This is a genomic window from Actinacidiphila sp. bgisy145 (assembly GCF_057708125.1).
In genome coordinates this window covers 1-112,125 of sequence record NZ_JBYIRL010000028.1, presented here as the reverse complement: position 1 = coordinate 112,125, position 112,125 = coordinate 1, and the positions used below count along the sequence as shown (strand labels likewise).

General features: G+C 73.4%; 103 protein-coding genes and 4 pseudogenes. 63 read left to right on the top strand and 44 right to left on the bottom strand.

Annotated features, from left to right (window positions below):
• The first annotated feature begins 316 nt into the window (after window positions 1-316).
• The 4 genes from AC3ERT_RS24535 (at window position 317) to AC3ERT_RS24520 (ending at window position 4,119) form a co-directional block, all read left to right on the top strand.
• Window positions 317-1,201 carry a UbiA prenyltransferase family protein gene (locus tag AC3ERT_RS24535; RefSeq protein ID WP_435128582.1) on the top strand — a complete coding sequence of 295 codons (885 nt, stop codon included), beginning with the start codon at window positions 317-319 and terminating at the stop codon, window positions 1,199-1,201.
• A 235-nt stretch (window positions 1,202-1,436) separates the two neighbouring features.
• A complete protein-coding gene (locus tag AC3ERT_RS24530; RefSeq protein WP_435128579.1) occupies window positions 1,437-2,279 on the top strand; it encodes a CPBP family intramembrane glutamic endopeptidase in 843 nt (280 codons plus the stop codon).
• A gap of 11 nt (window positions 2,280-2,290) precedes the next feature.
• A complete protein-coding gene (locus tag AC3ERT_RS24525) occupies window positions 2,291-3,463 on the top strand; it encodes a sensor histidine kinase (RefSeq protein WP_435176839.1) in 1,173 nt (390 codons plus the stop codon).
• On the top strand, window positions 3,460-4,119 hold the full coding sequence (locus AC3ERT_RS24520) for a response regulator (RefSeq protein ID WP_435128576.1): 660 nt from the start codon (window positions 3,460-3,462) through the stop codon (window positions 4,117-4,119). The genes AC3ERT_RS24525 and AC3ERT_RS24520 overlap by 4 nt, the downstream gene beginning before the upstream one ends.
• A gap of 41 nt (window positions 4,120-4,160) precedes the next feature.
• On the opposite strand, the gene AC3ERT_RS24515 is transcribed toward AC3ERT_RS24520, so the two are convergent.
• From AC3ERT_RS24515 to AC3ERT_RS24505, 3 genes are read right to left on the bottom strand one after another with little or no spacing between them, the layout of a single operon-like run.
• On the bottom strand, window positions 4,161-4,703 hold the full coding sequence (locus AC3ERT_RS24515) for a maleylpyruvate isomerase N-terminal domain-containing protein (RefSeq protein WP_435128573.1): 543 nt from the start codon (window positions 4,701-4,703) through the stop codon (window positions 4,161-4,163).
• Window positions 4,700-5,695 carry an RNA polymerase subunit sigma-70 gene (locus AC3ERT_RS24510; protein WP_435176831.1) on the bottom strand — a complete coding sequence of 332 codons (996 nt, stop codon included), beginning with the start codon at window positions 5,693-5,695 and terminating at the stop codon, window positions 4,700-4,702. The genes AC3ERT_RS24515 and AC3ERT_RS24510 overlap by 4 nt, the downstream gene beginning before the upstream one ends.
• Window positions 5,685-7,196: an MFS transporter gene (locus AC3ERT_RS24505; RefSeq protein ID WP_435176829.1), complete on the bottom strand. Its 1,512-nt coding sequence runs from the start codon at window positions 7,194-7,196 to the stop codon at window positions 5,685-5,687. Before AC3ERT_RS24505 ends, AC3ERT_RS24510 begins: the two co-directional genes overlap by 11 nt.
• Window positions 7,197-7,416: 220 nt before the next feature.
• Here AC3ERT_RS24505 and AC3ERT_RS24500 point away from each other — a divergent pair, with 220 nt between their 5' ends.
• The 3 genes from AC3ERT_RS24500 (at window position 7,417) to AC3ERT_RS24490 (ending at window position 9,574) form a co-directional block, all read left to right on the top strand.
• On the top strand, window positions 7,417-7,725 hold the full coding sequence (locus AC3ERT_RS24500) for a hypothetical protein (RefSeq protein WP_335970561.1): 309 nt from the start codon (window positions 7,417-7,419) through the stop codon (window positions 7,723-7,725).
• Between the two features lie 239 nt (window positions 7,726-7,964).
• Window positions 7,965-8,600: an RDD family protein gene (locus AC3ERT_RS24495; RefSeq protein ID WP_335970564.1), complete on the top strand. Its 636-nt coding sequence runs from the start codon at window positions 7,965-7,967 to the stop codon at window positions 8,598-8,600.
• 122 nt (window positions 8,601-8,722) lie between these two features.
• Window positions 8,723-9,574, top strand: a complete 852-nt coding sequence (locus AC3ERT_RS24490; protein ID WP_435176827.1) for a COG4705 family protein — start codon at window positions 8,723-8,725, stop codon at window positions 9,572-9,574.
• Between the two features lie 19 nt (window positions 9,575-9,593).
• Here AC3ERT_RS24490 and AC3ERT_RS24485 read toward each other — a convergent pair whose 3' ends face one another.
• From AC3ERT_RS24485 to AC3ERT_RS24465, 5 genes are all read right to left on the bottom strand, one after another.
• Window positions 9,594-11,282 (bottom strand): MDR family MFS transporter, encoded by a 1,689-nt coding sequence (locus AC3ERT_RS24485; protein WP_435128560.1) that lies wholly within the window; start codon window positions 11,280-11,282, stop codon window positions 9,594-9,596.
• Entirely contained in the window at window positions 11,272-11,844 is a 573-nt protein-coding gene (locus AC3ERT_RS24480) for a MarR family winged helix-turn-helix transcriptional regulator (RefSeq protein ID WP_335970566.1), read from the bottom strand. The genes AC3ERT_RS24485 and AC3ERT_RS24480 overlap by 11 nt, the downstream gene beginning before the upstream one ends.
• Window positions 11,845-11,979: 135 nt before the next feature.
• On the bottom strand, window positions 11,980-12,699 hold the full coding sequence (locus tag AC3ERT_RS24475) for an MgtC/SapB family protein (protein ID WP_335970568.1): 720 nt from the start codon (window positions 12,697-12,699) through the stop codon (window positions 11,980-11,982).
• A gap of 53 nt (window positions 12,700-12,752) precedes the next feature.
• Window positions 12,753-13,697 carry a non-homologous end-joining DNA ligase gene (gene ligD / locus AC3ERT_RS24470; protein ID WP_435128883.1) on the bottom strand — a complete coding sequence of 315 codons (945 nt, stop codon included), beginning with the start codon at window positions 13,695-13,697 and terminating at the stop codon, window positions 12,753-12,755.
• 104 nt (window positions 13,698-13,801) lie between these two features.
• The gene (locus AC3ERT_RS24465) at window positions 13,802-14,491 is read right to left on the bottom strand and encodes a DNA polymerase ligase N-terminal domain-containing protein (RefSeq protein WP_435176825.1); all 690 of its coding nucleotides are present in this window, start codon (window positions 14,489-14,491) and stop codon (window positions 13,802-13,804) included.
• A gap of 292 nt (window positions 14,492-14,783) precedes the next feature.
• Between AC3ERT_RS24465 and AC3ERT_RS24460 the strand changes: the two genes are divergently transcribed.
• The 3 genes from AC3ERT_RS24460 (at window position 14,784) to AC3ERT_RS24450 (ending at window position 17,400) form a co-directional block, all read left to right on the top strand.
• On the top strand, window positions 14,784-15,956 hold the full coding sequence (locus tag AC3ERT_RS24460) for an MFS transporter (protein ID WP_435176823.1): 1,173 nt from the start codon (window positions 14,784-14,786) through the stop codon (window positions 15,954-15,956).
• Between the two features lie 93 nt (window positions 15,957-16,049).
• Window positions 16,050-16,772, top strand: a complete 723-nt coding sequence (locus tag AC3ERT_RS24455; RefSeq protein WP_435176821.1) for a TetR/AcrR family transcriptional regulator — start codon at window positions 16,050-16,052, stop codon at window positions 16,770-16,772.
• A gap of 214 nt (window positions 16,773-16,986) precedes the next feature.
• Window positions 16,987-17,400, top strand: a complete 414-nt coding sequence (locus AC3ERT_RS24450; RefSeq protein WP_435128546.1) for an SPW repeat protein — start codon at window positions 16,987-16,989, stop codon at window positions 17,398-17,400.
• 156 nt (window positions 17,401-17,556) lie between these two features.
• Here AC3ERT_RS24450 and AC3ERT_RS24445 read toward each other — a convergent pair whose 3' ends face one another.
• The 3 genes from AC3ERT_RS24445 to AC3ERT_RS24435 are packed head-to-tail and all read right to left on the bottom strand — an operon-like array spanning window position 17,557 to window position 20,455.
• Window positions 17,557-18,297 carry a response regulator gene (locus AC3ERT_RS24445; RefSeq protein WP_435176819.1) on the bottom strand — a complete coding sequence of 247 codons (741 nt, stop codon included), beginning with the start codon at window positions 18,295-18,297 and terminating at the stop codon, window positions 17,557-17,559.
• Window positions 18,294-19,649 carry a sensor histidine kinase gene (locus AC3ERT_RS24440; RefSeq protein WP_435176817.1) on the bottom strand — a complete coding sequence of 452 codons (1,356 nt, stop codon included), beginning with the start codon at window positions 19,647-19,649 and terminating at the stop codon, window positions 18,294-18,296. Before AC3ERT_RS24440 ends, AC3ERT_RS24445 begins: the two co-directional genes overlap by 4 nt.
• 29 nt (window positions 19,650-19,678) lie before the next feature.
• Window positions 19,679-20,455: a hypothetical protein gene (locus tag AC3ERT_RS24435; RefSeq protein ID WP_435176815.1), complete on the bottom strand. Its 777-nt coding sequence runs from the start codon at window positions 20,453-20,455 to the stop codon at window positions 19,679-19,681.
• 273 nt (window positions 20,456-20,728) lie between these two features.
• Between AC3ERT_RS24435 and AC3ERT_RS24430 the strand changes: the two genes are divergently transcribed.
• On the top strand, window positions 20,729-21,271 hold the full coding sequence (locus AC3ERT_RS24430; RefSeq protein WP_435128534.1) for a hypothetical protein: 543 nt from the start codon (window positions 20,729-20,731) through the stop codon (window positions 21,269-21,271).
• 51 nt (window positions 21,272-21,322) lie between these two features.
• Here AC3ERT_RS24430 and AC3ERT_RS24425 read toward each other — a convergent pair whose 3' ends face one another.
• Window positions 21,323-23,017, bottom strand: coding sequence for an MFS transporter (locus tag AC3ERT_RS24425; RefSeq protein WP_435128531.1), 1,695 nt, complete (start codon window positions 23,015-23,017; stop codon window positions 21,323-21,325).
• A 217-nt stretch (window positions 23,018-23,234) separates the two neighbouring features.
• Here AC3ERT_RS24425 and AC3ERT_RS24420 point away from each other — a divergent pair, with 217 nt between their 5' ends.
• Window positions 23,235-23,912, top strand: a complete 678-nt coding sequence (locus AC3ERT_RS24420; RefSeq protein ID WP_435176813.1) for a hypothetical protein — start codon at window positions 23,235-23,237, stop codon at window positions 23,910-23,912.
• 99 nt (window positions 23,913-24,011) lie between these two features.
• Here the strand turns inward: AC3ERT_RS24420 and AC3ERT_RS24415 are convergent, their stop codons facing one another.
• Entirely contained in the window at window positions 24,012-27,068 is a 3,057-nt protein-coding gene (locus tag AC3ERT_RS24415) for an AfsR/SARP family transcriptional regulator (RefSeq protein WP_435176811.1), read from the bottom strand.
• 295 nt (window positions 27,069-27,363) lie between these two features.
• On the opposite strand from AC3ERT_RS24415, the gene AC3ERT_RS24410 reads away from it, so the two are divergent.
• From AC3ERT_RS24410 to AC3ERT_RS24400, 3 genes are all read left to right on the top strand, one after another.
• Window positions 27,364-27,696: a cupin domain-containing protein gene (locus AC3ERT_RS24410; RefSeq protein WP_435176809.1), complete on the top strand. Its 333-nt coding sequence runs from the start codon at window positions 27,364-27,366 to the stop codon at window positions 27,694-27,696.
• A 272-nt stretch (window positions 27,697-27,968) separates the two neighbouring features.
• Window positions 27,969-28,250: a Sec-independent protein translocase subunit TatA gene (gene tatA / locus AC3ERT_RS24405; protein WP_335970590.1), complete on the top strand. Its 282-nt coding sequence runs from the start codon at window positions 27,969-27,971 to the stop codon at window positions 28,248-28,250.
• Between the two features lie 265 nt (window positions 28,251-28,515).
• On the top strand, window positions 28,516-29,577 hold the full coding sequence (locus AC3ERT_RS24400) for a PucR family transcriptional regulator (RefSeq protein WP_435176837.1): 1,062 nt from the start codon (window positions 28,516-28,518) through the stop codon (window positions 29,575-29,577).
• Between the two features lie 288 nt (window positions 29,578-29,865).
• Here AC3ERT_RS24400 and AC3ERT_RS24395 read toward each other — a convergent pair whose 3' ends face one another.
• Complete coding sequence (locus AC3ERT_RS24395) at window positions 29,866-30,366, bottom strand: MarR family winged helix-turn-helix transcriptional regulator (protein ID WP_435128522.1); 501 nt, start codon at window positions 30,364-30,366, stop codon at window positions 29,866-29,868.
• Window positions 30,367-30,473: 107 nt separating this feature from the next.
• Here AC3ERT_RS24395 and AC3ERT_RS24390 point away from each other — a divergent pair, with 107 nt between their 5' ends.
• The 4 genes from AC3ERT_RS24390 to AC3ERT_RS24375 all read left to right on the top strand — a co-directional run bounded on the left by AC3ERT_RS24390 (window position 30,474) and on the right by AC3ERT_RS24375 (window position 39,197).
• Window positions 30,474-31,025, top strand: a complete 552-nt coding sequence (locus tag AC3ERT_RS24390) for a YceI family protein (protein ID WP_335970593.1) — start codon at window positions 30,474-30,476, stop codon at window positions 31,023-31,025.
• A 243-nt stretch (window positions 31,026-31,268) separates the two neighbouring features.
• On the top strand, window positions 31,269-32,129 hold the full coding sequence (locus AC3ERT_RS24385) for a hypothetical protein (protein WP_435176807.1): 861 nt from the start codon (window positions 31,269-31,271) through the stop codon (window positions 32,127-32,129).
• An 85-nt stretch (window positions 32,130-32,214) separates the two neighbouring features.
• On the top strand, window positions 32,215-34,386 hold the full coding sequence (locus AC3ERT_RS24380) for a flotillin family protein (protein WP_435176805.1): 2,172 nt from the start codon (window positions 32,215-32,217) through the stop codon (window positions 34,384-34,386).
• Window positions 34,383-39,197, top strand: a complete 4,815-nt coding sequence (locus AC3ERT_RS24375; protein ID WP_435176803.1) for a DNA repair ATPase — start codon at window positions 34,383-34,385, stop codon at window positions 39,195-39,197. The genes AC3ERT_RS24380 and AC3ERT_RS24375 overlap by 4 nt, the downstream gene beginning before the upstream one ends.
• A gap of 57 nt (window positions 39,198-39,254) precedes the next feature.
• Here AC3ERT_RS24375 and AC3ERT_RS24370 read toward each other — a convergent pair whose 3' ends face one another.
• A complete protein-coding gene (locus AC3ERT_RS24370; RefSeq protein WP_435176801.1) occupies window positions 39,255-39,677 on the bottom strand; it encodes a nuclear transport factor 2 family protein in 423 nt (140 codons plus the stop codon).
• A 116-nt stretch (window positions 39,678-39,793) separates the two neighbouring features.
• Between AC3ERT_RS24370 and AC3ERT_RS24365 the strand changes: the two genes are divergently transcribed.
• Window positions 39,794-40,408: a TetR/AcrR family transcriptional regulator gene (locus AC3ERT_RS24365; RefSeq protein ID WP_435176799.1), complete on the top strand. Its 615-nt coding sequence runs from the start codon at window positions 39,794-39,796 to the stop codon at window positions 40,406-40,408.
• A 311-nt stretch (window positions 40,409-40,719) separates the two neighbouring features.
• Here AC3ERT_RS24365 and AC3ERT_RS24360 read toward each other — a convergent pair whose 3' ends face one another.
• Window positions 40,720-41,295: a phosphatase PAP2 family protein gene (locus tag AC3ERT_RS24360; protein WP_335970604.1), complete on the bottom strand. Its 576-nt coding sequence runs from the start codon at window positions 41,293-41,295 to the stop codon at window positions 40,720-40,722.
• On the bottom strand, window positions 41,292-41,969 hold the full coding sequence (locus AC3ERT_RS24355) for a DedA family protein (protein ID WP_435128877.1): 678 nt from the start codon (window positions 41,967-41,969) through the stop codon (window positions 41,292-41,294). The genes AC3ERT_RS24360 and AC3ERT_RS24355 overlap by 4 nt, the downstream gene beginning before the upstream one ends.
• A gap of 201 nt (window positions 41,970-42,170) precedes the next feature.
• On the opposite strand from AC3ERT_RS24355, the pseudogene AC3ERT_RS24350 reads away from it, so the two are divergent.
• The 3 genes and pseudogenes from AC3ERT_RS24350 to AC3ERT_RS24340 all read left to right on the top strand — a co-directional run.
• Window positions 42,171-42,551: pseudogene (locus AC3ERT_RS24350) on the top strand (BlaI/MecI/CopY family transcriptional regulator); the annotation flags it as partial.
• A 128-nt stretch (window positions 42,552-42,679) separates the two neighbouring features.
• A complete protein-coding gene (locus tag AC3ERT_RS24345; RefSeq protein ID WP_435176797.1) occupies window positions 42,680-43,603 on the top strand; it encodes a M56 family metallopeptidase in 924 nt (307 codons plus the stop codon).
• Between the two features lie 31 nt (window positions 43,604-43,634).
• Window positions 43,635-44,669 carry a DUF2786 domain-containing protein gene (locus AC3ERT_RS24340; protein WP_435176795.1) on the top strand — a complete coding sequence of 345 codons (1,035 nt, stop codon included), beginning with the start codon at window positions 43,635-43,637 and terminating at the stop codon, window positions 44,667-44,669.
• Between the two features lie 7 nt (window positions 44,670-44,676).
• Here AC3ERT_RS24340 and AC3ERT_RS24335 read toward each other — a convergent pair whose 3' ends face one another.
• The 9 genes from AC3ERT_RS24335 to AC3ERT_RS24295 form a co-directional block, all read right to left on the bottom strand.
• Window positions 44,677-45,045, bottom strand: a complete 369-nt coding sequence (locus AC3ERT_RS24335; RefSeq protein ID WP_435176793.1) for a VOC family protein — start codon at window positions 45,043-45,045, stop codon at window positions 44,677-44,679.
• A gap of 83 nt (window positions 45,046-45,128) precedes the next feature.
• A complete protein-coding gene (locus AC3ERT_RS24330; RefSeq protein WP_335970615.1) occupies window positions 45,129-46,190 on the bottom strand; it encodes a rod shape-determining protein in 1,062 nt (353 codons plus the stop codon).
• Window positions 46,187-46,666 (bottom strand): DUF7144 family membrane protein, encoded by a 480-nt coding sequence (locus tag AC3ERT_RS24325; protein WP_335970616.1) that lies wholly within the window; start codon window positions 46,664-46,666, stop codon window positions 46,187-46,189. The genes AC3ERT_RS24330 and AC3ERT_RS24325 overlap by 4 nt, the downstream gene beginning before the upstream one ends.
• A gap of 202 nt (window positions 46,667-46,868) precedes the next feature.
• The gene (locus AC3ERT_RS24320; RefSeq protein WP_435176791.1) at window positions 46,869-47,084 is read right to left on the bottom strand and encodes a dodecin; all 216 of its coding nucleotides are present in this window, start codon (window positions 47,082-47,084) and stop codon (window positions 46,869-46,871) included.
• Between the two features lie 110 nt (window positions 47,085-47,194).
• Window positions 47,195-48,598, bottom strand: a complete 1,404-nt coding sequence (gad, locus tag AC3ERT_RS24315) for a glutamate decarboxylase (RefSeq protein WP_335970620.1) — start codon at window positions 48,596-48,598, stop codon at window positions 47,195-47,197.
• A gap of 96 nt (window positions 48,599-48,694) precedes the next feature.
• A complete protein-coding gene (locus AC3ERT_RS24310; RefSeq protein WP_435176789.1) occupies window positions 48,695-49,150 on the bottom strand; it encodes a MarR family winged helix-turn-helix transcriptional regulator in 456 nt (151 codons plus the stop codon).
• Between the two features lie 90 nt (window positions 49,151-49,240).
• Window positions 49,241-51,526: a polysaccharide pyruvyl transferase family protein gene (locus AC3ERT_RS24305; RefSeq protein ID WP_435176787.1), complete on the bottom strand. Its 2,286-nt coding sequence runs from the start codon at window positions 51,524-51,526 to the stop codon at window positions 49,241-49,243.
• On the bottom strand, window positions 51,523-52,713 hold the full coding sequence (locus AC3ERT_RS24300) for a tetratricopeptide repeat protein (protein ID WP_435176785.1): 1,191 nt from the start codon (window positions 52,711-52,713) through the stop codon (window positions 51,523-51,525). The genes AC3ERT_RS24305 and AC3ERT_RS24300 overlap by 4 nt, the downstream gene beginning before the upstream one ends.
• 635 nt (window positions 52,714-53,348) lie before the next feature.
• On the bottom strand, window positions 53,349-54,731 hold the full coding sequence (locus AC3ERT_RS24295) for an ABC transporter ATP-binding protein (protein WP_435176783.1): 1,383 nt from the start codon (window positions 54,729-54,731) through the stop codon (window positions 53,349-53,351).
• Window positions 54,732-54,974: 243 nt separating this feature from the next.
• Between AC3ERT_RS24295 and AC3ERT_RS24290 the strand changes: the two genes are divergently transcribed.
• On the top strand, window positions 54,975-55,730 hold the full coding sequence (locus AC3ERT_RS24290) for a DedA family protein (protein WP_435128874.1): 756 nt from the start codon (window positions 54,975-54,977) through the stop codon (window positions 55,728-55,730).
• A 4-nt stretch (window positions 55,731-55,734) separates the two neighbouring features.
• Window positions 55,735-57,291 (top strand): threonine/serine exporter family protein, encoded by a 1,557-nt coding sequence (locus AC3ERT_RS24285; protein ID WP_335970630.1) that lies wholly within the window; start codon window positions 55,735-55,737, stop codon window positions 57,289-57,291.
• Between the two features lie 27 nt (window positions 57,292-57,318).
• Here AC3ERT_RS24285 and AC3ERT_RS24280 read toward each other — a convergent pair whose 3' ends face one another.
• On the bottom strand, window positions 57,319-58,266 hold the full coding sequence (locus tag AC3ERT_RS24280) for an alpha/beta fold hydrolase (protein WP_435176781.1): 948 nt from the start codon (window positions 58,264-58,266) through the stop codon (window positions 57,319-57,321).
• Between the two features lie 110 nt (window positions 58,267-58,376).
• On the opposite strand from AC3ERT_RS24280, the gene AC3ERT_RS24275 reads away from it, so the two are divergent.
• The 3 genes from AC3ERT_RS24275 to AC3ERT_RS24265 are packed head-to-tail and all read left to right on the top strand — an operon-like array spanning window position 58,377 to window position 60,964.
• Entirely contained in the window at window positions 58,377-58,964 is a 588-nt protein-coding gene (locus tag AC3ERT_RS24275; protein ID WP_435176779.1) for a TetR/AcrR family transcriptional regulator, read from the top strand.
• A 54-nt stretch (window positions 58,965-59,018) separates the two neighbouring features.
• Window positions 59,019-59,681 (top strand): TetR/AcrR family transcriptional regulator, encoded by a 663-nt coding sequence (locus tag AC3ERT_RS24270; RefSeq protein ID WP_435176777.1) that lies wholly within the window; start codon window positions 59,019-59,021, stop codon window positions 59,679-59,681.
• Between the two features lie 23 nt (window positions 59,682-59,704).
• Window positions 59,705-60,964 (top strand): MFS transporter, encoded by a 1,260-nt coding sequence (locus tag AC3ERT_RS24265; RefSeq protein ID WP_435176775.1) that lies wholly within the window; start codon window positions 59,705-59,707, stop codon window positions 60,962-60,964.
• Window positions 60,965-61,055: 91 nt separating this feature from the next.
• Here the strand turns inward: AC3ERT_RS24265 and AC3ERT_RS24260 are convergent.
• Both AC3ERT_RS24260 and AC3ERT_RS24255 read right to left on the bottom strand, forming a co-directional pair.
• Window positions 61,056-61,322 (bottom strand): annotated as a pseudogene (locus tag AC3ERT_RS24260) (GNAT family N-acetyltransferase); the annotation flags it as partial.
• A gap of 8 nt (window positions 61,323-61,330) precedes the next feature.
• Window positions 61,331-61,768 (bottom strand): nuclear transport factor 2 family protein, encoded by a 438-nt coding sequence (locus AC3ERT_RS24255; RefSeq protein WP_435128466.1) that lies wholly within the window; start codon window positions 61,766-61,768, stop codon window positions 61,331-61,333.
• Window positions 61,769-61,983: 215 nt separating this feature from the next.
• On the opposite strand from AC3ERT_RS24255, the gene AC3ERT_RS24250 reads away from it, so the two are divergent.
• The 5 genes from AC3ERT_RS24250 (at window position 61,984) to AC3ERT_RS24230 (ending at window position 66,380) form a co-directional block, all read left to right on the top strand.
• The gene (locus AC3ERT_RS24250; RefSeq protein ID WP_435128463.1) at window positions 61,984-62,634 is read left to right on the top strand and encodes a hypothetical protein; all 651 of its coding nucleotides are present in this window, start codon (window positions 61,984-61,986) and stop codon (window positions 62,632-62,634) included.
• A 144-nt stretch (window positions 62,635-62,778) separates the two neighbouring features.
• Entirely contained in the window at window positions 62,779-63,696 is a 918-nt protein-coding gene (locus AC3ERT_RS24245; protein ID WP_435176773.1) for a hypothetical protein, read from the top strand.
• Between the two features lie 63 nt (window positions 63,697-63,759).
• Window positions 63,760-64,377 carry an RNA polymerase sigma factor gene (locus tag AC3ERT_RS24240; RefSeq protein WP_435176771.1) on the top strand — a complete coding sequence of 206 codons (618 nt, stop codon included), beginning with the start codon at window positions 63,760-63,762 and terminating at the stop codon, window positions 64,375-64,377.
• Window positions 64,374-65,393, top strand: a complete 1,020-nt coding sequence (locus tag AC3ERT_RS24235) for a CU044_5270 family protein (protein ID WP_435128454.1) — start codon at window positions 64,374-64,376, stop codon at window positions 65,391-65,393. The genes AC3ERT_RS24240 and AC3ERT_RS24235 overlap by 4 nt, the downstream gene beginning before the upstream one ends.
• A gap of 141 nt (window positions 65,394-65,534) precedes the next feature.
• Window positions 65,535-66,380 (top strand): SDR family oxidoreductase, encoded by an 846-nt coding sequence (locus tag AC3ERT_RS24230; protein ID WP_435128451.1) that lies wholly within the window; start codon window positions 65,535-65,537, stop codon window positions 66,378-66,380.
• A gap of 47 nt (window positions 66,381-66,427) precedes the next feature.
• Here AC3ERT_RS24230 and AC3ERT_RS24225 read toward each other — a convergent pair whose 3' ends face one another.
• From AC3ERT_RS24225 to AC3ERT_RS24215, 3 genes are read right to left on the bottom strand one after another with little or no spacing between them, the layout of a single operon-like run.
• On the bottom strand, window positions 66,428-66,907 hold the full coding sequence (locus AC3ERT_RS24225; RefSeq protein WP_435176769.1) for a hypothetical protein: 480 nt from the start codon (window positions 66,905-66,907) through the stop codon (window positions 66,428-66,430).
• Window positions 66,904-68,505 carry an alpha/beta hydrolase gene (locus AC3ERT_RS24220; protein WP_435176767.1) on the bottom strand — a complete coding sequence of 534 codons (1,602 nt, stop codon included), beginning with the start codon at window positions 68,503-68,505 and terminating at the stop codon, window positions 66,904-66,906. Before AC3ERT_RS24220 ends, AC3ERT_RS24225 begins: the two co-directional genes overlap by 4 nt.
• Before the next feature lie 57 nt (window positions 68,506-68,562).
• Complete coding sequence (locus AC3ERT_RS24215; protein ID WP_335970652.1) at window positions 68,563-68,874, bottom strand: hypothetical protein; 312 nt, start codon at window positions 68,872-68,874, stop codon at window positions 68,563-68,565.
• A 365-nt stretch (window positions 68,875-69,239) separates the two neighbouring features.
• On the opposite strand from AC3ERT_RS24215, the gene AC3ERT_RS24210 reads away from it, so the two are divergent.
• Both AC3ERT_RS24210 and AC3ERT_RS24205 read left to right on the top strand, forming a co-directional pair.
• Window positions 69,240-70,097 (top strand): helix-turn-helix domain-containing protein, encoded by an 858-nt coding sequence (locus AC3ERT_RS24210; RefSeq protein WP_435176765.1) that lies wholly within the window; start codon window positions 69,240-69,242, stop codon window positions 70,095-70,097.
• On the top strand, window positions 70,073-70,291 hold the full coding sequence (locus AC3ERT_RS24205) for a DUF397 domain-containing protein (protein WP_435128436.1): 219 nt from the start codon (window positions 70,073-70,075) through the stop codon (window positions 70,289-70,291). The genes AC3ERT_RS24210 and AC3ERT_RS24205 overlap by 25 nt, the downstream gene beginning before the upstream one ends.
• Before the next feature lie 169 nt (window positions 70,292-70,460).
• Here AC3ERT_RS24205 and AC3ERT_RS24200 read toward each other — a convergent pair whose 3' ends face one another.
• From AC3ERT_RS24200 to AC3ERT_RS24180, 5 genes are all read right to left on the bottom strand, one after another.
• Window positions 70,461-72,368, bottom strand: a complete 1,908-nt coding sequence (locus AC3ERT_RS24200; RefSeq protein ID WP_435176763.1) for an ABC transporter ATP-binding protein — start codon at window positions 72,366-72,368, stop codon at window positions 70,461-70,463.
• A 108-nt stretch (window positions 72,369-72,476) separates the two neighbouring features.
• Window positions 72,477-72,914 carry a lasso peptide biosynthesis B2 protein gene (locus AC3ERT_RS24195; protein ID WP_435176761.1) on the bottom strand — a complete coding sequence of 146 codons (438 nt, stop codon included), beginning with the start codon at window positions 72,912-72,914 and terminating at the stop codon, window positions 72,477-72,479.
• Window positions 72,911-73,216 carry a PqqD family peptide modification chaperone gene (locus AC3ERT_RS24190; protein ID WP_435176759.1) on the bottom strand — a complete coding sequence of 102 codons (306 nt, stop codon included), beginning with the start codon at window positions 73,214-73,216 and terminating at the stop codon, window positions 72,911-72,913. The genes AC3ERT_RS24195 and AC3ERT_RS24190 overlap by 4 nt, the downstream gene beginning before the upstream one ends.
• Window positions 73,210-74,958, bottom strand: coding sequence for an asparagine synthase-related protein (locus AC3ERT_RS24185; RefSeq protein WP_435176757.1), 1,749 nt, complete (start codon window positions 74,956-74,958; stop codon window positions 73,210-73,212). Before AC3ERT_RS24185 ends, AC3ERT_RS24190 begins: the two co-directional genes overlap by 7 nt.
• Window positions 74,959-75,029: 71 nt before the next feature.
• Window positions 75,030-75,281, bottom strand: coding sequence for a hypothetical protein (locus AC3ERT_RS24180; RefSeq protein ID WP_435176755.1), 252 nt, complete (start codon window positions 75,279-75,281; stop codon window positions 75,030-75,032).
• Window positions 75,282-75,522: 241 nt separating this feature from the next.
• Between AC3ERT_RS24180 and AC3ERT_RS24175 the strand changes: the two genes are divergently transcribed.
• The 4 genes from AC3ERT_RS24175 to AC3ERT_RS24160 all read left to right on the top strand — a co-directional run bounded on the left by AC3ERT_RS24175 (window position 75,523) and on the right by AC3ERT_RS24160 (window position 79,125).
• Window positions 75,523-76,923, top strand: a complete 1,401-nt coding sequence (locus AC3ERT_RS24175) for an NsdA family TPR-like regulatory protein (protein WP_435176753.1) — start codon at window positions 75,523-75,525, stop codon at window positions 76,921-76,923.
• 107 nt (window positions 76,924-77,030) lie between these two features.
• Entirely contained in the window at window positions 77,031-77,969 is a 939-nt protein-coding gene (locus tag AC3ERT_RS24170) for an aldo/keto reductase (protein WP_435176751.1), read from the top strand.
• 40 nt (window positions 77,970-78,009) lie between these two features.
• On the top strand, window positions 78,010-78,375 hold the full coding sequence (locus AC3ERT_RS24165) for a MerR family transcriptional regulator (RefSeq protein ID WP_435176749.1): 366 nt from the start codon (window positions 78,010-78,012) through the stop codon (window positions 78,373-78,375).
• 72 nt (window positions 78,376-78,447) lie between these two features.
• Entirely contained in the window at window positions 78,448-79,125 is a 678-nt protein-coding gene (locus AC3ERT_RS24160) for a maltokinase N-terminal cap-like domain-containing protein (RefSeq protein ID WP_335970663.1), read from the top strand.
• Here AC3ERT_RS24160 and AC3ERT_RS24155 read toward each other — a convergent pair.
• Entirely contained in the window at window positions 79,122-80,366 is a 1,245-nt protein-coding gene (locus AC3ERT_RS24155) for a DUF4132 domain-containing protein (RefSeq protein ID WP_435176747.1), read from the bottom strand. The two genes, AC3ERT_RS24160 and AC3ERT_RS24155, sit on opposite strands and share 4 nt — an antisense overlap.
• Window positions 80,367-80,425: 59 nt before the next feature.
• On the opposite strand from AC3ERT_RS24155, the gene AC3ERT_RS24150 reads away from it, so the two are divergent.
• From AC3ERT_RS24150 to AC3ERT_RS24140, 3 genes are all read left to right on the top strand, one after another.
• A complete protein-coding gene (locus AC3ERT_RS24150) occupies window positions 80,426-81,343 on the top strand; it encodes an RNA polymerase sigma-70 factor (protein ID WP_435176745.1) in 918 nt (305 codons plus the stop codon).
• A 164-nt stretch (window positions 81,344-81,507) separates the two neighbouring features.
• On the top strand, window positions 81,508-81,828 hold the full coding sequence (locus AC3ERT_RS24145) for a hypothetical protein (RefSeq protein WP_335970668.1): 321 nt from the start codon (window positions 81,508-81,510) through the stop codon (window positions 81,826-81,828).
• A gap of 88 nt (window positions 81,829-81,916) precedes the next feature.
• Complete coding sequence (locus AC3ERT_RS24140; RefSeq protein ID WP_435176743.1) at window positions 81,917-84,037, top strand: hypothetical protein; 2,121 nt, start codon at window positions 81,917-81,919, stop codon at window positions 84,035-84,037.
• Here the strand turns inward: AC3ERT_RS24140 and AC3ERT_RS24135 are convergent, their stop codons facing one another.
• Together AC3ERT_RS24135 and AC3ERT_RS24130 are read right to left on the bottom strand one after the other, a co-directional pair.
• Window positions 84,038-84,502, bottom strand: a complete 465-nt coding sequence (locus AC3ERT_RS24135) for an outer membrane protein assembly factor BamD (RefSeq protein WP_435176741.1) — start codon at window positions 84,500-84,502, stop codon at window positions 84,038-84,040.
• Window positions 84,503-84,644: 142 nt separating this feature from the next.
• Entirely contained in the window at window positions 84,645-85,118 is a 474-nt protein-coding gene (locus tag AC3ERT_RS24130; RefSeq protein ID WP_435176739.1) for a hypothetical protein, read from the bottom strand.
• Between the two features lie 234 nt (window positions 85,119-85,352).
• On the opposite strand from AC3ERT_RS24130, the gene AC3ERT_RS24125 reads away from it, so the two are divergent.
• The 3 genes from AC3ERT_RS24125 to AC3ERT_RS24115 all read left to right on the top strand — a co-directional run bounded on the left by AC3ERT_RS24125 (window position 85,353) and on the right by AC3ERT_RS24115 (window position 89,849).
• Window positions 85,353-86,099: an SDR family oxidoreductase gene (locus AC3ERT_RS24125; RefSeq protein ID WP_435176737.1), complete on the top strand. Its 747-nt coding sequence runs from the start codon at window positions 85,353-85,355 to the stop codon at window positions 86,097-86,099.
• Between the two features lie 153 nt (window positions 86,100-86,252).
• Window positions 86,253-88,250: an eCIS core domain-containing protein gene (locus AC3ERT_RS24120; protein ID WP_435176735.1), complete on the top strand. Its 1,998-nt coding sequence runs from the start codon at window positions 86,253-86,255 to the stop codon at window positions 88,248-88,250.
• A gap of 138 nt (window positions 88,251-88,388) precedes the next feature.
• On the top strand, window positions 88,389-89,849 hold the full coding sequence (locus AC3ERT_RS24115) for a tol-pal system YbgF family protein (RefSeq protein ID WP_435176733.1): 1,461 nt from the start codon (window positions 88,389-88,391) through the stop codon (window positions 89,847-89,849).
• Between the two features lie 59 nt (window positions 89,850-89,908).
• Here the strand turns inward: AC3ERT_RS24115 and AC3ERT_RS24110 are convergent, their stop codons facing one another.
• On the bottom strand, window positions 89,909-90,460 hold the full coding sequence (locus tag AC3ERT_RS24110; protein ID WP_335970677.1) for an NfeD family protein: 552 nt from the start codon (window positions 90,458-90,460) through the stop codon (window positions 89,909-89,911).
• Between the two features lie 353 nt (window positions 90,461-90,813).
• On the opposite strand from AC3ERT_RS24110, the gene AC3ERT_RS24105 reads away from it, so the two are divergent.
• From AC3ERT_RS24105 to AC3ERT_RS24095, 3 genes are all read left to right on the top strand, one after another.
• Window positions 90,814-91,863: a tetratricopeptide repeat protein gene (locus AC3ERT_RS24105; RefSeq protein WP_435128401.1), complete on the top strand. Its 1,050-nt coding sequence runs from the start codon at window positions 90,814-90,816 to the stop codon at window positions 91,861-91,863.
• Between the two features lie 21 nt (window positions 91,864-91,884).
• The gene (locus AC3ERT_RS24100; RefSeq protein WP_488180744.1) at window positions 91,885-92,544 is read left to right on the top strand and encodes a TetR/AcrR family transcriptional regulator; all 660 of its coding nucleotides are present in this window, start codon (window positions 91,885-91,887) and stop codon (window positions 92,542-92,544) included.
• 104 nt (window positions 92,545-92,648) lie between these two features.
• Window positions 92,649-94,244, top strand: coding sequence for an MFS transporter (locus AC3ERT_RS24095; RefSeq protein WP_435176729.1), 1,596 nt, complete (start codon window positions 92,649-92,651; stop codon window positions 94,242-94,244).
• Between the two features lie 102 nt (window positions 94,245-94,346).
• Here AC3ERT_RS24095 and AC3ERT_RS24090 read toward each other — a convergent pair whose 3' ends face one another.
• Entirely contained in the window at window positions 94,347-94,838 is a 492-nt protein-coding gene (locus AC3ERT_RS24090; RefSeq protein WP_335970685.1) for an inorganic diphosphatase, read from the bottom strand.
• A 113-nt stretch (window positions 94,839-94,951) separates the two neighbouring features.
• On the opposite strand from AC3ERT_RS24090, the gene dacB reads away from it, so the two are divergent.
• From dacB to AC3ERT_RS24015, 15 genes and pseudogenes are all read left to right on the top strand, one after another.
• A complete protein-coding gene (gene dacB / locus AC3ERT_RS24085; protein WP_435176727.1) occupies window positions 94,952-96,379 on the top strand; it encodes a D-alanyl-D-alanine carboxypeptidase/D-alanyl-D-alanine endopeptidase in 1,428 nt (475 codons plus the stop codon).
• Between the two features lie 95 nt (window positions 96,380-96,474).
• The gene (locus AC3ERT_RS24080) at window positions 96,475-97,659 is read left to right on the top strand and encodes a zinc-dependent metalloprotease (protein ID WP_435176725.1); all 1,185 of its coding nucleotides are present in this window, start codon (window positions 96,475-96,477) and stop codon (window positions 97,657-97,659) included.
• A 339-nt stretch (window positions 97,660-97,998) separates the two neighbouring features.
• A complete protein-coding gene (gene tilS / locus AC3ERT_RS24075) occupies window positions 97,999-99,147 on the top strand; it encodes a tRNA lysidine(34) synthetase TilS (protein ID WP_335970690.1) in 1,149 nt (382 codons plus the stop codon).
• A gap of 28 nt (window positions 99,148-99,175) precedes the next feature.
• Window positions 99,176-99,730: a hypoxanthine phosphoribosyltransferase gene (hpt, locus tag AC3ERT_RS24070; protein ID WP_335970692.1), complete on the top strand. Its 555-nt coding sequence runs from the start codon at window positions 99,176-99,178 to the stop codon at window positions 99,728-99,730.
• 219 nt (window positions 99,731-99,949) lie between these two features.
• Window positions 99,950-101,995, top strand: a complete 2,046-nt coding sequence (gene ftsH / locus AC3ERT_RS24065) for an ATP-dependent zinc metalloprotease FtsH (protein ID WP_335970694.1) — start codon at window positions 99,950-99,952, stop codon at window positions 101,993-101,995.
• 124 nt (window positions 101,996-102,119) lie between these two features.
• On the top strand, window positions 102,120-102,725 hold the full coding sequence (folE, locus tag AC3ERT_RS24060) for a GTP cyclohydrolase I FolE (RefSeq protein ID WP_335970696.1): 606 nt from the start codon (window positions 102,120-102,122) through the stop codon (window positions 102,723-102,725).
• Window positions 102,726-102,954: 229 nt separating this feature from the next.
• A complete protein-coding gene (locus AC3ERT_RS24055) occupies window positions 102,955-104,757 on the top strand; it encodes a phosphatidylglycerol lysyltransferase domain-containing protein (protein WP_335970698.1) in 1,803 nt (600 codons plus the stop codon).
• Window positions 104,758-104,992: 235 nt separating this feature from the next.
• On the top strand, window positions 104,993-105,898 hold the full coding sequence (gene folP / locus AC3ERT_RS24050) for a dihydropteroate synthase (protein ID WP_435176722.1): 906 nt from the start codon (window positions 104,993-104,995) through the stop codon (window positions 105,896-105,898).
• Window positions 105,895-106,353, top strand: a pseudogene (locus tag AC3ERT_RS24045) (nuclear transport factor 2 family protein); the annotation flags it as partial. The gene folP and the pseudogene AC3ERT_RS24045, both read left to right, overlap by 4 nt.
• A gap of 224 nt (window positions 106,354-106,577) precedes the next feature.
• Window positions 106,578-106,937 carry a dihydroneopterin aldolase gene (gene folB / locus AC3ERT_RS24040; protein ID WP_435128377.1) on the top strand — a complete coding sequence of 120 codons (360 nt, stop codon included), beginning with the start codon at window positions 106,578-106,580 and terminating at the stop codon, window positions 106,935-106,937.
• Window positions 106,934-107,572 carry a 2-amino-4-hydroxy-6-hydroxymethyldihydropteridine diphosphokinase gene (folK, locus tag AC3ERT_RS24035; protein ID WP_335970705.1) on the top strand — a complete coding sequence of 213 codons (639 nt, stop codon included), beginning with the start codon at window positions 106,934-106,936 and terminating at the stop codon, window positions 107,570-107,572. Before folB ends, folK begins: the two co-directional genes overlap by 4 nt.
• A 116-nt stretch (window positions 107,573-107,688) precedes the next feature.
• On the top strand, window positions 107,689-108,183 hold the full coding sequence (locus AC3ERT_RS24030) for a DUF3180 domain-containing protein (protein ID WP_335970707.1): 495 nt from the start codon (window positions 107,689-107,691) through the stop codon (window positions 108,181-108,183).
• 225 nt (window positions 108,184-108,408) lie between these two features.
• The gene (locus tag AC3ERT_RS24025; RefSeq protein ID WP_435176720.1) at window positions 108,409-109,002 is read left to right on the top strand and encodes a cupin domain-containing protein; all 594 of its coding nucleotides are present in this window, start codon (window positions 108,409-108,411) and stop codon (window positions 109,000-109,002) included.
• Entirely contained in the window at window positions 108,996-109,442 is a 447-nt protein-coding gene (locus AC3ERT_RS24020; RefSeq protein ID WP_435176718.1) for a rhodanese-like domain-containing protein, read from the top strand. Before AC3ERT_RS24025 ends, AC3ERT_RS24020 begins: the two co-directional genes overlap by 7 nt.
• 143 nt (window positions 109,443-109,585) lie before the next feature.
• A complete protein-coding gene (locus tag AC3ERT_RS24015; RefSeq protein ID WP_435176716.1) occupies window positions 109,586-110,578 on the top strand; it encodes a hypothetical protein in 993 nt (330 codons plus the stop codon).
• A 54-nt stretch (window positions 110,579-110,632) separates the two neighbouring features.
• On the opposite strand, the gene AC3ERT_RS24010 is transcribed toward AC3ERT_RS24015, so the two are convergent.
• Both AC3ERT_RS24010 and AC3ERT_RS24005 read right to left on the bottom strand, forming a co-directional pair.
• Window positions 110,633-111,775 (bottom strand): NADH-quinone oxidoreductase subunit D, encoded by a 1,143-nt coding sequence (locus AC3ERT_RS24010; RefSeq protein ID WP_335970712.1) that lies wholly within the window; start codon window positions 111,773-111,775, stop codon window positions 110,633-110,635.
• A pseudogene (locus AC3ERT_RS24005) lies at window positions 111,772-112,125 on the bottom strand (hypothetical protein); the annotation flags it as partial. The gene AC3ERT_RS24010 and the pseudogene AC3ERT_RS24005, both read right to left, overlap by 4 nt.

Here is a 112,125-nt window from a genome sequence, read left to right as displayed (position 1 = left end):
ATCGGCGGGCCGATGCCCCGAAAGTGACATGCGCGCTGCCACCACAGCGGCACGCACCTGGTCCGGCAGCGGGTTCCCGGCCTGATCTCACCCGTCCTTCACCCGATCCGCACCCGGCCCTCACCTGGTCCGGACCTGCGGACATACCGCGGTTCCCGGTGCGGGCTACTCCTTTGGGCGAACTTCCCGTAACCCTTCCAGTGCGCCCGCGTGTGTCCCGGACGAGGAATATATTCGCCCCGGTTGCCCGCATAGTGTCCGAGCCATGCAGACGGATATCGCACTGACTCGAGCGGCTCGCCCGCAGCGAAACGGCGTGGCCGCATTCGCGAACCACGTGCACGGTTTTCTGCTCGAATCCCGGCCCGCCGTCCAGGTCGTATTCATGCTGCGCTTCTTCGCGGCGGCCGCGCTGTCCGGCGGGCCGGCGGACGGCCGGCTGTGGTGGGCCGCCGCGGCCTGGTCGCTGGCCACCATGGCCGTCTACGTCGTCAACGGCGTGATGGACGTGACCGAGGACCGGGCCAACGGCTCCAGCCGGCCGATCGCCCGCGGCGCGCTGCCCGCCCCGGTCGCCACCACGCTGGTCGCCGCCGCGTCGGTGCTGTCGCTGGCGCTCGCGGCCGCGGTCGACGCCCGGGTGCTGCTGCCGCTGGTGGCGCTGCACCTGGCGTGCGGCTACGCCTACTCGGGCCCGCCCTTCCACGGAAAGCGCCGCGGCAGCACCACCGCGCTGCTGGTGCTGGGGCTGGGCGTGCTCACCTACGCGGCCGGCTGGAGCGCGGGGGGCCGGCACGCGGGCCTGCCGGTGCTGCTGCTGGGCGCGGCCATGTCGCTGTGGATGGCGGGCGTGGGGGCGCTGGCGAAGGACCTCTCGGATGTCGCGGGCGACGCGCTCGGCGGCCGCCGGACCCCCGTCATCGTCTGGGGCGAGGTGCGCACCCGGGCACTGACCGCGGTGAACGCGGTCCTGATCGGTGCCGGCTTCCTCACGGCGAGCCTGCTGCGGGCCACCAGCCTGGTCCCGGTGGCGGCGGTGCTGCTGCTCGGCGGTGCGGCGGTGGCCGTCCTGGTCGCCACCACCCGCCACGGCGCGACCCGAGCGGTGCGCCGACTGCCCTACCGGGCCTTCATGTTCACCCAGTACGCGGTCCAGCTCCTGGTGCTGGCCCGCTTCCTCCTCGGCCAGGTCCACGGCTGATCCGGCCCCGGCCGCCCTGGGGCTCCCCGCCGACCGCGGGGAGCCCCACCGGCGCGCCCGGGGCCGCCGCGTCAAGGGGATACGGCCCCCCATCGGGCCGCTGACGGTGCCGCCGTCCCCCGCAGGAGCTACGCGGGAGTGCGCACTTCATGGTGACGATTCCGGCCCGCCCGCTCCGTAGCGTTCCGGTCAACCGCGGTGGACCCGCCGCGGTCGGGATCGGAGGGTGGCGTCGATGAAGCTGGTGTGGCAACTCGGGGCGGTGGCGGTGGTCGCCTTCGCCGGCGGGCAGGTCCTCGGTGCGGTGGAGGGGGCCTGGCCGGCCAGGTGCGCCGCCGGCGTCGCCACCGCGGTGCTCGCGGTGCTCGTCTACGGCTGGGTGGTGCGGCGGACCGAGCACCGGCCGTCACTGGAGGTCTCCCGGCAGGGCGCGGCCGGCGGGCTAGTCCGCGGCATGCTGATCGGCGCCGTGGCGTTCGGCCTGGTGATCACCGACATCGCGGGCATGGGCTACTACCACGTGCACGGCCGCGGCAGCGTGACCGGCGCCGTCGGCCTGTTCGGCTTCATGGCCGCGGCCGCCGCGACGGAGGAACTGATGTTCCGCGGTGTGCTGCTGCGGATCATCGAGGGCCGCTTCGGCACCTGGACGGCGCTGGTGGCCGTCAGCGCGGTGTTCGGCGCGCAGCACCTGACCAACGCCGACGCCACCGTGTGGGGCGCGGTCGCCATCGCGATCGAGGGCGGCGGGATGCTCGGCGCCGCCTACATAGCGACCCGCAAGCTGTGGGTGCCGATCGGCCTGCACTTCGCCTGGAACTTCGCCGAGTCCGGCGTCTTCAGCACCGAAGCCTCCGGCAACGGCGCGAGCAAGGGCCTGCTGGACTCCACCACGTCGTCCGGCCACGCGCTGGTCACCGGCGGCTCCTTCGGCCCCGAAGGCAGCCTGTACTCCGTGGTGTTCTGCTCGCTGGTGACGCTCGGCTTCCTGCTGCTGGCCCGCCGCCGCGGCCACGTCCTGCCCCCGCGCCGGCGCGTCGCCGCCGCCGTCCCGGCCGCCGCTACAGTCGCCCGGTGACCCAAGTCCCGATGCCGCAGCGGTGGCGGCGGGTCGGCGCTGCCACCTGGTACGTCCCGCTCGGGCCCGGCCTGCTCGCCGCGTCCCTGCTCGCCGAGCCGCACGGCCACGGGACGCAGCTCGGCGGCGTGGCCGACCGCCACTTCGGCGCCCTGGCGGTCGTCACGATCGCCCTGGAGTGCCTGCCGCTCGTCCTCAGCCGCCGGTGGCCCGTGCACTGCCTCGCGCTGGTCTCGGCGGGCTTCTGCGTCGACCAGCTGCGCGGCTACCACTCGGTGGCCGGCACCGCGCTGCCGCTGGCCCTGCTGCTCGCGGGATACCGCGTGGGAGGCCGACGTCGCCTGGTCGCAGCGGCGTTCACCGCCGGCTACGCGGCGCTGGCGGTGGCGCTGGCCCGGATCGCCGACGGCGAGTCCGCCAGCGGCTTCGTGGCGTTCTACCTCGCACTGGCCCTGGCCTGGGGCGCGGGCGCCTGGCTGCGCGCCAACCGGGCCGCGGAGGCCGAGCGCCGCCGCCGCGTCGCCGAGGACACCCGCAGCGCCGAACGCACCCGCATCGCCCGCGAGTTGCACGACGTGGTGACCCACCACGTCACGGCGATGGTCGTCCAGGCCGAAGCCGCGCGCTATCTGACCGCTGACCCGGACCGGCTCGACCAGGCCCTGTCGGCGGTCACCGACACCGGCCGGCTGGCGGCCGCCGACCTGCGGCACCTGTTGGACCTGCTGGACCCCTACCAGCCGGCCGGCGACCGCACCCCGGTCGTCGGGCGGCTGGCCACCCTCGTCGAGCAGACCCGACGGGCCGGCCAGCCGGTGGAGTTCACCGAGGAGGGCGCCCCGCCAGAACCGGCCGGCAGCTCCGACCTGGTCGCCTACCGCGTCGTCCAGGAAGCCCTCACCAACGCCCTCAAGTACGCCCACGGCAGCCGTACGTCGGTCCGCGTGCGGCACGCCGGGAAGGAGATCACCGTGGAGGTCGGCACCGACCCGGGGCCCGGCACCGCGCCGACCGCGGCCCGCGCCGCCGGGGCCGCCCGCGCCGCGGAACTCGGCGGCAGCGGCCGCGGCCTGGCCGGGCTGCGCGAACGCGTCGGCGTCCTGGGCGGCGAGTTCAGCGCCGGCCCCGGCCCCGACGGCCGCTTCGTCGTCCACGCGCGGATACCCGCCGGGAGCCCGTCGTGAGCGCCCCGATCCGCGTGCTGGTCTGCGACGACCAGATGCTGGTCCGCACCGGCCTGGTGACGATCATCGGCGCCCAGCCCGACCTGGAGGTCGTCGGCGAGTGCGGCGACGGCCGGACCGCCGTCGACCTCGCCGGGCGGCTGCGCCCCGACCTCGTCCTGATGGACGTGCGCATGCCGGTGCTCGACGGCATCGAGGCCACTCGGCAACTGGCCGGCGCGGGCGTCGCGCACCCCGTCAAGGTGCTCGTGGTGACCACCTTCAACCTCGACGAGTACGTCTACGAGGCGCTGCGCGCCGGTGCCAGTGGTTTCCTGCTCAAGGACGCCCCGCCGGCCCGGCTGCTCAGCGGCATCAGGACGGTCGCCTCCGGCGCGGCCCTCCTGGACCCGGAGGTGACCCGGCAGCTCGTCGGCCGCTACGCCGCCCGTATCCGCCCCGCCGACGGACCGGCCCCGCAGACGCCGCTCACGCCGCGGGAGACGGAGGTGCTGCGGCTGATCGCCGAGGGGCTGTCCAACAGCGAGATCGCCGCGGCCCTCACCATCAGCCAGGAGACCGTGAAGACGTTCGTCTCGCGCATCCTCGCCAAGCTGCACCTCCGCGACCGCGTCCAGGCCGTCGTCTACGCCTACCGCCAGGGCCTGGTGACCTGATTCCGCCCGCTGACCGCGTCCCCCGCCGGCGGGGGACGCGGTCAGCGGGCGGACGTGCCGCACCGGCCGAACAGCGCGAGCAGCCGGTCGGTGTCGGTGCACTGCGCCGGCGACGGCGGCCGGCCGGCGCCGAAGAGCCCCGCGCGTTCGACATCGCCCAGCACGACCGGGGCCAGCGCGAGCAGGGTGCTCGCGAGGTCCGCGGGCAGCGGCGCCGGCACACCGGTCGACGCGCCGATGTCCCAGGCGTGCACGGCCAGTTCGAACGCACCGGTCAGCGCGGTCAGCTCGACGTCCCGCCGCCCGCGCGGCGCCCGCCCGGCCACCGTGATCAGCTCCTCGACCGCCGACCCGGCCCGGACGCAGCCGACGTCCGTCCGGGAGACGGGCACGGGGCCGCCGTCGCCGAGGAGTTCGGCCAGCACCTCGGCCGAGTCCGCGACGTGCAGCACCAGCGTGCCCAGGTCCCAGGCGGAACACGGGGTGGGGCCGGCCGGATCGGCCCGCAGGGCCCCGTTCAGGCAGCCCCGCATGACGCGGGCGGACCGGACGAGGAGGTCGAGCGCGTGCGGTGCCCCGGTCATGGCCGCCGCGGCGGCAGCGTCAACGGCAGCCCGAAGCCCGGAAACAGCCCGTCCCCGAGGAACACGGTGATCCGCGCCACCAGCCCGTCGCGCGGCTCGACCACCTGGATGGCGTGCGCGGTGAACGTCCCGTCGTCCGCCTCGGTGTACGTCGCGACCGCCGGGTAGCCGTTCGCCGACGTCGCCAGGCCCCGGCGGGCCCGGCTGAACACCCGGCGGACATGGTGGTCGAGCACGGCCGCGCGGCCGCGGAACCAGACGGGGATCGGCGGCATCTCGTACTCCACGTCCGCCACGAGGAGTTCGGCCAGCGCCGCCACGTCCGCGGCCTCGAACGCCCGCAGGTAGCGGTGCAGCAGACCGGAGTCCAGGTCGGGCGGGGCGACCACCCGGTCCTGCACCGGCACGTCGACGGCCAGGGTCGCCCGTGCCCGCTGGAGCAGGCTGCGGACGACGGTGACGGTCACCCCCAGCGCCTCCGCCGCCTCCGCCGGGGTGTAGCCGACCACCTCGACCAGCAGCAGGGCGGCGCGCTGCCGCACCGGGAGCTTCTGGAAGGCGGCGACCAGCGCGAGCCGGGTGCTGTCCCGCAGTGCCACGACCGTGGCCGGGTCGTCCGCCCGCGCCGGCCCGGCGAGCGCGGACGTCGGCGCGGGCTCCAGCCACGAGACGTGGTCCAGGTGCGGGAGTTCGGCAGGACCGGCGTCGGGCACCCCGGTGCCGAGGCCGGAGGGGAGCACCCGGCGGTGGGTGCTGCCGAGCGCCGTGAGGCAGGTGTTGGTGGCGATGCGGTACAGCCAGGTCCGCAGCGAGGAGCGGCCGTTGAACTTCGGGTAGCCGCGCCAGGCCCGCAGCAGCGTCTCCTGGACCAGGTCCTCGGCGTCGTGCAGGGAGCCGACCATGCGGTAGCAGTGCGCGAGCAGCTCGCCCCGGTAGGGGTCGGCCAGTTCGGCGAAGGGGCCGCCGGTCGGCGTGTCGGCGTCACCTGACATCGAACTCCCCTTCCACGCCAGCAGACTTGGCCGCGGCGCCGTCGTGCGTCTCCGCGCCCGGCCCCGCTCCCGTACGGGAACCCGCACCCGCATCCGCATCCGTACCCGCACCCGTACGCTTCGCGCGTCCCGGCGCGAACAGGCCGGTCACCGCGCCGGCGAAGGCGAGGACCGCCGTCGTGGCGATCGCCGCGGTGAACCCGTCGGTGAAGTCCGCCGGGGAGCGGTCGCTGCCGTGTGCGGCGAACACCGCCGCGGCCACCGCGATGCCGAGCGCCCCGCCGACCTGCCGCACCGTGTTGAACGTGCCGGCCGCCTTCCCCATCGACGAGGGCGGCGCCGCGCTCATTACCGCGGTCTGCTGGGCCGGCATCGCCATGGAGGTGCCGACCCCGGAGGCCATCAGGGCCGCGGCCATCTCGCCGTACGGGCCGTGCCGGTGGGCCGCGACCGCCAGCCAGACCAGCCCGGCGCCCTGGAGCGCCAGCCCCGCCGAGATCAGCACCCGGGCACCGATCCGGTCCTGCAACCGGCCGGCGACGGGGGCGACGAAGAACAGCGGCACCGTCCACGGCAGGAACCGGACGCCCGCGCCGAGCGGCGAGTTGCCCAGGGCTACCTGGAGGAACTGGGCGAGGAAGAAGACGGTGGCGAACAGCGACGCGGTGAGCAGCAGCGCCGACAGGTTGCCGGCCGCGAACGAGCGGTTCCCGAACAGCCGCATGGGCAGCATCGGCCGGCGCGCCCGCAGTTCCCACCCGATACACGCCGCCAGCAGCACCGCGCCGCCGGTCAGGGTGCCCACCACCTCCGCTCCGGACCAGCCGGCCGCGCCGGAGCGGACCAGACCCCACACGATCGCGCACATCGACCCCGCGGCCAGCAGCAGGCCCAGCAGGTCGGGCCGGGTCGAACCGCCCTTCTCCTCGGTCAGCTTGGCCGACGCGACGACCAGGACGAGCGCGATCAGCGGGACGTTGATCCAGAAGATCCACTGCCAGGCAAGGCCCTGGGCCACCGCGCCGCCGACCAACGGACCGCCGACGACGGCCAGTCCGGTGACGGCGGCGTAGATCCCCATCACGGTGCCGCGCCGGTGGCCGGGCGTCGCCGCGGTGAGCAGCGCGAGCGAGGCGGGCAGGATCAGCGCCCCGCCGGCGCCCTGGACGACCCGGGCGGCGATCAGGGTCCCGACGTTCGGCGCGAGCGCGCAGGCCGCGGAGGCCAGCGCGAAGACGATCAGGCCGAGCAGATAGGCCCGTTTGCGGCCGATCCGGTCGCCGAGTTCCGCGCCGGGGATCATCAGCGCGGCGAAGCTGAGGCTGAACGCGTTGACCGTCCACTCCAGTCCGGCCATGGACGCGCCGAGGTCATGGCGGATCGTCTGGAGGGCGGTGGCGACGACGAGCTGGTCGAGGGCGACGATCAGGCTGGCCGCCGCCGTGGCGGCGAGTACCCAGCCCAGCGGCGCGGGCGGTCCCGGCCGCGCGGTGATGCTCATGGTGAGTGGTCCTTCCGGTAAAGGGGGCCTGGCGGTATCGACTCGCGGGGGCCGCCTCGTTCACCGGTCGGCGGGAGGACTCTTCGGGTTGCGGTCGGGTTGCGGACGGCTTCCCGGGCCCGCGACCGGTGAACCGCGCCCGCGGCCGGGGTCGAAGAAGGAGAGGACGCACACCGCCCCGGCATCCGGGCCGGCGCGGGAGACCCGACGGAGGCCGTTCATGAGCACGATCGCGATCATCAGGTACCAGGTACGGGCCGAGGCCGCCGAGGAGAACCAGCGGCTGGTGGAGAAGGTCTACGCCGAACTGGCCGCGGGCGAACCCGGCGGTCTGCGGTACGCGACCTTCCGGCTCGACGACGGCGTGACCTTCGTCCACGTCGCGCTCACCGAGGGCGCGGGCGACCCGCTGCGGACGGCGAGCGCCTTCCAGGAGTTCCAGCGCGGCATCGGCGACCGCGTCGTGCCCGGCACCCTCACCCGCGGCGAGGCCGCGCTCGTCGGCGCGTACCGCTTCCTCGGCGTGTGACGCGTGACGTGTGACGGGTCCGCCGCGGTGCGGGAGAACTCGCCGCGGAGGGAGGTGTGTTGCCCGTAGCGGCGGCCCGAGACGCTTTTCCCGGCCTTTTGGTTCCCCGGGGATTGCGGCGGAACGCGCACCTGGGAAGATCATGACGCGGGGCGCGGCGGGGGCCGTGCGAGGAAGCGCCCCGGCGGCCGTGCCGTTGGTGGCGTGCGGTCCGCCCGAGCCGTCAAGAGCGGGGAGCGATGGGGTCGTTGGAGGGCGCGCGCGGCGCGGACCGGATCGCACGGGCCGAACGGGCCCGCGAGGCGCAGCGAAGGCGGCACCCGCTCACCGCCGAACCCCCCGAGCGGTCCCGTACGGCGTACGCGTGCGCGGGGCTGGCCGGGCGGGCGCCGAACGGCGGCCGTGACGTCACCACCGTCGAACTCGCCCCCACCGCCCGGCGGTTCACCGCGCTCCTGCTCGATCTGCTGATCGCCGCGGCCTCGCTGGCGGTGCCCGGCGCGCTCGCCGCCGCGCTCCAGTACGCGGTCGACCGCCATGGCCAGGGCTGCTTCCTGCTCGCCTTCTGGCTGCTCGGCTTCGGCTGGCTGACCTGCTACGGCGCGGTGTTCGCCACCCTGTGCGGCGGCACCCCCGGCATGCTGCTCACCGGGCTGCGGCTGGCCCGGCTGTGGGACGGCCACACCCGCCCGACCTGGCGGCAGGCGGTACGGCGGGCCCGCGCCATGGCGACCCTGGGCTGGCTGGTCCCGGGGGTCAACGTGGTGGTCGTGCTCAGCCGGCTCGGCCACGTCCTGGCCCGGCGGCCGTACCACCACAGCACGTTCGACACCGCCGCGCGCACGGTCGTGGTCCGCCGCCCGCCCGGCCGCTGACCTCGGGCCTTCCCCCGGACGCCGACCCCGGGAACTCACCACCGCCGTTTTCCGTCTACAGTCCTGTAGTCAGACATGGCTGGTAGGACGGCGCCGCGCGGCGCCAGGAAGGCGGCGGCCTCGTGAAGCGGTCCCGACACGGCGGCGGTGGCGGCGCGGGCAGGACGGGGGCGGCCGTCGGCGCCGGGGCCGAACTGGCCCTGTCCAAGGTACCCGAGGCCACCGCGCTGTTCTGGCTGACCAAGGTGCTCACCACCGGAATGGGCGAGACCACCTCGGACTACCTCGGCCGCGTCCTGGGGCCGGTCGGCGCCGGGGCGATCGGGCTGTTCGGGCTGGCCGGCCTGCTGGCGCTCCAGTTCCGCGCCACCCGCTACTCGGCGTGGACGTACTGGTCGGCGATCGTCATGGTGAGCGTCTTCGGCACCATGGCCGCGGACGTCGTGCACGTGGTGGCGGGCGTGCCCTACGCGGTCTCGGCGGCCGCCTTCGCGGTGATCCTCGCGGCGCTGCTCACCGCCTGGTACCGCAGCGAGGGCACCTTGTCGATCCACAGCATCCGCACCCGGCGGCGCGAGACCTACTACTGGGCGACGGTGCTGGCCACGTTCGCGCTGGGCACCGCCGTCGGCGACCTCACCGCGGGCGGCCTGCACCTGGGCTACTTCTCCTCCGGCGTGCTGTTCGCCGCGCTGATCGCGGTGCCCGCCGCGGCCCGGTTCGGCTTCCGGGCCGACCCGGTCGCCACCTTCTGGACCGCCTACGTGCTGACCCGCCCGCTCGGCGCCTCCTTCGCCGACTGGATGGGCGCCTCCACCGCCCACGGCGGCCTCGGCTGGGGCACCGGCCCGGTCAGCGGTGTCCTCGGGCTGCTCATCGCGGCGCTCATCACGCTGCTGTCCCTCCGCTCGCCGCAGCGCAAAGGCGGCTCCCCGAGCCCCCGGCCGGGGGTACGGGAAACCGCCTTGCACTGACCGCCGGGGCGGGGTCAGGTCACAGCTCCGTGGCCGCCGCCGCTTCCGCCTCGGCCTGGGCCCGCGCCTGCGCGCCGGACAGCCGGCGCAGCGGGACCTCCTTGATCGTCAGCATCAGCAGGAACGCCAGCAGCGCGACCCCGGCGACGATGATGAACACCAGGTGCATCGAGTCGGCGAAGCCCTGCTTGAAGGGCGCCGCCAGCGCCGGGTCGAGGTGCTTGAGGAACGACGAGTCGGTGACCACCGACTTCGCGCTCTTCGGTGACAGCGCGTCCGGGTGCGCGGCGACCGCCTTCTGGAAGTCCGGGTGCGACTTGGCCTTGCCGAGCGCCGTGGTGATCTTCCCGCCGACCGTGCTGAACAGCACGGACAGGAAGATCGCGGTGCCCGCGGTGCCGCCGAGCTGCCGGAAGAACGTCGCCGACGCGGTCGCGGTGCCCATGTCCTGCGGCGGCACCGCGTTCTGCACCGACAGCACCAGCGTCTGCATGGTCAGGCCGAGCCCGGCGCCCATGAGCAGCATGAAGCCCATGGTCTCCGGCAGCGGGGTGTCCCACTGCACCTTGAAGTGGAAGAGCAGCATTGCCACGACCATCAGCGCGGTGCCGATCACCGGGAAGATCTTGTAGCGCCCGGTCCGCGACGTGGCCTGGCCGGTGCCGATCGAGGCGGCCATCATCCCGAGCATCAGCGGCAGCATCTCCAGGCCCGACCGGGTCGGGCTGGCGCCCTTCACGATCTGGAGGTACTGCGGGATCATCAGCAGCCCGCCGAACATCGCCATGCCGACGAGCAGGCTCAGCAGGCTGGTGCGGCTGAAGACGTTGTTGCGGAACAGCCGCATCGGGATCAGCGCCTCGTCGCCCATCCCGCGCTCGACGAAGATCCAGGCCACCACGCCGACGACGCCGATCACGTAGCAGAGCAGCGCGCGCGTCGACAGCCAGCCCCACGTCTCGCCCTGCTCGGCGATGAGCAGCAGCGGCACCAGGCCGACCACGATGGTCAGCGCGCCCCACCAGTCGATCCGGTGGTCCCGCCGGGTGTGCGGCACGTTGAGCACCCGGGCGACCACGAACAGCCCGATGATCCCTATCGGCACGTTGACCAGGAAGACCCAGCGCCAGCCGGCGATGCCCAGCACCGAGTTCTGCCCGGCGAGGAACCCGCCGATCAGCGGGCCGGCCACGCTGGAGGTGGCGAAGACCGCCAGGATGTACCCCTGGTAGCGGGCCCGTTCGCGCGGCGGCACGATGTCGCCGATGATCGCCAGCGCCAGCGACATCAGACCGCCGGCCCCGAGGCCCTGGAAGGCCCGGAAGACCGCCAGCTCGATCATCGAGGTGGAGAAGGTGCACAGCACCGAGCCGACGATGAAGATGCTGATCGCCGCGATGAAGTACGGCTTGCGGCCGTGTATGTCGGACAGCTTGCCGTACAGCGGCGTGGCGATGGTCGAGGTGATCAGGTAGGCGGTGGTGGTCCACGCCTGCTGGTTCAGCCCGTGCAGGTCGTCGGCGATGGTCCGGATCGCGGTGCTGACGATGGTCTGGTCGAGAGCGGCCAGGAACATGCCCAGCATCAGGCCGCTGAGGATGGTCAGGATCTGGCGGTGCGTCAGCCCGCCCGGCGCGGCGGCGGCCGCGGGCGCCGCCGGCTCCGGGGCCGCCCCTGACGGTGGTGAGGTCCGGCTGCTACTGCTCACGTGACGTTCTCCTGGATCTGACCCGGGATGCGGGCCCGGTGGCGGTGCTGAGGTCGGAGGGGGCGGCGGTGCCGCCCGGCGCGCCGGCGCCCTGCGCGGGGGCCGGCACGCGGTCGTGGCCCGGCGCGCACACGGGCCGTACGTACTGCTCGCCGAAGTCGTCGTTGAACCGGGCCAGCAGGCGGCCGAGTTCCCGGCGGTCCCGGGCGGGCCAGGCGGCGAGCGCCTCGGCCAGCTTCTGGTCGCGCTGCGCGCGGTAGCGCTGCACGGCGGCGAGCCCCTCCCCGGTCGGGGAGAGCAGGGCGCCGCGGCCGTCCTCGGGGTCGGGGCGCCGCTCGACCAGGCCCCGTTCGACCAGCGAACGGATCTGCCGGCTCACGGTGGACAGGTCGAGCAGGGTGTCGGCGGCCAGGTCGGTGGCCCGGCGCGGGCCGCCCTCGGCGAGCCGGCCCAGCAGCACCCGGTCGCCCCAGCCCTCGTCCCGGGCCCGCTGCTTCCAGGCGCCGATCAGCCGCGTCAGCCGCGCCATCTCGTCGCCGACGGCCGCGCTCTCCTGTATCACGTCGGAAGGGTCGGCCGCGTCCGTTTCGGTATCCGTCGCCCTCGCCCCCTGTTGTCCGATAAGTATTTGTTTGCCTTCAGCAACTTATATTAATTGCTGGGGGCAAGCAACTGAGTAAGCAGGGGCGTCCGGAAGCTACTCGATCGCGTCGTCCTGCGTCGTACTCACCCGGTGTACGCCCCTGAGCTCCGCGAGCGCCGACGCGAGCTCCACCACCGGCCGCGGGCCCTGCACGGTCAGGAACACCGTGACGGTCCCGCGCTGCTCCGGCTCGTGGTCGTGCTCGGCGGACAGGTCGACGACGTTGAAACCCATGTTCGTACAGGACTCCAGCGCGGTCCGCAGCACCCCGCGGCCGTCCTCGTAGTCCAGCCGCAGCCACGCGGGGGAGCGGGTCGAACCGGGGATGCGGGCGGCCAGCGGCGCGAAGCCGAGCACGATCACGAAGTGCGCGGCGGCCACCACCAGCGCCAGCACCGGCAGCCCCGCGCCCGCCGCCATGCCGATCGCGGCCGTCATCCACACCACCGCCGCCGTGGTCAGCCCGCGCACCACGTCCTGCCGGACGAAGATCAGCCCGCCGCCGATGAAGCCGATCCCGGAGACGATCTGCGCCGCCACCCGCGAGGGGTCCAGCACGGTGTGGCCGCCGAGCACGTCGCCGAAACCGTACTTCGACACCAGCATGATCAACGCCGAACCGAGCCCGACGAGCGTGTGCGTCCGCATCCCCGCGCTCTTCTGACGCACCTCGCGTTCGAGGCCGATCGCCGCCGACAGGACGAACGCGAGCCCCAACTCCCCGATCTGCGGCCAGCCCTGGCCGGCCGCTTCACCCCACATCGCCACATTCATCCCGTCACTGTAGTAACTGCCGCCGCGGCAACGGCATCCCCGCGCCCGAACATTCAATCGGCCGGCGCCTCCCGGACCACGTCCGCCGGGTCCTTGTCGTCCCGCAGCCCCAGGAAGCGGGGATGGCGCAGCATCCCGTCCCCGGTCCACTCGGTGAAGGCCACCTGCGCCACGAGCACCGGCTCCGCCCAGTGCGCAGCCCGCTCGCGCACCGGGTCGGCGAACGGCGACGACGGCCGGGCCAGCGCCTCCAGCCGCGCCCGCAACTCCCGCAGCAGGCGGTCGCGGTAGCCGGTGCCGACCTTGCCCGCGTAGCGCAGCGCGCCGCCCGCGCCGCTGTCGTTGTCGTGGTAGCCCACCAGCAGCGCGCCGAAGCCGATCCGCGAGCCCGACGGCTCGGTGAAGCCGCCCACCACGAACTCCTGCCCGGCCAGGCACTTCAGCTTCAGCCAGTCGTGCGAGCGGCGCGGCTGGTACGCGGCGTCCGCGCGCTTGGCGATCAGCCCCTCCCAGCCCCGCGCGCAGGCGTCCGCGAGCAGCGCCGGGGTGTCGCCGTCGTAGTTGCGGTGCGCGGTGTACCGCAGCGGGCCGCCGAACTCCAACGCGTCCCGCAGCAGCGCCTTCCGGGTCCGCTGCGGCACCCGGGTGGTGTCCCAGCCGGCCAGCGCCGGCAGGTCGAAGACGTAGTAGTGGACCGCCACCGGGCTGGCGCGCACCGCCCGCGGGTCGGTCAGCCCCATCCGCTGCTGGAGCCGCGCGAAGTCCGTGCGGCCCGCCCGCAGCGCCACCACCTCGCCGTCCACCGTGAACTCCGCGCAGGGCTGCGCCGCCAGCGCCGCCACCACCTCGGGGTACGTCGCTCCCAGGTCCCGCCCGGTGCGCGACAGCAGCCGCACCCCGTCCGCGTCCCTTACGGCCAGCACCCGCACCCCGTCGAGCTTCCGCTCGAACAGCCAGCGGTCGTCGAACGAACGGCGGTTGCTCGGGGTGGCGAGCATCGGCGCGGGCGGCACCCCGGCCCGCGCCGGGTCGGCCGGGCGCAACAGGTGCGCGGGCACCGCCGCGGCGGACGGGACGGGGCCGGCGCCCCTGGCGGCGGGGGTCAACGGTCCGAGTGCCAGGTCGGGCCGCCCGCCTCGGCGACCTGCGCGAGGGTGCGGCCGGTCCGCGTGCTGCGGGCCAGGTGCGGGTCGGGGGTGCCGCGGCGCCGGGCGCGGCGCACGTCCTCCTCCGCCGCCCTGACCAGCAGCCACGCCTCGCCCTTGGCGTGCCCGCTGTCGTCCTCGGTGCCGGGCTCGCCGGACCGGAAGCGGGTCAGCGACCAGCGGCCGCGCAGCTTTCCGCCGACCAGCCGGAAGGAGGCGTGGCCGCGGGCCAGCGCCTCGGCGAAGGGGATCTCGCGGCCGGACCGGTCGGTGCTGGCGTTGCGGTAGCCGCCCGTGTCCCAGACGATCACGGTCCCGCCGCCGTACTCGCCCGCCTCGATGACCCCCTCGAAGTCGCGGTACTCCATGGGGTGGTCCTCCGTCGGCACCGCGAGCCGCTTGTCCCGCGGGTCGGTCGAGGGCCCCTTGGGCACCGCCCACGACTTGAGCACGCCGTCGACCTCCAGCCGGAAGTCGAAGTGGGTGCGGGTCGCGTCATGGATCTGAACGACGTAGGCGGGGCCGCCGCCGGCGGGAGTGCCGCCGCCGCGTGGCTCGGCCGTACGGGCGAAGTCGCGCTTGCGGCGATAGGTGGCGAGGCGGTCGCGGCGGCGGTCGCCGCGGGTAGCCCGGCGGTCGGTGGTCACGGCGCCTCCTCGCGGGTGCGGCTCGGTGCTGCCTTCCTGTCGGCTGACCACTCGTACGGCGGACAAACCTCGCCTTGACATGGGTAGACCTGTCTGTCTAGTCTCAGAACAAGCTACTAGACAGGTCTGTTCAGTTCCCCGAGGGATTCACAAGGGAGAAGCCATGTCCGTCCCCCCGGCCAGTGAGGCAGCCACCCGGAGGAGGAGTGCGCCGACGCCTGCGGCGCCGGGTGCCGCGCCAGGTGCGGCGGCCGGCGGTGGGCGGCATCTCGGACCCACCGCCGCGCTGGTTTTGCTCGCGTCGATCATCATCTCGCTGCTCGCCGCCTCCAGCGCCCCCACCCCGCTCTATGCGGTGTACCAAGGCGAGTGGGGCTTCTCGCCGATCACCACCACCGTCGTCTTCGGCGTCTACGCGGTCGCGGTGCTGGTGTCCCTGCTGATCTTCGGAAAGATCTCCGACCACATAGGGCGCAAGCCCGTGCTGTTCGTCGCGCTCGCCGCGCAGGCCGTCGCCATGGTGGTGTTCGCCACCGCGGGCGGGGTCGGCGTGCTGATGGCGGGCCGGGTGGTCCAGGGCGTCGCGACGGGTGCCGCGCTCGGCGCGATAGGCGCCGGTCTGCTCGACATCGACCGGATCAAGGGCTCGGTCGCCAACTCCTTCGCGCCCCCGATCGGGACCGCGGTCGGCGCGCTGGCCTCCGGGCTGGTGGTGCGGTTCCTGCCCGCGCCCACCCACCTCGTCTACTACCTGCTGCTCGGCATCTTCGCGCTCCAGGCGCTGGGCGTGGCGGCGCTCCGGGAGCCGGTGACCCGCAAGCACGGCGCGCTGTCCAGCATGGTGCCGGAGATCAAGCTGCCGCGCTCCGCGCGCAGTGCGATCGCCGTCGCCGCGCCCGTGCTCTTCGCGGTCTGGTCGCTCGCGGGCTTCTACGGCTCGCTCGGCCCGGCGATCACCAGCCGCCTGGTGCACTCCGACTCGGTGGTCTACGGCGGGCTGGGGCTGTTCGTGCTGGCCGGGGCCGCCGCCCTGTCCGTGCCGCTGCTGCGGGAGACCGCGAGCCGCACCGTGATGGTGGCCGGCGTGATCGCGCTGATCGTCGGGGTGGCCGTGACCGTGCTGTCCATAGGCTCGGGCGGGGGCGGCGCCGGTGCGGTGACCGGCTTCTTCGTGGGCAGCGCGGTGGCCGGGTTCGGCTTCGGCGCCGGGTTCCAGGGCGGTATCCGCCTGGTCGTCCCGCTGGTGGAGCCGCACGAACGGGCCGGGGTGCTCTCGCTGCTGTATGTGGTCTCCTACCTCGGCATGGGGGTGCCCGCGGTGATCGCCGGTGTGCTGGTGGTCCATGGCGGCGGTCTGCTCGACACCGTCCGGGAGTACGGCGCCGCGGTGATCGTGCTGGCCGCGGCGGCGCTCGCCGCCCTGCTGTTCGGCCGCCGCACTCCGCAGGCGGTCCGCGAGAGCTGACCCGGCGCGCCGGGCCGAATACCCGGCCGTCGGACCGTTCCTCCGGTACGGTGCCGCGATAGACTAGACAGGGTTGTCTGAGAGGTGATCGGGATGGTGCAGAAGGCCGTGCCGGAAGGACCGGCGAAGGAGTCCAGGCCGGCGAGGACCTCCGCCCGCGAACGCCTGCTCTTGGCGGCCAACGAGCTGTTCTACGCGGAAGGCGTGCAGTCGGTCGGCATCGACCGCGTCATCGAGCACGCCGGGGTGGCCAAGGCGTCCCTGTACAACTGCTTCGGCAGCAAGGAGAGCCTGGTCCGGGCCTACCTGGACTACCGGCGGGAGCGCAGCGTCGACCGGATCACCCGGGTCCTGACCCGGTTCCGCACCCCGCGGGAGCGGCTGCTCGGCATGTTCGACGCGCAGGGCGAGTTGATCACCTCCCCGGGGTACAACGGCTGCGCGTTCGCCGCGGCCAGCGCCGAAGCGCCGCGCGGCGGCTCCGTGGAGAAGGCGACGGACGAGTACCGCGCCTGGATGCGGGGCCTGTTCGCCGAACTCGCCGCGGAGGCGGGGGTCGCCGACCCCCAGGGCCTCGCCCGTCAGCTGCACCTCCTCTACGACGGCGCCACCCTCAGCTCCCAGCTGGACCGGGACCCCACGGCCGCGTCCGTCGCCCGCGAGGCGGCCGCCGTGCTGGTGGACGCCGCGCCGAAGGTGGCGCCCGCGGACGGCGAGGCGGCGACTCCGGTATCGGATGCGGCGGCCGCCGCGAATATCGCAAAACTTGCGATCGATGCGGATTTGGGGCGTGTTCGACCCGGGACCCCTGGGTAGGCAGTCCAAAGGACCGCCAATGCGGGCAAACCGTCACGGCGTCGGGTGGCCACAAAGCCGCCAGGAGTTTTACGCTGAGTAAGGATGCGGCAGCTTCGGGATGGAGAACCGAAGGACATCCGGCGTCAGAAGCGACTGCACATGCGAAAGGGAGGTGGCTTAGATGGCCACCGATTCGACTCATTCGCCGACGTCTCCGTCGACGCGCTCCACCATGGAGGACCACCCGGACATCAGGTCCCTGCGGGACCAGTACGCGGTGGTGGGGAACAAGCCGATGGCCGGTGTCATCGAGGGCCTGTGCCTGCTCACCGGCCTGTATCTGGCCATCTCGCCCTGGGTGGTGGGCTTCACGGGCCTCACCAGCCTGCGGGTCACCAACCTCGTGGTGGGCATCGCCCTGGCCGTGCTGGCCATGGGGTACGGCTCGGTTCTGGAGCGGACCCACGGACTCGGCTGGGTCGCGATCGCGATCGGCGTGTGGACGATCATCGCCCCGTGGGTGGTGTCGGGTAACGCCGATATCCACAAGACGATCTGGAACAACGCGGTAGTTGGTGGTGTTGCGTGCCTGCTTGGTCTGGCCACCATGGGCATGGGCCTGATGAAGCGAAGGGTCCGTACCTGACCGGTGCCCGCTCGTAAGAGCGGTCGGCAAGAAAAGCCAGTAGCGCACCGGAGAGAAAAGCGCGGGCGACTCCTCCCTTTCGATCGGAGGGGCCGCCCACGTGTGTGTCCGGGGCCCGTTGTTCGGGGCCACTTGTGCGGGGGAGCTGTGCGGGGGTCAGTCCAGGCCGTGCTGACGGGCGTAGCGGGTGGCGGCCGCGCGGTCGCGGGAGCCGGTCTTGGCGAAGATCCGGTTGATGTGGGTCTTCACGGTGTTGCCGCTGAGGAAGAGGTCGCGGGCGATCTCGGCGTTGTTCCGGCCGCGGGCGATCAGCGTCAGGATCTCGGCCTCGCGCCGGGTCAGCCCGTCCGGGAGCGCGCCGCGCCGCGCCGGCTCCCCGTCGGGGTCCGCCTCGGGCGCCGTACCGGAGTCCGGCGCGGCGTTCGGGCCGGTCGCGGCCAGCAGGGTGGCCTGCACCTGGGGGTGCAGCACCGTCAGCCCAGCGGTGGCGCTGCGCAGCGTCTGCGCGATGTGCAGCCGGTCCGCGTCCTTGGTGAGGTAGCTGCGCGCGCCGGCCCGCAGCGTCTCCAGCACCGACCGGTCGTCGGCGTAGGTGGTGAGCACCACGATCGCCACGTCCGGGTGGTCCGCGGTGAGCCGGCGGGTGGTCTCGATGCCGTCCATCACCGGCATGTGCAGGTCCAGCAGGATCGCGTCCGGCCGCTGCTCGGCGACCACCTCCAGCGCCTGCCGCCCGTCGGCCGCCGACCCGACCACGTCGATGCCCGGCAGCAGGTCCAGCATCAGCACCAGCCCTTCGCGGACGGCGGCCTGGTCGTCCGCGACCACCACGCGCAGCGCGGGCTCACCGGCCGCGGCACCGGCGGCGCCACCGGCCGCGGGAGGAGCGCCGGTCATGCCGTGGCCCGCGCGTGTCGTGGCACGCGCGCGGTGACCTGCCAGCGGCCGTCCACCGGGCCCGCGGTGAGGGTGCCGTCGAGCAGCAGCAGCCGCTCGCGCATCCCGGTCAGGCCGTAGCCGCCGTCCACCGTGGTGAAGCCGGTGCCGCCCGGCCCGGCCGGTGCGGCACCGTCCCGCGGCGGGTCGTCCGGGGGCGGGGCGCCGCGGCCGAGCGGGTTGGTGAGGGTCAGCGTCACGTCCTGGTCCCCATAGCGCAGATCGACGGTCACGGGCCGGTGCGGCGCGTGCTTGGCGGCGTTGGTCAGCGACTCCTGTGCGGTGCGTACCAAGGCCAGCGCCTGGTCCGGCGGCAGCGCCGTCGCGCCGCCGGCCACGGTCAGCGTCACCGTACTCCCGTGCCGCTGCTCGTGGGTGGCGGCCATCCGCGCCAGTTCGTCGGCGAGCGGCGGGGTGTCGGTGCGCAGCGCGTGCACGGCGCGGCGGGTCTCGGTCAGCCCGTCGGAGGCGATCCGCTGCGCGGTGGTCAGCACCTCGACCGCCCGGTCGGTGTCCTGGTGGTCGGTCAGCAGGGCGCGGGCGGCCTGGATCTGGATGCCGAGGGCGCCGAGCGAGTGGGCGAGCACATCGTGGATCTCGCGGGCGATCCGGGTGCGCTCGTCGAGCACGGCGACCCGGCGCTGTTCGGCGCGCAGCCGTTCGGCCTGGGCGAGCAGCGCCTTGTTCTGTTCGGCCCGGACCCGGTAGGCGCGGCGGTTGAAGCCCGAGAGCAGGCCCACGGCGAGCAGCAGCGGGATGCCCTGGGCGGCCTTCGGGTCGGCGGCGCTGAAGAGCAGGCCCACCTCGGCGGCGAGCACCGCCGAGGCGAAGACGCACCAGCCCTCGAAGTGCCGGATGCCGGTGGCCGCGTCGATGACGGCGATCATGGCGACGCCCACCAGCGTGGTCGCGCCCGGCTGGACCGCCACCGCGGTCGAGATCGACGCGGCCAGCGACTGGACGACGGTGCGCCGCACAGTGTGCTCGTCACGGGTGAGCAGCAGGGCCCAGAGGGTGAGCGCCCCGGACAGCAGGTAGCCGGCCACGACGGAGGGGTGTTCCACCGGGCCGTAGGCGTGGTGGGTGAACAGGTCGACACCGAACAGGACGTAGGCGCTCGCGCGGATCAGCCAGGTCGCGGAGGTCAGCACATCGGCACGATAGTCGGCCGGGTCGTGGCCGGGCCCCGGCCGGACCCCGACCCGGCCCTGTGCGGCGGGCGCGGGGCCGGTAGTACGGGCATCGGCCCGGGAGCAGGGCTGCGGGTCGTCGGGCTGCGGGTCGGGCTCGGTGGCGGGTCCGGTCGTGGGCATGGTCGTGGCGGTGGTCGCGGGTGCGGCCGTCACAGGAAACGCCGTGCGGCCCGGCGGCCGACCCGGCTCCGGCGGTCGTCGCGGTGGCCCCGGCCGCCGTGGTCGGGGGCGCCGTACCGGCCGCCGTAGCCCGGGCCGTACGCCGGGCCGTGCCCCTGGCCGTAACCCTCGTCGTAGCCGTGACCGTACCCGTGGTCGTACGCCTGGTCGGACCCCTGGCCGTACCGGTCGTCCTGCCGTTCGTACGGCGCCCGCGGCCGGTGCGGGGCGGCGTCGTCGTGGCCGGTGAGGCGGGCGCCGAGGTCGGAGAGCCGGCCGGCGAGGAAGACGGAGCCGTCCTTCTCGCGGGCGAAGGGGATGCCCGCGGTCAGGGCGCGGCGGGTGATGATCGCGGCCTGGCCGAGCCGGTTGACGCCCAGCAGCAGGACGACCGGCGCGGTGGAGGCGGCGACGTGGGCGCCCAGCGCGCTCGCCAGGAGCGTCATGACCAGCCGGGAGGCGAGCAGCGCGGCCCACAGCAGCAGGCCCCGGACCGGCATCCGCCCCCACAGGCCGCCCTCGCGGTTCTCCAGCCGCATCATCGCGCCCTGGCCGGCGCCGATCGCCGCCGCGATCAGACCGCCGACGACCAGGCACGCGATGTCGGCCGCGCGCACAGGGTGGCTGCCGCTGTCGAGCCGGGTCAGGCCGACGACCACGAGGATCGCGGGCAGCAGCAGGACCCGCTTGCCGCGCAGCGACTCGCCGAGGAGCTGGCGACCGATCACGTAGGCCACGATCGCGATCACGGCCAGTACCTCGAGCACGGGAAGCTCCTCCGGTGGGTGTCGGCGGCCCGGTCGGGCCCGTCGGCGGCGACGTTACGGAGCGGGGCGGGCGCGGGCGTCACACCGCGGGGTGAGGCGCGGGGTGATCCCGGGGGTGAGGGCGCGGGGTGACCGCGCGGCGGGCGGGCGGCGCCGGTCACCCCGGATCTCGCCCCGCGCTACGGCGCGGTCGTACCGGTGCGGGGGCGAGTCTGTGGGCGCCGCGTACGCCACGGCCGGCCCAGGTCCGGCCTCGATGACAGGAATCCGCTCATGTCCACGCTCACCCAGGCCATGGTGATCAACGCCGCCGTCCTCTTCGCCGTGCTGGAGGCGGACCTCGGGCCGCACCGCAAGGTCGGCGCCTTCCGTATCCTGCGGCCGCTGCTGATGGCGGCCGCGATCGTGCCGCTGTTCGTCGAGTCGCCCGCCACCCGCGGATACGGGCTGGGGGTGGAGGTGGTCGCGGTGGTCGTCGGGGCGGCGTGCGGGCTGTGCGCGGCGGGCCTGACCCAGGTCTACCGCAGCCCCCGCACCGGGCGGCCGGTCAGCCGTACCGGATGGGCGTACGCGGCGCTGTGGGTGGTGGTGATCGGCGCCCGCGCGGCCTTCTCGTACGGCTCGGAGCACTGGTTCTCCGCGCAGCTCGGGCACTGGATGCTGGCGCACCGGGTCACCGCCGACGCGCTCACCGACGCGCTGCTGCTGATGGCGGTGGCGATGACGCTGACCCGTACGCTCACCCTCGCCGCGCAGGCCGCGGCCGTACGGCGGCAGGGCCGGGGCGCGGGACCGGCGGCGCTGGCCTCCGCCTGATCCGCGCCGGTCCGCGCCGGTCCGCGCCGGTCCGGGACGGTCATGGACGGGTCACTCCGGCGCACCGCCCGGGGTGCCCCGCAGGGCGGAGGCGGTGGCGGCGAGCAGCGACATGCCCGCCGCGGTCGCGAAGACGATCACCAGGCCGTGGTGGAAGGGCGCGGAGATCAGGTGCGGGAAGAACTCCTTGCCGGTGAGCACGTCGCGGTTCTTCGCGGGCAGGGCCGCCAGTGTCCCGGAGGGCTTCAGCAGCGTCTCTACGGGGTTCACCCCGAGGAACGCGGAGAAGACCGTGGAGACCGGCGGGAGCGTCGCCGCCTGGTGGGCGACGTCCGCGGGCACGCCCTGGGCGCGCAGCCCGGCCTGGAGCGTGTGCGGCAGCCGGTCGGCGAGCCCGACGATCAGCAGGGAGAAGAAGACGCCGATCGACAGCGAGGTGCCGGAGTTCTGGAAGGTGGAGCGCATCCCGGAGGCCGCGCCGCGGTGCGAGGCGGGCACGCTCGACATGATCGCCGAGGTGTTGGGCGCGGAGAACATCCCCGAGCCCATCCCGTTGAGCAGGATGAGCAGCGCGAACGCCCAGTAGGGGAAGTCGATCGGCAGCAGGAGCAGCCCGACGAAGCTGGAACCGAACAGCACCAGCCCGCCGGTGGTGAACCAGCGCACCCCGAACCGGTCGGAGAGGGTTCCCGACACCGGGCCGGCCAGCAGGAATCCGGCGGTCAGCGGCAGCAGGAAGATGCCGGCCCACAGCGGGGCGTCCTCGAAGGCGTAGCCGTGCAGCGGCAGCCAGATGCCCTGCAACCAGATGATCAGCATGAACTGGAGGCCGCCGCGGGCGACGGAGGCGAGCAGCGCCGCGGCGTTCCCGGCGGCGAAGTGCCGGTCGCGGAAGAGCCCGAGGTGGAACATCGGCTGCGCGACCCTGGTCTCGATGAGCGCGAACGCCAGGAGCAGCACACCGCCGCCGATCAGCCCGGTGAGCACCTTGGGGCTGCTCCAGCCCATGGTGTGGCCGCGGTAGGGCTGGATGCCGTAGGTGATGGAGACCAGGACCAGCCCGCAGCCCGCAGCGAAGGTGAGGTTGCCCCACCAGTCGATGCGGGCCGGGTTGCGGGTGGAGATCTCGCGCAGCGAGCGGTAGGCCCAGATGCTGCCGAAGATCCCGACGGGGACGTTCACCCAGAACACCGCGCGCCAGTCCCACGCCGACAGCAGCCCGCCGAGCACGAGCCCGATGAACTGCCCGGACAGCGCGGAGATCTGGTTGATGCCCAGGGCCATGCCGCGCTGGCGGGCCGGGAAGGCGTCGGTGAGGATCGCCGCGGAGTTCGCCATCAGCATCGCGCCGCCCAGCGCCTGGACGATCCGCCAGCCGATCAGCCACAGCGCGCCGTGCGTGCCGCGCGCGGGGTCGAAGGAGAGCGCGACGGAGGCGAGGGTGAAGACGACGAAGCCGAGGTTGTAGATCCGCACCCGGCCGACGATGTCGCCGAGCCGTCCGAGGCTCACCACGAGCACCGCGGTGACGAGCAGGTAGCCCATGATCATCCACAGCAGGTAGCTGATGTTGCCCGCCGCGAAGGGGTCGAGGTGGATGCCGCGGAAGATCGCGGGCATCGAGATGATGACGATCGACGCGTCGACCATCGCCATGAACATCCCGAGGCTGGTGTTGGACAGCGCCACCCACTTGTAGCGGTCGGGGCGGGCACCGGGGCCGGGCGGCGGCTGCTGTTCGGACACGTCGGATGGTCCTCTCCCTGGGTTCCCGCGATGCTCCTGTGTCGATTGTCGTCACGCCGATGGCGTTGTGCCACGGGGACGTAACAGGCGCTGACTTGGGCGGATGAGCCGTGCCAAGGTCATCTTGTCAGCAGGGCGGGCACCTCGTGAGGGGCTCGGGCCGCCCGCACCGCCACCGCTTCCGGTGGGGGAAGCGCCGAAGTGAAAGAGGGACACCATGCGTATCCGGACTGCTCGTTGGGGACTGTCGGCCGCCGTACTCGTCGTCGCGGGGCTCGCGCTGACCGCGTGCGGACCCGAGGACGCCACCGACGCCGCCTCCACCGGCACCCCGGCCGCCACGAGCACCGCGCAGGCCGGTCAGCCCGCCGCCTCCACGTCGTCCGACAACGGCAAGGGCTCGTCCTCGGGTTCGCAGTCCGGCGCCGCCAAGCAGTCCGGGGTGAAGTGCACCGACCAGATCAACTACGCGGGCGACCCGCGGTCCAACGCCGAGATCAACAGCATCGGTGAGGAGACCGGCACCTGCCCGGCCGTCGAGTCCTCGGACTCCTCCGGCTCCTCCAGCTCCTCCGGCGGCAGCGACGACGGCCAGCAGAGCACGCTGGTCGGCAAGATGAGCTACCTCGCGCCCGGCAAGCTGCTCGTCAAGCCGGACAACGGCGGCACCGACCAGGCGTTCATGATCTCCAACGCCACCACGATCCTCGGCGCGGCCGCCATCTGCGGCGCCGACGACGGCAACGTGACCATGGACAGCAACGGTTACGGCACCACGAAGTGCACCATCGACCAGCTGGAGACCGCCGCGAAGACCGGTGCCGTCACCGTCCGCGTCACCCTGGACTCCTCGCTGGCGGCCGCGGTGACCATCGCCGAGAAGTACCACCCGTAAGCAGCACCGGCGAGTCGCGCGCGCGGGCCGGCCGGCCCGCCCGGCGCCGGGCCGTGTCCGCGAAGCCCCGTACCTGAGACGGGACTTGGCGGACACGGCCTACGTCGTTGCGGCGTCGAGGGCGGCCAGGCCGCGCAGCACCGCCGCCTCCTCCGCGCTCAGGCGGTGCGCCCGGGCCAGGTCCAGCGCCTCCTGCCAGCAGGCGCGGGCCGCCGCGCGGTCGCCGCGCGCCAGGTGGGCGCGGCCCAGCACCTCCAGGACGTCCGCCGCGGTGGCGCGGTCGCCCAGCCGGTCGAGCAGCGCCAGGGTCTCGGTGAGCGCGTCGACCGCCTCGGCCGGGCGGCCCCGCGCGAGCTTGGCCTCGGCGAGGCTGGTGAGGGTGCGGGAGATGCTGGTCAGCGAGCCTCGGGCGCGCCAGGCGGCCAGCGCCTCGCGGTAGCACTCCTCGGCGGCCACCGGGTCGCCGGCGAACAGGTGGGTGTCGCCGAGGTTGCCCAGCACCGTGGCCACCCGGTCGACCGCCCCCAGCGAGCGGTGCAAAGCGAGCGAGCGGCGGCCGTGCTCCAGCGCGAGGCCGTACTCGCCCGTACTGCGGTACAGGGCGGTGAGGTTGGTGAGGATCGCGGCGACGCCGTGCAGGTCGCCGGACGCCTCGAAGCGGCTGCGGGCGGCGAGCAGGTGCGTAAGGCTCGGCCCGTACCGCTCGGCCATGCCGTGCGCGACGCCGAGCCGGCTGTGCATCCAGGCCAGCCCGAGCGCGTCGCCGCGCGCGGTGACGCAGGCCATCGCCTCCTCCAGGCAGGCGGTCCACTCGCCGTTCCACCAGTACGCCTGCGCGTAGCCGAACAGTCCGGCCGCGGTGCGCCAGGCCACGTCGGACCAGCCGTTGGCGACCGCGACGGTCAGCGCCGCCTTGATCGCGGGCAGTTCGCGGACACACCAGTGCAGCGCGTCCTCGTCGCCCGCGAACCCGACCGCTGGCAGGGGCGGTTGCTCGTCGAGCGGCGGCAACGGGTGGCCCTCGGGCGCGAGTACGGCCAGCGCGGACGCGACGGTGGCGGCGTACCAGACGGTGACGCGGCGCAGCGCGGACCGGCGCTTCCCGGCGGTGAGTTCGGCGCGCCCGCACTCCGCGGCGAACTCGCCGACCAGGTCGTGGAAGCGGTACCGGCCCGGCCGGGGCGCCTGGAGCAGGTGGGCGTCGACGAGCGCTTCGAGGACGTCGTCGGCCGCGTCCGCGGAGCTCAGCCCGAGCAGTGCGGCCGCGGCCGGTGCGTCCAGGCCGTCGCCCGGCCACAGCCCGAGGGTCCGGAACGCCTCCGCCGCCGCCCGGTCCGCGGACGTCGGGCTGTCCCGCATCGCCACGTAGCTCATCGCGAAGGTGTCCCGGACCGCGAGGCCGCCGGTGGACAGGGCACGCAGCCGGGCGCCGTCCGGGCCGTCGAGGCGCGCGGCGAGCGCGCTCAGCGGCCAGTGCGGGCGGGCCGCCATCCGCGCACCGGCGATGCGCAGCGCCAGCGGCAGCCCGCCGCAGGCGGCCAGCACCCCTGCGGCGGCCTCGGGTTCGGCCGCCACCCGCCGGCTGCCGCACAGCGAGACCAGCAACTCCCGCTGCTCGCCCGCGGACAGCGGCTCCAGCGTCAGCCGGGTGGCGCCGGGCAGTTCGCCCAGGGCGCGCCGGCTGGTGATGACCACCGCGACGTCGCCGCCGCCCGGCAGCAGCGGCGTCACCTGGGCCGCGTCGCCGGCGTTGTCCAGCATCAGCAGCACCCGCCGCCCGTGCAGCGCGTCGCGCCACAGCACCGCCCGGTCGTCCGGGTCCGCGGGCAGCGGCTGCCCGTCGGCGCCGAGGTCGCCGAGGAAGCGGGCCAGCAGGTCGGCGGGGTCGCGGGCGTCACCGGCGCCGAAGCCGCGCAGGTCCGCGTAGAGCCGGCCGTCGGGGAACTCCGCCCGCAGCAGGTGCGCGGCGCGGACGGCGAGCGCGGTCTTTCCCACCCCGCCCATGCCGGAGACCACTGCGATCCGGGGCCCGCGCCTTTCCGGGCCGCCGCGCAACGCGGCCAGCAGTACGTCGAGTTCGGCCGCGCGCCCGGTGAAGTCGGGGGTGTCGGCGGGGAGTTGCGACGGTGACCCGGCCCCCGTGCCGGTCCCTGCCCCTGCCCCTGCCCCAGCCCCGGCCCCGGCCCCCGCCTGGGCCCCCGTCCCGGCCGCCGCCGTATCCGTGCCCGGTGCCGTTTCCGCGGCTGAGTGGGCCGTCACCTCGGCGCCGCCCGTACCGCCCGCGCCGCCGGCCGCAGGCTCCTTCGGGTCCGCGGGCGCGGTCAGGATCTCCTGGTAGGCGGTGCGCAGCGCGATGTCGGGCTCGACGCCCAACTCCTCGACCAGGGTGCGGCGCAGCCGGTGGTAGACGGCGAGCGCCTCCGCCTGGCGGTGGGTGCGGTGCAGTGCCAGCATGAGCTGGCGGTGGAAGGTCTCGCGCATCGGGTGCGCCGCGGCTAGGCCCGCCAGTTCCGCGGCCAGGCCCTGGTGCCGGCCGAGCGCCAGCTCCGCGTCGAACCGCCACTCCAGGGTGAGCAGCCGCGCCTCGGTCAGATGGGCGGCCAGCGCCCGCAGCGCGTCGGAGCGCAGCGGTACGTCCGACAGCGGGTCGCCGCGCCACAGCGCCAGTGCGGCCCGGCACTCGTGGAGCACCGCGGTCCAGTCGGCGGCGCGGTGCGCGCCGCGGGCGGCCGCGTGGTGGCCGAGGAAGGTCCACACGTCGAACTCGCCGTCGGCGACGTCCAGGACGTAGCCGGACGGGGCGGCCCGCAGCCGGGAGCCGTCGCGGCCGTCCTCGTGCAGTACCCGGCGCAGCCGGGCGACGTGGTTGTGGAGGGACGCGGTGGCGGTGGCGGGCGGGGCGTCGCCCCACAGCGCGGACTTCAGCTGGTGCAGCGGCACCGCGCGGCCGGGCGCGGCCAGCAGCGCGGCGAGCAGGGCCCGGACCTTCGCCGAGCCGATCGTCGGGGGAGCGCTGCCGGGGCTCCCCCTGGGTATGTGGCCGCGGCGCCCGCCGGGTACGTCGCCGGGGTGCCCGCGGGGTATACCGCCGGGTCTGTCGCCGTCCGGGTCGTCGTCGGTGACGACCGTGACCGTGCCGAGCAGGCCGAACCGCATCCGTGGACCTCCCAGGCCGGATCACTCGCCCGCGGCCCGCCGCTCGCTTCCGGACGGGGCCGGTGGGGACGAAGCGTTAGGCGCATGTTAGCGGGCGGTTGGCGGGCGTCCCCATGATGAAGCCGTCGGGTCCGGCCGCCGCGGGTGCGTGCGGAAGCCCACCTTCCGCGGTACGGGGGCAACCGGTGTCGCGGCCGGACCCACACACCGCCCGCCCCTTCCCGGCCGCGGCTCCCACCCAGGTGCGGGCATGGCGTTGCCGGGCCGCGGGCCCGCGCGCTGCCAGACTCGGGCCATGCGTAAATTCTCGCTGGACGCACAGGTGCGCGAACACCTCCGCCAGGCCGCGGCCGCCTCCAACGGACGCAGCGCGCAGACCGTCTACGGCGGCCACGAGCAGGCACTGCGCCAGACGCTCATCGCGCTGACCGCGCAAACCGTGCTCTCCGACCACGAGAACCCGGGTGAGGCGACCCTGCTGGTGCTGCGCGGGCGGGTCCGGCTCACCTGCAGGGAGGACGCCTGGGAGGCGATGGCCGGGGACCTGCTGGTGATGCCGCACGACCGGCACGGCGTGGAGGCGCTGGAGGACAGCGCGGTGCTCCTGACGGTCACGAAGCGGCGCTGAAACCTCCGCAACGGTGGCTTTTGTCACGCGGACCGGGAGCATTGCGGAAACCCGCCGCCCGGCCGCGTACGGGCATTCCCGCGCAGGTCACGGCGGGGGTGGCGGCACCGCACCCGGGTGTCCGGAAGGCGGGAAAAGGGTGGCTGGGTCTTCCCGTTCACGAGCTTTTTGCGCATGCTTTGAGTACCCGGGTGTCCGTCCGTAGGGCTGACCGGGTGACAATGCGACACTAGAGAGCTGTGAGTCGGCCATAACGAAACGAGGATCATCCCATGTTGCGAAACGGGTTGGAGCCGTGGCACCTGATCGTGGTGGCGATCGTCGTCATCGTGCTGTTCGGTTCGAAGAAGCTTCCTGAGGCCGCCCGCGGTCTCGGCAAGTCGATGCGCATCCTGAAGTCCGAGGCGAAGGCGATGAAGACCGACGACGGCGGCTCCGCCGGCGGCGCGCCCACCGCCTCCACCACCCCGGCGCCCGAGGCGATCACGCCCAGCGACGTGGTGACGGCCAACCAGGCCCAGACGCAGGAGCCCGCGACCGGCTCGGTGAAGTAGCACCGGCGGCCGGCCACCGGCCCCGACCACCGACCCCGCCCATCGGCGCCGCGGCCGCGCGCGCCCATCGACAGGCCCCCCGCTTCCGGGACCCGGCAGTCTTGGTACGTTCAGGACGTCCGGGTGCGGGAAGCGAACGAGGGGGCCTGTGGTGTCGTCGGGGGCGGGTACGGGGGCTGGGCACGCGGGGGGCCGGGAACGCGCGGGCAGAACCGGCCGCGGCGCGGACGGCGGAGCCGGCACCGGTGCCGTACCTCCGGAGTTCATCGCGGGATTCCCCGAGACGCTGGCCGAGATATCCCGCAGCTGCCGCACCCTCACCCGCGCCGAGCGCGAGAGCCGCCGGGTGCTGGGCGAGCACGCCGCCGACTCCGGGTTCGGGCTGCGCGAGCTGACCGCCGTCCACCTCGCCGAGGCCCGGCGGGCCTGGCCGCAGCTGCCGGGGGTGGCCGGCGCGCGGGACGCCGGCGAGCTGCGCCGGGTCGGCAGCGCGGTGCTCGCCGCGCTGGAGACCGGGATCGCCGCCCTCGCCGAGGGCCACGCCCGGGCCCAGCGGCACGCGGTGCGCCGTGCCGCGGCGGCCCGCCGCACCTTCATCGACGACCTGCTGTACGGCCGTACGGACCCCGGGCGCATCGCCGAGCAGGCCGAGGGGTTCGGGCTGCGGCTCGCCGACCGCCATGTGGTGGGGGTCGCCGCGGCGCCCGCCGGCGAGGACTACCACGAGACGCACCCGCTGCTGCACCGCGTCGAACGCGAGCTGGCCGGGCGCTTCGGCGACCACGACCTGCTGGTCGCCGCGAAGGACGGCCGGATCGTGTGCGTCGCCCCCACCGGGCAGCAGCCCGCCTTCGACGCCTTCGTCAAGCTCGCCGCCTCCTCCGGGCGGGTCGCCGTCAGCCGCCCGCACAGCGGTGCCGCCGGGGTGGTCCGCTCGTACGAGGAAGCGCTCAGCGCGCTCGACCTCGCGGACCGGCTCGGGCTCGGCGGGGCCGTGCTCAACTCGGCCGACCTGCTCGTCTTCCCCGTCCTCATGCGGGACCGGGCGGCCATGTCCGACCTCGTCCGCACGGTGCTCGGGCCGCTCGTCCACGCGCGCGGCGGCGCCCAGCCCCTGGTCGACACCATCTCCGCGTACGCCGCCGCCGGCTACGTCAACGCGGAGGCCGCGCGCCGGCTCGACCTCAGCGTCCGCGCCCTGTCCTACCGGCTCGAACGGATCGCCTCCCTCACCGGCTTCGACCCCGACGACGCGCTCCAGCGCTACACCCTGGAGACCGCCGCCCTCGGCGCCCGCCTCCTCAACTGGCCCACCCGCCCCCTCTGACCCCCGCCGACGGGGTCCTGCCCCTTGCGGCCCGTCCTCGGAGTGCCGGTCCCCTGTGGCGTGCCGCGCAGTTCCCCGCGCCCCTGCCCATGTGCAGCTGCTCCGCAGCGCACACCACCCACCCGCAGAGGACGGCTACCGCCAGGGGCAGCCCCCCAGGGTCGCGCCAAGCCACCCACGCACCCACAGACAACATCGCACCCCGAGGGGCACCCCCCAGGGGCGCGGGGAACTGCGCGACAAGCCACTACGCACCCGCGGACGACATCGCACCCCGAGGGGCAGGAACTACTCCCCGCACCCCGCCGCATCCTCCGCCTGCGCGGCAGCGCACTCCGTGCGCAACCCCGCACTGATCGCGCGCCCGATGTCGCGCAGGACATCGAGCTGCTCGGGCGTGAGCACGTCGAACAGATGCTCCCGCACCGCCGTGACATGCCCGGGCGCGGCAGCGGCAAGCGCCTCGAACCCCGCGGCCGTGAGCTCGCAGACCCACCCCCGCCGATCCCCGTCGGCGGGCCGCCGCCGCACCCACCCGTTCTTCTCCAGCGCGGACACCGCATGGGAGAGCCGGCTGCGCGAGGAGAGCGACGCCTCCGCCAGCTCACTCATCCGCAGGCACCGCCCGTCCGCGTCGGACAGCCGCACGAGGATCTCGTAGTACGCCATGGGCATCCCCGAGTCCCGCCGCAGCTGACGGTCGACGTAGGCGTTGAACTCCACGCTCGACGTCATGTAGGCCCGCCAGATCTCCTGCTCCTCGTCGGTCAGCCAGCGCACGTCGTCCATGTCCCCAGCATACGGGTGGTTGAACTCTCAATACCAGCGAGGTAGTGTGTGTGAAAGCTCAACGAAACGACTTGCTGATCTCCGTACCATTCCGAGGAGCCCTCCCCATGAGCACGCAGACCGAAGTGATCGACGGTTACGTCGCCGGCACCTGGAAGATCGACACCGTGCACTCGGACGTGTCGTTCTACGTCCGCCACCTCGGCGTCTCGAAGGTCCGCGGCCACTTCGCGGCCTTCGAGGGCACCATCGTGACCGCCGAGGACCCGCTGGAGTCCACCGTCAACGCCGTGATCAAGACGGAGTCGGTGAGCACCAACAACGAGGGCCGCGACGCCCACGTGCGCGGCGCGGACTTCCTCGACGTCGAGCAGTTCCCCGAGCTGACCTTCTCCTCCACCGGCATCCGCGCCAAGTCCGCGGAGGTCTTCGAGGTCGACGGCGACCTGACCCTGCACGGCGTGACCAAGCCCGTCACCCTCGCCCTGGAGCTGAACGGCTTCGGCACCAGCTTCGACGGCAGCGCGATCGCCGGCTTCTCGGCCGCCACCGAGATCAGCCGCGGCGAGTTCGGCGTGACCGGCGGCGCGGCCGGTGCCGCGGTCGGCGACAAGATCCGCATCGCCCTGGAGATCGAGGCCGCGAAGGTCGACGCCTGAGCTTCCTGATCTCCGCTGCCTGACCGGGGCACGCCCGCCCCTCCCCGCGTACGACGGCCGTCGCAGGTGCCTGACCGGTGCCTGCGGCGGCCGCCCGCGTTTCGGTTGCAGGCGGACCCGGACATCTCGGTGGCGCCAACTCTGCCGGGATGCGGAAATGCCGTACCCGCCCGGACACTGCCACGATCTGTCCCGGCAGGACCGACCGGCAAGGCGGTACGGCAAGGGGGAGGCGCATCCGGCATGGGGGAGTTCGTCGATGTGTGCCTCGGCTTTCCGACGGTCCTGTTCGGGGGGGCGCTGGTGGTCGTGGTGGGCTTCTGGGGTCTGGTGCTGGTCGGCGCGGCCGACTCGCACGGCCCGGGGCACCACGACGCCGCCGGCGGGCACTCCATGGAGTACGGGGGTTCCCATGGAGCAGCCCCCGCCGGCGGCCACGGCGTCGTGGGACACGACGCGGGCTCGTACGGCGGGGGCTCGTACGGTGCGGGCGCGGACGGCCACCCGGGCGTATCCGCGCCCGGCCACCCGCACGCTCACCTGCACGGCCACCCGGGCGCCGACGGTTCCCACGGCGAACACCCCGGCGGCTCGGGCCTGCTGGCCGCCGCCGGACTCGACGGCGTACCCGTCACCGTGGTGTTCTCCCTGCTCGTCGCGCTCGGCTGGTTCCTGAGCCTGGCCGGCTCGGCCGCGCTGGACGGCGCCGGGCTGCACGGCCCCGGCCGCGCCGCCGCCGACCTCGCCCTGGTCGCCGCCGCCCTGTTCGGCGCGTGGCTGGGCACTTGGGTGCTGGTCCGCCCGCTGCGCCGCCTCTACCCGCACGAACGGCCGCCCTCCCGGGGCGACTTCGTCGGCCTGGTCTGCGTGGTGCGCACCGGCACCGTCACCGACCGGTTCGGCCAGGCGGAGGTGACCGCGCCCGACGGGTCCACCGCGATCGTCCAGGTCCGCCGCCCCGACGGCGACACCGGCGGCCCGCTGTCGGCCGGCCGTACCGCGCTGCTCTACGACTACGACCCGCAGGGCGAGTTCTTCTGGGCCGCGCCCTACGCGGACCCCGCGGCCGGACCGCCGCCACCGGGCGCCCGCGCGCTGCCCTGACCTCGGCGCCACCCAATCCCCCCAACCGCCCCCGCACGCACGGCACCTACTCATATCCGCTTCACCGCATCGAGGTTGATCCGTCATGGATGCCACCGTCATCGGGATCGGCGTGCTCGTCGCCGTCCTCCTGCTCATCGCCCTGGGCGTGGCCGTCACCGTCACCAAGCTCTTCCGCAAGGTCTCCCAGGGCCAGGCGCTGATCGTCTCCAAGTCCAAGCACGTGGACGTGACCTTCACCGGCACCGTCGTGCTGCCGGTGCTGCACAGCGCCGAGGTGATGGACATCTCGGTGAAGACCATCGAGGTGCAGCGCACCGGGCGCGAGGGCCTGATCTGCCAGGACAACATCCGCGCCGACATCCATCTGACGTTCTTCGTCCGGGTCAACAAGACCAAGGAGGACGTGATCAAGGTGGCGCAGGCGATCGGCACCGAACGCGCCAGCCACCAGGACACGTTGCAGAAGCTGTTCAGCGCGAAGTTCTCCGAGGCGCTGAAGACGGTCGGCAAGCAGCTGGACTTCGTGGACCTCTACACGCACCGCGAGCACTTCCGCGACCAGATCATCCAGGTGATCGGCACCGACCTCAACGGCTACCACCTCGAGGACTGCGCGATCGACTTCCTGGAGCAGACCCCGCTCACTCAGCTCGACCCGGCCAACATCCTCGACGCGCAGGGCATCCGGAAGATCACCGAGCTGACCGCGATCGAGCACGTGCGCACCAACGAGTTCCAGCGCACCGAGCAGAAGGAGATCACCCGGCAGAACGTCGAGGCCCGGGAGACCATCCTGGAGCTCGAACGCCGCCAGTCCGAGGCCGAGATCAAGCAGCGCCGCGAGGTCGAGACGCTGCGGGCGAAGGAGGAGGCGGTCACCGCCAAGGTGCAGGAGGAGGAGCGCCTCGGCGCCCAGGGCGCGTTCCTGCGCACCGAGGAGCAGTTGGGCGTGCAGCGGGAGAACCAGGCCCGCGAGGTCGCCGTCGCGCAGAAGAACCGCGAGCGGGTGATCGCGGTGGAGAACGAGCGGATCGAGAAGGACCGGGTGCTGGAGGTCATCGCCCGCGAGCGCGAGACCGAACTCGCCCGGATCTCGAAGGAGCGCGAGGTCGAGGGGGAGCGGCGGGACGTCGCCGACGTGGTGCGCGAGCGGATCGCGGTGGACCGCACCGTCGCCGAGCAGGAGGAGTCGATCAAGCAGCTGCGGCTGGTGCAGGAGGCCGAGCGGGAGCGGCAGGCGCTGATCATCACCGCGGAGGCGCAGGCGCAGGAGCGGCTGGTCAAGGACATCAAGGCCGCCGAGGCCGCCGAGCAGGCCGCGCAGCACAAGGCCCGCGAGTCCCTGACGCTCGCCGAGGCCCGCCGGCAGGCCGCGCAGATGGACGCCGACGCGAAGATGCGGCTGGCCGAGGGGGTGCGCGCGGAGGCCGCGGCCAAGGGACTGGCCGAGGTCGAGGTGCGCGAGCGCAGCGCCGCCGCCATCACCAAGGTCGGCGCGGCCGAGGCCGAGGCGACCACCGCCCGGCTGAAGGCCGAGGCCGAGGGCGCCCGCGCCAAGTCCCTCGCCCAGGCGGAGGGCATGGCGGCGCAGGCCACCGCGGAGGCCGCGATGATCGGGGAGAAGCTGAAGGCGGAGGCGGCCGGGCTGACCGAGAAGGCCGCCGCGATGGCCGCACTCGACGACGCCTCGCGCGGCCACGAGGAGTACCGGCTGCGGCTGGCCGCGGAGAAGGACGTCCGGCTGGCCGGGCTCGACACGCAGCGGCAGATCGCCGAAGCGCAGGCGGCGGTGCTGGCCACCGGGCTGGAGAAGGCGGACATCAGCATCGTCGGCGGCGAGGACGTCTTCTTCGACCGGCTGATCGGCGCGGTCAGCGCGGCCCGCTCGGTGGACTCCTTCGTCGCCAACTCCGAGACGGTGCGGACGGCGGCCGCGCCGTGGCTGGACGGGTCGGAGCGGTTCACGCAGGACGCGACCCGCGTGCTGTCCTCGCTGGGCGCGGGGTGGGGCGGGATGAGCGTGGCCGGGCTGCTCGGCCGGCTGATCGCGGACGGCGGCCCGCAGGCCGGCGGGTTCCGGCAACTCCTGGAACAGGCACGGGCGATGGGGATCGCGGACGAGGTCCTGTCGGGGGTCGTGGGAGCGGCTGCCGGCGGCGCCGCGGGGGTTCCGGGTGCGGCGGGTGCCGCCGGTGGGCCCGCGCCGGTGCCGGCCGCGGCGACCGGCTCGGCGAACGGACTGGCGAAGAAGTGAGCGAGCAGGTCTCCACCGAGGGGCCGGCCGGGGACGCCTACCAGGTGCTGCGCACCCGGCTGACCGGGACGGCGCACGAACTCGCCCGCCGCGCCGAGGCGTTGAACGCGGCCCGGCAGGAGGTCTTCGGCTCCGCCGAACTGCGGCTGGCCGGCGCCGAGCGGATGCGCACCGCCCGTCCGGCGCTGCCCGGCGACATCGCGCCGGTCGGCTCCTGGCTGCTGTTCGCGGCGAACCCGGCCGAGGTCGAGGACGTCGCCGACGTCTTCCAGGTCCGCCCGGCGGACGACCTGGAGGGGGCCGGGGAGGCGGCCGGGGAGGCGGCCGGGCCGGCCGGGCTGCTCGACGACCCCGGCTTCGTACGGGACTTCCACGAGTTGTACCGCTACTACCGGCAGACCCGGGTGGTGCGGGTGCGGGCCTGGGAGGGGCGGCTGCTCGCCGTCTTCCGGACCGGCGCGGGCGCCGCCGACGTCAAGGCGCTGGGCTGGCGGATCGGCCGCGACGGCCGCTGCGCGTACGAGGGCACCGCCCGCGAGGAGCCCGCCGAGCCGGCGGAGACGGTGCGCTGGAGCGCGGTCGGCCGCGAGGCGTACGTCCCCGGCCGCCACCCGCACATCGCGCTGGCCGCGCCCGACGGCGGCACCCTCACGCTCGACACGACCGGCGGCGTCCTCGCGCTGCGCACCGGCGGCGCCGTGCACGAGGAGCCGGTCGACGACGCCCTCCAGTCACTGGCGGACGCCGACGTCGCGTACGCGGGCACCGGGCCGCTGGTGCTGCTGCGGGTGCGCCCCTACCGGGAGTCCGCCGACCGGCACTTCGCGGTCAACACCCGCACCGAGCAGGTCGAGCGGATCGACGCGCTCGGCCAGGTCTGCCTGCGGCTGCCGGACGACCAGGGCGTGGTCTTCCCCGGCGGCTACGTGCTCGCCACCGGCGGCACCCGCACCTTCGACCTGGCCGACCTCGCCGGCCGCGCCGAACCGGCCGCCGAGCCGGGCGCGTTGCCCGCTTCCGGCGAAGTCGCCCCGGCCGCCCTGGAGTTCGAGCGCGTGGTGCGCTCGGCCAACGGCGAGGACGTGCTCTACGTCTTCCACGCGCCCGCCGACGGCCACCGGCTGCTGCTGCCGTACAACCTCATCCGCAAGGAGGCCGCGGCGCCGCTGCACGTCCAGGGCAGCGCGCTGTACGAGGACGGCACCCTGATCACGCTGCGGCCCGCGGAGGGCGGCGAGCCCGGCCGGGTGCACACCCTCCAGCGCTGGCACACCCCGTTCCTGTCCGACACCTGCGCCGCCGCCCGCCCCGTCGGCGACGGCCCGCTGGCCCGGATCGGCAACCCGGACCTGGTCCGGGCGGTCTCCGACGCGCTGTCGGTGGCCCGCGCGGCGCTCGCCCCCGAGCCCGCCGCGGCCGTCTACGAGGCGCTGGGCAGCGCCGCCGAACGCGTCCTGGACCGCCACCACTGGCTCGCCGACCCGGCCGCGCAGGACCTGGCGGCCCCGCTCACCGTGCTCCGCGACACCGCGCGGCAGGTGCTCGCCGAGTACGCCCGGGTGCGGGAGTCCGCCGCGCAGGCCGCCGCGGCCGCCGACGAGGCCGAGGCGCGGATCACCGCGCTGGGCCGCCGGGTACGCGGTGAGGCCGCCGCGTCCGCGGACGAGTGGGTCGCCCGACTCACCGAACTGCGCTCCTGCCAGGGCCGGTTGGCAACCCTGCGGGAGATGCGGCAGGCCGACCCGGCCCGGCTGGACGCACTGGACGCCCTGCTGGCGACGGAGTTGGCCGAAGCGGCGTCCCGCGCCGCCGCGCACTTCGCCGACGAATCCGCCTTCGACGGCTACCGGCAGCGCGTCGCGGACATCGCCGCGCAGATCCCGGCGGCCGGGACCGCCGCCGGCACCGAGCCGCTGGCCGACGCGCTGGACGAGCAGGCCGCGGGCCTGGCCACCGTCACCGAGACCACCGGCACCCTGGAGATCACCGACGCCACCGTCCGCACCCGCATCCTGGCCACCGCCGCCGACGTGCTCGGCGCGGTCAACCACTCAAGGGCCGTACTCGCCGCCCGCCGACGGGAGTTGCTGGCCGCGGAGACCGGCGCGGAGTTCGCCGCGCAGAGCGCGCTGCTCGCCCAGAGCATCGGCGCCGCGCTCGACGCGGCGGGCACCCCCGAGGCGTGCGAGGAGCAGCTCGGCCGCCTGCTGGTGCAGATCGAGAACCTGGCCACGCGCTTCGCCGCCGACGAGGAGCGCCTCGCCGCGCTCGACGCGCGCCGCGAGGAGGTCCGGGAGACCTTCGCAGCCCGCAAGCAGGCGCTCGCCGACGAACGGGCCCGGCGCGCCCAGCGGTTGACCGCCAGCGCCACCCGCCTGCTCGACGGCATCCGGCGCCGCGCGGCGACCCTGGACAGCGCCGACGCGATCCACACCTACTTCGCCTCCGACCCGCTCGCGGCCGAACACCAGCGGATCGCCGCGGAGTTGCGCACCCTAGGCGACCCGGCCCGGGCCGCGGAGCTCACCGCGGCGCTCGCCGCCGCCCGCCAGGCCGCCACGGCCGCCCTGCGCGACCGCCTCGACCTGTACGAGGACGGCGGCGCCGCGATCCGCCTGGGCCGGCACCGCTTCGCGGTCAACACCCAGCCGCTGGACCTCGCGCTCGTCCCGCACGCGGGCGGCCTCGCCTTCACCCTCACCGGCACCGACTACCTCGCGCCGGTGGCCGACCCCGCCTTCGCGGCCACCCGCGCCTTCTGGTCCCGGCCGCTGGTCTCGGAGTCCCCGGAGCTGTCCCGCGCGGAGTTCCTCGCCGGCGGCCTGCTGCTGGACCGGCTCGCCGACGGTTCCCCGGCCGCCGCGGACATCCCCGGCGCCGTACGCTCCGCCGTCGCCGAGCGCGCGTCGGAGGGGTACGAACGGGGCGTGCACGACCACGACGCGGTACTGCTGCTCACCGCGCTGGCCGAACGCGCCGCGCACGCGGGACTGTTGCGGTACTCCGCGGTCGCCCGCGCGGGCGCGCTGCTGTACTGGACGCAGGCCGCGCCTCCCGCCGAACAAGCCGCCTGGACCGCGCGGGCCCGCTCGCTCAGCCGGGCGAGGGCCGCCTTCGGCGGGGCGGGCGCCGGGCAGGCGCTCGGCGAGCTGGCCGCCGAAGTCGGCGCGCGGGCCCGGGACTTCCTGTGCGGCGCCGGCCTGCCCGCGCCCCTGGCACCGGAGTCGGCGACGGACGCCCAGCTGCTGGGGGAGTACCTGGTCGCCGAACTCGCCCACGACCAGGAAGGGTTCGTGCTCGGCCCGGGCGCCCGGGCGGTCGTGGCGCGGCTGGCCGAGGCGCTGGGCGGGCCGGACGCGGTGCCGTACAAGGAGTTCGGCGCCGATCTCGACGCGCTCGGCGGGGAGTCGGGCGCGGGCCTGGGCGCGCGCTGGCAGCTCGCCCGCGCCTGGCTGGACCCGTTCGCGGACGGCCCCGACCTCGTGGAGGCCGCGGCCGGACTGCTGTGCGGCGCCGGCACCGTACGGTACGAGGTGGACGCCGACGTCGAGGTGACCGTCCGCGGGCTGCTCGCCGCCCACCCCCGGGCGGTGGACGGCACGATGACCCTGCGGCTGGACGAACTCCTCACCCGGGTACGGCGGTTCACCGCCGAGGACGTGCCCGCGTACCGCGCCTACCAGCGCCACCGTACCGCCGTGGTCGCCGCCGAACGCGAACGGCTCGCCCTCGACGGCTACCGGCCGCGCCCGCCCGCCTCCTTCGTCCGCAACCGGCTGCTCGACGAGGTCTACCTGCCGCTGGTCGGCGACAGCCTCGCCAAGCAGTTCGGCCCGGCCGGCGGCCTGCTGATGCTCATGTCCCCGCCCGGGTACGGCAAGACGTCCCTGGTGGAGTACGTCGCGAGCAGCCTCGGGCTGGCGCTCGTCAGCGTCTTCGGGCCCGCCCTCGGCAGCGGCACCACCTCGCTCGACCCCGACCGCGCGCCCGATGCCGCCGCCCGGCGCGAGCTGGAGAAGGTCCGGCTCGCCCTGGAGATGGGCTCCAACGTGCTGCTCCACCTCGACGACATCCAGCACGCCTCGGCGGAGTTCCTCCAGAAGTTCATCCCGCTGTGCGACGCCCAGCGGCGGATCGAGGGGCCCACCGGGGCGTACGACCTGCGCGGCAAGCGGTTCGCGGTCTGCATGGCCGGCAACCCCTACACCGAGTCCGGGGCGGTCTTCCGGGTGCCGGACATGCTGGCGAACCGGGCCGACGTGTGGAACCTCGGGGATGTGCTCACCGGGCGCGAGGAGCTGTTCGCCTTCTCCTACGTCGAGAACGCGCTCACCGCCAACCCCGTGCTCGCGCCCCTGGCCGGGCGGGACCGGGCGGACCTCGACCTGCTGGTGCGGCTCGCCGCCGGCGACCCCACGGCGCGCCCCGCCGACCTGGTCCACCCCTACGCCCCGGACGAGCGGGACGAGATCCTCGCCGTCCTACGGCACCTGCTGCGGGTCCGCGACACCCTGCTCACCGTCAACGCCGCCTACATCGACTCCGCCGGGCGCTCGGCCGAGTCCCGCACCGAGCCCCCGTTCCTCCTCCAGGGCTCCTACCGCAACATGAACCGCCTCGCCGCGCGGATCACCTCCACCATGAACCGCGCCGAGGTGGACGCCGCCCTCACCGACCACTACCGCGCCGAGGCCCAGACCCTCGCCCACGGCGCCGAAGCCGCCCTCCTCAAACTCGCGGAGCTGCGCGGCACCCTCACCCCCACCGAAGCGCTCCGCTGGTCCCGCCTCAAAGCCCCCTACACCCCCTGACCGCCCTCCCGCCCCCCGCCGTGCTGCGGGCTGGCGTCTGTCGGCCTGCCGGTACCGTCATTCGCTCTTCGTGCGCAGCTCCCACGGCTGCATGCCGAGGAGATGCGCGATATTCCCCTGCATCTCGACAGCGGACGGCAACGGGCGCCACAGCACGGACAGTTCGATGATCTTGCCGTCCGGGTCGAAACGGGCGTAGTCCATCCCGTTGACCACGGTGTCCTCGATCTGCAGCCGGAAGAACGCGGACTGGTGGGCCTCGCCGCTGAGAACTTCCTCCGTGGTGAGGTCGCCCAGCGCGTAGACGGCCTGCAGAACTTCGGCGACGGCGTCGCGGCCGGTGACCGGCTCGTCGAGGATCGGGCTGTTCAGCACCACGTTCTCGGCGAGGCACGAAGCGACGGCGTCCTTGCCGGCGCGGCCGTCCACGCACGCAAGGAGGGCCTCGAAGGCGGTGCGGTGCTGAGCGGACGTGGCCATCACTACTCCTTGATGGTGCGAGACCGAAAGCGGGTCGGCCTGCCGATTGTCTGAGACAGAGTATCAACTTGAGAGTCAGTCTCAATCCGCTGGGTCGACGGCTATACTCGCGTGTGATGGACACCTCACCCAACCCGGGCGGTCGCGCGGCCGCGGCGCCGCTGCGGAGTCGGGCCCGCGAGGTCATGAAGTCCCAGGTGATCGCCGTGGCGTCACGGCTCTTCGACGAACAGGGGTTCGACAACACCACCGTCGACCAGATCGCCGCCGAAGCGGGGCTCTCCCGTGCGACGTTCTTCCGGTACTTCAAGACCAAGGAGGACGTCGCGCTCGACGGCCTCAATGAACTGGGCCGGCGGGTCGCCGCCGCGTTCGTCGCGCAACCCGACGGAGAACGGCCGTGGACCGCCCTTCGCCATGCGTTCGACGTCATGACCGGAGAACACGCGAGCGACCCCGACCGCTCCCTGCGCTTCTTCAAGATGATCTGTGAGACGCCCTCGCTCAAGGCCCGGCACTGGCAGAAGCAGCAGCACTGGCACGAACTGCTGGACCCGGAGATGCGCCGCCGGCTCGGCCGGCCGGCCGCCCCGCACGACCCGGCGGCGGCCGCGCTCGTCGGTGCCGGTCTCGCCTGTCTCGACGCAGCCACCGAAGCATGCCTGGCCTGCGACGGAACCGAAACACTGGCCTCGCTTCTCGACCGATCCATGGGAGCGTTGGACGGCTAGGCCGGGGCCGGCACATCCCGCCTGGCCGACGGGTCCTGGCGCGCGCAGTTCCCCGCGCCCCTGGACTGGGCGGTTGCCCCTTGCGGCGCGCGTCTGCCTGCGGGGGGATTGTGGTTTTGTGCTTCGCTTGGGTCCCACGCGCCCCCGTCGGGGGGTGCTCGCGGTGGTCCGGTGCGGGGCGGTGTGCGCTGCGGAGCAGCCGCACGTGCTCAGGGGCGCGGGGAACTGCGCGACCGGCCACGACGCGCCCGCACGTAGGGACGTACCGCAGGACGTACCGCATGGGGCGCCCTCCCCACCCGTAAGGAGCCCTACGTGCCGGAGATGAGGGTGGGGACCGGGAGGGGGAGGAGGAGCCTGCGCAGGAGGGGGAGGAGGGCGAGGGAGAGCAGGGTCCCGAGGAAGAGCCCCGCAAGGACGTCGTGGGGGTAGTGGACCCCGATCCACACCCGGGACGCCCCGAGGAGGAGCGCGAAGGGGACGGCGATCAGCCCGAGCCGCCGGTCGACGAGAAGAAGCGCTACGGCCGCGGCCGCGGCGATGGCGGAGTGGTTGCTCGGGAAGGACCAGTCCCCGAGCGCGGGGCACGCCTCGACCGTCGGCGCGACGTGCAGCGTCTGGCAGGGCCGTTGCTCGGTGAAGAAGGACTTGACCGCGTCGTTCGCGAGGTAGGCGAGCACCACGGCCACCGGCACGGCCAGCACCCCCGCCATCCGCAGCCGGTCACCGCTGCCCCGCGCCCGCCACCACGCGCCGACCATGAGGACGGCGAACACCCCGAGCCCGTAGTCGCTGAAGAAGCGGACGACGTCGTCGAGCGGCCCGGGCGTGTGCTGCGCGAGCCGCACCACCCAGCGGTAGAAGCCGGCGTCGAACTGGGCGTTCATGAGCCCTCCCGTGAGGTGACGGCGTGGCGGCCCTCGCCGTTGGTACGTGTGCGGTCGCGGTCGCCGCCCGTACGGCGCCCGCGCCGCAGCTCGAGGGCGAGCGGGAGCAGCGACAGGATGACGACGACGGCGACGATCGGCAGCAGGTAGTGGTCGACGTTGGGGACGGAGGAGCCGAGGGCGTATCCGGCCAGCACGAGTCCGACCGTCCAGACGGCGCCGCCGACCGCCTGCCAGAGCGTGAAGGTCCGGACGGGGACGGCCAGCGCCCCCGCCAGCGGGTTGAGCACGGTGCGCACGACGGGCACGAAGCGGGCCAGTACGACCGCCCGGGCGTGGCCGTAGCGGGCGAGGAGTTCCGTGGCGCGGGCCGCGCCTTCGTGCAGGCGGCGGGCCCGGGAGCGGGCGAGGAGCGCGGGCCCGGCGCGGCGCCCGAGCAGGTAACCCGTTTGGGCGCCCAGCAGCGCGCCGGCGAGGGCGGCGGTGAGCACCTGCCACAGCGTGAGGTGGACGGTGCCGGAGGCGCCCGGCGCGCACAGCAGCCCGGCGGTGAACAGCAGCGAGTCGCCGGGCAGGAAGAACCCGACCAGCAGCCCCGTTTCGGCGAAGAGCACCACGGCGATGCCGAGGGCGCCGAAGGACGCCAGGACGGAGTTCGCGCTGAGCGGATTCATCGCGAGGTCCACCGCGAGATGCGGGGCGAGGTGCGCGGCCGGGACCGCGCCATGGGCGAGGTGGACGGACTCGGGCAGGGGCATGGCGGTGGGGCCCTCCCATAATGGTTCCGGGGGCGCGTGCCGCGCCGCCGACCGACTACAGTGATGTAGTCGGTCTACAGCACTGTAGACGAACTGGCCGGAAGGGGCGATCGAGCCATGCCGGAGCCGAGCGCGGGCCGCCGCCCCGCGGGCGAGCTGGAGGCGAGCGTCCTGGCCGCCCTCTGGGCCGCCGGCGGCCGCCCGCTGACCCCCGCCGACGTGCAGCGCGAACTGGGCACCGCCCTCGCGCGCACCACCGTCACCACGATCCTGGCCAGGCTGCACGAGAAGGGCTCGGTCAGCCGGGCCCGCTCCGGCCGCGGCTACGCCTACCTGCCGGTCCAGGACTCCCCGGGGCTGGCCGCCCGCCGGATGCGCAGCGAGCTGGACAAGTCCGCGAGCGACGACCGCGGCACCGTACTGGCCCGCTTCGTCTCCGGGCTCGACCCGGACGACGAGAAGGTGCTGCGCGAGCTGCTGGCGCAGGCGGAAGGGGCGGAGGGGGCGGCGCCCGGCGCCACCGGTCCCCGCCCGGACGAGGTCGTGGACGGCAGGGTCGTGGACGGCGGGGCCGTGGACGGCGGGGCCGTGGACGGCGGGGCCGCCGCACGCAACGGGGAGGCGCCGTGAACATCGCCGTCTGGCTGCCCCTGCTGCTGCCGCTGCTCGCGGCCCCCGCCGCCCGCCGGCTGGCCGCCGCCCTCCCGCCGCGCGCCACCGCCTGGCTGCTGGCCTCCTCCGCCGCGCTGCTCGCCGCGTGCAGTACCGCCGCGCTCGGCCTGCTCGCCGGGGCGGGCGCGCTGCGGCTGCCGCCGGTGGCCGCGTTCGGCCACCTCGTGCTGCCCGTGGTCGGCGACCAGGTGACCGTGCCGGCCGCCTGCGTGGCCGCCGTGCTGCTCGCCGCCGTCGCGGTCGCGCTGGTCCGGGAGGTCCGCCGCCACCTGCTGCTGCCCGCCCGGGCCCGGCGCGAGGCGGACCGCTACGGCTCCGCCGCCGGCGACCTGACCGTGCTCAGCGACTCCCGGGCCGACGCGTACGCCCTGCCCGGCAGCTTCGGGCAGCCCGGGCGGATCGTGGTCACCTCCGGGATGCTGCGGGCGCTCGACCCGGCCGAACGGGAAGTCCTCCTCGCCCACGAGCGCGCCCACATCACCGGACGCCACCACCTCTTCCTCACCGTGCTCGCCCTCGCCTGCGCCTGCCACCCGGCGCTGCGCGTCCTGCGCACGCCGCTGTCCTACGCCCTGGAGCGCGGCGCCGACGAGGCCGCCGCCACCGCCGTCGGCGACCGCAAGGTGGCCGCCCTCGCGATCGGCCGCGCGGCCCTTGCCGGGCACACCGCCGCCGTCCGGCCGCACGCCGCCCTATCGGCCACCACCGGGCCCGTGCCCATGCGCGTCTCCGCCCTCCTCACCCCCCGCCGCGCCCGCGCCCCCCGCGCCCTCGCCGCCCTCCTCGCCGCCGCGCTCACCCTCTCCGCCGGCTGCGCCCTGCACGCCGCCTACGACCTCCACGGCTCCATCGAGGTCGCCCAGGGCGAACCGCGTTAGCCCGCCCCGCGGGGTGCGGGAGGATGGGGGCATGGACTGGCTCGATACGGCGGACACGGAGGTCGCGGCCTCCCGGCTCGCCGGGGCGGGGGAGCAGTGGACCGGCGCCGCCGCCGAGGCGTACGCCGACGTCGTACGGCAGGCGGTGGCACGCGGCTGGCAGGACGCGGACCTGGTACGGATGGCCGGGCGCGAGCTGGGCACCGACCACCACCGGCTCGCCGAGGCCCTCGCCGCGCGGCCCGGGCGCAAGGCGCTCGCCGCATACGTGGCCGACCAGCGCCTCGACCGCTTCTCGGCCGCCCTCCTCGTCGTCGAGCTGCTGCGCCTGTACGCCACCCTCCCCCCGATCACCGCCCTCACCCCGCCCCCGCCCCCGCACCCGGGGGAAGGGGCCGCCGCAGGCACCACCGGGAAGGCGCTCGCCCGTATCCGCGCGCTGCTCGCGAAGGCCGAGTCCACCGGCTTCCCCGAGGAGGCCGAGGCGCTGTCGGCGAAGGCCCAGCAGCTCATGGCCCGGCACAGCATCGACACCGCCGCCCTCGCCGCCGCCGGCGGCACCGGCCCGGACGCCCCGACCACCCGCCGGATCGGCGTGGACCGCCCCTACGAGGGCGCGAAGGCGCTGCTGCTGGACGCGGTCGCGGCCGCGAACGCCTGCGAGTCCGTCTGGTCCGCGGAGTACGGGTTCTCCACCGTCGTCGGGCACCGCGCCGACCTGGAGGCGGTCGAGGTGCTCTTCACCTCGCTGCTGGTGCAGGCCGACCGCGCCCTGCACCGCGGCCGCACCTCCCGCTCCCGCGACTTCCGGGAGTCCTTCCTGATCTCCTACGCCGCCCGGATCGGCGAGCGGCTCGCCGCCGCCACGCGCGCCGAGGTCGCCGACGCCGCCCGCACCGCCGGCCCCGACCTGCTGCCCGCCCTCGCCGCCCGCGACCTCGCGGTGCGCGACACCACGCGCCGCCTCTTCCCCCGCACCACGGCGACCCGCCTCAAGGGCCGCGACCCCGACGGCTGGCGCGACGGCCGCACCGCCGCCGACCACGCCCGCCTCGGCGGAAGTTGAGGGCGGTTCAGCCGCGGGCGGTGTCGATGACGCAGAAGCGGTTTCCCTCGGGGTCGGCGAGTACCACGAAGTCCGCGTCGTCCGGGTAGCTGTCCCACTCCACCCGCCGTGCGCCCAGCGCCAGGAGCCGTTCGACCTCGGCCGCCTGGTCGGCGGCGTCGCCGGCGTAGAGGTCCAGGTGCACCCGCGGGTGGTCCTGGACCTCGGTCGCGCTGCGCTGGAGCGCGACCTGCGGACCGGTTCCGTCGGGGGGCACCAGCACGACCCAGTCGTCCTCGGGCGCCTCCCGGGGCACATAGCCCAGCGCCCGCGTCCAGAACGCTTGTGCCCGCGCCACGTCGGCGGCGCCCAGCACCACGGAACCGACCCTCAGCATGCCGCGCGCCCTTCGCCGTTGATCCACGTCCGCCCGGCGCAGTGTGCCGGGCCCGGGCCGAACCGGGCAAGGGCCCGGCGGAGTCAGGTGGCCAGGGGGGTGAGGACCATCGGTCGGACCTTGCCCTCGATCATCGCGCCCAGGCCGCGGACGGCGACGGTGTCGGGGCCGGGGGCGACGTGGACCGGCATGTTCGTGGCCTCGCGGAGCATCTGGTCCAGGCCGGGCATCTGCGCGCTGCCGCCGGCCAGCATGATGCCGCGCTCGGCCAGGTCGGAGACCAGGTCGGGGGCGCAGCGGCGCAGCACCGAGGTTATGCCGTCGAGCACCGCGTTGAGCGGGGTCCGCATCGCGTTGCGCACCACCTCGGTCTCGACCAGCACCGAGCGGGCCAGACCGCTGGCCATGTCCCGGCCGTACACCTCGGTGGTGGTGGGCCCGCCGGCCGCGGCCGCGCCGAGCACCTGGTGCAGCGGCCGCACCGCCTGGCTCGGCAGCATCAGCGCGTGGTTGCTGCGCAGGTGGTCCACCACGGACCGGTCGATCGCCTCGCCGCCGACCGGCACGGTCTCCGCGGCCACGATCGCGCCGAGGGACAGCACCGCGACCTGCGTCGTACCGGCGCCGCACACCACGATCATCGTGGCCTCGGGGTGCTCCACGGGCAGGCCGCAGCCGACCGCGGCGGCGATCAGCGTGTCCACCAGCTCCACCCGGCGCGCGCCGAGCCCGTACAGCGTCTCGACGGCGGCGCGGCGGGCGACCGGGGCGCTGTTGTGGGGCATGCACACCGCGGCGCGCATCACGGCGGTGCCGCGCAGCCGCAGCCAGCGCCGGCCGAGCTTGTCGCCCAGCACGTGCCGCAGCATCCGCTGGGCCATCTCGACGTCCACGACGACGCCGCCGGAGACCGGGCGGACCACCCGGATGTGGGCGGGGGTGCGGCCGGCCATCAGCTCGGCGTTCTTGCCGACGGCGATCAGCGCGCCGGTGCGGACGTCCACCGCGGCGACGCTCGGCTCGTCCACGACGACGCCGCTGCCGCGCAGGTGGACCCGGGTGCGGGCGGCACCGATGTCCACCGCGACGGTGCAGCGGCGCAGCTGGGGCAGGGTGGGGGAGAGGAAGGTGGGGTTGGGGTTCACAGTGCGCTCCCGTACGGCAGGTTCCGCGGGTGGTAGGTGGCCAGCGCCCAGATCACGAAGGTGTCGATCGCGATCATCACGATCGCCCAGATCGGCTGGTAGGGCAGGAACATGAAGTTCGCGATCAGGTTCAGCCCGGCGATGAAGATGCCGATGTAGCGGGCGAACGACAGACCGCGCAGCAGGAAGTAGCCGACCAGCAGGGCGATCACGCCCAGGACGAGGTGGATGACCCCCCAGGCGGTCACGTCGAACTTGTAGACGTAGTCACCGCGGGTACGCACGTAGACGGAGTCCTTGGCGATGCCGACGATTCCTTCGAGGACGGCGAGCACGCCGTTGATCATCAGCATCAGCCCGGCGAAGACGGCGCCACCGGTGGCCCAGGCGCTGCGGGTGTCCTCGCGCGGGTCACGGCCGGTGGAGCCCTGGGGTATCGACCCGGAAGACGGTCCTTCTGAAGGAGAGTGGCTCATGACACGAGGATTGGCCCGTCCTGCGGGCCGGGCCAGTGATGATGCGCCGAACGGGCTGCCGCCGTACGGGTCGGTCCGCGCGGGGGCGCGGCCGCGTGCTTAGGCGGGCGGGGGCCGGGCGTGGTACGCGCACCGCCCCCGTACGGCGCGGAGGCGCGGTACGGGGGCGGCGTGGGCGGGGCCGTGCGGGACGGGTGCCGGGCTACTCGGCGTCCTCCAGGCGGAAGCCGACCTTCAGGCCGACCTGGTAGTGCTCGATCTCGCCGTCGACGATGTGCCCGCGCACCTGGGTGATCTCGAACCAGTCCAGTGCGCGCAGGGTGCGCGAGGCGCGGCGGATGCCGTTGCGGACGGCGGCGTCCACGCCCTCGGGGGAGGTGCCGACGATCTCGGTGACGCGGTAGGTGTGGTCGCTCATGGCGATGTCCCTTTCGTGTGGGGGAACTCGGGGGAACTCGGGGAACTCCAGGTGAGCCAGGGGGACTTGGGGCGGGCGCGGGGAACGCGGGGGACCCGGCGCGCTCGGTCTCAGTGGTGGAACGCGGTGGCCACCGCCTCGGAACGGTTCAACGGGTGGGGCTGGCGCCGCAGTTCGGGCAGCAGCGCGGCCACGTCGTCCATCAGCAGGTCGGCCAGGTCCGAGGAGAAGCCGTTGCGGCACACCACCCGCAGCACCGCCAGATCCTGCCGGTTCGCCGGGTAGGTGTACGCCGGGACCAGCCAGCCGCGTTCGCGCAGCCGCCGCGAGACGTCGAACACGTCGTACGCCGTCACGTCCGGCGCGGTGGTGACCGCGAACACCGGGAGCTGGTCGCCCCTGGTGATCAGCTGGAAGTCGTCCAGGGCCTCGAAGCGGCGGGCGGTGCTGGTGGCGACGTCCCGGCAGGACTGCTGCACCGCGCGGTAGCCGTCGCGGCCCAGCCGCAGGAACGAGTAGTACTGCGCGACCACTTGGGCGCCCGGGCGGGAGAAGTTCAGCGCGAAGGTGGGCATGTCGCCGCCGAGGTAGTTCACCCGGAAGACGAGTTCCTCCGGCAGCGCCTCCGCGTCGCGCCACAGCGCCCAGCCGACACCCGGGTAGACCAGGCCGTACTTGTGGCCCGAGGTGTTGATCGACGCGACCCGCGGCAGCCGGAAGTCCCACGTCAGGTCCGGGTCGAGGAAGGGCGCGATCATGCCGCCGGAGGCACCGTCCACGTGCACGGGGATGTGGATGCCGGTGCGCTGCTCGTAGTCGTCGAGGGCGGCGCAGATCTCCGCGACGGGCTCGTAGGAGCCGTCGAAGGTGGAGCCGAGGATCGCCACCACGCCGATGGTGTTCTCGTCGCACAGCGCGAGCGCCGCCTCGGCGTCCAGGTGCAGGCGGTCGCCGGTCATCGGGGCGAGCCGGGGCTCCACCTCCCAGAACGTGCAGAACTTCTCCCAGCACACCTGCACGTTGGCTCCCATCACCAGGTTCGGGCGGGCGGTGGCCGGGTAGCCCGGGGTGCGCTTGGACCAACGGCGCTTGAGCGCCATCCCGGCCAGCATGCAGGCTTCGGAGGAGCCGGTGGTCGAGCAGCCGACGGCCGCGTTCGGGTCGGGCGCGTTCCACAGGTCGGCGAGCATCGACACGCAGCGCCGTTCCAGCTCGGCGGTGCGCGGGTACTCGTCCTTGTCGATCATGTTCTTGTCGACGCACTCCGCCATGAGCACGTTCGCCTGCGGCTCCATCCACGTCGTCACGAACGTGGCGAGGTTCAGCCGGGAGTTGCCGTCGAGCATCAGCTCGTCGTGCACCAGCTGGTAGGCAGCCGCCGGGGTCATCGGGCCGTCCGCCAGACGGTGCTTGGGCGGGGCGGTCTGCATCGCGCCGACCGGGTCGGCGTCGCCCAGGTAGAACGGATTGACGGAGACCTCGTGCGACGAGCCCGAGCCCTTGTGCAACGACATGGCGGGGAACCTTCCCAACAGCGGAGCCGTGAGCGTGACCGTACGTGCCCGACGTTACGACGACCCGGCCGCCCGCGCAGGGGGTACGGCCGGTCCTCAGGGCTCCCGCGCGAGCAGCGCTTCCTGCGTGAAGCGGTGCAGGGCGCGGGCGAACGCCTCCGCCTCGGCCGGCGGCCAGTGGGCCAGGTAGGCGTCGAAGCGCTCCGCCAAGCGGGCGCGCATCCGCGTCACCACCCGGGTGCCCTCCTCCGTCAGCACCAGCAGGTTCGCGCGGCGGTCACAGGGGTCCGGCTCCCTGCGGAGCAGGCCCGCCGCCTGCAAACGGTCCGCGTGCCGGCTCACCACCGAGCGGTCCAGCCCGATGTCGTGGCCCAGCCGCGCGGCGCTCTTCGGGCCGCCCCGGGCGAGGCCGCTCAGCACGGGATACGTCGCCTCGTCCAGCGCCGGGCCCAGCCCCGCGGTCAGCTCCCCGTACACCACGGCACGCGATTCCCGGCGGACGATGTCCCCGAAGTCCTCCGCGATCCGCTCCCCCGCACTGCCTTCCCTCATCCACCCACCTTAATTCCCCCACCCCCGCAGATCCCGCCCCTTGCGGTCCCTCGCCATCCGCGGGTGCGCAAGGGGCAGGACCTGACGCCGTCAGAAGCCGAGGGAGTGGAGGAGGGCGGCGTTCTGCTGGGTGGTGCGCCACAGGGCGGACTGGCGGTCGTGGACGTCGGCGACGGCCGCTTCGTGGTGGGTGAGGAGGGCGGCCGCGCGGGCGGTGAGGCGGGTGGAGAGGTCGCGGTCGTGGACGGAGACACCCCACTCGGGGCGCTCGATGTCGGCGAGGAAGTACGCCATCTTGGGGTGGGAGATGAGGCTGATGATGGGAGTGCCGCAGCCGAAGGGGACCATGCCGGCGTGGCCGCGCATGCCGATGACGAGCTTCGTCCGGGCGTAGGCCGCCCGGATCTCGTCGTTGTCGAAGTCGTACATGGGCACCACGGGGAGCGCGACACCGTGCTCGCGCCGCAGGTCGTAGGCGATCCGCTCGTCCTCCACGGTGTGCGCGACGCACCGCACCTCCGCGTAGGAGCCCAACGCGCGGACGGCGGAGGCGAGTTCGGCGAGGAAGTGGCCGTAGTCGTGCCCGAAGCGCAGCCCGGCGCGGTCGTACGCCGCGTTGAGGAGGACCGTGTCCTCGCGCTGTTCGGGATCGCGCCACCCGCGGACGATGTGCCGGGTGACCGTGGTGGGGCAGGGCTGGAACCGCACCTTGTCATGGAGCTCGGGCGGCAGCAGGCGCCGCACCTGCGCGATCGACCCGTGGTTGCACAGCCCGAAGAACGCCGCCTTCTCCGCCAGTTTCCGCAGCGCCGTACGGAACCGCTCGTGCCGGTAGGACTGCCCGTCGAAGAGGTTGAACCCGACCGCGTAGACGGCGATGGGCACCTCGATGCGGTCGAGCAGGTCGTCGGGGACGTTCCACTGCCACGCGCTGTTGCCGTTGGGCATCGTGTCGGGCAGGAACAGCCCGCCCCCGCCGATCACCAGCCCCCGCCGGGAGTTGACGCGGGCGAGGGCCGCCTCGTCGAAGAGCCGGTGGGCGTGCACGGAGTGCCAGCGGCGCGGCCCGGGATCGGGGTCGAAGGCCAGCCGTACGGCCTCGGGCAGCACCTTGTCCCCGGCGTTGCCCTGCTGCGGCATGTAGAACGCGACATGCGCCAACTGCTCCCGCGGGTCCGCCGGTTCAGCGGCCGGCGCGGCCGAACCCGCCTGCTCCGCGGGACCGTCGACCGCGGCGGCCCGCACCAGCATCTGCCGGCACGGCCGGTGCGTCGGGTCCGCGTCGAGCCCGGCCAGCGCCAACTCCCGTGCCGCGTCGTCGTCCCCGCGCACCCAGGCGATCTGGGCCAGCCGGGCGAAGGCGGGCGGCGCCCAGTTCGGGGAGGCGGTCGCCAACCGCAGGTGCGCCCGCGCCTCTTCGTCCCGCGACACGCTCATCAGCGCCTGGCCGTACACCTCGTGCGGCCAGGCGTCGTCCACGGGTATGCGCACCGAGCCGAGCAGGTCCACCGCGTCCTGGTACTCGCCCGCGGCGATGTACGCGGCCGCGACCCGCCGCGCGCAGCCGACGTCGCCGGTCCGCGCGGCGTGCGGGGCGCCGAAGTGCACCAGCAGGTCGTGGTGCGCGGCGCCGGACAGCGCCATGAAACGGGCCTGGAATCCGGCGAGTTCGGCGCCGAAGTCGGCGGAGTCAGCCAACTCCGCTTCCAGGAGCTCAGGTTCGGCCGCCGCGAACACCCCTTCCGGGTCCAGCGGCACGAACTCCTCGCCCGCGAGAGCCAGCGCCTGCGCCAACACCCCCGCCGCGCCCCGCTCCCGCGGATACGCACCCTGCGACGCCACCTCGTCCAGCCGCGCGCAGAACGCGTCCGTCAGGTGCTCCCGCTGCACCACCAGCACCTGCGTGCCGGGCGTGTCCCCGCCGGGCCGGTACGGTGCCGCCGCCAGGCCCCGGCGCAGCGTCAGCAGCCTGCCGAGCGGGCCGCACACCACCCGCTCGGCGTCCAGCACGATCACCGTGTCGTAATCACGCAGCCGGAACGCCTCCAGCACGCCGAAGGCGCCCGGCTCGACGGCACCACCGGACGCCTTCGCCCACGACGCGAGCCGGGCTGCCGACTCCGTTGCCACACGCCGCAGTTCGGCGCGCGGGTGGTAGGCGGCGACGCGCTGCGCGGCGCCCTCGGGCAGGCCGTCGTGCAGCACCAGGAAGTCCTCGCACACGGTCTGGTTGGTCAGGGCGAGGCCGCGCAGCAGCGCCGGCAGGGCGGGCAGCCGGTCGGCGTCGGCCCACAAGGCGAAGGCGATCCGCCGCTTTCCGGTGAGCGCGGCAGCGGACGAGGGCGCCGCCGGTGCGGGATGGGTGGTGGCGCTCATCGCAGTGAGATCACCGGTCCTGCGACGTTCCGGGCGCGTTCCATGACCCATGCTTTCTGGCTGGTGGCCGCCTCCTGGCCCGCGACGGGTATCGACGCCGCGCCGGGCAGGCGGAAGGGGGGTGTGCGGTGGAAGTCGAAGCCGATCAGGTCCAGCCGCGGGTTCACGTCGAGGAAGTCCAGCAGCCACATCGCCTCGAACGAGCAGGTCGGCTCGTGCGGCCAACTCCCCTCGTCCAGACGGCCGATGCCGCGTACCGGCGCCCGTAGCGACTCCTCGCCGGCGTACCGCTGGGCGCCCGGGACCAGGCGGGTGCGGACGTCCGCGCGCCACGCCGCCGCGCTGTCGCCCAGCACCAGCCGTGTGGATACCGGGCGGTCCCAGTTGAACACCTTGCGGTGGCCGGTGACATGGAGGTCGGTGCGAGTGCCGGTCGCGGCCGGGTCGATCACGTACGACGTGAAGCGGACCACCACGTCGTACGAGTCGATCAGCTCGCCCAGCGAACCGTCCCGCACCGTACCGGAGTTGGCGACCAGGCAGACCGAGCGGCCGGCGAGCTGGTTGCGGAGCCCGCCGAGGTCGAGCCAGCCGGTGCCGGCGTACGTCGGGTCCGCGATCGGGGCGCGCAGGCGGTGGCGGTGCTGGTCGGCGTAGAGCCCGATCACCCGGGCGAGTGCGCCCGGGTCGTCCGCGGCGTGCGGGAGGCGCTCCTCGATGTGGCGCACCGCGGCCGATTCCAGGGCGCGTACGGTGCCGGGGGTGCCCTGCGGAAGCAGCGCGGCCAGGGCGCGTTCCTCCGGGAGGGCGGTGCGCAGTGCCGTCGCCCGCGTACGGGCGTGCGTGTCGTGCGGGGCCAGCTCCACGCAGCGGTCGTACGCCGCCAGGGCCGCTTCCGTGTCGCCCTCCGCTTCCAGGGCGCGGGCCCTCAGGCGCCATCCCGCGCGGTGGTTCGGGCGCAGCGGGAGGACGGTGGACGCGACGGTCAGGGCGAGGTTGCGGCCCGCGTCCCCCGCGGAGAGTGCTGCTTCGCCCGCTGACACGAGGGCGTCGAGCAGGTCGTCCGTCACGGCCGGGCTCACCGGGGTGTCCTGGCCGAGTTCGTCCGCCGACGGCAGGGCGATGAGGCGGCGCCGCAGCTGCGGGTGGTCGTCCTTGCCGCGGACCGCGGTCAGGGTGCCGCACACCCGGGCGCACTCTTTCAGGCAGTCCGCCACGGTCACCTGCGGCCACGTGCGTTTCCGCGGTGCCGCCGCAGCGGGTTTGCGGGCCTCTTGCGGTTCCGGCGCGCCCTTCTGGCGTGCGGTGAACCAATGGCCCCGGCTTGTTGTCACCGCGTGAACGCTACGGCGCCCCCGTAAACCCCCGATGAACCCGTCCTTACGTCCACCCCTCCCTGCGGGGCTCTCTCCCGTCCCCGGTCCCCGCCGTTGGGGTTGCTCCCCGTCCCCGGCCGCGCCCCGGTGGGTGGCTTGTCGCGCAGTTCCCCGCGCCCCTGAGTACGTGCGGCTGCTCCGCAGCGCACGCCACCTCGCACCCGACGACGGCGAGCAACCCCGACAGGGGCGCGGGGAACTGCGCGCGAAGCCACTACGGACGCGCGGGTAGGCACGTGTCCGCAAGGGGCAACCACCCAGGGGCGCGGGGAACTGCGCGATCAGCCACAGCACACCCGCAGATAGGCACGCACTGCAAGGGGCAATCACCCAGGGGCGCGGGGAACTGCGCGACAAGCCACTACGGACGCGCGGGTAGGTACGGGCGGCGAGGGGCACCCCCGGAGGGATACGCACCCCCGGAGGGATACGCACCCTCGGAGGGGCTATTCGAGGCGGGGCTGGTGGGCGGGGGCGGGGCAGATGCGGTTGCCGTCGCCGTCGAAGACGTAGAGGTGCGCGAGGTCGACGAGGAGCGGCACGCGGTCACCGCGGCGCACCTGGATGTCGGGCCCGGTTCGGACGACGAGATCCCCGGTCTGCGTCTCCGGAGACGCCGGGGGCCGGTCGATCACGGCGGCCTGGGACGTACCCGCACCGTTGTCCCGGGCGGCGGGCAGCGTCCCCTGAAGGCGCCGCGCGGCCTTCTGCGCGAGCTTCCCGAGCCCACCCCCGGCGGAGCCGCCCGCGGAGCCACCCGCGGCGCGCCGCCCCCCGGTCCGCGCGGCCGGCGCGGGCCGCGGCGCCTCCAGCTCGGGCACGATCGCGGGCCTCGACCCGGTGTCGAGGTGGACCAGCGACTCGTGCCCCTGGTACTCCACATGCTCGACGATCCCGCTGATCACGACCTCGCCCGCGTGCGCCTGGCTGGGCTGGGCGATCCGTACGGCCTCCGACCGCAGCCCGACGATGATCGGCCGCCCCTGCTGAATCCGCAGCATCTGATGGTCGTAGCTGAGCGGCTCCGGCAGCCCCAGCCGCTGGCGGCCGAAGTCGATCCACATCCCTCCGCTGAGGGGAGCGATCACCGTCGCCTGGAGCAGATTGATCCGCGGGGTGCCGACGAACGCCGCCACGAACACGTTCTCCGGCAGGTGGTACGCGTCGCGCGGCGACCCGATCTGCTGGAGCACCCCGCTGCGCATGATCGCCACGCGGTCCCCGAGGGACATCGCCTCGGCCTGGTCGTGGGTGACGTACACCGTCGTGACGCCCATCCCGCGGGTGAGCCGGGCGATCTCGGCGCGCAGGTGGGACCGCAGCTTCGCGTCGAGGTTCGACAGCGGCTCGTCCATGAGGAAGACCGACGGGTGCCGGGATATCGCCCGGCCCATGGCGACGCGCTGCCGCTCCCCGCCGGACAGCTGCCCGGGGTAGCGGTCGAGGATCTCCTCGATCCCGAGGATGCGGGCGGTCTCGTCGACCCGCGGCCCGTGCTCCTCGCCGGGCATCTCGAACCGCAGCGGGAAACCGATGTTCTGCCGGCTGGTCATGCTCGGGTAGAGGGCGAAGTTCTGGAAGACCATCGCCATCTTCCGGTCGCCGGGCGCCAGGTCGTTGGAGTACTCGCCGTCGAGCAGCAGCTCACCGGTGGTGATGTCCTCCAGCCCGGCGATCATCCGCAGGACCGTGGACTTCCCGCAGCCCGAGGGGCCGAGCAGCACCAGGAACTCACCGGGTGCGATGTCCAGCGAGAACCGGTCCACGGCCGGCGACGGCTGCTTCGGGTAGTACTTGGAAACTTCGTGCAAGGTGATGGCGCGAGTCATAACGGGGAGCCGCCAGGTAGTTCGGACACGGGTGGTGCGCGGGTACGACACAGGCGGGGCAGGGACGGCACAGGGGCGCGAGGGATGTGGCGTGTGCGACCTGCGGTGCTTGTGTGACGTGCGGTACTTGCGTGGCATGCCGGACTTGCGAAGTTGCGTGGTCGACGCTGGCCAGACCGTAGTGCACTACTCATAGCCAGCGGAACGCTTGTACCAACACTGGATTGATACTTTTGAGTCGTGATGAACCTCGCGCTCGGACCGAGCTGGCTCGACCCGAACCATCTGATCAACACCTACGGCCTGTGGGGCGTGCTGCTGGTCGTCTTCGCCGAGTCCGGACTGCTGATCGGCTTCTTCCTCCCGGGTGACTCCCTGCTGTTCACCACCGGGCTGCTGGTCGCGTCCGGCACGCTGCACCAGCCGCTGGCCGTGGTGGCCGCGCTGATCGCGGTGGCCGCGGTGGCGGGAGAGCAGACCGGCTACTGGTTCGGCCGCAAGGTCGGGCCCTCGATCTTCTCCCGGCCGGAGTCCCGGCTGTTCAAGATGGAGAACATCGAGAAGGCGCACGCCTTCTTCGACCGGCACGGGCCGAAGGCGATCGTGATGGCCTGCTTCGTGCCGATCGTGCGGACCTTCACCCCGATCGTGGCCGGCGTCAGCCGGATGAACTACCGCAGCTTCGCGACGTTCAACATCATCGGCGGGACCCTGTGGGGCGCCGGTGTCACCCTGCTGGGCTACTGGCTCGGACAGATCGCGTTCGTCCGCGACAACATCGAGGCGATCCTCGTGCTGGTCGTGCTCGTCTCGGTGGTGCCGGTCGGCATCGAGTTCCTGCGCTCGCGCCGCAAGACCGCCGCGCAGGGCCCGCAGCCGGGTCCCGCCGCGGGCGCCGAGGGCGCCGGGTACGGCTACGGCGAGGGCGCGCCGGGCGCCGAGCGGGTCACCGAGGCGGCCGCCGGGCGGGGTGGCCGGCACCGCGCGACGAAGCGCTGACGCGTTGGGCGGGGAGCAGCCCGGCAGACCGGAGCCGGCGGAGGGGTCCGGGGCGCCCGAGCGGCAGGGGCCGGGGCAGACCGACAGCGGCGCCGCCGGCGCCGTGGACCTCGGCGCCGCGCTGACCCCCGCCGACGGCATCCCCGCCGTGGTGCTGCCGCCCGAGGGCGGGCCGTGGCAGGACCGGATGCGGGCGATGCTGCGGCTGCCCTCGACCGAGCGGCCCGCGCCTCCCGGGGACCGGTCCGCGGTCGCCGGCGGGGGCGGCGGTTCGGTGCCGCGCGTGCTCGACCTCACCCTCCGGATCGGGGAGCTGCTGCTCGCCGGGGGCGAGGGCGCCGAGGACGTCGAGGCGGCGATGTTCGGGGTGGCCTTCGCGTACGGCCTGGCGCGGGTGGAGCCGACCGTGACCTTCACACTGCTGGGCATCTCGTACCAGCCGTCGCTGACCGAGACGCCGCACACCATGAGCCGCACGGTGCGGCGGCGCGGCACCGACTACACGCGGCTGGCGGCCGTCTTCCACCTGGTGGACGGGATCACCGCGCACGAGGTGACGCTGGAGGAGGCGTACCGCAGGCTCGCCGACATCCGCCGCAACCGGCACCCGTACAGCTCGTGGGTGCTGACCGGCGCGGCCGGGCTGCTGGCGGGGGCGGCGAGCGTGCTGGTGGGCGGCGGGCCGCTGATCTTCGTGCTGGCCGCGCTCGCGGCGATGCTCGGGGACCGGCTGGCGTGGCTGCTGGCGGCACGCGGGCTGCCGGAGTTCTACCAGTTCGCGGTCGCCGCGATGCCCGCCGCCGCGATGGGGGTGCTCGTCGGGCACTACGGGCACTGGATTCCCGGGGCGACGAACCTCCAGTCCTCCGCGGTGATCACCGGTGGGCTCTTCGCGCTGCTGCCCGGGCGGGCGCTGGTCGCGGCCGTGCAGGACGGGCTGACCGGCTTCTACATCACCGCGTCCGCCCGCCTGCTCGAAGTGGTCTACCTGATCGTGGGCATCGTCATAGGGGTCACGCTCGTCCTCTATGTCGGGGTGCACTCCGGGGCGCGGCTCAATCCGGACCAGGCGCTGCGGGCGTACGACCGGCCGTGGGTGCAGCTGCCCGCGGCGATGGTGCTCACGCTGGCGTTCGCCGTGCTCCTCCAGTGCGAGCGCAAGGTGCTGGTGATCGCGACGCTCAACGGCGGCGTGGCCTGGACCGTCTTCGGGGTGCTCCACCAGCGGGCGGGCGGCAACCAGGTCGTCTGCACGGCGGCCGCCGCCGGGCTGGTCGGGCTCTTCGGGCAGCTGATGGCGCGCTACCGCTTCGTGTCGGTGCTGCCCTACGTCACCGCCGCCATCGGGCCGCTGCTGCCCGGGTCCGCGACCTACTTCGGGCTGCTCGCGCTCACCCAGCAGCACCAGTCCGCCGCGCTCAGCCAGCTGACGAAGGCCGCGGCGCTGGCGCTCGCGCTGGCGATCGGGGTCAACCTCGGCAACGAGATCGCGCGGCTCGCGCTGCGCGTGCCGGGCTCGGCCGGGCCCCGCCGCGCGGCCAAGCGCACCCGCGGGTTCTGAGCGGGCGCCGCTGTTCCCCGGGAGGCGTCACCGGCCGCCGGTGACGAAGTCCGCGAGCGCGTCGGCGACGGCTTCGGGCTGCTCGTCGGGGATGAAGTGCCCGGCGCCGGGCACGGTGACGCCGGTGACGCGGTCGGCCCACGGGCGGATCGAGGCCGCCATGTCCGGGATGGAGCCGTGGCTGCTGGAGATGCCGAGCACGGGCACGGCCAGGCGCTGCCGCTCCAGTGCCTGGTGGTTCCTGCGCGCGGACTCGGCGGCGTCCCGGTAGTAGGCGAGGGAGGCGCGCAGGCCGCCGTCGGCGGCGAGGGCCGCCGCGTAGTGGTCGAGGTCGGCGTCGTCGAAGGCGTCGGGGGCGAGGGCCTTCACCTTGAGGAACCAGGCGACGTACTCCCGTTCGCGGCCCGTGAGCAGCGTCTCGGGCAGGTCGGGCACGAGGTGGAAGGCGAAGTGCCAGGTCTTCCAGGCCCGCTCCGGGTCGGTGGGGATCGTCTCCGGGAGGGTGATGCCGGGGATGCCGGCGTCGAGCAGGGCGACCCCGTGCAGCCGGTCGCCGTGGTTCAGCGCGAGGGAGAAGGCGACCCAGGCGCCGATGTCGTGGGCGGCCAGCCAGTAGTCGTCCACGCCGAGGGCGGCCACGGCGGCGTGGACGTGGGCGGCGACGGTGTGGGTGTCGTAGCTGAGGTCGGGGCGCTCGGAGTGGCCCTGGCCCGGCAGGTCCACCGCGATGACCCGGAAGCGGCCGGCGAGGGCGGGGATCACCTGGTGCCAGGCCCGCCAGGTCTGCGGGAAGCCGGCGAGCAGGACGAGGGCCGGGCCGTCGGGCCGGCCGCCCTCGACGGCGTGCAGGCGGACGCCGTCGGCGTCGACCCAGCGGTGGGTGAAGCCGGCGAGGTCGTGCAGGGGCAGGTCGTGCAGGGGCAGGCCGGGGACGGGGCTGCTTGCGGGGCGCTGGTTCTGGGAGTCGGTCGTCACGCTCGAACGCTAACATATCTTGAACCAATCGGTTCAAGATGCGAGGATGGGCGGCGTCCGGCAGATCGACCGACCTGCGGACCGACCGACACACCGGCAGGGGAAGGCACGTGGCAGGCAAGAAGCAGTTCGACGTGGACACGGCGCTCGACGCCGCGATGGTGCAGTTCTGGCGCGCCGGGTACGCCGACACCTCCCTCGACGACCTGTCCCGGGCGACCGGGCTGAACCGCAGCTCGATCTACTCCTCCTTCGGCGACAAGGACACGCTGTTCCTGCGCTGCCTGGACCGCTACGCCGCGCGGTACGGCGAGAAGTACGACACCGCGCTGGCGGGTGCCGGCGCCGAGCCCGTCGCGGCGGTCCGCTCGTTCTTCGACGTCACCCTCGCGCGCATCGCCGACCCCGAGCTGCCCGACGGGTGCCTGATCGCCCAGTCGGCCATGGCGGTGCCCGTGCTGAGCCCGGCGGTCGCGGCGCACGCCAAGGAGGCGCTCGGCTTCCAGTTGCGACGTCTGCGCGCCGCCTTGCGGGTGGGCCGCATGGCCGAGCAGGACGCGGAGCGCTTCGCGCTGCACGCGGCGGCGGTGAACCAGTCGCTCGCCGTGATGAGCCGGGCCGGGGCGGGCGCGGAGCAGTTGCGCGCCATCGTGGACGTCACGGTCGGCGCGCTGGAGCGGGCGCTGCCCGCGGCCTGAGGCGGAGCGTCGCGTCGTACGGTGGAAACGGTGCGTTCAGAATGGAGGGATTGCGTGGAAGAGCGGGATCGCGTGCGGGAGCCGCAGGCGGGCAGGGGCGGGCGCCCGAGGAGCCAGTCGAGGAAGGCGGCGATCCTGGCGGCGGCGGGGGATCTGATGATGGAAGGGGGGCTGAAGGCGGCGACGATGGAGGCGATTGCCGCGCGCGCGGGGGTGGGCAAGGCGACGGTCTACAAGTGGTGGCCGTCGAGGGGTGCGGTGGCGCTGGAGGGCTTCATGCTCCGCGCGGCGGACTCCTGGCGGCTGCCGGAGAACGCCTCGGCCGAGGAGTCGCTGCGGGTCATCGCGGTCGCCGCGGTGCGCCTGTTCACGCAGAGCCCGGCCGGTCCGCTGATGCGGGCGCTGGCCGCGGACGCGCAGTCCGACCCGGAGATCGCGCAGGCGCTGCGCGAGCAGTGGCTCTCGCCGCGGCGGGCGGTCACCACCGAGGTGCTGCGCGAGGGCATGCGCTCGGGCGAGCTGCGCCCGGACCTCGACATCCCCGCGACGATCGACATGATCTTCGGCCCGATCTACTTCCGGCTGCTCTTCGACCACGAGCCGATGGACGAGGAGTTCGCCGCGCGGGCCGTGCGGCAGGCGATGGCGGGGATCGGGGCGGGGGCCGGGAATAGCTCGGCTCGGCCCGTTGCTCAAACTGAACGTGGCGTTCAGTAATGCGCCGCTCAACCCTCTGGAGCATGGAGAACCACCGTATGACGACCAGCGGCCCGTCCCCGTCCGCGCCCCCGACCATCGCGGCTCCCGCGACGTCGGCGCCGACCGTTGCCGAAGCCCCCCGCTCCCTGCGCTGGGTGATCCTCACCCTCGCGTTCGCCTGCGGCGCCAGCGTCGCGAACCTCTACTACGCGCAGCCCCTGCTCGGGCTGCTCAGCCACTCCTTCGGCGTGAGCAAGGGCACCGCCACCATCGTCGTGACCGCCACCCAGATCGGTTACGCGCTGGGCCTGGCCCTGCTCATACCGCTCGGCGACCTCCTGGAGAACCGCCGGCTCGCCTCCCGTACGTTGCTGGTCACCGCCGCCGCGCTCGCCGTGGCCGCGTTCTCCCCGGACTTCTGGGTCTTCCTCGCGGTGTCGGTGCTGATCGGCGTCACCTCCGTGGTCGCGCAGATCCTGGTGCCGCTCGCGGCGCACCTCGCCCCCGCCGAGTCGCGCGGGCGGCTGGTCGGCCAGGTGATGAGCGGGCTGCTGCTCGGCATCATGCTGGCCCGCTCCGTCGCGAGCTTCGCCGCCGCCGCGTGGGGCTGGCGCAGCATCTACGCGATCTCCGCGGTCGTCATGCTGCTCACGTCGCTGGCGCTGCTGAAGCTGCTGCCGGTCCGCAAGCCCGAGCACACCGCGCGCTACGGCACCCTGCTCGCGTCGGTGGTCGGCCTGGTGCGTTCCGAACCGGTGCTGCTGCGGCGGGCGTTGACGCAGGCGAGCATGTTCGGAGCGTTCACCGCGTACTGGACGGCGGTGGCGTACGAGCTCGCCGACCGCCACCACATGTCGCAGAACGGCATCGCCGTCTTCGCCCTCGTGGGCGCCGCCGGCGCGGCCTCCGCCCCGATCGCCGGGCGGCTGGGCGACGCCGGGCGCGGTGTCGCCGGACGGGCGGTGGCGATCCTCACCGGTCTGGTCGCGATGGTGCTGGCCGGGCTCGGCGTCGGCAACCTCGTCCTGCTCGCGCTCGCGGGCATCCTGCTCGACTTCGCGGTCCAGGGGCACCAGGTGCTCAGCCAGCGCGACATCTACGGCCTGCGGCCCGACGCCCGCGCCCGCGTCAACTCCGTCTACATGACCACCGTCTTCCTCGGCGGCGCCGCGGCCTCCGCCGCCACCGGCGCCGTACGCTCCGCCTGGGGCTGGACCGGCGTCACCACCATGGCCGCGGCCCTCACCGCCGTCGCCTTCCTCCTCTGGTCCCTCGACCACCTCCGCCCCACCCGGGGGTGAACGAAAGGCGTGGCGCGGCGCGGACGGCGTGCGGGATGCATACGGACTGGCGGTGGACGGCCGACGCGTGCCCAACGAGCGGCCGGTGCGTTCAGCGCAAGGAGAGCAGCATGACGTCGTGCAGGTCGGCGCCGTCCCACGGTCGAGCCTCGCCCACCTTGCGATAGCCCCAGGCGCGCACCGCAAGTTCCATGAGGCCGAACGTGTGGTGCCCGTCCTCGCGGCGCATAGCGTCCGGCACCGGTTCGGCGAGCTGCTCCCACCATCTCGTGTTCGCGCTGAGCGGGTAGCCGTAGGCGATGCCGACCGGTTCGCCGGCCTCGCCACGAGCCAGGGCAGCGCGGAAGGCGGCCTCGCGCCCGAAAGTCACCCGCGGAGGTGGTGGGTGGTGTTGCCCACCAGGTGGATGTGGACGCGGCGTTCGGTGAAGCGCCATTGGCCGTCGTGGCGTGCGAAGCGGTCGTGGTAGCGGCCGGCGGCGACGGGTTGGAGGGGGAAGTCGGGGAGGGCCTGGAAGACGGTGACGTAGGAGCGGGCGGCGGCGGTGCCGGCTTCCTCGTCGACCTCGACGGCGATGTTGGTGGTGGCGTGGTGGGTGCGCGGGGTGCCGTCGTCGTAGCGGATCACGCTGTCGCGGAGCATGCGCTCCACCCCGCCGCCGCGGCCTTCGACGGGGGCGCCGCTGCCGACGAACACGGCGTGCTCGAAGAGCGCGCCGACCCCGGCGAAGTCCCCGGTGTCGACCAACTCCGCGTAGCGGACGATCAGATGGGTGATGGCGGTCTCACTCGCAAGGTTGCTCACCAGGCGGAATCTACCCAAGGTGCGCTGCTCACGGCGGTCGGGCGGCACCCGGGCAGCGCCCCCGCGGCAGCTCGGGAAAGGGGCGGGAGAGCTCGGGTACGCGCATGTATAGTTGCGGGCTGTTGTCAGTATTCGAGTGAATGACGGGCGACTTCGGGGGAGGCGCGCGGGCCGGGCCGCTTTCGGCGTCGCGCGTCGAAACGGGGTTACGCGTCATGCGAGTTCGGATTCGTACAGCTCTTCCCGCGATAGCCGCGGTCATCGTCGGCGGCGCGCTGCTCACCGCGTGCAACGACGACTCGGGTTCCTCCTCGGACGACGCGAGCGCGTCGGCCACCACGTCGTCGGCCGCGCCGACCACCACCGCCGCGCCCACCACGAGCGCCACCGCGACCACCGACGGCAGCGGCGGTTCGTCCGCCACCGCGGTCACCGTGAACAAGTCGTTCACCGACGACGTGATGGGCGAGAAGGCCACCGTCCTGAAGTACATCAGCGGGTACCAGCCGTCGGCCGCCGCCAAGAGCAAGTTCTCCGCGCTCGCGGACGAGGAGGTCGTCCTCGTCGACGTCAAGGTCACCGCGAGCAGCACCTACTACGACACCTTCGGCGCCGACTCCTTCTACCTGACCGGTATGTCGAACGGCATCGACCAGGCGAGCACCACCATCCTCGACGACGAGATCAAGGCGGCCGGCTACCCGCCGCTCCCCGACGCCGAGACCGGCAAGACCACGACCGGCTGGGTCGTCTTCACGCCGGCCAAGGACACCACGAAGCTCGTCCTGCGCTACAAGCGGCTCGCCGCCACCACCTCCAACGGCAAGTCCATCGCGGCGAAGAACTTCGACATCCCGCTGAACTGACCTGCGCCCCGACCTCAGTGGCCCGCCGGAATTCATCCGGCGGGCCGCTGCCGTCAACCGCGGTGCACCCCCGGAACCCCTTCCGTGCCGCCCGCAACAGGGGAGAATGGCCCACAGCCACCGTCCTTCGTGGAAGGAACCACCGTGCACCGCCGTGACGTTCATGCCCCGCACACCGCTCACCCTGCCCGCGACCGTTCGACGGCCGTCCACCCGTCACCCAGGACCGCCGGGCCCGAGGGCCCCCTGCTGAACCTGCAACGCACCGCGGGCAACGCCGCCGTGGCGCGCGCGGTGACCGCCGCCAGGACGGACGGGCAGCAGACCGCGAGGAGCGTGTCCGCGGGAGGCGTGTCCGCGGGGGGCGCGCTGTCGGTGCAGCGCGCGGAGCCGGAGATGCGGCCCACGCCCAAGGGCGACTCCTCGGGGTTCGGCGGCGCGCTCGACGAGAGCGACGTCAAGCTGCTCGGCCAGGCGGCCGGCGAGGTCCACAAGATCATCGAGGAGGCGCGGGCCAAGGACCCGGAGAAGCAGGTGCTGCTCTTCATCGGCGTCGGAACGGGCAACCCCGCGGCCGCCTGGGGAAACCCCACGCACGGCGGCGTCGGCGGGATCACCGACAAGGACCAGCACTCGCCCGGCTTCCTGGAGAAGGCCGGCGAAGCGGGCTACACGGTGATCGCGGTCAACTTCAACGTCGGCGCCGGCAAGGAGATCACGCAGTCCGGCGGCACCGGGCCCGTGGTGAAGCTGGACGTGCCCGCGAAGTTCCCGCTCGACGCGGACGGCCACGAGAAGGCGAAGGACGCCATGGCGAGCCTGCACGCGGCGGCCGGAACGGCGAACCGTTTCGCCGTCATGAACGCCGTCACGCAGACCGACTACCAGCCCCTCCTCGACCTGGCGGCCACCAAGTCGAAGGGCCAGTCCGCCTACCTCAAGTCCTACATGCAGACCGGCCAGACCAGCGCCTTCTCCCCGATGAACAAGAAGCGCGGCCAGCACATCGAGGGCAGCAAGTTCGCCTCGATGAGCGACGTGTTCTTCGCGGACGCGGAGTAGCGCCCTCCCCGCCGCGTGGCGCAGGTCACGGGAACCGGGCGGGGCGGGTGGGCAATACGGGGTGTGAGTCACTCAATCTACGATCGGCTGCGCGGGGGTGACCCGGGGGCGCTGGCCGAGGCGTTCCGGGAGCACGCGGACGCCGTGTACCGGTACGCGCTGTGGTCCACGGGGAACTGGGCCACGGCGGAGGACGTCGTTTCCCTGACGTATCTGGAGGCGTGGCGCTCGCGGGAGCGGCTGCGCCCGGAGGAGGGCGCCGGGCTGAAGCCGTGGCTGCTGGGCATCGCCACGAACGTGCTGCGGAACACCGCCCGTTCGGCCCGGCGGCACCAGAGGGCACTGGCGCGCATGCCCCGCGCGGAATCCGTCCCGGACTTCGCGGACGAGGTGGCCGGGCGGCTGGTGGACGCCGAGCAGGTGGCGGCGGCGAAGGCGGCGCTGGAGGGGCTGCGGCGCAGCGAGCGCGAGGTGGTCACGCTGTGCGTGTGGGGCGGGTTGGACTACGCGTCGGCGGCCGAAGCACTCGGCATACCCGTCGGCACGGTGCGCTCGCGGCTGTCCCGCGCCCGGGCGAAGCTGCGCGACTCCGTCGGGCACCGGAACCTCCCGGGGGCCAGCGGACAGCTACGGCAGACAGGCAGCATTCCGGCTCGGACCGCTCAGGAGAACCTCGCATGAACACCGCCGAACGTGCCGCACACGAAGCCGACTTCGCCGCACGCGACGCCGAACTGGCCGCACATGACGCCGAACTCGCCGCACTCCGCGCGATGCTCCCGCCCCCCGCCACCCCCGGCCTCACCCCCACCCGCCGCACGCAACTCGAAGCGCACCTGATGCGCGAAGTCGCCGACGGTACGCCCGCCAAGCCGGCCAACCCCACCCCCGCCTTCCGCCGCCGCCTCACCCCCACCCGCTCCATGTCCCTCGGCGCAGCCGCCGCCGTGGTCGCGGCCACCGTCATCGGCTTCGCCGTCACCGGCGGCGCCGGCCAGACCGCCGTCGCCGCCGCCCCCGCCCCGCTCAAGGTGGAGCACTCCCGCCCCACGGCCCCCCTCGCCACGGTCGCCGCCCGCGCCGCCGCCTACGCCGCGACCCACTCCGGCGCCGCCCACCGCGGCACCCACCGCCGTGAATGGGCCCTCGGCATGTGGGACGACGGCAAGCACCAGCCGGAACAGGTCCCGGTCAGCGAGACCCGCGACCACTGGAACGCCGACGGCAGCGCCGAGGTGGAGGACATCAAGAACGGCAAGGTCGTCCACCGCACGCACAAGCCGGCCGGGACCTGGCAGCAGTTCGCCGCTTTCCGCACCGCGCCCCCGGACACCGTCGACGCGCTGGCCGACGTCCTGGCGCAGGACAACCCGGACACCCGCGGCAGCGCGTACTGGACGATGGACGCCACGGAAGCGCTGCTGCGCGAGTGGACCCCCGGCCCCGCCCTGACCGCCGCGATCGACGGCCTGCTCGCCCGGCAGTCCGGGGTACGGGCGCTCGGCCCGGTCGAGGACCGCGCGGGACGCCAAGGCCAGGCGTACGCCGTGGACTTCAAGGGCACCGTGCGCTGGACGTTCGTCCTCGACGAGTACACCGGCCGCATCCTCGGCACCGAGTTGTCCAGCATCAGGACCGACCCGAAGCTGCGGCTCAAGCCCGGTGACGTCGAGCAGTACGACGTCTACCTGGACTGACACCGGGCCCGCCCGCGCCCCGCCCCGGTCCCCGCCGCCTCACCCCCGCCCGAAAGCACGCAGGTTGACTTGGAGCCGACTCGAAGTCCTACGGTCGCAAGCGTATCGACCAGTCGGGCAGATCGAGAGAAGGGCACCACCATGCGTGCGGCTACTACGTGGTTCATCACCGGGACGTCGTCGGGGTTCGGGCGGCTGTTGACGGAACGGCTGCTCGCGCGGGGGGACCGGGTGGCGGCGACGTTGAGGCGGCCGGAGGCGGTGGCGGGGCTGCGGGCGGAGTACGGCGAAGACCAGTTGTGGGTGGGGGAGTTGGACGTCACGGACGGGGAGCGGGTACGGCAGGTGGTGGGGGAGGCGTTCGGGGCGTTCGGGCGGGTGGACGTGGTGGTGAACAACGCGGGGTACGGGGTGTTCGGGGCGGTGGAAGAGGCGGACGACGCGCAGATCCGCCGGGTGATCGACACGAACCTGCTCGGGTCGATCCATGTCACCCGGGCCGCGCTGCCCCACCTGCGGGCGCAGGGAGGGGGCCGCATCCTCCAGGTCTCGACGGCGGGCGGCCAGACGACCTACCCCGACTTCGGCTACTACCACGCCTCGAAGTGGGGCATCGAGGGCTTCTGCGAGACGGTGGCACAGGAGATCGCCCCGTTCGGCATCGGGATGACCATCGTGGAGCCCGGCGCGACGCCGACCGGCTTCGGCGCCGGGCTCGACCAGGCCCCGGCGATGCCGGAGTACGACGGGACGCCCGCGGGAGAGGTGCGCCGTGCGCTCGCCGACGGCACGTTCGGGCTGCCCAACGACCCCGGGAAGATCGCCGACGCGATGATCGACCTGGTCGATTCGGGTGCGACGCCGCTACGGCTCCCGCTGGGCTCGGACACGTACGACGACGTGCGCGCGTCGCTGGTCGCACGGCTCGCGGAGCACGAGGCGCACCGCGAGGTGGCGTACTCCGTGGTGCGGGACGACCTGGCGTGATGACCTCACATGATGACCTGACGTGACGGTGCCGGGCGGGGCGGGCGCTACGCCGGGTCGGGGCGGGTGGGCGCGCACGGGGCGTTGAACTCCAGGACCGTCGTGGTGGCGGACCGGACGCCCACCCCGAGGACGAAGGAGGAGTGGGGGAGGGTCGCGGTGGTGCGGAGGGTGGGGGCGTCGGAGTAGTTGAGGGTGTAGCCGCGGGCGGTGAAGAGGGCGTCGGCGGCGGCGACGAGGGCCTGGGCCCGGGCGCGGGGAAGCGTGAGGACGACACCGTAGACGTAGCGGAAACGGTGCTGCCCCGGGGCTTCGGCGCCGCAGCGGGTCCAGGTGTCGCGGTAGGGGGCGGTGGCGGGCGTGCCGATGGTGGGGCGGAGGGCGGCGAGGGTCTGCCGTACGAGCGCGTGGGCCTGGGCCGAGACGGCCCCGGGCGCGACGTCCCCCTTGTGGGCGGCCCCGCACGCGGCGATGAGGAGGGCGAGGAGGGCGGCGGCGATGCTGCCCGCGCGCGGGACCCCGGTCACGGCTGTTGCCGCAGAAGGGCGTCGGCCACGGCACGTACGACGTTCAGCCCGCTGTCGATGACCGAACTGCCCGCGTCCTCCAGGTCGTTGAGGGCGCCGACCGGGTCCCCGGTGACGAGGTCGGCCGCCGCGCCCACGACGGTGCTCTGCGCCTGCCCGACCTCATGGAGTGCGTCCCCGGCGTCCTCCAGCGGCCGCCCCCAGTGCCCGCCGAGCGCGTGGCCGGCGTTCTGGAGCGCTGAGCCCGCCAACTCCTCGGTGCCCGCGAGCGGATTGACGGCGAAGTCCGCGAAGTTCGGCAGCACCCCGACCCGGTCCTCGGTGGGCATCGCGCTGACGTCCTTGGTCCGCCCGGTCACGATGGCGGCCATGTTGTCCAGGGACGGCCCGGCGTCCCAGTACTGGCTGTGCGCGTTCGCCGCGGAAGTGCCCGCCCCGGAGTCGAAGGTACGGCCGCCGAAGTCCCTGGACGTCGGGTCGTTGCCGAAACGGTCGCTGTGCGTGTCGAACCAGTGCAGCGGCGAGGGCGAAAGGCCCAACTCCGGTATCGGGTCGAACTTCTTACGGCTCGCCCACACATGCCCCGCCCCGATCCCGAGGTCGGACGCCATGTCCACGGTGACCCCGGGTGACCCGATGAAGACCACGTCGTCCGGGCGCATCCCGAACCGCGCGCACGCCTCGCCCACGAGCGTGGACCCGTAGCTGTGGCCGACCACCGTCAGATGTCCTCGACCGGTGTGCGACGCCCGCAAGGCGCTGACGAATGAGGCGAGTCGGGGAGCACCGGTGTCGGCGAAGCCCTGCGACGCGGGACCGGGCACGTTCCACCCGGGGGCGTCGTAGCCGAGCCAGTACACGGACGCGGTCGAGCCGGGCCGCTTGCCGTTCGCCGCCTCGAAGAGCGCCAACGACCGGTCCACGTCGCCGCCGTCGCCGTCCGCCCCGGCCCCGGGTACGTACACGGCGGTGTTCGGCGCGGTGTCGGGGTTGCCGAAGGACAGCGCCACATGGCCCTTGCCCGCGGTGTCGAAGCCGAGCAGATACGTACGCGGGTGCAGGGGGTCGTCGATGTAGGCGGCCAACTCCTGCAAGGAAGCAGGGCAGTCCGGCTGCTTCACCCGCTCGGCCAGCCGCAGCCGGCTGAGCTTGTCCGCGTCCACCGCGGGCAGCCCCTGGAAGGCGGTGATGCCCTCGGGGGAGGCGTCGGCGTACGCCTTGAGGAAGTCCACGTCGTCCAGGTGCTTCGCCAGGTCGCTCGCCACGAGGTCCAGCCCCGCCTGGTCGTGCCGCAAGGTCGCCTGCTGGAAGAGGTACGCGTCCGCGACCGGCACGGAATACGGCTCGGGGACCTCAACCCGCGCATGTCCCTTGGCCAGTTGGGTCGCCAGCGCGTGCCGCCGCCGCAGGTCGGGCAGTTGGTCGCGGGTCCAGGACGCGATCGCCGCGAGCTTGCGCAGATTGGCGGTGTCGAGACCGTAGCGCTCGAACCGGGCACGCAGAGAACGGCAGTTGGCGTCGAGCGTGCGCGCACCGGCGTCCATCTGCTTGATGGCCTCGCCGAGCACGGCCACGTCGATGGCCGCGAACTTCGTCATGGGGCCCCCGGGGAAGAGGAGTCGGGGACAGGCTACGGCGCCCGCCCCCGGACCACCTCACCAGCCGTGCTCGTGGTCCGACTGCATCTGCCGCGCCTGCCCTTCGGTCACCTGGAGCGGCTCCGCCTTCAACGCGTTCTCCACGACCTCCCGCAGCCCGCCGGTCAACGTGTGCACGGAGTTCTTCCGCCCGGCCAGGTCCGCGTGGAACCGCGCCGCCTCCGCCGACCCGATCCACGCCTTGCCGCCCCCGAAGTCGGCCGCGGGCTTGTCCAGCACGGGCCGCATCGCGTCGAGCGCCTCGTCCATGTCCGCCAGCAGCGACTGGAGCCAGGCGCGCCGCGGGTTGTCCACCATCTGTCCGGTCATTCCGGTCCTCCCGGCTCTCTCCCCGGTCGCGTAGCTCGGATGTCCGTGACGTTAGCGGACCCCTGCGGGGGCGTGTGGGCGGAAGTGGGCGACCGGTGTGGCAGGTGGGGACGAGGATGACCGATCTTGAGCTGATCGTGAGCGAAAGCTGACGTTCCGTGTACGTGAAGGGGTGTCAGGTCCTACGATCTGCTTCAGGTGAGCCTTTGTCCGGGCAAAGGGGCTTATTTGTCCATGCCCGCAGGCAATGCGGTGAGCCGTGACGGATCAACGAAAACGAAGGGGGCCAGGTCAGCGCCTCGACGGCCGTACGCGGCCGGGCTCTTGTCCTGGCTTTCAGGCAACTGGAAGGGAAGGAACGTGCGATGAGCAACAGCAACGGCAATGCGAGCAGCGACCAGAACCCCTCGGCACGGCGGATCTACGCGAAGGAGCTGGGGCGCCTCCGGGAGCGGTCGGGGCTGAGCCTGATGCAGCTCGGTACGGAAACCAGGTACGAGCAGTCGTATCTGCACCGGCTGGAGAAGGGGGAGCGGCTCGGTTCGTCCGACGTGCCCCGGGTGCTGGACCGGTACTACGACACCGGGGATCTGCTCGCCGACCTGTGGGAGCTCGCCAAGCGGGAGAAGACGCAGGGGCAGTACGAGGGCTTCATGGACGTGGAAGCCGAGGCTCGGAACATGCAGGAGTTCGTGGCGGGGGTGATTCCCGGGCTGCTCCAGACCGAGCGGTACGCGGCGTCCTTGTTGAGCACGGACATGACGGCCTCCCTGGACGAGGTGGCCCGGCGGGTGCGAGAGCGTATGGCGCGGCAGGCGCGGCTGTTCGGCGGGTCGAACCTGCTGGAGTACCGAGGGGTGATCCACGAGGCGGCGCTCCACAGCGCGCTGAAAGACCCCGACGCGTGGACGGAGCAGCTCGAACGGCTGATTGCGGCCGCCGGTATGCGGCATATCACGCTGCACGTGATGCCGTTCAGTGCCGGTCCGCACATCATGCTCGGCGGCTCGCTGACCATGCTGTGGCTGAACAGCGGCCGCAACATCGGCTACCTGGAAGGCAACGTCAGCGGTCAACTCATCGAGGATTCGGAGGAGGCGGAGCAACTGCGCTTGGCCTACGATCAATTCCGGGACTTCGCGCTGTCGCCGGAAGAGTCCCTGGCCCTGCTTCGAACCACATTGGAGGACCACCAGTCATGTTCATCGCAGCCAAGGACCTGAGCGGCGCCGCGTGGCGCAAGTCGTCGTACAGCAACGGGAACGGTGGCAACTGCATCGAGGTTGCCGACGGCTTCGCCGGTGTGGTCCCGGTGCGCGACTCGAAGGACCCGCAGGGTCCCGCGCTGGCGTTCTCCGCCGACGCGTGGGCGGCGTTCGTGGGCGCGGTGCGCGCCGACGAGTTCCCCACGGTCTGAACCGCTCCGCCGCCGAATGGCGCAAACGGCCGGCCCCCAGCCCCCGTTTGCGCCATTCCGCCGTCCCCCCGGGAGGCGTGGGCATCCTTCGTCACCGCAGCCCGCACCGACCGTCTGCGCACCGCCTGACCGTTCCCCCGCGTCCGATGGCGACTTCGCGCCATCGCCATCACCCTCCGGACCCACCCTCGTGGTTCTGGAGGGCGTGCAACTCGGCGAACAGGCCGCCCCGTGCGAGGAGATCCTCGTACGTTCCGCTCTCGACGACCGTGCCGTCTTTCAGTACCAGTACACGGTCGGCGACGCGCGCATTGGCGAGGCGGTGGGTGATGAACACCGCGGTGCGTCCTTCGGCGAGTGCCTTCAGGCGGCGGAAGACCTGGTGCTCGCCGCGGGCGTCGAGCGCGGCCGTGGGTTCGTCGAGGAGGAGCACGGACGCGTCGGACCGGTGGAACGCGCGGGCGATCGCCAGCCGCTGCCACTGCCCGCCTGACAGGTCGTGCCCGCCCCACCAGGACCGGGCCAGAGACGTGTCGAGCCCGTGGGGCAGCCGACGCAGGACATCGGCGGCGCCAGCGGCAGCAGCTGCGGCGTGGACGGCGGCGTCGCCTGCGCCGGCCGGGGTGCCGAGGGTGATGTTCTCGCGGGCGGTGAGCGGCCAACGGGTGTAGTCCTGCGGCACCATCGACACGTTCGCCCACACGCTCACCGGGTCAGCCTTGGCCAGGTCGATGCCGTCCCACGTGATGGCCCCGGTGTCCGGCAGGTAGAGGCCGGTGAGCAGGTGCGCGAGGGTCGTCTTCCCGGAGCCGTTCTCTCCGACGAGCGCCACGACTTCGCCGCGCTTCAGCTCCAGTTCGATGCCGGACAGGGCGGCCGTGCCGGTGCCCGGGTAGGTGAACGAGACATCCGTGGCGGTGATGACGTCCGGTCCGGTCGGCGGCACGATGGCGTCGCCGCGTCGGGTGCGGTGCCGTCCGGCGTCGGCGAGGAAACGGGCCCAGTCGTCCAGGAACAAGCTCGTACGGAACAGGCCGGCCGCGGAACGCACTGCGGCGGTGAGGCTGCTGTTGGAGGCGCGCAGGGCGACCAGCGCGGTGCCCGCGGCCGCGACCGCGATGTGATCTCCGGCGATCAGCGCGATCAGCGCTGCCCACGTACCGGCCAGTACCAGCGCGGATGCGGCGTCGCCGAGGAGTTGCACGCGCAGCGCGGTGACCGCCCCGGCCAGGCCCTGGCGCTCCAGCCGGTCGGAGACCTGCCGGTACCGGTCGGCCAGGAAGCCGCCCATGCCGCACGCCCGGACCTCCGCCGCGGTGGTCCGGGTGGTGGAATAGTTGCGCAGCAGCTGGCGCAGCCGACGGTCGGCGACGGCGGCGTGCGAGGTGGCGTGCTCGATCCTGGCCGCGCGCACCGCGGCCGCGCCACGCGGCACGGCGGCTGCGATCAGGAGGACGGCCAGCAGCGGGTGCAGGGTGACCAGGACGAGGGCAGCCGCGGCGATCTGCGCCGCGGCGGACACCAGACTCTGCGTGTCCTGGACGAGGTCGCGGGCGGCTTCGGCGCCGTTGCCCGCCGCATCCAAGGCGTCCTCGAAGCCAGGTTCCTCGTACGCGGCCAACTCGACGGCGGCGGCCGCCGCCAGGACTTCGACGTCCGCTTCGCGCGCGGCGCGCGGGGCCAGGCGCGCGGCCGCGCCGCGGGCGGCGGAGTCGGCCAGGGCCCGCGCGGTCAGCGCGCCGCACACCGTCAGCAATGACGGGACTGCGGCATGCGCGGGCCCGGACAGGCCGTGCCCGGCGGAGTGCGCATCCAGCAGGTCCAGGGCCTGCCGGACGAGGGTTGTGGTCGCGGTGAGCGCCACGGCCGCGAGCACTGCGGAGAGGGCCTGGGCAGCGGCCATCGTCAGCAGCGCGCCCCGGTCTGCGCGCCAGCCCAGTGCGACGGCGCGTCGTAGGGCGGTCGGCAGGCCGCGGGCGACGGCGGCCGTGCTCATGTTGACGGTGGTGTCGTGGTGGGTGTCGGCCTTGAGGGTCATCGCCGGCGGCGCGACCGCAGGAGCGGGCGTTGAAGTCACCCGCCTGGTGTAGAGCCCGCCGCAGGGCCGCCGCACGGGATTACCTGCCCCGCCGACGGCGGCCGGGCAGGTCACCCCTGAAACGGCGTCACCTCGACGCCGTCATATTCACTCGTGTGGGTGAAGTGGGAGCGGGGGGAAGACCGCCACCAGCACCCACGAGCGGACCGGGTCGTCGTGCTCCAGCCCGTAGGAGGTGCCGTCGGCGAGCAGCACCCAGGCGTGGGCCTCGTTCGGCAGGGGACGGGAGCCGAGCACCCAGTGCGCGCGGCGCCCCTTCAGGCCGAGGCCGATCATCAGCGCGAGGGAGACTTCCAGGCACGCGATCCGGCCGCGCCACCACCGCGGGCGCTGCCGCAGGATCGCCTGGTGTAGCGCCCCGGCATGGCACGGCGCGGCCGCCGGCAGCCGTCGCGTGGCGCCCAGCAGGTACTGGAGCCAGCGCACCGGCAGGCGCGAGGCCGGTACGGCCAGGGCCAGAGCGGTGAGCGCCAGGAGACGCGTTCCGAGTCCGGAGAGCAGCACCGGGGACTTGGGGCGGGTCATGCCGTCCTCCAGCTGGTGAAGCGGCGCCGCCGGGGGCGGCCCGGGTGGGGGGCCTGGCTGAGCAGGCCCTGCTCGGTCAGCTCCGTCACGATCCCGGCGACCACCTGCTGCGCCCGCTCGACGGGCAGGCCGGTGCCGGCCACCTCCTGCACCAGTTCCGGCAGCCGTTGGGCCAGCGCGGCGTCCCAGATCCGCCGGCTGTCCTCATCGAGCCAGACCCACCGCCCCGTCCGGACGTTGAGGACCGCGGTGGCGCCGTGACCGATCCGGGCACTGCGGATGTCCTCAGGTCGCGTCAGCATGCGGCGCTCCCTGCTGCGGCGGGCGGCACCGCCATTGCGGACAGCCCCTCCAACCACTGGCTGGAGGACAGGAGTTGGTGGAGCGCGGGCAGGGGAGCGCGGGCATCACCGGCTGCGGCCGTGCGCAGTGCCCCGACGACCGCCGAGACGTCGAACAGGGCGTTCACTAGTGGACTGGCCTCCAGCAGCGCCTGCAAGCGGCTGCGGTTGGCCCGCAGCCCGGAAAGCAGTACCGGCCCGAAGCTCCCCTTCGAGCAGCGGCCGGTCAGCCACGCGGGCAGATCCGGCCGGGCGGCCGCCAGCAGCGGCTTGTACAGCCCGGTCCTGCGCCGCTCCGCGGCCGGAACCGTGAAGCAAGCCCGCACCATCACGTTGTCCAGGAACGGGTGCGCCGGCCGGACCCCGAGCACGTCCAGGAGCGGTTCCTCGTCGCGTGCGACAGCACCACCCATCCGTAGCGCGGCCCAGTCGTCCCACTCGCCGGCCAGGCCGTCCCCGTTGCCCGCGGCGGAGGCGCGCAGGAGGTCGGCGACGACGGCCCGCCCGTCGGCGGTCAGCCAGGCCGACGCGCCCCCGATACGACACCAACTCCACACGTTGGAGCCCGGCTCCGGCAGTCCGGCGGCAACCCGCTCGGCCGCCGCGCGCAGCGCTTCACGTCGACCGGCGGACCCTTCCTTGACCTGGCGCCACATCGGCCCGGGCGCCTGGTCGATGGCCCGGGCGTAGGCGACGACCGCGGTGTGCGCCTCCCGACGCCGCCCGCGCTGGAGCAGGTCGGTGAACGCGGCACTGGAGGACTCCAGCACGACATCACCGCCGTGCCCGGTCAGATGGACGGCCGCTCCGGCGACCGGCCGCAGGTACGCCGCGTCCATGCCCGCGTTGGCGGCCGCCAACGACGGGCCGTCCGTGGCCACCGGCGGCTCCACCGCAAACGACCAGGTGCTCTCGTCGCCCTCGCACACATGATGCGCAACGCCCGTTGCCGCAGCCACACGCCGCGCGAACGCCGTATCCTCGACGGACGCCAGAGGACCGGCGTAGGTGGCCGCCCGTACCGGGACGCTGCGGACAGCGGTCATCACCACGGTGGAGGAGTCCAGGCCCCCGGACAGGTCCGCGCTCACCTCCTCGGCGTCCCCGATCGCCGCGGCCACCGCGGCATCGAGCGCGTCAGCGACCGCGGGGGCAGCCTCTTCCATGCTCCGGGGCGCGGGCAGCGCGGCCACGTCGACCAGCTCGCCGCGCTCGCCCGTCGTCAGCAGCCCGAACCCGCCCGGTACCTGGCGCACTCCGCAGTACACCGACTGCGTCGGCCAGTGCTCGGCGCCGGCCACCGTCCGGGCTGCTAGCAGGGCCAGGTCCGGTCGGCCGCCGACCGCGGCGGCGACCCGTGCGGCCTGCGAACTCCACACGAAGCCCGTCGACGTCGGGGCCCAGAAGACCGCGCGGCACCCGGCCAAGTCGCCGGTGACGAACCGGCGCCGCCCGTCGTCGACGACCACCCAGTACGAGCCCGGCCAGCGCGTCACCTCGGACCACCGCCCCGAGCGCACGGCCGCCAAGGCGGCGGCCCGCACCGCGTCCTTCGAGACGCTGCACCGGCCGAGCACGGCCGCGCGCACCGGCCCGGCTTCCGCTACTGCCACCAGCGCGTCCGGCGCGCACCGTAGCCCGGCCAGCCCCGGCACAGGCAGCCCATCCACCGCCGCGCCGTCGGACACCCACACAACACCCACCGTGTGCTCCTCTCCCGAACTGGGAGCGGCGCGGCCCGTACGGGACCGCGCCGCTGATCATCAGCTGCCGCTCAGGCCAGGTTGCTGCCGACGGCGTCCGCCGACGGTGCGAAGCTCGACTCGAACCACATGTCCTTGTCGCGGTCGTTGAAGTTCTGCCGACCGCGGGTCGCCGCCACCAGGGCCTGCACACTGACCGACGGGGCGAACCCGCTGTGCTCGTAGTAGTCGCCCTTGTCGCGGAGACCGGCGTCCCCGCGGCCGCGGGTGGCCACGGCCACCTCGCCCACGGTCACCGTCGGGGCGAACGTCGTGACGTCCATGGATTCCTCCATCAGATCCTCCGGGCGGGGTTCCGCCCGGCTGCACCCCAGACCACCAGAGCAGCAGCGCCCCCGGAATGCGGTGAAGCCCGGCGCCCCCCGGCGGGTCAACCGGCGCACCACACCACCGCCCCCCGGCGCCCGACGGCCCGGACACCGGCGAAATTCGGCGAATCCCGCCGCAACCTCCCCGCCGGCAGCGCACGGACCTACTCTGGACATCCCCGTGCGCGGAGGCATCGTGACCAAGATCAAGCCACGCAACCACGCGTTGGAACACTGGATCGCACGTATCGGGCTGACGAACCGCCAGCTCGCGCACGGCGTCACACAGGCAGCCCGCAGCCGGGGCGAACGCGGCATCGAGCCGGACGAGTCCAGCGTGCGCCGTTGGCGGGCCGGCGAGATACCGCGGGCCCCTGTCCCGGATCTCCTCGCCGCGTACCTGACCGTCCGCACGGGCGTGGCCCTGGCGCCCGCCGACGTCGGCATGCCCGGCACCCCGCGCACCACTGTCGACCCACGCCTGCCCTGGCAGGCCGCCAGCGCCATCGACGCTGTCGCAGCACTCACCCGGAGCGAACTGATGCAGCCCCACACCCGCCACAGCAAGGACGCCGAGGACGTCCACCACGGCCCCGATCTCCTGCACCCGCTCCAGAGCTGGACGACCGCCTGCCCCGGGCCCGTCGCCCGCGAGCACGGCGGACACATCGGCGCCCCCGAGGTCGACGGCCTGCGCGCGATCACCGCGATGTTCCGCGACGCCGACAACCGCCACGGCGGCGTCCTGTCACGAACCGCCGTCGTCGCGCAGATGTCCGACGCTAACGCCATGCTTGCCTGCTCCTACACCGAGGACACCGGCCGCGCACTGTTCTCCGCCGTCGCCGACCTCGGCTCCGTCGCCGGGTGGATGTCGTTCGACGCCGGCCGCCACGCCTCCGCCCAGCGCCTGTTCATCACCGCGCTGCACGCCGCCCACGAAGGCGGGGACCGGGCGCTGTGCGCGCACATCCTCCAGTGCATGGCCCGGCAGATGTCCCACCTCGGCCACTACGACGACGCCCTCGAACTCGTCCTCCTCGCCCGCTACGGCGCCCGCCGGGACATGACCCCCGCGACGGAGTCCATGCTCCTGGCCCTGGAGGCCCGCTTCCACGCGATCCTCGGCCGCCCCGAAGACAGCGCGCGCAGCGCAGCACAGGCCGAGGACGCCTTCGCCCGCGTCGCGCCCGCCGGAGAGCCGGCGCACATGCTGTGGTTCGACGAGGCCGAGTTGTGCGCAACTCTCGGCGTGGCGCACCAGATCGCCGCCAAGCACCTCAGCGGACCCGACCGCGACACCCGCGCCGAACGCTCCCTGACACAGCTTGGCCGCGCCCTGGCGCTGCGCCCCGAGCACCGGGTGCGCAGCAAGGCGTTCGACCACCTCGGCCGCGCCCGCACCCACCTCGTCGTCGGCGAAGTCGCCGGCGCGCAAGAGGAAACCGGCACCGCGCTGGACTTCTTCGCCCAGCTCGGTTCCGTCCGGGTCGGTGACCGCCTCCTCGAACTCCACGCCGAAGCCGCGCCATACGCGACGACAGAGGAGGGCCGCGCGCTGCGCGAACGTATCGGCTTCTCCGTCACAGGGCGCTGAAGAACCGGGTTCGCCGGGAGCGCGCGGAACGGCCCGGAGCGGGGAGCGCGCGACGTGAGCCACCACGGCTTGACCTGGAGCGCGCACCAGATCCGAGCATGGCGGGCATGAACACCACAGACCCCGAGATCGTGCTCGGGACCATGGACTTCGGCACCCGAGTCGCCTCCGAGCGGGCCTTCGCGATCCTGGACGCCTTCGTCGCGGGTGGCGGCGTCTGGCTCGACACCGCGAACTGCTACTCCTTCTGGACCGATCCGAGCGGGGTCGGCGGCGCGAGCGAACGCGTCATCGGCGCGTGGCTGCGGGCCCGTCCGGGCGCACGCGACCGGGTGCGGATCGCGACGAAGGTCCGGCAGAACCCGCTGGTCCCGCACTCCTGGCCGGCGAGCGCCGAAGGGCTGTCCGCGCGGGCCGTCCACACGGGCGTGGAAGAGAGCCTGGCGCGGCTCGGCACCGACTGTGTCGATCTGCTCTGGGCGCACGCGGAGGACCGTGCGGTGCCGTTGGCGGAGACGGTCGGCGCGTTCGGCGAGTTGGTCGCCAAGGGGGTCGCACTGCGGGTCGGGGCGGCGAACCATGCCGCCTGGCGCGTCGAGCGGGCCCGGCGGCTGGCACGGGAGCAGGGCGTGGAGCCGTGGAGCGCCGTGCAGTTGCGGCACTCGCTGGTGCAGCCGCGCCCGTTCACCCCGGTTGCGGAGGCGGGGCACCGGATGCTCGCCGCGGAGGACCTGGACCTGGCGCGGGCGGAGGGGCTGGCCGTGTGGTCGTACAGCTCGCTGCTGTGGGGGGCGTACGTCCGCGCCGACAAGCCGCTGCCGGAAACGTACGATCACCCGGGGACGGCCCGGGCGCTCGCGGTGCTCTCGGAGGTCGCGGGGGAGTTGTCGGCCACGCCGAACCAGGTCGTCCTGGCCTGGCTGATGCGGCAGGGCATCGACCCGATCGTGGGCGCGAGCCGGGTGGAGCAGATCGAGGAGGCGCTCGCCGTGCGTGGGGTGCGGCTCGACGACGAGCAGGCGGCGCGCTTCGCCGAGGCGCGGTAGCGGTGGCTGTGGCTGTGGCTGTGGCGGGCAAGGGAGTTCGATGAGCGGTCTCACCCCGGCGGCCACGGCCGACCGTACGGGCGTGTCGATCGACACGTTGCGGTACTACGAGCGCGAAGGGCTCATCGGCCCGATCGCTCGGACCGCGGGCGGGCGCAGGCAGTACAGCGAGGACGACGTGTTCTGGATCGGCCTGGTCACCTGCTTCCGGGCGGCCGGGCTCGGGATCACGGACCTGCGCGGGTTCGTCGCCATGCTGCGCGCCGAGCACTCCGCGCAGGACCGGGTGGCCTTCCTGCGGGAGCGTCGTACGGCGATGGAGCAGCAGGTGGCGGCGCTGCGGCGGGCGATCGGCGTGCTGGACGAGAAGATCGACCACTACAGCGGTGCCCCTGGCACGGACTGACACATGGCCGGGCCACTGCTTGGCGTGTGGGTCGGCTTGACCGGTGGGCGCGTCTTCGGATGAGCTGGCCGCATGGCTTTCATCCACAAGACCACGCTGGTGCCGAGCAAGGTGGAACTCGTCGCGCCGTGGCTGGCGGCTCAGCCGTGGTACGTCGGCACGGGGCAGGCGCCCGTCCTCGACAAGTCCGGCGGGTTCCGGCTGGACGATCCGGAGGGGGAGGTGGGCATCGAGTTCATGGTGGTCACCGACACCTCGGGCGAGGGCGAAGGGCGGGCGTACTTCGTGCCATTGACGTATCGCGGGGCCGAACTCGAAGGCGCCGAGGACGCGTTGATCGGTACCACCGAGCACGGCGTGCTGGGGCGCCGCTGGGTGTACGACGGCGTCCACGACCCTGTGCTGCGGGCGGAGTTGCTCGCGCTGATCCAGGACCGGGCCGAGCCGCAGGCGCAGTCCGTCTCGGACACGCCCGACCCGACGGTGCTGCCGACCCTCAACGGCCCCGCGCTGCCGGTCGGCGCGCTCGCCACCGAGGTCGTCGACGGGCCCGACGGCACCCGCGTCACCGTGGAGACTCCCTCGTACGCCACCCACACCCTGCACCTGCCGCGCGTGCTCGACCCGGCCGCTCCGGTGCCGACCGACCCGGTGCCGCGCGCCCACCTCACCGGGCAGTGGCGGCCCCCGACCGCCGACGCTCCCGTCACGGGGGTGCTGGCGGTCCTCCACCCGGCGGCGGGTGCTTAGGCCGCCGCCTTGGTCTGGTCGTAGGGCTGGTGGACGTCGTGCGCGGCCAGGAAGGCGCGCACGGCGTCCACTTCGGCGGGGGACGCCGGCTCGGGGCGCCACAGCCGGACGCGGGCGGTGTCCGCGACGGCGAGGGTGCGGCCGTCGAGGGCGAGGCAGCCGGCCGGGCGGGGGAGCCCCGCCGTCCAGGTGCCGTCCTCGCTCTCGTACTCCCAGACCAGGGCGCGGGCGAGGATGCCGGTGAGCGGGTGGTCGCGGTAGTGGCGGGCCCAATCGGCGTACGGCCAGAGGCGGTTCTCGCGCCGCAGCTCGTACAGCCGGCGGCGCTCGGCGGTCAGGGTCTCCTCGATCCTGCCGGCCAGGTGCCGGGTCGCGTCGACGTTGTGCGACAGGTACCGGTCCTTGAAGCCGTTGGGCGAGCGGAAGGGCGCGGAGGTACGGGTGGTGGTGCCGTCGCCCTGGACGTCGATCCAGTCCACGGTGAGCCGGCCGGCGGCGGAGACGGTGAGGACTGCTTCGTAGTGGACGTTCATCCAGACCGCGCCCCGGCCGATCGGGCCCAGCAGCAAGGTGCCGTCCGGGCCGATGCCGTGGGTGGGTACGGTGCGCTCCTCGATCTGGTGCGGCGGGACCTTGAGGCGGGTGGCGGTCTTCTTGACCGTCCGGACCAGGTGCCGGTGCGGGTGGGCGGTGGGCTGGACCTCGCGGTGCAGGGTCCACAGGGCGTCCATGGCCGACAGGTCGCCGAGCGCGGTGAAGACGGCGGCGGACAGGTCGTCGTCGCGTACGTAGTAGCCGTCCAGGACGGCGGCGTTCTTGCGGGCCACCGTCAGCAGGTCCGCGACCAGGTCCGCGAGTTCGGCCGGCGAGGCGCCACGGGCGAGGTGACCGGCGGCCAGGGTGAAGCCGCAGGCGAGGGCGGTGGTGGGGGTGCGGGACGCCATGGCCAGCAGTTCTTTGTACGGGATGCCGGGGTCGGTGCAGTCGCGCAGCGACCCGTCGGCCGCGAGGGACCGGATCGCGCCCGCCACCAACTCCCGGGCGCCGTCCGCCTTGAGCAGCGCCTTCGTCTCCCGCTTCCAGGCGGTGTCGACCTTGTAGTGGAAGTCCCAGAAGGTGCCGGCCTGCCCGAGGTGCAGCACCAGCGCGGTCAGCTCCGGCGGCAGGCCCGTCACCCGGCTCCGTATGCGCTCCGCCCAGCCGTTGCCGGGGTCCAGCAGGTCGTCCACGTCGTCAGCCATGCCCGTCATCCTGGCAGGCGGCACCGACACCTCCGCTGCCCTGTGGCACGCTGGGCGGCGTGACGGGTGACGGGGGCGGCGCCGGCAGCGCCGAGGAGTTCACGGCGTACCGGCGGCGGATGTTCGGGCTGGCGTACCGCCTGCTCGGGTCCGCGGAGGAGGCCGAGGACGCGGTGCAGGACGCGTACCTGCGGTGGAGCCGCGCGGACCGGGCGGCGATCGAGCAGCCGGGGGCGTGGCTCGCCAAGGTCGTCACCAACCTGTGCGTGAACCGGCTGACGTCGGCCCGCGCGCGGCGCGAACGGTACGTCGGGCCCTGGCTGCCCGAGCCCGTCCTCACCGACGGCGGCGCGCTCGGGCCGCTGGAGTCCGCGGAGCAGCGGGACGCGGTGTCCACCGCGCTGCTGGTGCTGCTGGAGCGGCTGACCCCGACCGAGCGGGCGGTGTACGTGCTGCGCGAGGCGTTCGGCTACAGCCACCGCGACATCGCGGGCGTACTCGCCCTGACCGAGGCCAACTCCCGCCAGGTGTACGGCAGGGCGGTGAAGCGGGTGGCGGCGCGGGAGACCCGGTTCACGCCCGCGGTGGAGCGGCAGCGCGAGCTGGTGGAGTCCTTCGTGACCGCCGCGCGTGAGGGGGACCTCGCCCGGCTCGAACGGCTGCTGGCGGAGGACGTGATCTGGTGGAGCGACGGCGGCGGCAAGGTCAGCGCCGCGCGGCGCCCGATCGTGGGCCGGGTGAAGGTGATGCGCTTCCTGGCGGGCACGGTAGGGAAGCTCGGGGCCGCCCCGGGCGGCGGGCTCGCGGTACGCGTCCTGGAGTCCAACGGCGGCCCGGCGGTGGTGGTATGGGTCGGCGGGCAGCTCTACGGGGTCGTCGGCATGACGATGCGGGGGGACGCCATCGGCGGGGTGTGGTCCGTACTGAACCCGGAGAAGCTGGGCTTCGCGGCCCGGCAGCTCGCCGCCCTGCCCTGACGACGGGGCGTTCCGGGAGCGGTACGGGGGCGGTCCGGGGGCGGCGACGGACGGTCTTCGTCCGGGGCGTTTGGCGACTTCTGTCCCACGTGCCGCAGCGGTCGCCGTGTCAGAATCTCTCTGAGGCCGCGGGCGCCACGCGCCCGTGGGGGGAGGGGAAGCGCATGACGGCGGACACGTCGGAACCCAAGGTCGACAACCCGGTGCGGGAGCAACTGGTCACCCTGAAGGGCGATCTCCAGAAGCAGATGCACGAACTCGAGGGCCTCCTCAAGAAGTCCTCCTCCGATGTGGGCAAGGGCGCCACCTGGGTGGGGCCGACCGCTGACGCCTGGCACACCGAGGCCGAAGGCCGGCGGAAAGACATGCTCGGGCAGCTCAAGAAGCTGATACCGCTGGTCGAGGCGGAGATCGCCAAATGTGACCCAAAGGTGACGCTCAGTCAGGCAAAATCGATGCGTGCCGACCAGGCACGGCAGCAGTAACGGCAGCGGTAGCCGTAGCAGCAACGGCTATGGCAACGGCAACGAGTTGCAGCAGCGCGTAAGGCAGCAGTGACGGTGGGGGGACGGCATGGGGGATCACGGCAGCGGGACACAGACGGGAAGCGGCGGATCGGGCACCTCGCCGGGCAAGGGCGGGACCTCGGGAACGTTCTCGGGGATCGACCCCAAGAAGCTCCCGGGCACGATCAGTTCGCTGCAACACGACGCGAACCGACTCCATGACGCCGCGGCGGGCTTCCTCACCCGGTTCGCCCAGCACGGCATCGACACGCAGCCGCTGAGCCGGCTGGTCACCATCGCCCACTGGGCGTCCGACCAACTGCCCGGGCTCCGCCGCAGGCAGCACCTGGCCGCGGCGCTCAGCGAGTACACACCGAACACCACGATGTTCTTCGTCCCCGACAGCATGATCACCCCGGGCGCCGCGGCCAAGTCCGCCAAGGACGGCAAGGCCCTCGCGAAGCGCTACGAGCAGCAGATCCAGGACCACGGAGGAGCGGTCCCCGAAGACCTCTTCACCGACCTCGCCGCGCACTCGAAGGACGGGGACTTCCTCAACGCCTTCTACAGCGAACTCGGGCCCAAACGGCTCTCGGAGCTGTCCAGTTCGATGGCCGCTGACAGCAACGGCAGCAGCAGCCACTACTCCCAGCTGGTCTACGACCGCGACCTCATATCCCGTACGTTCGGCGCGTACACGCGCATAGCCGCCGAGGGGAAGACCAGCAAGCAGAAGCAGGACTTCTGGAAGGGCTGGTTCGACCGGTTCAACCACCCGGGCCACAACTTCCGCCCCGACTTGCTGATGCCCTTCGTCGACAGCGGCACCTACGACACGGACTTCCTCGTCGCACTCGGCGACCGCACCTTCACCACGGACCGGTCCAAGGCGGTCGACGACCGCATGCCAGGCGCCGGCTTCTCCGACCCCTGGTCGGCCGACCACTACGTCCAGTACTTCGAGGCGCTCAGCAAGGACCCCGAGGCGGCGGGCGAGTTCATGGCCCTGCGACCGGACATCATCGAGAAGGGCCTCTACAGGGGCGGCGGCAATACGACCGCCGACCGTACCGACGCCTTCGTCCTGGCGGTCAGAGCCGGCACCATCGACCTGCGCGCCACCGACACCGCGCTGTCGGACCGCAACACGGCCTGGCTCATCGCCTCCAACGCGTCCCACGACGCGTCCGACGACTCCGAGCTCCATCCGCTGCCGGCGGTCTCGCGGCTGTACTCCGAGATCATCGCCCAGCACTGGGACGACCTCGAGTACGCGATCACCTCGCCCGCGCACGACGGCTTCTGGTCCGGCAACTCATGGGACCCCAAGAAGTACGCGGAGGGGCAGGACCCCGCGCGCAAGGGGATCGAGATCCAGCCGGGCGCCTGGAAGTCCTTCATGGAGGCGGCCATCCGCGAGCCGCACGCCGCGGCGAGCATGAGCGCGTTGTTCGAGGCGAGAATGAAGTCCCTCAACAATGTCGCCGAAAACGCGAAGGTGAAGAAGTCGGACCAGGACGCCGTGCAGTTCTACAGCTTCAAGACCGGATTGCTGGGAAACTTCTACAGCACCGCCTTCACCGACACGGAGAAGGCGCTCCAGGACGAGGCCGACACGTGGGCCGAGGAGATGACCAGTTCACGGATGGCGTTGGTCAATACGGCCTACGCGCTCGCCACCGGCGACTTCGACTCAGCCGTGGACATGGGCAAGGAGAAGGGCCAGGAGTACGCAACGGGCGTCCTGCAAGGCTGGATAGAGAACCTCGTCCGCGCCACGCCCGATAAGGCACCGAAGGACCTTGTCGACGGGATCAAGGGCCTTCAGGACGCGCAGCTGAACACCGATTGGGCCAATACCATCGGTTCGCATGCCGCCTCCCTCGCGGACACCGACGAGACCCTCAAGTCGATCGATCCCGTCACGCTGCAACTGCCCGGTGAGGACAAGGCGCATACGTATACGGGCGACCCGTATGGACGGGGCGGGGGCCCGAAGTACATCGCGGGGTCGGCGACCGACTTCGTCAGTGTGCTGCGGAAGTACGGTACGGAGGACGCCATCGCGAAGATGACGCCGCTCCAACGGGACGCCTACAGCAGGTGGGTCGAGGACCCAGCGGTGGTGGCCCGGTACACCGCCCGGGGCGCCTTCCTCACGCTCCTGGGCAGTCAGACCCCTTCGTGATCAGTGGGTGGCGGGGATGATCTGCCAGGCCAGGACACCGGTCGGGGCGTCGGTGAACTCCTTGGCGAAGAAGAAGCTCTCAAGTTTGTCGCCTGTGAAGGGGAACCGCAGGACGTCGCCGTTGCAATACACGTCCGGCATGATGGCGGGATCAGGAGCGTCCATCTCCCACGAGAACCACACGGCCCCGGTCCCGGCGCAGGCCGCCTCCAGGACGTAGGCGTGGGCGTCCTTGAAGTGGGGTTCCGTCTTCATGGTGCGCATGTTCTTGTTCACGGCCCCCGTCCAGTGCATTTTCACCTCGGACGACTTCGTGAGCTTCGCCTGTGCCTGCTGCCGGAGTTGGGCTTCGCTCCGGGACGGGGTGGACGCCGGTTTGTCCTTGTGGCCGCTGGAGGAGCAGCCGCTCAGCGCCACGGCGATCACGGCGGCGGCGCTCAGCGCCCGCCATCGGCCTCTCGTCACTGCGAGCCCCCAGCCCTGTGTCCGTCGACACCCTCTGACCCTCAACGTATCCCACTTGCCGTACAGGTACTCCGCGTGGCGTTGTCACATCGGCGGGCGGCCGCCGAAGCCCTCTCGGGAAAATAGCCAGACGCCGTCGTGATCAGTGGGTGGCGGGGATGATCTGCCAGGTCAGGACACCGGTCGGGGGGTCGGTGGTCTCCTTGACGAAGAGGAACATTTCGAGGTCGTTGCCCGTGAAGGGGAACCGCAGGACGGTGCCGTCGCACAGTATCTCCGGCCAGAGGTTGGGGCCGGGGGAGATGGGGGACGCAGTCTCCCATGAGAGCCACACGGTCCCGGTCCCGGCGCAGGCTGCCTCCAGGACGTAGGCGTGGGTGTCCTTGAAGTGGGGCTTCTTCTCGATGATCCCCATGTTCTTGTTCATGGTGCCGGTCCAGTGCATTTTCACCTGGGACGACTTCGTGAGATTCGCCTGTGCCTGCTGCCGGAGTTCGGCTTCGCGGCGGGCTGACATGGGCGCCGGTTTGTCCTTGTGGCCGCCGGAGGAGCAGCCGCTCAGCGCCACGGCGATCGCGGCGGCGGCGCTCAGCGCCCGCCATCGGCCTCTCGTCACTGCGAGCCCCCCAGCCCTGTGCGCTTCGGTACCTCTCAGGTCCTCAACGTATCCCACCTGCCCCACGGGTACTCCTGGGATGCCTGAGCCGCAGGTGCCGGGGCGAGCGGCTTTCCGGGTGCGGATCGGGGCCGCGTCGCGTGGCGTTGTCACATCGGGGGGCGGCCGCCGGTTCCCTCTGGGTGAAGGGTGCTCCACGAGGGGGCGCCCGGTGGCGCGAGGACGGTGGACGCGATGGTGGCGGGGTCGACACTGGTGACCGGGGGGACCGGGACGTTGGGGCGGCTGGTGGTGGAGCGGCTGCGGGCGGGCGGGGCCGACGTACGGGTGCTGAGTCGGCGGTCGCCGGCGCCGTACGGGGTCGACCTGCGGGTGGGGAAGGGGCTCGACGCGGCCCTGGAGGGTGTCGGCACCGTGGTGCACTGCGCGTCCAACCCGAGGGGCGGTGACGAGGACGCGGCGCGGCATCTGCTGGCCGCCTGCCGGGAGGCGGGGGTGGGGCACCTGGTGTACATCTCGATCGTCGGGGTGGACGAGGTGCCGTACGGGTACTACCGCAGCAAGTTCGCGGTCGAGCGGCTGATCGAGGAGTCCGGGGTCGGCTACACCGTGCTGCGGGCCACGCAGTTCCACGACCTGGTGGTGCGGGTGCTCGCCGTCCTTGCGAAGGTGCCCGTCATGCTGCTTCCCGCAGGGCTGAGCGACCAGCCGGTCGACGCGGGCGAGGTCGCCGACCGGCTCGCCGTCCTCGCCGGGGGCCCTCCCGCCGGACGGGTACCCGACTTCGGGGGGCCCGAGGTGCTGTCCTTCCGCGACCTCGCCCGGACCTACCTCCAGTCCACCGGGCAACGCCGCGCCCTCCTCGACGTCCCCCTCTTCGGGCGGACCTACCGCGCTTTCCGGCAGGGCGGCCACCTCGCGCCCGACGCCCGCCCCGGCCAGCGCACCTTCGCCCAGTTCCTTGCCGCACACCGCCCGTGAGGGCCGCGCGGCTCCGCCGCGCGGCCGGCCACCCACGTCCGGCTGGACGCCTCTCCTTCACCTCGCGGCAAACCCGCTGCGGCATACTGTCGACCGCAAGTGCCGGGCGGCAATACGGTCCGAACGCCCCGAAACACCCGCGAGGTTGACGACGTGCACACACACGGCAAGAGCCAGCAGAACGAGCAGCGAACCGCCGCCGCGCCGACCCCCGGCAAGCGCGGCACCGCGGCTCCCGGGCTGCCGCAGCACCTCTTCGGCCCGCGCGGCATCGGCGCGTTGCAGGGCACGGCCGGAAACGCCGCCGTCGTCCAGTTGCTGAGTGCTTCCGCCGGGGCGGCCCAGGAGGCCCACGAGCACGGCGCCGGCTGCGGGCACGAGCAGGACGCGCCGCCGGTGCAGCGCTCGGCCGTACCCGACGTCCTGCGCTCCAGCGGCCGGCCCCTGGACGCCCCGACCCGCACCGACATGGAAGCGCGGCTCGGGGCGGACTTCGGGGACGTCCGCATCCATGACGACAGCAGGGCGCAGGCGTCGGCGGCCGAGATCGGCGCCCGCGCGTACACCTCCGGGAACAACGTGGTGATCGGCGCGGGCGGCGGTGACCGGCACACGCTCGCACACGAGTTGACGCACGTGGTGCAGCAGCGGCAGGGGCCGGTCGCCGGGACCGACAACGGGCAGGGGCTGAAGGTCTCGGACCCGGGGGACCGGTTCGAGCGGGAGGCGGAGGCGAACGCGGCGCGGGCGCTGGCCGGACCGGCGCCGGAGGTCCAACGGGCGGCCGAGCCCGGGGAGTCGGCTGCTTCCGTCGAGTCGGGCGCCTCCGCGCGGACGGGGGTGCAGACGGCGGTGCAGCGCTTCCTCGACCCCGCCGTCGCGCAGTCCGATGCCGAGCAGGCGCGTACGTACATCCACGAGCACGCGCGGCAGATCATCGGCGCCTACACCAAGACCGCGCGCGAGGAGAGCTACAACCCCGACCTGAGCACGCAGGAGGCCCTGAAGGAGGTCTCCGGGCTGGAGGGCGACGAGTGGAAGGCCGTCGGCCGTGAACTTGCCCGCGCCGCGGGCGGCGGCCAGGTCGGCGCGGGGCTCGCACCGCAGCGGCTCAGGACCATGGTCGAGATCCTCAACCGGATCGAGCAGCGGAACCAGACCCACACCACGGCACGCGCGGACACCGAGACGCTCAAGTTCGGCACCGAGTTCACCTTCACCGACCCGAAGCTGCGCGAGCTGGTGCCCCCGGACGGCGACGAGAAGGAGCATCTGAAGAAGGAACGCAAGCCGGCCCGCGACTACGCCTACGGTGTCATCGACAACTGGACGGGCCGGGTCCTGGCCAGGAAGACCCCCGGGGTCCGGGTGGCGGCGAGCGCGGTCAGCAGCGGCGTCAAGGCCCCGGGCAAGGCCGTACGGTTCACGTACACCAGGGGCGACGAGGTCGTCTTCCACTGGACGCTGGACGTCGACAACTCCTGCCTGGAGACCCAGACCATGCCGTCGACGGGCGGCCACCTCAACAGCGCGGACGTCTCGCAGATCATCCAGCACGACATCTTCGGCGTGGCCAGGTCGCTGCGACTGGAGACGGACGTCACGGTGCGCGGCGGCAGCGGCCACATCTCGGTGGACGTGGCGACGGCCTTCGGCGGCAGCGTCACGCTCTTCCTGCGCACGGTCGAGGACCTCCAGAAGAAGTCGGCGGAGTGGATCAACTCCTTCCACGAGTACCCCAAGGAGGGGTACGACATGGTGAACTCGCCCTGGCTGTCGGACCTGGCGTTCAAGCCGAACGCGGCACAGGGGGCCGCGAACCCGTTGCAGGGCCTCCAGACGCTGGTCTCCGAGCTGATCGCCGAGGCGCAGGAGGGCAGGCTGAACATCGCGGGTGCCGCCCAGCGCCTCCAGCAGTTCGACGCCCGCCTGACCAACCCGGCGGCCGCCAACGATCCGCGCGGCGCGCACATCCTGTCCGAGATGAGCCACTACCAGGCCATCAACACCGAGCACGCGGGCGCGGAGGGGTCGGCCGCGCGGCTCGAACTGCGGGATGTGCCGGCGCAGACCGGGCTGGAGCGGCTGAACGCGGACCTCGAGCGGATCAAGGCTGTGGTGATGCGGGTGCGGACGGCGGTGCGCGGGTAGCGCCTGGCGGCCACGCGGTGTGCCGGGCCGGCGTGCCGGGCCGGCTTTTCGGCGGGCGGGACCCCTCCCGGGTGAGGTGCGGACGATGGGGGTGGGTCAACGCCGTTGGCCGGGAGGCGGGTCGAGGGGGTCGTCCGGATGTCGTGGGAGCCGCAGGAACGGGGGAAGCGGGACCCGTGGGCGGTGGGGGTGGCCAACGCCTCCCTGGTGGGCGCGGGTTACCTGATGCTGGGGCGCCGCGGGTGGGCCGTACTGAGCTGGGCCGTGACCGTGGCGCTGCTGATCGTCCTGGGCACCGCGCAGCGGACCGTGCGGTGCGAGTGGGCCTTCGCGGTGTGGTGGGCCGTGGTGGTCGTGCACGGATGGCACCTGGCGGGTGGGCGGTGGAAGTGGCCGAGCGGCGCGAACTGGCGGGAGCAGTACGGCCGTTTCGCGGCGGGGTGGCGGCTGGACCGTGTCCGTACCCAGCGGTGTGTGGCGCTCGGGGTCGCCGTACCCGTCCTGGCTGCCGTCGTCCTGCTGCGGGTGGACGCCGCGCACGCGGAGGGCACGGTGGCCGCTGCCCGCCGCAGCGGCGACTGTACGAAGGCGGTGCACGCGCAGCACTCCGTGTGGTTCGGCCCCCGCCTGGCGGACTCCCCGGGGACGCGGCGCGGTGAGCGGACCGCCGCGGCCTGCCGGCGGCTCGCCGTCGCCGCCGCCGACCTGCGCGACGGGCTCGGCGGCGACACGGAGGCCCTCGCGGCCGGGTTCGACGCGATGTCCGCCGTCCTCGCGGACGGCCCGGGCAACGAGGCGATCGTCTCCACCGTGCTCGACGGCTTCCTCGACGGCATCCCCACGGCGAATCCGTGCCGCACCGCCGTCGTCACGGACTGGCTGCGCGCCCGCAAGGCCGACGGCAGCACCCTCGACCGTGCTTCCGCCGTCGTTCCGAGGACGGCGCCCGCCGCGCTCCTGGGGTGCGCGAACAACCTCATGGCCGGGAAGAGCTGGACGAAGGCGAAAGCGCGGTACCAGCAAGTGCTGGACCAGTACCCGCACGACGCGAAAGCAGCCGCCGCCAAGTCGGGTGCGCACAAAGCGGAATTGGCGATCGAGTTGGGCAACGTCACGCGACTGCTCGACACCTACGGTGACACCCAGCCCACCTACTGCACCGCGCCCGCCCGTTACAGCGGCGCGCCCGCCCGGCACAAAGGCGTCAACAAAGCGCTCTTCTTCGGGAATTCCACCTACACCGACAAGCTGCCCACCGGTTGGAGCGCTACCGACGCCTCCGACGCCACCCTCGTCGTCTGCGCCTCCGACGACAAAGACGGCCCCTCCGTCCAGACCTGCCCCTACAAAGGCGGCCTTTACACCACCTTCCCCGAAGAGGTCACCTTCCACAGGATCGCCATCCCCGTGAAGGTCTACGAACTGCGCACCGGCCGCCTCGTCTCCCACCGCACCCTCGAGATCGACGGCAAGAGCTGCCCTTCGACCCTCGAGTACACCACCTGGGAGAACATCGACACCGGTCCCTCCTCCGACCAGTACGTCATCCCCACCACCTCCGACATCCGCGCCGCCTTCCACCCCCTGGTCACCCGCTGACCGTTCCCCGCGCCCCATGTGCTGCGGGGCGCGGGGCAGGTGGCAGGTGGATGGCAGGGTCAGTTGCCGATGCGGGGGAGGTTGGCGAGGGGGCCCGGGAGGGGGGTGGCGGTCTGCTGGGCGCGGATCAGGGCGAGGACGGCGCCGACGCCCGCGAGGACGAGGCTGAGCCAGAAGCTGAAGGCGTGGCCGCCGGCGGGCCCGAAGTCGGAGTGCGCGAAGATCGCGATCAGGTAGAGCACGAAGCCGACCCCGAACCCGAGGAACGTGAGGGCCCGGGCGGGCAGCGGGAGTTGGACGTTCGGCACGAAGAGGGTGACCGCGAGGGCGGCGGCACCCAGCACCGTGAGGACCATCGCGAGCCACGCTATGAACAGCCCGTGGCCGAAGTGCCAGGCACTCCAGCTCACGCTGCCGAGGTGCACACCGTAGGCGCCGAAATCCCACGAGTAGTAGTCGAAGAACGAGAAGACGAGGACGACGAAGCCGATTCCGAGAATCGCCCAGTCGAACCTGTCCACCGAAGAGGGGTCGAACGAACCCCCGGACGGCCCGCCCGCGTTCGGCGGTTTCTGCGGCGAGCCGGGGGGCGGCGGCGCGTCGTACGTCATGATCTCTTGTCTCCTTGGTGACGTGCTTCGACGAAGAACTACGGGCGGCTGACACTAGCGGTCCGCAGGGCCGTTGGGCAGGGAATCCCGGCGGAGTGGGCCGGGTGGTTCCAACTGGTCGTACGGGTACGGAAGAAACGCCTGGGGCACGGGGGAGGTTTATGGCCAGGGGGATTCGGGATGCGGCCCGGAAAAGCGGTCTGACGATTCCCGGGCGGGTTCAAATGACCGTAAAGTCGGCGTAATTGACTGGTCGAGGCCGTTCGGGCAGGGGCGGCGGAGCGGGCGGGGGTCCGCTAGGTTCGGCGTACCAGGGGACGGGTCCGGCAGCCGAGAGGATCGTGGGGCGGGATATGACAGACCACCAAGGGCAACCAGAGCAGGGCACTTCGGGCGCCGGCGAGCCCGAGGACGCCATACCGGGCGCGGGCTCCCCACGGGTCCGCCTGCCCGACCCGGTGGCGATCCTCACCGACCCGGAGCTGGTCCTGGACCTCCCCGGCGCGATGGAACTCGCCCGCGCCTACCTGGACGTCGACGCCCTGGAGCACGCCGCCGCGGTCTCCGTACGGGCCGGCGGCTCGGGCGACTTCGACGTCCGCGCCGCCGGCGGCCTGATCGCCGCCCTGATCGAACTGGCCGAGGGCAACCCGAAGAAGGCGCTCAAGACCCTGAAGCCGCTGAACGGGTTCTCCGACATGGACGTCGCCGCCGAGGTCTTCCTGCTCACCGGCATGGCGATGGAAGCCCGCGGCAAGTGGGCGGACGCCGACGCGAACTACAGGATGGCGATGGGCCTGCCGCAGGCGGTCACCGCGGGCCTGGCCGCACTCCACCTCGGCCGGATCGCCGTCACCGCCGGCCGCCTCGACGACGCGGGCGCGATGTTCGACGCCGCCGTGGGCTGCGGCGTGGCCCACGTCACCGGCTCCGTCCACCTCGAACTCGCCCTCTTCCACGACCGGGCGGGCAACCACGAGGACGCCGTCCAGCACTACCGCCTCGCGGTCACCAGCCCGTACGAGAAGACGTCCCTGCACGCCGCGTTCAACCTCGCCGGGCTGCTGCGCGACGTCGGCGGCACCCCCGAGCACCTGGAGGAGGCACGGCACTACCTGGAGCAGGTACGCGGCACCGGGCACCCCTCGTACGCGCCGAAAGCCGCGATCGACCTTGCCGTGGGGCTCCTCGAGGAGGGGCACGGAGACGCGGCGGTGCCGCTGCTGGAGGAGGGCGCCGCGGCCGCCGACCCGACGACCGCCGCCCTGGCCCACCTCCACCTCGGGCTCCTGCTGGTGGACGCCGCCACGGCCGAGGCGCACCTGCGGATCGCCCAGAAGACGGGGACCGGGCAGGTGAAGACCCGCGCCGCGGAGGCGCTACGGCTGCGCCGGGGCCGGTGACGTGAGGCCGACGTGGCGCCGGTGACGGGCGAGCCGGCCCGCCGGGGGCGCCGCCCGGGCGCCGCGGACACCCGCGGCACCATCCTCGCCGCCGCCCGCCGGCTCTTCCTCGAACACGGCTACCAGTCCGTGACGATGCGGGCCATCGCCGAGGACGCCGGCGTCGACGCCGCCCTGATCAGCTACTACTTCGGCTCCAAACGCGGCCTGTTCGGCGCCTCGATGGCCCTGGTGGCGAACCCGGCGGAAGTGCTGGTGCGGGTGCTGGAGGGCGATCCGGCGACGCTGAGCCACCGGGCCCTGCGCGCCATGCTCGCCATCTGGGACGCCGAGGCGACCGGCCCGGCGCTGGTCGCGATGGTCCGCAACGTGATGACCGAGGACCCGTTCGCCGTGCTCGTGCGGGAGATGCTGGCGCGCGAGGTGGTCGACAAGCTGGCCGACCACCTCGGCGGGCCGCACGCCCGCGCCCGCGCGATGGCCTTCTGCTCGCAGATCGCGGGCATCATCATGACGCGCTACCTGCTGGTGATCGAGCCGATGGCGTCGATGCCGGTCGAGGACGTCGTACGGCACTGCGGCCCCGCGCTGCGGCTCGCCCTGCACGGCCCGCCCGCCGCCCGGCCCGGAATTCATCGGGAAGGGCCGATCCGGCGGCCGGAGCGGAAAACGTCCCAGTAGCGGCGGGGCACCGAATTCATCGGCGTGGCGCGCGCCTGGAGCCGCGGTGGACCGTGGGCGGAAAGCCGACGGAATCCCGTGATTCCCCTACGAGGAGGGCTCCCATGCGCACCGCGGACTCGCGAAGCGGCACCCCGCCCGCCACCCCAGCCGCCACCCGAGCACCCGGCCCGGCCGCCCCGGCCCACCCGGACGCCGGCCCCGCAACCGCCCCGGCCACCCCCGGCATCCGCCACGGCGCCGTCCTGTTCGTCACCTGCCTGGCCCTGGCCGCGGCCGTCTCCGCCATGGCCTCGCTGAACGTCGCCCTGCCGAGCCTCGCCCGCGAGACCCACGCCAGCCAGACCCAGCTGTCCTGGATCGTGGACGCCTACAGCCTCGCCTTCGCCGCACTGCTGCTGCCCGCGGGCGCGTTGGGCGACCGGTACGGCAGACGCCGGGCGCTGCTGGCCGGACTCGCGGTCTTCGCGGCCGGCTCCACCCTCGCGATGCTCACCACCGGCATCGACCGACTCATCGCGCTGCGCGGCCTGTTGGGCGTCGGCGCGGCCCTGGTGATGCCCGCGACGCTGTCCACCATCACCACCACCTTCCCGCGCGAGCAGCGCACCCGGGCGGTGAGCGCCTGGACCGCGGTCGCCGGGGGCAGCGCGGTCGTCGGGCTGCTCACCTCGGGTCTGCTGCTCCATGTGTGGTCCTGGCGCGCGGTGTTCGGGCTCAACGTGGTCCTCGCCGTGGTCGCGCTGGCCGGCACGCTGGTGTTCGTCCCGGAGTCGGCGGAGGCGGACCGGCCCCGACTCGACGTCGGGGGCGCGCTGTTGGCGGTCGCCGGGCTGCTCGCCCTGGTGTACTCGGTGATCGAGGCGCCCACCCGCGGCTGGGCCGACCCGCTGACCCTCGGCGGGATCGGCGCGGGCGGGCTGCTGCTCGCCGCGTTCGTCGGGTACGAACTGCGCCGCGCCCACCCGCTGCTGGACCCCAGGCTGTTCCGCAACCGGCGGTTCGCGGCCGGCTCGGCCTCGATCACGCTCCAGTTCTTCGTCTTCTTCGGCTTCATCTTCGTGGCCATGCAGTATCTGCAACTGGTGCGCGGCGACAGCCCGTTGACGGCCGCGGTGAGCGTGCTGCCGATGGCCGCGGTCCTGGTGCCCGCCACCCGGCTGACCCCGCGGCTGGTGGACCGGCTCGGCGTCAGGCGGCCGTGGGTGACCGGACTGGTGCTGGTGGCCGCCGCGATGGCGGTGCTCTCCCGGCTGGACACCGGCAGTTCCTACGGGCTGGTGCTCGCCGGACTGCTCCTGCTCGGCCTCGGCACCGGGCTGGCGATGACCCCGGCGACCACCGAGATCACCGACGCCCTGCCGCGGGCCCTCCAGAACGTCGGCTCGGCCATGAACGACCTGTCCCGCGAACTGGGCGGCGCCCTCGGCATCGCGGTGCTCGGCAGCCTGCTCGGCGCGGGCTACCGCGCCCACCTCCACCTGCCGCCCGACCTGCCGCCCCGTGCGGCCGGCGCGGCCCGCTCCTCCCTGGCCGGCGCGAGCCTGCTCGGCGACCCCGTCGCCGCCCACGCCCGCCACGCCTTCGTCGCGGCCCTGCACCAGACCCTGCTGGCCGGCGCGGGCGTCTGCCTCCTCGCCGCCCTCACCGTGGCCGTCCTCCTGCGCGGCGCCCCGGCCCCCGACCCGGACGACTCCTGAGGCCGTACCGCTGCGGGGGAGCAGGAGGGACCCCCAGCGGACACAGTGCGGGCCCGCGGCCGGGGACGGCGGCGGGCCCGACGTACTGCGGGGCAGCGGGACTCAGTGGCCGCCCTGCTCCTTGAGACGGCGGAAGGACTCCTCGATCTCGGCCTCGGCCTCGGCGCGGGTCACCCAGTTGGCGCCCTCGACGGACTTGCCGGGCTCCAGGTCCTTGTAGACCTCGAAGAAGTGCTGGATCTCCAGGCGGTCGAACTCCGAGACGTGGTGGATGTCGCGCAGGTGCTCCACCCGCGGGTCGGACGCCGGCACGCACAGCACCTTGTCGTCGCCGCCGGCCTCGTCGGTCATCCGGAACATGCCGATCGCGCGGCAGGTGATCAGGCACCCCGGGAACGTCGGCTCGTCCAGGATGACCAGCGCGTCCAGCGGGTCGCCGTCCTGGCCGAGGGTGTTCTCGATGAAGCCGTAGTCCGCCGGGTAGCTCGTGGACGTGAAGAGCCTGCGGTCCAGGCGGATACGACCCGTCTCGTGGTCCACCTCGTACTTGTTGCGGGAACCCTTCGGGATCTCGATCGTGACGTCGAACTCCACGCCCTACTCCTCAATGATCAGCACACAGTGTGGGTGGTTAAGTGTCTCCCACGGATCGGGGTGGTCGCGAAAGGGGCTGGTCGGCTGTGCCGCTCGGCAGGACGTGGCAGGTCGTGGCGGTATCCGCCGGGATAGGCGCGGTGGTCGCCGCGGGGACCGCGGCCGCGGCCGGGCCGTGGCAGGGCGGCCAGCGCACCGCGGAACGGCGGTTCGCCGCGGCGCGGGACGCCGGGGACCACGGGAGCGTCGGGAGCACCGGGGCGACGGCCGCCGGGAACGGGAAGGCGGCGACCGGTGCGGCCGGGGGCCGCCTGCCGTCGCTGGTGCCCTCCACCCTGCCGTCCGCCGCGCCCGTCCTGGCACCCGCGGGCGCCTCCGCGAGCGCGCTCCCCGCGGGCACCGCCACCGCGCTCGCCGCGAAGCTCGATCCGCTGCTGACCGCCGACGGCATGGGCCCGGTCCGTACCGGCGCCGTCATCGACGTCGGCAGCGGAACGGTGCTCTACGACCACGACGACTCCACCGCGACCACCCCCGCGTCCACCACCAAGCTCGCCACCGCCACCGCCGCGCTGGGCCTGCTCGGCCCGGAGAAACGACTCACCACGCGGGTCGTGCTCGACGCGAAGGGCGAGGTGGTGCTCGTCGGCGGCGGCGACCCCACGCTCACCCTCGGGCAGCTCGCGACGGACACCGCGAAGGCGCTGAAGGCCGACGGGCGGACGAGGATCGCCCTCGGCTACGACACGTCGCTGTACAGCGGGCCCTCGCTGCACCCGATCGGCCACAACGAGAACCTCGCGCCGGTCACCGCCCTCATGGACAACGAGGGGCGGCTCGACGGCAGCAGCAGCGGGCCCGCGCAGCGGGCGTGGGACCCCGCGGCCGGCGCGGCGAGCGCCTTCGCGCAGCTGCTCGGCAAGCAGGGGATCACCGTCACCGGCGTCTCGCACGCCCGCGGCGGGCACGGCGGCAGCGTCGACGGGACCACGCTCGCCACGCACGCCTCCGCGCCGCTCTCCGACCTCGTCGAGCGGATGCTCACCAACAGCGACAACGACCTCGCGGAGGCGCTGGCCCGCCAGGTGGCCCTCGCCGGCGGGCAGCCGGCGAGCTTCGCCGGCGGCGCCGCCGCGATCAAGGCCGCGCTCACGCGGTACGGGGTCGCGCTGCCGGGCGCGTCCTTCCACGACGGCAGCGGGCTCGACCACGCCGACCGGGTCGCGCCGGTCACCCTCGCGCGGCTGCTGGCGCTCGCGGCGAGCCCCGCCCACCCCGAGCTGCGGTCCGTCCTGACCGGGCTGCCCGTCGCCGGGTTCACCGGGACGCTGGCCGGGCGCTTCGACGGGTCCGGGTCGGCCGCCGCCGGGCTCGTCCACGCGAAGACCGGGACGCTCACCGGGACCAACACCATCGCCGGGACCGTCGTCACCTCCGGCGGGCGGCTCCTCGCGTTCTCCTTCATGACCCAGGGCGGCACCGACCCCGTCGCCACCGAATCCGCGCTCGACGCCCTCGCGACGGCCGTCGCCACCAGCTGACCCACCGGGCCGCCGGCCGGTCGCGACCCCACCCGCCGGCGGGCACGCACCGCAAGGGGCAGCCACCGGGGGCGGAGGGGACGTACGGTGAGGGCATGACGAGCATCGGTGGAAGCGAGATGGTCGACTGGAACCTCGCCGTGGCGACCGCGCAGCGGCTGACCCGGCCGGGCCCGGAGGTCAGCCGGGACGAGGCACGGGAGATCGTCGCGGAGCTCCGTACGCACGCGGAGGCGTCGGAAGCGCACGTGAGCGCCTTCACGCGGATGTACGGCGACGAGGGCCCGCGCCCGCACGGCACCCCCGTACTGATCGTGGACCGGCCCGGCTGGGTCCGCGCCAATGTCGCCGGCTTCCGGGAGGTCCTCAAGCCGCTGCTCGGCAAGATGCAGGCCCGCCGCCCCGGCGGCGCGGGCGGCGTCGTACTGGGCACGGTGGGCGGGAAGGTCACCGGCGTGGAGGTCGGGATGCTGCTCAGCTTCCTGTCCTCCCGGGTCCTCGGCCAGTACGAGACGTTCGCCCCGGCCTCGCGCGACCTGCCCGCGGGACCGGTGAAGCCGGGCCCGGGCGAGTCCCGCGCCGGCCGCCTCCTGCTGGTCGCCCCGAACATCGTGCACGTCGAACGCGAACTGGACGTCGACCCGCACGACTTCCGGCTGTGGGTGTGCCTGCACGAGGAGACCCACCGCACCCAGTTCTCCGCCGTGCCGTGGCTGCGCGACCACATCGAGGGCGAGATCCAGTCGTTCCTGGGCGAGACCGAACTCGACGCGTCCACCGTGGTCGAACGCGTCCGGCAGGCGATCCAGGCCGTCGGCGGCGGCAAGGACCGGGACGACCGCGAGGGCGGCGACGACGCGGCCGACGGCGCCGCCGACGACGGCCGCAGCATCGTCGACCTGGTGCAGACCCCGGCGCAGCGGGAGATCCTGACCCGGCTGACAGCCGTGATGTCCCTGCTGGAGGGCCACGCCGACTTCGTGATGGACGGCGTCGGCCCCGACGTGGTGCCCAGCGTGGCGGAGATCCGCGAGAAGTTCGGGCAGCGCCGGGCCAGCGGCGCCGGGCGCCTCGACCAGGCGCTGCGCCGGCTGCTGGGCCTGGACGCGAAGCTGCGCCAGTACCGCGACGGCGAGCGGTTCGTGCGCGGCGTGGTCAAGGAGGTCGGCATGGACGGCTTCAACCGGGTGTGGACCTCGCCCAACACGCTGCCCACGAAGGCGGAGATCGCCAAACCCGCGGAGTGGGTGGCGCGGGTGCACGGCCGCCCCGGAGCGTGACGGAGCGGTACGGTGCCGGCGGGACGGTACCCCGACCGGGGCGTGCGGGCGCGTCCGGACCCGCACGAGCCCCGGGCGCGCCCCCGCGAGCCCCGGCGGCGGGCACCGGTACGCACCACCCGCACCACCCGTACCTCCTGCGCGGCCGCCCGCTGAGCGGTTCGACCGCCTGTTTTGCTCCTGGTTCACCCGTCCGGGGGACCACTGGCGCGGGCTGCCGCGTGCGATGCTCGGGTTATGCCCGGGCTTCTGTCACCATCTGAATACCCTGCGTCAACCCAAGTCGCAGCGGTGTTCGTCCTGCCCGCCCACCCCAGCCTCCCCAGGAGGGAACCGGACATGGGACCCCACCCCACGGTCGCGGCGATACGCCTGGCGGTCCGCCGCGTCCTGCACGACGTGCTCGCAGCCTCCGCCGACGCCTCGCCCGCGCCGTCCCCCGCCGGCGCGGCCGCCGCCGGCCCGCTCGTACTCGCCGCGTGCAGCGGCGGCGCCGACTCGATGGCGCTGGCCGCCGCCCTCGCCTTCGAAGCACCCCGGCTCGGCGTGCGCGCCGGTGCGGTCACCGTCGACCACGGCCTGCAGAGCGGCTCGGCCCGCCGCGCCCAGGAGGTCGTGGAGCGGCTGCGCGCCCTCGGCCTCGACCCGGTCGAGGCGGTCCGCGTGACCGTCGGCCGGCAGTCCGTCGCGCCCGCGCACGGCGGCAGCTACACCGGCACCGCGAGCACCAGTGCGGCGGGCACCGGCACAGCGGGCACCGGCACCGCGAGCACCAGCACCGCCGCCACCGGCCGCCGGGTCGGCCCCGAGGCCGCCGCGCGCGACGCGCGCTACGCGGCACTGGACGCCGTCGCCGAGCGCCGCGGCGCCGCCGCGGTGCTGCTCGGCCACACCCGCGACGACCAGGCCGAGACGGTTCTGCTGGGCCTGGCCCGCGGCTCCGGCACCCGCTCGCTGTCCGGCATGGCCGCGGTCTCCGGCACCGGCGGCCGCTACCGCCGCCCCTTCCTGCTGCTCGACCGCGACACCGTACGGCAGGGCTGCCTCGCCCAGGGCATCACCGTGTGGGAGGACCCGCACAACCACGACCCCGCCTACACCCGCTCCCGGGTCCGGCACGAAGCGCTGCCGGTGCTGGAGAAGTCGCTCGGCAAGGGCGTCGTCCAGGCCCTGGCCCGCACCGCCCAGCTCTCCCGCGACGACGCCGACGCCCTGGACCAGTGGGCCGCCGACGCGCAGGCCGACGCCGCCGGCGACGACGGCAGCCTCGACGTGGCCCGGCTGCACGTCCTGCCCGCGGCCGTCCGGCGCCGGGTGCTGCGCCGCGCCGCGGTCGCCGCCGGCTCGCCGCCCGGCTTCCTCTTCGCCCGGCACATCGAGGAGGTGGACCGCCTGGTGACGGGGTGGCGCGGTCAGAAAGCGCTCAACCTGCCGGGCGGCGTCGCCGTCCGGAGGGCGGATGGCAGACTGGTGTTCTCGCCGTCGTAGAGCCGCAGACCTGAGGACGTACCGCGTAGTGAACGAGACCGACATGGGCGCCGACCTTGAGAAGGTGCTCATCGCCAAGGCAGACATCGACGCGAAGCTCCAGGAGCTGGCCGCCGAGATCGACCGGGACTACGCGGGCAAGGACCTGCTGATCGTCGGCGTCCTCAAGGGCGCCGTGATGGTGATGGCCGACCTGGCCAGGGCCCTGTCCAGCAACGTGACGATGGACTGGATGGCGGTGTCCTCCTACGGCGCCGGCACCAAGTCCTCCGGCGTGGTGCGCATCCTCAAGGACCTGGACACCGACATCGCCGGCCGGCACGTCCTGATCGTCGAGGACATCATCGACTCCGGGCTGACGCTGTCCTGGCTGATCAGCAACCTCGGCTCGCGCGGCCCGGCCTCCCTGGAGGTCTGCACGCTGCTGCGCAAGCCCGAGGCGGCGAAGGTGCGTATCGATGTCAAATACACTGGCTTCGACATCCCCAACGAGTTCGTGGTCGGCTACGGCCTGGACTACTCCGAGAAGTACCGCAACCTGCCGTTCGTCGGCACCCTCGCACCGCACGTCTACGGCGGCTGAGGCGCGCTGAGACCACCCTCACGGCGGCCCGGGGAACCACTGCCGGTTTCCCGCCGTTGGAGCAGGGGAAAGCCGGATTGTTAACGGTCGGTGGCAACCTCGGGTGACAATGCTGGGGTACCGTCCGAAGGATCGGGACATACACCGGATGCACACGCCGCCCACCAGCGGCGGTGCCTCACTGCGGCAGGAGGGACGGGGCGGTCACGCCCCGCATGGATGGACGTGAAGCGCTATTTCCGTGGGCCGGTCATGTGGATCGTGCTGGCTGTCCTTGCCGTGGTCGTGTTGATGGAAGTCGTCGGTTCCGGCGGCGGCTACAAGACGGTCGACACCGGCCAGGTACTGCACGCGATCAACACCAACCACGCCAGTTCCGCACAGCTGACCACCGGAGACGACAACTCCATCAAGGTCCAGCTCAAGGACGGCTACAAGATCAAGGGCAGCTCGAAGGTCCGCGCCAGCTACATCGGCAACCAGGGCTCTTCGATCGCCGCGAACCTGCAGAAGATCCAGGACGGACAGGTCAAGGGCGTCGCCCTGCCCGACGGCTACACCGTCTCGCCGTCCAAGCAGAACGCCTTCGTCAGCATCCTGCTGTCGCTGCTGCCCTTCGTCCTGATCGTGGTGGTCTTCCTCTTCCTGATGAACCAGATGCAGGGCGGCGGTTCGCGCGTCATGCAGTTCGGGAAGTCCAAGGCCAAACTGATCACCAAGGACACCCCCAAGACCACCTTCGCCGACGTCGCGGGCTGCGACGAGGCGGTGGAAGAGCTCCAGGAGATCAAGGAGTTCCTCCAGGAGCCGGCGAAGTTCCAGGCCGTCGGCGCCAAGATCCCCAAGGGCGTGCTGCTCTACGGCCGCCCCGGCACCGGCAAGACGCTGCTGGCGCGGGCCGTGGCCGGCGAGGCGGGCGTGCCGTTCTACTCGATCTCCGGCTCCGACTTCGTCGAGATGTTCGTCGGCGTCGGCGCCTCCCGGGTCCGCGACCTGTTCGAGCAGGCCAAGGCGAACGCCCCGGCGATCGTCTTCGTCGACGAGATCGACGCCGTCGGCCGGCACCGCGGCGCGGGCCTCGGCGGCGGCCACGACGAGCGCGAGCAGACCCTCAACCAGCTGCTCGTCGAGATGGACGGCTTCGACGTCAAGGGCGGCGTGATCCTCATCGCCGCGACGAACCGGCCCGACATCCTCGACCCGGCGCTGCTGCGCCCGGGCCGCTTCGACCGCCAGATCGCGGTGGACCCGCCGGACCTCAACGGCCGGCTGGAGATCCTCACCGTGCACCAGAAGGGCAAGCCGATCGCGCCGGACGTCGACCTCATGGCCGTCGCCCGCCGCACCCCCGGCTTCACCGGTGCCGACCTGAGCAACGTCCTCAACGAGGCGGCGCTGCTCACCGCGCGCAGCGACAAGAAGGTGATCGACAACAGCGTGCTGGACGAGGCCATCGACCGTGTCGTGGCCGGCCCCCAGAAGCGCACCCGGATCATGTCGGACAAGGAGAAGAAGACCACCGCGTACCACGAGGGCGGCCACGCCCTGGTCGCGGCGGCCTCGCCGAGCTCCGACCCGGTCCACAAGATCACCATCCTGTCCCGCGGCCGCGCCCTCGGCTACACGATGGTGCTGCCCGACGAGGACAAGTACTCCACGTCGCGCAACGAGATGCTCGACCAGCTCGCCTACATGATGGGCGGCCGGGCGGCCGAGGAACTGGTCTTCCACGACCCGACCACCGGCGCCTCGGACGACATCGACAAGGCCACCAACACCGCCCGCGCCATGGTCACGCAGTACGGCATGACCGAGCGGCTCGGCGCGATCAAGTTCGGCAGCAGTGACTCCGAGCCGTTCCTCGGCCGTGAGATGGGCCACCAGCGCGACTACTCGGAAGAGGTCGCGGGGCTCGTCGACGAAGAGGTCAAGAAGCTGATCGAGACGGCGCACAACGAGGCGTGGGAGATCCTCGTCGAGAACCGCGACGTCCTGGACAACCTGGTGCTCGCCCTGCTGGAGCGGGAGACGCTGAACAAGGAGGAGATCGCCGAGATCTTCGCCCCGGTGGTCAAGCGCCCGCCGCGTCCGGCCTGGACCGGTTCGGCCCGCCGCACCCCGTCCACCCGGCCGCCGGTGCTCTCCCCGAAGGAGCTGGCCCTCACCAACGGCGCCCAGGCGATCAACGGGAACGGCTCCTCGCCGGTGTCCACCACCAAGCCCACCGAGCCGGTCGACCTGCCGGAGGACCGTCCGGAGAGCTGAACGTCACACTGATTCATCCCGTTCCGGGCGCTGTCCGGAATGCGATCCGCGGCCCCGGGGTTCTAGCCTTGGGGCCGCGGTCGTCTTTCCGACCTGCCGTGATGTCGTCCAGAGGAGCAAGGCCATGACCGATCCCGTGACGCTCGAGGGCGACCACCTGCCCGGCGAGTTCGACGAGAAGCGGGCCGAGGCCGCGATCCGCGAACTGCTCTACGCCGTGGGGGAGGACCCCGACCGGGAGGGCCTGCGCGAGACCCCGAGCCGGGTGGCCCGCGCCTATCGGGAGATATTCGCCGGGCTGTGGCAGCGCCCCGAGGACGTCCTCACCACCACCTTCGACCTCGGGCACGACGAGATGGTGCTCGTGAAGGACATCGAGGTGATGTCCTCCTGCGAACACCACCTGGTGCCCTTCGTCGGCGTCGCGCACATCGGCTACATCCCGGCGAGCAACGGGAAGATCACCGGCCTGTCGAAGCTGGCCCGGCTGGTCGACGTGTACGCGCGGCGCCCGCAGGTGCAGGAGCGGCTGACCACGCAGGTCGCCGACGCGATGATGCGGATACTGGAGCCGCGCGGCGTGATCGTCGTCGTGGAGTGCGAGCACATGTGCATGACGATGCGCGGGGTCCGCAAGCCCGGCGCGAAGACCCTCACCTCCGCGGTGCGCGGGCAGCTGCGCGACCCCGCCACCCGCTCCGAGGCGATGAGCCTGATCATCGGGCACTGACCCTTCCGGTTCCGGTTACCGCCCCGCGCGCCCCCGTAGCTCCCGTGGACACCGCGGCGGCGGACCCTGGGGCGCGGGCGGGCACGCCCGCGGATCGCCACGGATTGACAAGGACCGGAAGCAACCCGTAGACGGGTGTTTCCGTCCTAGTGGGCGCAACCGTCCCTCGTTCCGGAACCTGTGAGCACCCTTGTCCGCTGACCGCGCACGCACGCCGCACCACCGCCTGATGCCGCACGCCTCGTCGGTACCGAAGATCTTCGGTACGGCGGCGGCGGTCATAGGCCTGCTCGACGTGGTCTCCGCGGTGTTCCCCGCCTTCCGCAACGGGCGGATGCACCGGATGGCCGCGGTCTTCCCCGGCACCGTCAGCTCGCTCGCGGCGGCCACCTCGGTGGTCACCGGTGTCCTGCTGCTGATGCTGGCGCACGGCCTCAAACGCGGCAAGGTCCGCGCCTGGTGGGCGTCGGTGCTGCTGCTGCCGGTCGGCGCGGCCACCCAGGTCCTCTACCGCCACTCGATCTTCGGCGCGCTGGTCTCGCTCGGCCTGCTCACCCTGCTGATCAGGTACCGCGGCGAGTTCACCGCGCTCTCCGACCCGCGCACCCGCTGGCGGGCGCTGGCGAACCTGGTGGGCCTGAGCATCCTGGCCTTCTGCCTCGGCCTGGTCATCACCAGCGCCCACCCCGCCTCCGAGCAGGGCAGCCCCGCCTTCACCGACCGCTGCCTGCACGTGCTCTACGGCCTGTTCGGCATCTCCGGCCCCGTGCACTACACCAGCGACCGGGTCGGCGACGTCGTCGGCTACTCGCTGGGCGGCCTCGGCCTGCTCATCGCCTGCTCCACCGTCTACCTGGTGCTGCGCCCGGCCCGCCCGGTCGCCGAGCTGAGCGAGGAGGACGAGCAGCGGCTGCGCGTCCTGCTCGCCCGGCACGGCGCCCGCGACTCCCTGGGGCACTTCGCGCTGCGCCGCGACAAGTCCGTGGTCTTCTCGCCCAGCGGCAAGGCCGCGATCTGCTACCGGGTGGTCTCCGGGGTCGCCCTGGCCGGCGGCGACCCGATCGGCGACGTGGAGGCGTGGCCCGGCGCCATCGACAGCTTCATGGAACTGGCCCGCGCGCACGCCTGGCTGCCGGCCGTCGTCGGGTGCAGCGAGACCGGCGGCGAGGTGTGGACCCGGGAGACCGGGCTGGACGCCCTGGAACTCGGCGACGAGGCGATCGTGGACGCCGCGGACTTCACGCTCTCCGGGCGGGCCATGCGCAACGTCCGGCAGATGGTCAAGCGGATCGAGCGCAGCGGGTACGTCTGCCGGGTGCGGCGGGTGCGCGAGCTGACCGAGGAGGAGAAGCAGCGGGTGCGGCTGGCCGCGGACGCCTGGCGCGGCACCGACACCGAGCGCGGCTTCTCCATGGCGCTCGGCCGGTTCGGCGAGGCGGCAGACGGGGACTGCGTGGTGGTCACCGCGCACAAGGAGTGCGGGCCGGAGGCGGCCCACCCCGAACTCGGCGACCTGCGGGCCGTCCTGCACTTCGTGCCCTGGGGGCCGGACGGCATGTCCCTGGAGCTGATGCGGCGCGACCGCGCCGCCGACCCCGGGCTCAACGAACTCCTCATCGTGGCCGCGCTCCAGCACGCCCCCGACCTCGGGGTGCGGCGGGTCTCCCTGAACTTCGCGATGTTCCGCTCGGCGCTGGCCCGCGGGGAGCGGATCGGCGCGGGGCCGGTGCTGCGCGGCTGGCGCGGGCTGCTGGTGTTCCTCTCCCGCTGGTTCCAGATCGAGTCGCTGTACAAGTTCAACGCGAAGTTCCAGCCGGAGTGGGTGCCGCGGTTCCTGGTCTTCCCCAACTCCCGCGACCTGCCGCGGATCGGCTTCGCCATCATGCAGGCGGAAGGGTTCGTCACCCTGGCGCTGCCGCTGCCCCACGCGCTCCAGCGCTTCCTGCCCGGCCGCGCGGCCCGCTCCGGCCACCGCCACAACCCCGGGTACTCCTCCGTCGAGGACACCCCGCAGCGCACCTACGTCGCCTGACCGCGAGCCCCGCCGCGCGCCGCGACGCGGTGCACCAGTCCACGGCTCGCCCGGTAGCCGACGAGCCAAAGGGAGCGCCGGTGTCGAAAGGTGGGGGCGCCTCCCAGGCGAAGCTCTGGGGGAGCGCGGAGTTTCCCGAGGAACGAGGGAATCGAGCACGGTCGACCGTCGACACCGGGACCAAGCGACCGGAGGCGAGTCGGCGGCATAGGGGGAGACCCGTACGCTGGGGCGCATGAGTACGTCACAGGCGCGGAGCGGACCGGTCGGACTGCCGCGGTGGGATCGGTGCGCCGTCATGGGCGTGGTGAACGTCACGCCGGACTCGTTCTCCGACGGCGGGCAGTGGTTCGACCCGGAGTTGGCGGTCAAGCACGGTCTGGACCTGGTCGCGCAGGGCGCGGACCTGGTGGACGTGGGCGGGGAGTCGACCCGCCCGGGCGCCGCGCGGGTGGACGAGGACGAGGAGCTGCGCCGGGTGATCCCGGTGGTCAGGGAGCTGGCCGCCTGCGGCGTGCTGGTGAGCGTGGACACGATGCGCGCGTCCGTCGCCGAGCAGGCGGTCGCGGCCGGCGCCCGGCTGGTCAACGACGTCAGCGGCGGCCTGGCCGACCCGCGGATGGTCCCGGTGGTCGCGTCGGCCGCGGTGCCGTTCGTGGTGATGCACTGGCGCGGCCGCAGCATCGACATGAACAACCGCGCGGTCTACGGCGACGTGCTCGGCGAGGTGCTCGCCGAACTGCGTACCGCGCTGGCCCGCGCGATCGAGGGCGGCGTCGCGCCCGAGCGGATCGTGGTCGACCCCGGCCTCGGCTTCGCCAAGACCGCCGAGCACGACCTCGCGCTGCTCGCGCACCTGCCCGAACTGACCGCGCTGGGCCGCCCGTTGCTGGTCGCCGCCTCCCGCAAGCGGTTCCTCGGCCGGGTGCTGGCCGGCGCCGAGTCCGCGCCGCCGCCGGCCCGGGAGCGCGACGCCGCGACCGCCGCGGTCACCGCGATCGCCGCGCGCGAGGGCGCCTGGGCGGTGCGGGTGCACGAGGTGCGGGCCAGCGCGGACGCGGTGCGGGTGGCACGCGCCATCGAGGCCGCCGGAACCGCCGGGACCGACCCGATCGCCGCGGGCTCGCAGGTGCGGGCGTGACGGGCCGTACGGCGGAGGCGCGCGCGGTCGAGCGGGCCAACCAGGCGTTCTACGACGCGATCGAGCACTCCAACCTCGACGAGCTGGAGGCGGTCGTGCTGACCGGCCCGCTCGCCGAGACCGTCTCGACGGTGCACCCGGGGTGGCCGGTGCTGCGCGGGCGCGGCGAGGTGATGCGGTCGTACGCGCTGATCATGGCGAACACGGAGTACATCCAGTTCTTCCTGACCGATGTCAAGGTCGCGGTCGACGGCGACACCGCGGTGGTGACGTGCACCGAGAACATCCTCACCGGCGGTCCCGCCGAGGAGGACGGCTCCACCGGCTCGCTGGTCGGCGGCCTGGTGGTCACCACGAACGTCTTCCGGCGCACCGCCGAGGGCTGGCGGCTGTGGGCGCACCACGGCTCCCCGGTGCTCGCCGAGGAGGAGGACGAGGACGACGAGGACGGCGACGTGTCGCTGGAGGCCATGGACGAGGCCATGCAGGACGTCCTGGGCGAGGTCCTGAAGGCGGCGAAGGACGACGAGCAGGGCGAGGACGACAAGCCGGACAGTGATGAGCCCGGCAAGCCCGACGACGACAAGCCCGGCGAGCCTGACAAGCCCGACACGCCCGGCGAGCCCGGCGACGACGACCAGCCGGACGACGGCGACGGCACGAAGGGGCAGTGAGGGACGTGGACCGGATCACACTGCGCGGGCTGACCGTCCGCGGCCACCACGGAGTGTTCGCGCACGAGCGCGAGAACGGCCAGACCTTCGTGGTCGACCTCTCCCTCGGCCTCGACCTCTCCGCCGCCGCGGCCGGTGACGACCTCACGCGTACCGTGCACTACGGTGTGTTGGCCGAACAGGTCGCGGCCGTCGTCTCCGGCGAACCGGTCAACCTCATCGAGACCCTCGCCCAGCGCATCGCCGACACCTGCCTGGGGCATGCGCAGGTGGAGGAGGTGGAGGTGACCGTGCACAAACCCGAGGCTCCGGTCACCGTCCCGTTCGGCGACGTGACCGTGACGATCACCCGGAGGCGCCCGTGAGCGCGCAGCATCCCGAGTACGGCACCGAGCAGACCCCCGAGGCCGGCCCGGCCGACCCCACCGTGCAGCCCGTGCCCGCCGACGTGACCGCCCGCGTCGACGCCGCCGACAGCACGCTCCAGAACCCGCGCACCGCGGTGATCGCCCTCGGCGGCAACCTCGGCAACCGCCTGGAGACCCTGCAAGGCGCCGTCGACGCGCTGGAGGACACCCCGGGCGTGCGGGTCAAGGGCGTCTCCCCGGTCTACGAGACCGAGCCCTGGGGCGTGCCCGAGGGCAGCCAGCCCGCGTACTTCAACGCGGTGGTCGTGGTGCGCACCACGCTGCCGCCCGACTCCCTGCTGGAGCGCGCGCACGCCATCGAGGAGGCGTACCTGCGGGTGCGCGAGGAGCGCTGGGGCCCGCGCACCATAGACGTCGACATCGTGGCGTACGACGACCGCGTGTCCGACGACCCGGTGCTGACGCTGCCGCACCCGCGGGCGCACGAGCGCGCGTTCGTCCTCGTGCCCTGGCACGACGTCGAGCCCGCCGCGGTGCTGCCCGGGCGCGGCCCGGTCGCGGAGTTGCTGGCCGCGGTGGGCGACGCCGGGGTGCGCCGGCGCGCCGACGTGGAACTCCGGCTGCCGGAATGATCGTTGGGAAGTGACGTACGCCGTCGCGCGCGGGAGGCCGCACGCGCCGGCGTACGGGACGTCGTACGGAGACCCGTACGGGAAGAGGTGTGGGAAGACGTGGAGGCGGACGCCCGGTGAAGACCCTGCGGATCAGGACGCTGGCCGGCATCTTCGTGGTCGCGGGTGTGCTGTCGTGGGCGGCGGCGAAGCTGTGGGACACCTTCGGGACGCTGCCCGGGGTGCCGCTGGCCGCGCCCGTGGTGCTCGCGCTGATCGCCGTCGCGCTTTTCGCCACCGCGCTGTCGATAAGGTCACGGCTGCGCGCCCAGCGTGAGCGGCAGCCCGGCGCGAAGGGCGTCGACCCGCTGGCCGCCGCCCGCGCGGTGGTCTTCGGGCAGGCCAGCGCGCTGGTCGCGTCGCTGGTGGTGGGCATGTACGGCGGCACCGGGATCTTCCTGGTGATGTACAAGCTCGACATGGACCCGCGGCGCGAGCAGGCCATCTACGCCGGGCTCGCGGTGCTGGCCGGGGTCGCGGTGGTCGCCGCGGCGCTGTTCCTGGAGCGGGTCTGCAAGCTGCCGGACGACGAGGACCACCACCGCGGGGCGCCCGCGCAGCGCACTCGCTGAGCCGCTGCCGCCCCCCCGCGCGCCCATGTGCGCACTTGACCGGCGGAGCCGGAGATGGTTCAGTCCGTGACGTGAACGGAACGCGCCTGCTGCTGCACCGGAGGGTCCATCTGGACCTCCTCCGGTACGCGGGCTGCGTGTGTACGGCCGCGCGCTGACGCGCGCCTCCGGCCCACCGTTCGCCCGCGCGTCGTACGCGCATTCCTCCCTCTGGGTGGTATCCCCATGTCCGCGGTTCCCGCGTCCTCTCCTGCTTCCGTTGTGTCTCCCGCCGTGTCCGGCGCCGCTTCCGGCCCCGTGTTCGGCGCCGCCGCTTCCGACACCCAGGCGGCGCCCACCGCCGCCGAACTCCTCGCGTTCGCCCGTTCCGTCGCCGCCGACCCCGCCGTGGTCGGCGAACTGCCGCTGGACGCCGAGGGCCGCACCTGGCGGCGGCTCGAAGGCCCCGGCGGCGCCGAGGCGTGGCTGATCGGCTGGCCGCCCGGGGCCGAGACCGGCTGGCACGACCACGGCGGCTCGTACGGGGTGTTCGTCACCGCCGCCGGCGAGCTGACCGAGCACTCGCTCGCGGTGCCGCTGCCCACCGAGGGCTGGCGGTCGCTGGAGCTGGCCGAGGGCGTGGACCGGCGCCGGGTGCTGCCCGAGGGCAAGGGCCGCGCGTTCGGCCGCGAGCACGTGCACCAGGTGGTGAACGCGTCCGGGACCACCCACGCGGTGTCCGTGCACGCGTACTACCCGCCGCTGCCGCTGATGCGCCGCTACAGCCGCAAGGACAGCACGCTGCGGCTGGAGTACGTCGAGCGCCCCGAGGCGTGGTGAGCGCGCTGCCCGGGCCGCCGCGCTCGATCGACGACCACCTGGCCGCCGTACGGGAGCGGCTGGTCCGGCTGACCCCCGAAGAGGCCGCCGCGGCCGTCCGCGACGGCGGCGCGCTGCTGGTGGACATCCGGTACGGGGCGCTGCGCGACCGCGACGGCACCGTGCCCGGCGCGGCCATCGTGGAGCGCAACGAACTGGAGTGGCGGCTGGACCCGCGGGGTTCGCACCGCCTGGCCCGGGCCACCGGCCACGACCTGCCGGTCGTCGTCATGTGCAACGAGGGCTACGCCTCGTCGCTGGCCGCCGCCTCCCTGCAGGACCTGGGGCTGCACCGGGCGACCGACGTCGTCGGCGGCTTCCAGGCGTGGCGGGCGGCGGGGCTGCCCGTCACGCCGCCGGACGGCCGGCCGACGGTGCCGGACGCCTGGGGCACCGCGTGACCAAGATCCTTTATGTCCGCCGTCACCTGGGGTCGCGGCGTCGCGTCCCAGCGTGACGGGCGGGGCCCGAGGTGCGGCCAAACCCCCACGAAAATTGGGGCCCCGGGGCCCCACGGAAGGCCCGCGCACGCTAAATTTCGGTCATGCCCCGTGGACGCCACCGCCATTCCCAGCCGCTGCACCGGATGATGCCGCCGCTGACCGTCGCAGGCATCGCGGCCTTCCTCGCCGCCCTCACCTTCGTCGCCGGTGATACGTGGCTGCTGCGGGGGCTCGCGGTCGCGATCGCGGTGGCCGCGGTGGCCGGGGCCTTCCTCGCGCGGCGCTGGGACCGCGCCGCCGGACGCGAGGTCGCCGACCTGGCCGCGCAGCGCGCGCGGGAGGAGTGGCGCACCGAGGAGAAGGTGGCCGAGCTGGAGACCGACCTGGAGGAGTCCAGGGAGATCCGCGGCCGCCTGGAGAAGAAGCTGCGCGGCAAGCGGGCGGAGCTGGCCCGGCTGCGCTCGGAGCACGCCGAGCTGCTGCGGCGGTACGCCACCGCCGAGAGCGAGCGGGCGCGGGCGCTGGAGGCGCGGCGGCGGTTGCAGCGCGAGGGCGCGGCCGCGCCGCGGATCGCGCTGGGCACCGGGGCGCCGGCGATCGGCCCCGCCGCCTACCTCAAGGCGGCCGCGGCGCTGCGGGACCTCGCGCGCAACGCTGCCACGCAGGAGGCGCAGCGGACCGTGGCCGACGCGCGGGTGCGGGACGCGGCGGCGCCGGACGAGCCGCAGGGCCGGCACGCGTCGGGGGCGCAGGCGCAGCCCGGACTGCCGGTCCGCGAGCACCGGTTGGTGCCCGCGGCGACGGCCGCGACCGTGCTGCCGTACGGGCGGCAGGGCCGGCCGGCGGCGGGGACGGGGAGCCGGGCGGTCGGCGGGTTCGACTTCTTCGGCACCCAGAAGTCGCTGCCCGCGGCGCGGATTCCCGCGCAGGGCGAGCCGGCCGCCGCGTCCGAGCCGGCTGCCGCGGCCGTGCCGACGGCCGTGTCCGCGGCCGGCCCCGAGCACGAGGTGGCCGCGGCCGAGGTGATCGACCTCACCGCGCACGACGACACCGAGCAGATCGACGTCAGCGACCTGCGGGGCGCCGCGCGCTGACGGCGGCGGGCGGCGGCTGCCCGGCGACCACAGCGACTACGGCGACTGCACGAGCTACTTGTCGATGTCGCCGACGACGAAGAACATCGAGCCGAGGATCGCGACCATGTCGGCCACGAGCGTGCCCGGCAGCAGCACGTTGAGCGCCTGGATGTTGTTGAACGACGCGGAGCGCAGTTTCAGCCGGTAGGGCGTCTTCTCACCCTTGGACACCAGGTAGTAGCCGTTGAGGCCGAGCGGGTTCTCGGTCCAGGCGTAGGTGTGGCCCTCGGGCGCCTTGAGCACCTTCGGCAGCCGCTGGTTGACCGGGCCGGGCGGCAGCTCCGCGATCCGGTCCAGGCAGGCGTCGGCCAGCGCCAGCGCGTTGTGGGTCTGCGCGAGCAGCACCTCGAACCGGGCCAGGCAGTCGCCCTCGGTGCGGGTGGCGACCTCCAGGGCACCGGCCAACTCCCCGTAGGCCAGATACGGTTCGTCGCGCCGCAGGTCGAAGTCGACCCCGGAGGCGCGGGCGATCGGCCCGCTCACCCCGTACGCGTGCACGTCCGCGGGCGACAGCACGCCGACCCCGCGGGTGCGGCCGCGGAAGATCTCGTTGCCGAGCACCAGGTCGTCGAACCGGCCCATCCCGGCCCGCACCGCGGCCACGGCCTCCCGCGCCCGCCCGGTCCAGCCGTTCGGCAGGTCCTCCTTCAGGCCCCCGACGCGGTTGAACATGTAGTGCATCCGGCCGCCGGAGACCTCCTCCATCACGTGCTGCAACTCCTCGCGCTCGGTGAACGCGTAGAAGATCGGCGTGATCCCGCCCAGCTCCAGCGGGTAGGAGCCGAGGAACATCAGGTGGTTGAGCACCCGGTTCAGCTCGGCCAGCAGCGTACGCGTCCACACCGCGCGCTCGGGGACCTCCATGCCGAGCATCCGCTCCACCGCGAGGACCACGCCCAGCTCGTTGGAGAACGCCGACAGCCAGTCGTGCCGGTTCGCCAGCATGATGATCTGCCGGTAGTCCCGCGCCTCGAAGAGCTTCTCCGCGCCGCGGTGCATGTACCCGACGATCGGCTCCGCGGACCTGATCCGCTCCCCGTCCAACACGAGCCGCAACCGCAGCACCCCATGCGTCGAGGGGTGCTGCGGCCCGATGTTCAGCACCATGTCCGTGCCCTCGGCCGCCCCACCGACCCCGACCGTCGTCTCCGTCATGCCCCCATCCTCTCAGGGCCGCCCGGCAGCCCATGCCGGGTGGGGAGGGCGGGGGTGGGGGTGGTGAGCCAGAGGAAGTCGCCGAGGGCGCCGGGGGCGGTGAGTTCGGCGGCTTCGGTGGCGGTGGTGAGGGCGCGGACGTAGGCGGCGGGGTCGCGGGTGGCGAGGGCGAGCGGGGGGCGGGTGCCGTGGACGCCGAGGGCGTGGAGGGCGGCGCGCTGCGTGGTCAGGGTGCCCGGGAGGGCGTCCATCGCGACATGCGCGGTCAGGTCCATCGAGCCGTCGGGTACCGGGGGGGGGGGGGGGGGGGGGGGGGGGGGGGGGGGGGGGGGGGGGGGGGGGGGGGGGGG

What these genes read in the sequence shown, in the direction of transcription:
- AC3ERT_RS24295 (WP_435176783.1), bottom strand. Translation starts at nt 54,731, where the DNA reads ATGACTCGCGCCATCACCTTGCACGAAGTTTCCAAGTACTACCCGAAG.
- gad (WP_335970620.1), bottom strand. Translation starts at nt 48,598, where the DNA reads ATGTCGTTGCACAAGGGCTCGGGCTCGTCGCACGAGGTCTCCGTCAAT.
- AC3ERT_RS24160 (WP_335970663.1), top strand. Translation starts at nt 78,448, where the DNA reads ATGGCTTTCATCCACAAGACCACGCTGGTGCCGAGCAAGGTGGAACTC.
- AC3ERT_RS24530 (WP_435128579.1), top strand. Translation starts at nt 1,437, where the DNA reads ATGAAGCTGGTGTGGCAACTCGGGGCGGTGGCGGTGGTCGCCTTCGCC.
- AC3ERT_RS24205 (WP_435128436.1), top strand. Translation starts at nt 70,073, where the DNA reads ATGTTCATCGCAGCCAAGGACCTGAGCGGCGCCGCGTGGCGCAAGTCG.
- AC3ERT_RS24525 (WP_435176839.1), top strand. Translation starts at nt 2,291, where the DNA reads ATGCCGCAGCGGTGGCGGCGGGTCGGCGCTGCCACCTGGTACGTCCCG.
- AC3ERT_RS24385 (WP_435176807.1), top strand. Translation starts at nt 31,269, where the DNA reads ATGGGGGAGTTCGTCGATGTGTGCCTCGGCTTTCCGACGGTCCTGTTC.
- AC3ERT_RS24355 (WP_435128877.1), bottom strand. Translation starts at nt 41,969, where the DNA reads ATGAATCCGCTCAGCGCGAACTCCGTCCTGGCGTCCTTCGGCGCCCTC.
- AC3ERT_RS24475 (WP_335970568.1), bottom strand. Translation starts at nt 12,699, where the DNA reads ATGAATGTGGCGATGTGGGGTGAAGCGGCCGGCCAGGGCTGGCCGCAG.
- AC3ERT_RS24410 (WP_435176809.1), top strand. Translation starts at nt 27,364, where the DNA reads ATGCGTAAATTCTCGCTGGACGCACAGGTGCGCGAACACCTCCGCCAG.
- AC3ERT_RS24250 (WP_435128463.1), top strand. Translation starts at nt 61,984, where the DNA reads ATGCGAGTTCGGATTCGTACAGCTCTTCCCGCGATAGCCGCGGTCATC.
- AC3ERT_RS24230 (WP_435128451.1), top strand. Translation starts at nt 65,535, where the DNA reads ATGCGTGCGGCTACTACGTGGTTCATCACCGGGACGTCGTCGGGGTTC.
- AC3ERT_RS24235 (WP_435128454.1), top strand. Translation starts at nt 64,374, where the DNA reads ATGAACACCGCCGAACGTGCCGCACACGAAGCCGACTTCGCCGCACGC.
- AC3ERT_RS24195 (WP_435176761.1), bottom strand. Translation starts at nt 72,914, where the DNA reads ATGACCCGCCCCAAGTCCCCGGTGCTGCTCTCCGGACTCGGAACGCGT.
- AC3ERT_RS24305 (WP_435176787.1), bottom strand. Translation starts at nt 51,526, where the DNA reads ATGAGCGCCACCACCCATCCCGCACCGGCGGCGCCCTCGTCCGCTGCC.
- AC3ERT_RS24115 (WP_435176733.1), top strand. Translation starts at nt 88,389, where the DNA reads ATGTCGTGGGAGCCGCAGGAACGGGGGAAGCGGGACCCGTGGGCGGTG.
- AC3ERT_RS24310 (WP_435176789.1), bottom strand. Translation starts at nt 49,150, where the DNA reads ATGAGGGAAGGCAGTGCGGGGGAGCGGATCGCGGAGGACTTCGGGGAC.
- AC3ERT_RS24360 (WP_335970604.1), bottom strand. Translation starts at nt 41,295, where the DNA reads ATGAACGCCCAGTTCGACGCCGGCTTCTACCGCTGGGTGGTGCGGCTC.
- AC3ERT_RS24140 (WP_435176743.1), top strand. Translation starts at nt 81,917, where the DNA reads ATGGGGGATCACGGCAGCGGGACACAGACGGGAAGCGGCGGATCGGGC.
- AC3ERT_RS24515 (WP_435128573.1), bottom strand. Translation starts at nt 4,703, where the DNA reads ATGACCGGGGCACCGCACGCGCTCGACCTCCTCGTCCGGTCCGCCCGC.
- folE (WP_335970696.1), top strand. Translation starts at nt 102,120, where the DNA reads ATGACCGATCCCGTGACGCTCGAGGGCGACCACCTGCCCGGCGAGTTC.
- AC3ERT_RS24320 (WP_435176791.1), bottom strand. Translation starts at nt 47,084, where the DNA reads ATGAGCGACCACACCTACCGCGTCACCGAGATCGTCGGCACCTCCCCC.
- AC3ERT_RS24095 (WP_435176729.1), top strand. Translation starts at nt 92,649, where the DNA reads ATGCGCACCGCGGACTCGCGAAGCGGCACCCCGCCCGCCACCCCAGCC.
- tatA (WP_335970590.1), top strand. Translation starts at nt 27,969, where the DNA reads ATGTTGCGAAACGGGTTGGAGCCGTGGCACCTGATCGTGGTGGCGATC.
- ligD (WP_435128883.1), bottom strand. Translation starts at nt 13,697, where the DNA reads ATGCTCGCCACCCCGAGCAACCGCCGTTCGTTCGACGACCGCTGGCTG.
- AC3ERT_RS24420 (WP_435176813.1), top strand. Translation starts at nt 23,235, where the DNA reads ATGCGTATCCGGACTGCTCGTTGGGGACTGTCGGCCGCCGTACTCGTC.
- AC3ERT_RS24155 (WP_435176747.1), bottom strand. Translation starts at nt 80,366, where the DNA reads ATGGCTGACGACGTGGACGACCTGCTGGACCCCGGCAACGGCTGGGCG.
- AC3ERT_RS24145 (WP_335970668.1), top strand. Translation starts at nt 81,508, where the DNA reads ATGACGGCGGACACGTCGGAACCCAAGGTCGACAACCCGGTGCGGGAG.
- AC3ERT_RS24105 (WP_435128401.1), top strand. Translation starts at nt 90,814, where the DNA reads ATGACAGACCACCAAGGGCAACCAGAGCAGGGCACTTCGGGCGCCGGC.
- AC3ERT_RS24445 (WP_435176819.1), bottom strand. Translation starts at nt 18,297, where the DNA reads ATGACCGGCGCTCCTCCCGCGGCCGGTGGCGCCGCCGGTGCCGCGGCC.
- AC3ERT_RS24370 (WP_435176801.1), bottom strand. Translation starts at nt 39,677, where the DNA reads ATGGCCACGTCCGCTCAGCACCGCACCGCCTTCGAGGCCCTCCTTGCG.
- AC3ERT_RS24440 (WP_435176817.1), bottom strand. Translation starts at nt 19,649, where the DNA reads ATGCCCACGACCGGACCCGCCACCGAGCCCGACCCGCAGCCCGACGAC.
- AC3ERT_RS24365 (WP_435176799.1), top strand. Translation starts at nt 39,794, where the DNA reads ATGGACACCTCACCCAACCCGGGCGGTCGCGCGGCCGCGGCGCCGCTG.
- AC3ERT_RS24395 (WP_435128522.1), bottom strand. Translation starts at nt 30,366, where the DNA reads ATGGACGACGTGCGCTGGCTGACCGACGAGGAGCAGGAGATCTGGCGG.
- AC3ERT_RS24055 (WP_335970698.1), top strand. Translation starts at nt 102,955, where the DNA reads ATGCCGCACGCCTCGTCGGTACCGAAGATCTTCGGTACGGCGGCGGCG.
- AC3ERT_RS24290 (WP_435128874.1), top strand. Translation starts at nt 54,975, where the DNA reads ATGAACCTCGCGCTCGGACCGAGCTGGCTCGACCCGAACCATCTGATC.
- AC3ERT_RS24430 (WP_435128534.1), top strand. Translation starts at nt 20,729, where the DNA reads ATGTCCACGCTCACCCAGGCCATGGTGATCAACGCCGCCGTCCTCTTC.
- AC3ERT_RS24380 (WP_435176805.1), top strand. Translation starts at nt 32,215, where the DNA reads ATGGATGCCACCGTCATCGGGATCGGCGTGCTCGTCGCCGTCCTCCTG.
- tilS (WP_335970690.1), top strand. Translation starts at nt 97,999, where the DNA reads ATGGGACCCCACCCCACGGTCGCGGCGATACGCCTGGCGGTCCGCCGC.
- AC3ERT_RS24170 (WP_435176751.1), top strand. Translation starts at nt 77,031, where the DNA reads ATGAACACCACAGACCCCGAGATCGTGCTCGGGACCATGGACTTCGGC.
- AC3ERT_RS24505 (WP_435176829.1), bottom strand. Translation starts at nt 7,196, where the DNA reads ATGAGCATCACCGCGCGGCCGGGACCGCCCGCGCCGCTGGGCTGGGTA.
- AC3ERT_RS24450 (WP_435128546.1), top strand. Translation starts at nt 16,987, where the DNA reads ATGGAGGACCACCCGGACATCAGGTCCCTGCGGGACCAGTACGCGGTG.
- AC3ERT_RS24210 (WP_435176765.1), top strand. Translation starts at nt 69,240, where the DNA reads ATGAGCAACAGCAACGGCAATGCGAGCAGCGACCAGAACCCCTCGGCA.
- AC3ERT_RS24335 (WP_435176793.1), bottom strand. Translation starts at nt 45,045, where the DNA reads ATGCTGAGGGTCGGTTCCGTGGTGCTGGGCGCCGCCGACGTGGCGCGG.
- AC3ERT_RS24510 (WP_435176831.1), bottom strand. Translation starts at nt 5,695, where the DNA reads ATGTCAGGTGACGCCGACACGCCGACCGGCGGCCCCTTCGCCGAACTG.
- AC3ERT_RS24010 (WP_335970712.1), bottom strand. Translation starts at nt 111,775, where the DNA reads ATGACGGAGACGACGGTCGGGGTCGGTGGGGCGGCCGAGGGCACGGAC.
- AC3ERT_RS24180 (WP_435176755.1), bottom strand. Translation starts at nt 75,281, where the DNA reads ATGGACGTCACGACGTTCGCCCCGACGGTGACCGTGGGCGAGGTGGCC.
- AC3ERT_RS24455 (WP_435176821.1), top strand. Translation starts at nt 16,050, where the DNA reads ATGGTGCAGAAGGCCGTGCCGGAAGGACCGGCGAAGGAGTCCAGGCCG.
- AC3ERT_RS24015 (WP_435176716.1), top strand. Translation starts at nt 109,586, where the DNA reads ATGCCCCGTGGACGCCACCGCCATTCCCAGCCGCTGCACCGGATGATG.
- AC3ERT_RS24495 (WP_335970564.1), top strand. Translation starts at nt 7,965, where the DNA reads ATGGGGTCGTTGGAGGGCGCGCGCGGCGCGGACCGGATCGCACGGGCC.
- folP (WP_435176722.1), top strand. Translation starts at nt 104,993, where the DNA reads ATGAGTACGTCACAGGCGCGGAGCGGACCGGTCGGACTGCCGCGGTGG.
- AC3ERT_RS24390 (WP_335970593.1), top strand. Translation starts at nt 30,474, where the DNA reads ATGAGCACGCAGACCGAAGTGATCGACGGTTACGTCGCCGGCACCTGG.
- AC3ERT_RS24325 (WP_335970616.1), bottom strand. Translation starts at nt 46,666, where the DNA reads ATGAGCCACTCTCCTTCAGAAGGACCGTCTTCCGGGTCGATACCCCAG.
- AC3ERT_RS24110 (WP_335970677.1), bottom strand. Translation starts at nt 90,460, where the DNA reads ATGACGTACGACGCGCCGCCGCCCCCCGGCTCGCCGCAGAAACCGCCG.
- AC3ERT_RS24215 (WP_335970652.1), bottom strand. Translation starts at nt 68,874, where the DNA reads ATGACCGGACAGATGGTGGACAACCCGCGGCGCGCCTGGCTCCAGTCG.
- AC3ERT_RS24080 (WP_435176725.1), top strand. Translation starts at nt 96,475, where the DNA reads ATGACGAGCATCGGTGGAAGCGAGATGGTCGACTGGAACCTCGCCGTG.
- AC3ERT_RS24220 (WP_435176767.1), bottom strand. Translation starts at nt 68,505, where the DNA reads ATGACGAAGTTCGCGGCCATCGACGTGGCCGTGCTCGGCGAGGCCATC.
- AC3ERT_RS24415 (WP_435176811.1), bottom strand. Translation starts at nt 27,068, where the DNA reads ATGCGGTTCGGCCTGCTCGGCACGGTCACGGTCGTCACCGACGACGAC.
- AC3ERT_RS24340 (WP_435176795.1), top strand. Translation starts at nt 43,635, where the DNA reads ATGGACTGGCTCGATACGGCGGACACGGAGGTCGCGGCCTCCCGGCTC.
- ftsH (WP_335970694.1), top strand. Translation starts at nt 99,950, where the DNA reads ATGGACGTGAAGCGCTATTTCCGTGGGCCGGTCATGTGGATCGTGCTG.
- AC3ERT_RS24165 (WP_435176749.1), top strand. Translation starts at nt 78,010, where the DNA reads ATGAGCGGTCTCACCCCGGCGGCCACGGCCGACCGTACGGGCGTGTCG.
- AC3ERT_RS24500 (WP_335970561.1), top strand. Translation starts at nt 7,417, where the DNA reads ATGAGCACGATCGCGATCATCAGGTACCAGGTACGGGCCGAGGCCGCC.
- AC3ERT_RS24025 (WP_435176720.1), top strand. Translation starts at nt 108,409, where the DNA reads ATGTCCGCGGTTCCCGCGTCCTCTCCTGCTTCCGTTGTGTCTCCCGCC.
- AC3ERT_RS24190 (WP_435176759.1), bottom strand. Translation starts at nt 73,216, where the DNA reads ATGCTGACGCGACCTGAGGACATCCGCAGTGCCCGGATCGGTCACGGC.
- AC3ERT_RS24125 (WP_435176737.1), top strand. Translation starts at nt 85,353, where the DNA reads ATGGTGGCGGGGTCGACACTGGTGACCGGGGGGACCGGGACGTTGGGG.
- AC3ERT_RS24265 (WP_435176775.1), top strand. Translation starts at nt 59,705, where the DNA reads ATGGAGAACCACCGTATGACGACCAGCGGCCCGTCCCCGTCCGCGCCC.